Source organism: Proteiniclasticum sp. (genome assembly GCF_032054185.1).
Classification (GTDB): domain Bacteria; phylum Bacillota; class Clostridia; order Clostridiales; family Clostridiaceae; genus Proteiniclasticum.
In genome coordinates, this window is record NZ_DAMBTF010000014.1 from 1 (window position 1) to 91068 (window position 91068).

Sequence of the window (91068 nt, forward strand, 5' to 3'; positions counted from 1 at the left end):
ACGCCCCTTGTGGACTTTCACCACAGTCAGACGGCATGCCCGTCATACTTAAAAAGAGGAGCTCCTTTTACGGGAACTCCTCTTTAGCATAGATTTAGACTGTCTGAACTTCTACTCTTGTGAAGCCTTCTTCAAGCGCTTTCAGATTCACTTCCTGAAGTGCAGGTTTGAAATACTGCCTGATGAGGTTTTTTAAGATATCCTCTTCCAGGCCAAGCTCTTTTGCAAGGATGCCAAGAAGAATCATATTGGCTGCCTTTGCATTGCCAAGCTCGATCGCTTTGACGTTGGCATCCACAGAGATGACTTTGAATCCTCTATTTTCCATTTCCAGAAGAATCTCTTCCGGATAGACTTCCTTACCCATATTGACGGAATAAGGTCTGATCTCATGAAGACTGGAGATGATGGTTCCGTCTGCCCTCAGATAGTTCAGCCATCTTCCCGATTCGCTCTTCTCGAAGGAAACGATATAGTCCGCTGTCCCCATTTCGATGAGCGGTGAGTTTACATTCATCCCGTATCTTACCTGGGTGGATACACTTCCTCCACGCTGTGCCATTCCGTGAACTTCACTCATCTTCACATCGTATCCGAGTTCGATGAGCGCTGCAGAGAGCAGGTTTGACGCGGATATGGTACCCTGACCGCCGACGCCGACAAATAATATATTGGCTTCTTTACGCATGAACAAGATCCCCCTTCTTTTCGATTGCATCAAATGGGCATACCTGATAGCATAGCGTACATCCGTTGCACATTTCTCTGTCGATGAATACACTTCCATCCTTGATATAGATGGCAGGACATCCGGTACGTACGCAGGTTTTGCACTTTCTGCATTTCTCCTGATCGATCTCCACGAAGGAATTTCTTCTTAGAATCTGGACTTCCTTGATCAGTGCGCAGGGCTCTGTTGTGATGATGACGAAAGGCTCCGTGGCCATTTTCGCTTCTTTTATGACGGCTTTCGCATCATCCTGGAAATACGGATTGATGACCTTGATATTGTCCTCTTTTATGCCCAGTGAACGGACAAGCAGTGGAATATCCACATTGCCAGCTTCTTCGCCCATGAGTGTCTTTCCTGTTCCAGGATTCTCCTGATGACCGGTCATTCCTGTTGTACGGTTGTCCATGATGACGGTGACCAGCGGAATCTTGTTGTAGATGGAATTGACAAGTCCTGTGATGCCTGAATGGAAGAAGGTTGAGTCTCCGATGAAGGAGAAGACTTTCCTCTTCTTGTCTCCCTGCATGTCAAGGACCTTCTGCATGCCTGTTCCTGCCGATATGGATGCACCCATGCAGATGACGGTATCGGTGACGTTTATGGGATCCATGGCGCCTAGAGTATAGCAGCCGATGTCTCCTGATGCGATGATGTCCTTATCCATTTTCAGTGCATTGAAGAATCCTCTATGAGGACAGCCGGCGCAAAGTACTGGAGGTCTTGTGGGAGACTTTGATTCGAGAACGACCATTTCTTTCTTCTCACCGCCGAAGAATGCTTCTCTGATGATTTCAGGATTCAGTTCTCCACATACAGGAAGGACTTCTCTGCCTGTACAGGGAATCCCCATAGCCTTGATTTCCTTTTCAAGGTAAGGTTCATTCTCTTCTATGACGATGATTTCCCGCATGCCTTCTGCAAACTCTCTGATGAGTTCGAATGGAATGGGAAAAGTCATGCCCAGTTTCAGATAGGATGCATTTTCTCCGAAGACTTCCTTGGCATAGGTGTAGGAAATACCGGATGTGATGATCCCGAGATTATCTGTATTGTGCTCCACTTTGTTTAAGCTGGAAGCGTTGTTGTAGTGTCTCAGGCTTTCCAGTCTGTCTTCCACCACAGGGTGTCTCAGCTGTGCGTGACCGGGTGTCATGACGTTTTTCAGCTTGTCCTTTCTGTATTCTCTGTAGCTGACGTCTTTTCTGTTTTCAAGGTTCACAAGAGATTTCGAGTGATTCACTCTTGTGGTTGTACGAAGCAGTACAGGAGTGTCGAATTCTTCACTGATTTCATAGGCTTTATGCATGAAGACACGGCATTCTTCAGAATCAGAAGGCTCGAGCATAGGAACTTTTGCATGAGGGGCATAGTAGCGGTTGTCCTGCTCGTTCTGTGAGGAGTGCATGCCAGGATCATCGGCATTGATGATGACGAGTCCTCCGTTCACACCGATATAGGCCATGGTGAAGAAAGGATCTGCGGTCACATTTAGTCCCACGTGCTTCATGGTGGTCAGGGCTCTTGCACCCATTATGGATGCGCCTGAAGCGGCTTCCATTCCTACTTTTTCGTTAGGCGCCCATTCGGAGTAGACTTCTTTGTATTTGGCAAGGTTTTCTAGGATTTCTGTTGAGGGTGTACCCGGGTAAGCTGATGCGAAATGCACACCCGCTTCATAAGCTCCTCTGGCGAGAGCTTCATTTCCTGTCATTAGTGATCTCATTGATTTTCCTCCTTGGATAGGGTCATGAGTACGGCTAAGGCTATGCTGTTAAGCTTTGCTTCACTTGAATCTGAACGGGATGTGAGGATCACCGGACACTTGGCACCCAGTATGACGCCTGCGCTGTCTGCTCCTGCCATGTAGGTGAAGGACTTCCCGAGGAAGTTTCCGGCTTCAAGGGACGGAACAAGAAGAACATCTGCCTCTCCCGGCACTTCTCCCTTGACGCCCTTATGCTTTGCGGACTCATGGGAGATGGCGATGTCGAAGGATAAAGGTCCTTCAACGACGATTCCCTCTTCTGCCTTAAAGATCTTGGAGAGTTCGTCTGCATCCACACTGCTTTCAAGGTTCGGATTGACCTTTTCAACGGCAGAGAGTGCAGCGACCTTCATTGGATCAAGCTCAAGGATATCCCCCAGAACCTTAGCATTTCTTATGATATTTTCTTTATCCTTCAAAGTCGGTTTCATGACCATTCCTCCGTCTGTGAGAAGAATGAGCTTATTGTAGTTTTTCAGCTCATAGACCATGACATGGGAAAGCAGATCATTCTTTCTTAAGCCAAGATCCTTGCTCAGCACTGCCTTAAGAAGCACCTTAGTATCCACAAGGCCCTTCATGATGATATCCGCTCTTCCTTCTGAAACTGCCCTGGCAGCTTCGTAGGACGCTTCTTCAGCCGATTTTGCATGAACAATTTCAGCATTCCGGAAAACAAGGTTGTTGTTTTCCATGGTTTCTCTGATCTTCAGCGCATCTCCGAAAAGCAGAAAAGTGGCCATGCCATGTCTTTCAGCTTCAGATAAAGAGATCAGGACATCCTTGTCTTCGGCCGAGGCAACAGCAATACACTTTTTCTGATTATTGGCTCGTAGTATGACTTCTTTTAAACTGGTAATCAAATTCGTTTCCCCCTCCTGAGTTGATAACGTATACACCGGACTTCAAAAAGAAGATGAAACCCGGTGGGTTCATCTTCTTTCAGTATAAAATATCCTTTACACATTAGCAATTGTATGAGAATAACTATATAAAATCGGTGAAAGGTAGCCGTCAAAGGCAATCATGTTGGCAACGGGAAGAAATGATTGTCATCATATTGGTAATTACCTTAAATTAATGTCAAAGCTTTATCAATTCTGGTTTTCGAATTTTATGCATCTACCCTGTGAGTTCCTTATGGCATTAAGATCCTGACAGCCGGTAAGGAGCATGGCACCCTTAAGTTCAGAGTAGATTTTCTTCACATAGAGTTCTACCGCTTCTTCTCCCCCACCAATGGCATACTGGGCGAAAGGTCTGCCTATGAGGACAGCATCTGCCCCCAGTGCAAGCATCTTGAAGACATCGACACCACTTCTCACACCACCGTCCACAAACACCTTGCATCTGCCCGAAACGGCATCAGCAATATCTTTCAGAACAGAAACTGTGGATGGAGTATGATCAAGTACCCTTCCGCCGTGGTTGGAGACCACGATGGCATCTGCACCGGCAAGAACGGCAAGATTTGCTTCCTCGACCGTCATGATTCCTTTGATGATGAACGGAATCTTTACGTGGTTTCTGATGAGCTTAAGCTCGGCCAGGGATTTCGGGTCTACTCTCTGTCCATGCATCTTCAGAGTGTCAAGCCCAGCGGAGTCGATGTCCACACCGATGGCAAGGGGATCTGATTCCAGAGCCATATCGATTCTTGAAAGAAGCTCTTCATTGTTCCAGGGTTTGATGAAGGGAATACCTGATACGCTTTCCTCTTTCAGGACCTTAAGGTTGTCCTCGATGAAGGATTTGAATGCCGAGTCCCCTACCATGGGGATGATTCCTGCATTTTTAGAGCCTCTGATGACTGCTCGGATATAGTCTTCCTCGCTGACCTTGCCGCCCATATTGATGTTCACGCCTGTCACAGGTGCAGGCATCACCGGCATGGACAGCTCCTGTCCGAAAAGAGAGAACCTGAGATCAGGTTCTCTCACATCGTGGATGGTTCTCATATTGAGCATGATCTGCTTAAGACCGCTGTAGTTGTTCATGAAACCTGAACCCGAACCTTTTCCACCCATACCCGGCACTTCGCCTCTGCAGGCGACGCCGTTGCATTCGGGACACATTCTGCACTGTGGCATCATAAGCTCTCTTGCTATTTTTGCCGCTTCATTTAAAGTCATTTCATAATCCTCCAATTTCACTTTCTGTATATACCTCTATGTCGTTTTCTAGAAGAAGAGCACAGGTCACTCCGTGACCCTCTATAAGCTTCTTTGTGTGTGTACCGTCATAGATTATGTCTTTACCGCAGGACGGGCTTCTTGCTTTAAGCACCGCTTTCGTTATGCCGTTTTGCAGGCAGTATTTAAGCGTGATCTGCGCACCGTCCTCAAAGTTCTTTGTCACATCATTCCCGTTTACGGTCAGGATGAATCCGTCTTTTATCTCAGCAGGATCCCGCGGGACGGACAGTCCGCCAAGGACTTCGGGACACATGGGGATGAGCTCGTATTTCTCCTTGAGGCGCTGAATCTCAGGAAGATCATATCCGCCACCATCATATCTCAGCTTCTCGCCGAGAAGACAGGCGGAGACCAGTATTTTTTCTTTCATATGCTTTTATCTCAGGGTGATGATGGTGACCCCTTTTCCTCCTTCACCATATTCGCCAAGACGATATTTCCTGACATGGGGATGGTGCCTGAACATATCCCATAGATGTTCCTTCAGAACGCCTGTACCCATACCATGGATGATGGTGACCTCTGTAAGGCCGCCCATTGCCGCTTCATCAAGGTACATATCCACTGTATGCTCGGCTTCCAGTGCGTCGCTTCCACGGACATCGCAGCTCATGGATACACTCTTGAGATTCAGTTTGGCTTCACGTTTTTCAAATTTCTTCTGCTTTTTGTCTTCCTTGAGTTCAACCAGGTCCCTTTTGTTGACATTCAGCTTCATGATTCCAGCCTGGACCATGAGATCCCCTTTGGAATCAGGCAGTGTCAGAATGGAGACTTTCTGATTCAGCGTGGACAGAAGGACTTCCTGACCTTCAGTAAACTGAATGATTCTGTTCCCTTCAACCCGTTCAAAGAGCTCTTTGCTTTCTCCGGATTCCATATCCTTTTTGAGGCTGTCCCTTATATCCTGAAGACTTCTTCTGCTGTCCTTCAGCTCAACACTGGACTCAAGATCCCTCAGCTGCTTGAGGATTTCGTCTGCCTTGGTCTTCGCCTCTTCCAGATACTTCTTTCCTTCTGCTTTGGCGTCTCTCATGGCCTTTTCTCTGATATTATCGATTCGCTCAAGCTTTTTGCTCAGTTCCTCTTCTTTTCGTACCAGGTCGCGTTTGATGTTCTCTGCATCCCTTGCATCTTTTGAGGCATCTCTTCTGGATTTTTCCAGACTTTCAATAAGCTCCTCAAATTTAAGCGCTTCCGTATCAATGAATGCTCTTGAACGATCGATTATGTCATCGGACAGTCCCAGTCTTTTGGAAATGAGGAATGCATTGGACTTACCTGGTACTCCGATAAGCAGTCTGTAGGTCGGCCTTAACGTCTCCACATTGAACTCCACTGAAGCATTGACGGTATTGTCTGATTTCAGCGCATAGGCTTTAAGCTCGCTGTAATGGGTGGTCGCAAGGATTCTGATTTTCCTTTCTTTCATTGTCTCGAGGATGGCCATGGCAAGAGCAGCACCTTCTGTAGGATCTGTTCCCGCACCAAGCTCGTCGAAGAGAACAAGAGACTTGTCATTGGCCTCATTAAGGATGCCGACGATGTTCGTCATATGGGAGGAGAAAGTGGACAGGCTCTGCTCGATGCTCTGTTCATCTCCGATATCTGCATAGATGTCATGGAAAAAGCCGATGCTTGATCCGTCGGAAACAGGAATGAGAACACCTGACATGGCCATAATATGGAGAAGACCTACAGTTTTAAGCGTAACGGTCTTACCACCTGTGTTCGGTCCGGTGATGACGATGGTTGTAACCCCTTCATCCATGTAGATGGTGGAAGGGACCACTTCCTTGTCGGGTATGAGCGGATGCCTGGCATCTTTCAGATTGAAGGTAAGGTCTTCCCGGACCTCAGGGAGAGTGCCATCAATCTGGCTGGAGTACTTCGCTTTGGCGAAGATCACATCCAGCTCGTAGATGATGGAAGCATTTCTTCTCACTGCCTCATAATCCGCTTCAACCTTACGGGAAAGTTCCATGAGAATTCTTTCGATTTCCGCTTTTTCCTTCAGCATGAGCTCCTTGATTTCATTGTTGATGTTCACAAGGCTCATAGGCTCAATAAAAAGTGTGGCTCCTGAAGCGCTCTGATCATGTACAAGCCCTTTGACCTGTCCTTTATGCTCTGCCTTGACCGGTATGACATAGCGGTCTCCCCGGACAGTATAGATACTGTCCTGAAGATATTTTTCGTTTTCTCTGACCAGTGACTGTATTTTGTCCTTAACGCTTCCTGTTTTCTCCTTCAGGGCTTTTCTGATCTTAAGAAGAACCTGGCTTGCGTGATCGGAGATTTCATTTTCACCGACGATAGCATTGTAGATCGCGCTTTCAAGATTTCGCAGTGGCGTGACGCCGAAGGTGATTTCCCTCAGATGATAATGCTCTTCTTCCTTGCCCACATAGTCCTTGAACAGTCTTGCACTCTTCATGACATTAGCGATTTTCAGAAGATTGTCCGCACTCACGGTTCCCCCTTTACCGATAAAGCCGATGGGTCCGCGAACATCATATACACCCTCAAATGGCGCACTGCCTTTTCCTTCAAGGAGGCTGAGCGCTTCCATGGTTTCTTTCAGCGTTCTCTCGATTTCCGTTTTTGATGGAAGAGGAACAAGCTCCCCGATCCCTTCCTTGCCTGGTGAAGAGACAGCGTAGCCTTTGATCTTTTCTTTGATCTTGTTGAATTCCAGTTTGTTCAGATTCTTTTCTTTCACTATTCTACACCTCTTCTGTAATGTCCTCTATTGAACGAATCAAGCGTTAGTGCTTCTCCGCTCAGGAATGCCTGTATGATCGTCCTGGCTTCCTCAAAGGATTCAGTGGTGAGGTCGATCCTCATGGCACTGATTCCGATGGACTCCAGATCTTTTGTCGAATCCAGAAGGTTTTTGGGTTTGCCGTTCATGATATAGCTCCTGCAGAAGATGTCCGTCATGACCGGGAACTCTTCTCCGATCCTGTCTTTCAGGCGGTAGTTCTGAGTCATGCAGGCTTCGTTGCACGGCGTTTCGCGTGTCATGCCGCCGACAGCTGCACCCACAGGGCAGTATTCACTGTGCATGAGTTCCTGCCTGCCGTAGACGAGACTGATATAGCGGTCTTTGTGTTTCAGCTCTTTCAGCTCTGCACGGTTGAGCTCCTCGCTGATCATGGACATGGGGACTTCCTCATCATAGAATTTTATGGCATCGCTGTTGAAAAGGTTCAGCTTATAGTCTCCGATGATATAGAATTCGCCTGCAAGAAGCCTGATCACCCCGGCGTTACCTGTGATGATTCCGCTGATCTTTCCATAAGCTTTTAGCTTTCTGATTCTCTCGATGATCGGATGAAGCTCGGTTCTTAAGATGCTCGAAACCTTGATGTAGAGATTGAGCTCTTTTCTGGTCTCCAGAAGTGTTCTGATCTCTTTAAAACCGATGTACTTCTCGCCCCGGTAAAACGGATAGAGGACAAGATTTTCGGCTCCAAGATCAAGTGCTGCCTGAAGCTGATCTTTTGTTGCTACACCAACCAGTTTAAGCCCTTTTCTGATTTCATGGGTTACGCCCTTAAAGGGGATTTCTTTGTCCCCTGAAGGTGTTCTTTTCATTTTCTGAACTTCAAAACCGACGATGTCTTCCAGAAGAAGTCTCCTCATCTCATTGAGTTCCTTTACAGGAAGAAAACCTTCACTGAATTCCTCAGTTATGATCTCTCGGATGATGAAGGGTGATTCTCCGCTCTTCTTGAGGGCCTCCTCAATCCGTTCCAGGCTTAAAGGAGCCTTTATCGGTGTCTCGACGACTTTTGATTCCCTTATGTATTCCTTCCCGTTATGGGTAAGGCTAAGCCTTGCTTTTTCTCCAGCACGGAAGTAGAGGTTTGCCGTAAGTTCAATCTTCCGGTCATACATTCCGTTATGACTTCTTTTAAGACTGTCCATAAGCTCAAAATCGTAGGTTTTGTAGAGTGTACCCTCGGGCAGTCTGCTTCTTCCGGTTAGATTCACTGTTTCACCAGCAGAAGCTTTTTCTTTCGCATCCGCCCCATCTCTTATGCCTTCAACAGTCAGTCCCTTTTCACCGACACGTAGACCGTCTCCTTTAAGAAGCTGCTCGGAAAGCGTTAGACTGCCGTCTTTATTGACTTTTCCAATAGGTACGCCGGTATTTTTCGGATAGTTGAAGGACATCATGTCCTTCCCGGTTTTTCCATGGAAGTAGCCGTCGGAAAGACCTTCGCGGTTGAACACCTTCATGAGGTTTTCGCGATGGTACTTCTCTTTCCTGCCTTCTATCTCTTCTCTGAAATACTTCACTGTTGCGGCCACATATTCAGGTCTTTTCATTCTTCCTTCGATTTTAAGGGAGTACACGCCTGAATCTATGATTTCATCCATATTGTCCACCGCACTGATGTCCTTGGGACTCATAAGGTAGGCTTTGGCCTTCGATTCATTCTCCTCATCAAGGAGATCATAAGGAAGCCTGCACGGCTGGGCACATCTTCCTCGGTTTCCGCTTCGCCCGCCTAAGATGCTGCTCATAAGGCACTGACCGGAGTAACTGATGCAGAGTGCACCATGGACGAAGATTTCAGTTTCTACGCCAAGATCTCTGCTGATGTATCTGATTTCATCAAACGACAGTTCCCTTGCAAGGACGATTCTTTTAATTCCTTTATGCGTGTAGTAGAGCGCACCATCTCCATTATGGACGGTAAGCTGAGTCGATGCATGAAGCTCAAACTCGGGGAGTGTGCTTCTCAGTCTGTAGATGAGGCCCGTATCCTGAACGATAAGAGCATCCACACCGATACGATACAGATATTGTGCATAGGAAACAGCCTCCTCAATTTCATCGTCCTTGAGCAGGGTATTCAGGGTGATATTCACTCTGACGCCATAGCTATGACAGTAATCTACAGCTTCTTCCAGTTCCTTTTCTGTAAAATTCGTTGCATATGCTCTGGCAGAGAATTTTGTCCCACCAAGATAAACAGCGTCAGCTCCGTTCTGTACCGCCATGACGAGCGACTCCATGCTTCCTGAAGGTGCAAGCAGTTCTATATTATTCAAATTCATCTACCTCATCTATCTAAAATTTTCCTTATCCATTATATCACAAAACCGGAACTGAACCATTGTCAGCTCCGGTTTTGTGATTTCATCTTGCCGGCTGATATTTCAGAGCGCCGTAAATGAAACTTATTTCGATTTTTCTTTCAGAATAGGATTCTTCTCTTTCTTCTCTTTCACATCTTTAGTCTGAGTCAGCTGAGTATCAAAGAGTTTTTTCTGCAGCTCAAGAACCTTGTACTTGTACGACTGCAGTTCAAACTTCAGTTCCTTATTGAGCTTTGAGAGGGTCTCGTTTTCGTCCCTGTACTCCTTAGCGCTGTCCTGAGTCAGTCTCAGCTCAGTTTCCAGACGTTTGATCTCACGGTCCTTATTCAGCCTGTCTTTCTGATCGGCATTCTTGAAGCTCGAAATCTTTTCGGAGAGTTTCTGGTTTTCCTTTTCCATCTTGTCCAGTGCTTCTTCGAGTATTGTGACATCTGCTTTCAGACCTTCAGTCTGCTTGTAGACAGATCCTTCTTCCTTTTTGATGGCTTCGATCTCAAGATCCTTTTTGTAGACCCTATCTATCGCATTCAATGCGGCGAGGACGGATGCTGATGAGGTGTCGATCTGATGATTCTTTTCCATGATGGAAGTGATCAGCTGGTTGACCTCCTTGCCTACTTTCCGTAGATAATCGTCGTTTTCGTTTCCTTTGATGACATAATCCTGGCCACATATTCTTACGGTGACTTTGTTCATGCGTAGTTGTCCCCCTTATTTCAGTGAAGTTCTTTATTGTATCTATCATAACATGCTTTAATTTCAAATATTCAAAAAATTAAACCCCGTATAGACTATTATAATCTTTTTCATGAAAAAAATCATCCGCATTCACGAAAAACGTATGCGGATGATTCTTTAATTCAGGCAGATACGGAGATACATAGAGCTATCTAAGCGTTGCACCCAGAACATGTTCAAGTGTCCTGACAATCTTGTCATGAACCTTGCCGACTTCTTTGTCGGTCAGTGTTTTTTCCCTGTTGCGGTAGACAAGGTTGTAGGCTACGCTCTTCTTGCCTTCAGGAAGCTGTTTACCCTTGTAGACATCGAAGAGTTTATAGCTTTCAAGAAGACTTCCTCCCTGCTTTCTGAATATGGTCTCCATCTCCTGGACAAGTACGGCATCATCGATGAGCACCGCAATGTCTCTTGTCACTGAAGGATATTTCGGAATCTCGGTATATTTACGGTCAAGGACTGCCAGATCATAGAGCATTTTAAGATCCATTTCCAGCACATAGGATGGTTTGTCCATTCCGTAATTGGAAAGAACCTTGGGATGAACTTCACCGAAGGATGCAAGAACCTTTCTGCCAGCCAGTACTTCTGCTGACTTTCCTGGATGGAAGAACGGATTTGTGCTTCTTCTGAAACTGATTTCCTCCAGAGCAAATTCTTCTGCGATGACTTCAATGATTCCTTTAAGATTGAAGAACAGATCTTTACCGTACATTCCAATAGTGAGTATCTCTTTCTCCAGCGGAAGAACATTGCCCTCTTCCTTAAGATATATTTTTCCTATTTCATAAAGATAAGCTTCATCATTGCTTCTTGCCTCATTACGGCTTAAAGACTCCATCATGGAGGAAAGAAGTGATGTTCTCATCACTGAAAAATCTTCGCCCAGAGGATTTCTGATCTCTACAGCATTTCTCAGTGGTGAATCAGATGGGATCATAATCTTATCGAAGTCTTTTCTCGAAATGAAGCTGTAGCTGATGGACTCATAAAGTCCCTGAGCCACCAGATAGTTTTCCAGTTTTCTTCTTAGTATCTGATGTCTGTATCTTCCGCCTCTTGGTGCATTGACATGCGGAATTGTCGCTTCGATGTTGTTGTAGCCGTAAATTCTTGCGATCTCTTCAGCAATGTCCTCTTTAATGGCAAGATCATTTCTGAAAGTCGGTGTGTCGATAACGAGCACATCTTCATTTAGAGAGCATCGGATATCGAGGCTTTCAAGGATGGTCATCATTCTCTCAGATGAGATCTCAGTGCCAAGGAATCCGTTGATATAGGAAACCGGAACTTCAAGATGATTGCTTTCTCTCTTCTCGTTGTAGACATCAACCGTGTAGCTCAGGACCTTACCGGCGCCTAGGGACTCAATCAGTGCACAGACTCTGTCCATAGCAAGTGGTACGAGGTTAGGATCGATATCTTTATCAAAACGGGTTGAAGCTTCTGTTCGTAGGTTGAGGTAACCTGATGCATTTCTTGTGCTGACCCCGTCAAAGTTTGCTGATTCGATGATCACATTGGTTGTGTCTTCCTTGATTTCAGAATCCAGACCGCCCATGATTCCTGCAATGCCGATGATTTTTTCATCGTCATTGATGAGGATCGTTTTTTCTTTCAGCTTACGTTCAGTCTCGTCCAGTGTAGTGAAGGTTTCTCCGCCCAAAGACTCCGTTACGCGTATGATACCGGAAGAAATCTCTCTCTTGTCGAAGGCATGAAGAGGCTGACCCAGTTCAAGCATGACGAAATTTGTGATATCCACCATAATGTTTATGGGTCTTACGCCCGCTTCGAGTAGCCTTGATTTCATCCACTCCGGGCTCTCGGAAATTCTGACATCGGTAATTTCTCTTGCCATGTATCTTCTTGCAAGTGGGGTGTCGAGGGAAACCTTTACCGGTTCCACATCGGATTTTTTGGCGTCGAAGCTCATCTTTGGTGACTTCAGAGGGAGCTCATAGATTGCGGAGACTTCTCGGGCAAGTCCGAGGATACTGAGACAGTCGGGTCTGTTGGAGGTGATCTCTAGATCCAGGATACCGCCGTTTAAGCCCAATGCTTCCTTGATGTCGATACCTATGCTCGTGTCAGCCGGCATGATCATAAGTCCGTCACAGGTTCCTTTGTCCTTCAGTCCCAGTTCTTCTTCCGAGCAGAACATGCCGTTGGACATGACCCCACGAAGCTTACCTTTCTTGATGTTTACCCCTTCCCAGAGCACTGAATTATGAAGCGCGACAGGTACAATGTCTCCCTCTTTCATATTGGTCGCCGCGGTCACGATCTGCGTGGGTTCCTCCGCACCGATATCGATGCTGCAGACAAAAAGCTTGTCTGCTTCAGGATGCTTTTCGATCTTTATGATTTTGGATGTGACTACATTCTGAATGATGTCGAAGGGGTTTTCCAGTCCTTCAACTTTAGAACCGGACAGCGTCAGATCATCTGCCAGTGTTTTTCCGTCTACGGATATATCTACATAATCTTTTAACCATTTTATCGGTAATTTCATTTTTTTCTCCCTCCTACTTGAACTGCTTCAGAAATCTCATGTCACTTTCGTACAGAAGTCTGATGTCATCGATGCCGAATTTCTGCATGGTCATTCTGTCAAGACCAAACCCGAATGCAAATCCGGAATAGACTTCAGGATCGATTCCGCCCTTTTTCAGCACTTCAGGATGGACCATACCGCAGCCAAGAAGTTCTATGAATCCTTCTCCTTTGCAGACTTTACATCCTTCCCCATGACAGACAAAGCATGTTCCGTCCATTTCGGCGGATGGTTCAGTGAAAGGGAAATGATGAGGTCTGAATTTGGTTTTGATGTCGTCTCCGTACAGCTTCTTGACAAACTGCTCCAGTGTACCCTTAAGATCTGCAAAAGTGATCCCCTTATCGATCACAAGGCCTTCTATCTGGTAGAAAATCGGTGAATGGGTCGCATCCACATCGTCAGACCGGTATACCTTTCCCGGGGAGATCATTTTGATTGGTGGCTTCTGGTTTTCTATGGTTCTGATCTGAACAGGAGAAGTCTGGGTTCTTAGAACGATATTGTCATCGATATAGAACGTATCCTGTTCTCCTCTTGCGGGATGATCCTTGGGAATGTTCAAGGCTTCGAAATTGTAGTAATCAAGCTCCACTTCAGGACCTTCCTCGATGGTGAATCCCATCTCAAGGAAGATGTCTTCGATTTTCTCCATGGTGATCATGAGCGGATGCTTTCCACCCATGGGCGACTTTATGCCTGGAAGAGTGATATCGATGACTTCATTCTGCAGCTTCTCGCTGGTCAATCTTTCTCTAATGACTTCCTTCAGCGACTGGATTTTCTCTTCCAGCTCATCTTTTGCTTCATTGACCAGTTTACCCATTAAAGGTCTATCTTCAGGAGAAAGTCCCCCCATACTTCTTAAGATCTGAGTGAACTCACCTTTTTTGCCCAGATACTCCACTCTCAGTTTTTCAAGTTCTTCGCCCGATTTCAGCTGTTCCAGTTTCTCATTAAAACTTTTTTTGATGGCTTCAATTTGTTCGCGCATAATTTCCTCCGTTCGTTAAAATAAAAAAACCGCCCCTAAAAAGGGACGGATTGTTCCGTGGTACCACCCTGCTTGACGAGTAATTACCCGCCCGCTCAGTTAAATATATCGGTTTACCCGTCAGAGACTACTATTACTTCCCCTCTGATGCTCTAAAGTGAACTTCACGGCAGACTCCTACAGAAAGCTTACAGTCCATGGCTTTCATTCCCTTAATAGAAGCTTTTGCAGCTACTCTCTTTATCAACGCATAATTATTTCATTTGTATCTTCATTATTATAGAAGATATGTACAGATTTATCAATATGTAATTTGTATTCTTCAGGAAAACTGCGTCCATTCCAGCTGACGCACCCGTTCAAAAAGCACAATTGAGGCTGCTACTGCAGCATTGAGGCTTTCAGCACCTCCGGGCATGGGTATTTTCAGAAGTGTATCGGCTTTCTGTGCGATTTCTTCTGTAATTCCACTTCCTTCATTGCCTATGGCAACAATAAGATTTCCGGTGAGGTCCTCATGATAGAGGTTTTTCTTCGCAAGCAGACTGGTTACTGCAAGCTGGTATCCTTTTGCAAGCAGACGACTGAGCATTTCTTCCCCGTTCTGGTAGATGGGCATATGGAATATGGAGCCCATGGAGCTTCGAATCACTTTTTCACTGAATGCATCTACAGTATTTCTACCCAGTATGATGCCTTTTGCCCCTGAAGCATGGGCAGATCTTATGATCGTACCGAAATTCCCGGGGTCCTGAAGCCCATCCAGGTATATGAAAAGCGAAGTATCTTCATAGGATATCGGAATATCTGTAAAAGATGATTCGTCGATGGAAACGATTCCTATGATGCCCTGAGGATGTACAGTTGAAGATAGTTCCATGATGACATCCTGACTGGCCAGGTAGACCTCTTCTCTTTCAATGTAGGGTCTGATGTAACGGCTGAAATCCTCTTCCTTTTCTTCTGTGTAAAGGACAGCGTGTACTGTTTTACCCGCTTTAAAAGCCTCTTCGAGCAGTCTGAAACCTTCTACAAGGTATAACCCCTCTTTCGTTCTGTGCTTTTTCTCCTTGAGCTTTTTGAATGCCCTGATTTTTCCGTTGTTTCTGCTTTCAATATGCTGAATATTAGTCATTGCTGATCAGACTTTCGATTTTAGACAGATCTTTAATGGAACCGATGATCACCAGAACATCGCCTTCTTTGATCTGATCCGTCGCACTTGGAGATATATTGATGTTATCTTCTGATTTGATGGCCATAATGTTGATGCCGTATTTTGCTCTGACATCAAGCGTTTTGATATCCTGATTCATCCAGTGGCTGGGTGCAGTGACTTCTATAATGGAATAATCAGGAGAAAGCTCGATAAAATCGAGAATGTTTGCGGATACGAGATTATGAGCAACTCTTATGCCCATATCCATTTCCGGTAGTATCACGCGGTCTGCGCCGATTTTAGAAAGAAGTTTTGCATGCATTTCATTTGTGGCTTTAGCTACAACTTTTTTGACACCCGCTTCTTTGAGGTTCAGAGTGACCATGATTGAAGACTGGATATTGGTACCGATGGAAACGACCGCTATGTCAAAGTTTCTGATGCCAAGGGTCCTTAATGCATATTCATCGGTCGCATCCATTGCTACTGCATGGGTGACTGAATCTGCGATTTCCTGAACGATGGTCTCATCGTCATCCACTGCGAGCACATCGTATCCCATATCAAAAAGCGTTTTAGCCACGCTTTGCCCAAACCTGCCAAGTCCTATTACAATAAACTGTTTTGATTTCATCCCTTTTTCTCCTTAACCTATCAGAAGTTTTCCTTCTGGATATTTGATGTTTACTTTCTCCTGTTTACCTGCCAGTGCGAGCATAACAGTAAGCGGTCCTACTCTACCTAGATACATGATGATGGTAATCACGACTCTACCTGTGATTGATAGTGTCGGTGTCAGACCCTGAGTAAGCCCTACTGTGCCGAATGCAGAAAGCACCTCATAAAGAATTATTTCGAATGCTGCACCCACTTCCGATATAGAGAGGATCATCACACCGACGATTACAATGGATATACCCAGCATGAATACTGAAACCGCACGGTAAACGGTCGGCTGGCTAAGTCTCTTGCCGAAAACTTCCGTCTCGTCTCTGCCTTTCAGAACAGAGATCAGTGTGAAGATGACAATGCCTAATGTGGTAGTTTTCACACCACCGGCGGTAGATCCGGGAGACCCTCCGATAAACATGTAGATCATCGTCACAAGCTTACTGGCTGCAGTCATGTCAGAGTTTGAGATGCTGTTGAATCCCGCCGTTCTGGGGGTTGTGGCTGAGAAAAATGAGTTCGTCAGCTTATTTCCGAACGTCATGTGTTCCATTGTCACCGGATTGTTCCATTCAAATATCAGCATAGCCAGAGTACCGGTTATGAGAAGCACAGCAGAAATCATCAGAACGACCTTGGTATGCAGACTGAAATTCTTCAGCTTTTTTCTCGTTTTTATACTTCCGAAAATTTCTCTCCATACAAGATACCCAAGTCCACCTATATTTATGAGCATGCCAATGGTAATCAGGATGATCTTGTTTTCATTCAGGACGGTTAATGAAGTGAAATCGCCTAGAAGGTCAAATCCGGCATTGTTGAATGCCGATATGGAATGGAACACACCATAATAGATACCTGTTCCGACTCCATAAAGCGGGATAAACTGAGTCATGAGGATCAGTGATGCGATGCCCTGTACGGTAACCGTAAAAATGAGCATGTATCTTACGTGACTGATAATTCCCTGAAGAGTAAATGTATTATAGGCTTCCTGCATGATGAGTCTTTCTCGAAGGGAGATTCTTTTTCCTACAAGAAGTGCAAAGATCGTGGACATTGCCATGAAGCCGAGACCTCCGATTTCGATCAGTGTGAGGATCACACCCTGTCCGAATAACGACCAGTAAGTCCCTGTATCTACTACAACAAGTCCCGTTACACATACAGCGGATGTGGCAGTGAAAATCGAGTCCAGAAGACTTGTTGATTCACCGCTGATACTGGAGACTGGGAGACTCAGAAGAATGCCGCCTGTCAGTATGACGGTTGCAAATCCTATAGCCAGTATCTTAAACGGGCTGATCATTCTTTTTTTCTTGATTGTTTCCATGACTAGCACCTCTTTTATTCTGAATAGTATATTTCTCGTCGGTTGTCTACAATATAATACATTCTACACTTTAAAAGGCCGATTTCAATATGGTGCAATAATTTATTTATCGTCCGAAAAGGTCATATTTTTTATATTATACTGCAGCTGATGGATATATTCCATCATATCTCTTGAAGGTCATCTCCGATGGTTTATGAAACATCACATAATCCTGCAACTAAAAAAAGTCATCTGGTATGTTACCAAATGACCTTTATTATTATGCCAGCTTTGACTTAGCTGTTTCAACCAGTACAGTGAAAGCCTTTGGGTCGTAGATTGCGATTTCTGAAAGCATCTTTCTGTTGATGTCGATTCCGGCAATCTTAAGACCGTTCATGAATCTTGAGTAGCTTAGACCATTCAGTCTTGCAGCTGCGTTGATTCTAGCGATCCAAAGTCTTCTGAAGTCTCTCTTCTTCAGCTTTCTTCCGATATATGAATTTCTCTGGGCTCTGATTACAGTTTCATTTGCTGTCTTGAATAACTTGCTCTTAGCACCGTAGTATCCTTTTGCAAGCTTAAGTACTTTTCTATGATTTTTCTTAGCGTTTACGGCTCTTTTTACTCTTGCCATTATTAATCCTCCTGTATCCTTCTTTTATAGGTATGGTAGCAACTTTCTCATTGCTTTTTCCTGAGTTGTAGAAACATACCCAGTCTTTCTAAGGTTTCTCTTTCTCTTAGATGACTTCTTTGTAAGGATATGACTTCTGAAGGCTTTTCCTCTCTTGAGCTTTCCGCTTCCAGTTTTTCTAAATCTCTTTGCTGCGCCTCTATGGGTCTTCATTTTTGGCATAGTTAATTCCTCCTAAAGTTTGTTACTTCTTTGGAGTCAGTATCATGATCATATTACGGCCTTCCATCTTAGATGGCTTTTCGATCGTACCAACGTCCTCTAGCTTTGTTGCGAAATTACTCAGAATTTTGTATCCATTCTCTGCGTAGGCTGCTTCACGGCCTCTAAATCTTACGGTAACTTTTACTTTATCTCCATCTGTAAGAAATTCTCTGGCTTTATTTGCCTTGATGGTGATATCGTGTTCCTCAGTCTTTGGACTGAATCTGATTTCCTTTAAAGTAATGACCTTCTGATTTTTCTTGGCTTCTTTTTCCTTCTTAGACTGCTCATATGTAAACTTATGGAAGTCCATGATCTTACATACGGGTGGCTTAGCGGTCGGAGAGATCATGACCAGGTCAAGATTCTGTTCCTCAGCTAGTCTAAGGGCATCTTTTGAAGATACTATACCCATCTGTTCGCCTTCGCTTGAAATAAGTCTTACTTCTTTTTCCCTTATTTCATAATTAATCGGGTTGTTTTGTTTAATAATTTTCACCTCCGGAATTAGTATGCCTTTTCCAGCGTCGGAACGCTAAAAAAGGACGGTATATACCGTCCTCGAATTCACTAAAGAAATGAATTGTTAACCGTACAACGCGAGTCGTAAGGTGAGAAACGGTAGTTTCTTCTTGTACTGTACTATTATAGCACATCGTCAAGCTGTGTCAACAGCAGATTGAAATGTTTTTCAGCACTGATCCATCATACCTTATAGTGAGGCACAAATCAAGAAGATGGTAATGATCTTCCTACTGTGAAGGTGAATGTGAATACAGTTTTAACTTCAGGTTCACTACTAACGCCGATATGGATTCCATGGCGGTCGGCAATTTCCTTGACGATGGAGAGTCCAAGTCCTGTACCGGTGAAGGTTTCAGCACCCTTATGGCGGTAGAATCGTTCAAATACGCGGTCCAGATCCTCCTTCTGAATTCCCTGTCCATTATCTTCCACCATAATTCTGCATTCGTCTTCTCTACATGAAACGTCAACACTCACTTTACTGGAGTGCCTGGAAAACTTCACAGCATTATCAAGGACAGCCATAATCATCTGTCTCAGGCGTCCATAATCGCCATGATACGAAAGGAAATCATAGGGGTTATTGTAGAGAATCGTGATGTCCCTTTCCTTTGCCACAGTACCCATGCTTCTGACCACATCACTGAGAACTTCACTGAGGTTGACGTCTTCCATCTGCATTTTAAAATCCGGATTCTGAAGTTTGGTCAGGCTGAGCAGATCATCGACAAGTCTCTGCAGTGCGAGAATCTCAAGATGCATCTGATTATGATATTCCTCAACAAGTTTCGGATCTCTTATGACTTTGTCTTTCAGGGCTTCCAGTGAACCTCTAAGTACAGTGACTGGTGTCCTGAGTTCATGGGAAATACTTGCGATGAAATCTCTTCTTGACTGTTCCAGACGCTCGCTTTCTCGTGAAGCTTCATCCAGTCTTTCCGAAAGAGTGTCCAGAGTGAGGGCGAGATCTCCGATTTCATCATTCTGACGAATGTCGGTTTTTGCGCTGTAGTCGCCTTCACCAAGTCTTGATGCAGCAGCTGTCATCTTTTTAAGTGGTCTGACGAATTTCATGGAGAGTATGACAGCAAGCATACTGGAAAGAACCAGTGCGACCAGACTGCTTACAGCAAAGATTCTCAGACCGCTCAAGGTGACAGATTCCAATCCGCCAATTGGGGCATGAAGTAGCACCACTGCCTGAGTCTGCGTTTCATCAGGAACAGGAGCACCAACGGTAAGGGTCCTTACACCAAGCACATCACTGAAATCCTCACTGAAGGAGATTTTGCCTTCCATTGCGGCTTCAATAACCTCACTTGCAGCTTCAGGAAGTTCCCGGTAGTTGATCTGGGAAGTTCTGCCCATAAGTATGAATTCCTCGTTTTCATCAACGATCCACACATCTCCCATGGCGATATCATCAATAACCTGCAGGTAGGGCATAAAACCCCTCATACCGGACATACCCATGCCGTGACCGCCTGTTCCGCTTGTCGTGCCCAGATATTCGGAGAAAGTGCTGGCTATGATTTCAGCTCTTTTGGCCATATCATCCCGGTGAAAATCAACCATATGTCTGTTGAAGAGTACTGAAAAAGACAGTCCCATAATGACGGAGAAAATGAGCAGCAGTGATGTGATGAGCAGAACCAGTTTCTGGGTGATTCTATATTTCATCATTCACCTCGAATTTATATCCCATACCCCATACGGTCTTGATTTCCCACGAGGGATGCTGATAGCCTTCCAGTTTTGCTCTCAGTCTTTTGATATGGGAATCAACTGTCCTGGAATCCCCGAAGTAGTCATAACCCCAGAGGCTGTTCAGAAGATTTTCTCGAGTGAAAAGTTTATTTTTGCTGGTTGTCAGCGTCCACAGAATCTCGATTTCCTTCTTTGTGAGATTTACAGGGTCTCCGTCAACCTCAACGATGAAACTGTCGAGATCGATTTTCAGATTATCATAAGTAAAGATGTTTTTGCTCTTGCCTTCCAGCGTGTCCATTCTTCTTAAGATGGCTCTGATTCTCGCCATGACTTCACCTGGTGAAAAAGGCTTGATGATGTAATCATCAGCACCGATATCCAGGCCCATAATGCGTTCAAAATCTTCCCCTCTTGCGGTAACCATAATGATCGGGATATTGGATGTTTTTCTGATTTCTCTGCAGACTTCGAATCCGTCCATGCCTGGCATCATGACATCAAGGAGGATGATATCGTAAGTACCGTTTCTGAAATGTTCCAGTGCCGTAAGCCCATCATAAGTGATGTCTGCTTCGTAGCCTTCATTTTTTGCATATTCGCTGAGTATGGAAGTGATCTGTTTATTATCATCTGCTATAAGGATTTTCTGCATGAGTGTTCACCTTTCCTTTAAGTTTCTTATAGCTATATTCTAATCTATTATTTTGTCTTTATTATGCTTTTTTTATAAGTAAACATGAATTATGCCACAAAAAAACAAATTATTGACACAAACCATTGGTACATTATAACTGTACAAAGGAACCAGATAAAATCATAAAAGTATTCAAGGAGGAAAACAGAATGAAAAATGTAAGAAACATCGTCGCAGCAGGTGCTCTGACACTGGCAATGGGAATCACATCCATCACAGTATTTGCAGCAGCAAAGTATGACTCACCACAGGAAGCTCTGGCAGGTATCACAGGTAAATCCGTTGAGGAAATCATTGAAGAGAGATTTGAGGATGGAAAAACCTACGGTGAAATCGCTGCAGAAGCAGGTAAGCTTGATGAATTCAAGGTAGAGCTGTTTGAACAGAAGAAGGAAATCATTGAGGAGCGTGTGACCGAAGGAAATCTTTCAAGAGAACGTGCAGACGAAATCCTGAAGAACATCGAAGAAAATCAGGAAAACTGTGACGGAACTGGCTTAGGCGGCGGCATGATGAACGGTGGCGGAATGATGAACGGTGGCGGATTCAGATTTGGAAACAGAGACGGCGCAGGCAGAGGCAACGGTTTCGGAAGAAACAGATAATTACTACAAAACACCCCTATCACTCTCCAGCAGGTACCTTAGGGTACCTGTTTTTTTATGCAGGTATTTATTCTCTTCTTAACCTGTGATAATATAGAAAAGTTGGGAATGAAGTTCTCCCATGGCATTTGCCAAGACTGCTTGTTACAGCTGATGACTTCTGCAAGTCCTTGCAGAGTCATCGGCTTTTTTACTTGGCATCATATATGAAATACTTGGAGGTATTCTATGTTATTTAGTCTTTCACTAATTCTCATTATCGGCTTTTCCTTAAGTGGAATATTAAATCGGTTCAAGATACCAGGACTCATCGGTCTGATTTTTACAGGAATTCTTCTTGGCCCTCAGGGTTCTGATCTGATTTCTCCGGATATCTTAAGCATCTCAAAAGATTTAAGAGAGATCGCTCTGATTGTCATTCTTCTTCGAGCAGGAATTACGCTGGATCTCAAGGACCTGAAAAAAGTAGGCAGACCTGCCCTATTCATGAGTTTTCTGCCTGCAACATTTGAAATTATTGCAGTCACACTACTGGCACCGCTCCTGCTTGGAATTACCTACATCGAGGCACTCATTCTGGGTGCAGTTCTTAGTGCAGTATCACCTGCGGTGGTTGTTCCAAGGATGATCCGTCTCATGGAAAGCGGATATGGAAAGAAGAAACGTATTCCCCAGATGGTACTTGCCGGAGCCTCGGTAGATGATATCTATGTCATCATACTCTTTACAGCATTCATGGGTCTCTATAAAGGGACGGCGATGAGTGCGGGTGTATTCCTTTCGTTGCCCGTTGCAGTACTGTCAGGTCTTCTTCTTGGCATCATCTCAGGCGTCATCATGGTCAGAGTTTTCAGGATTCTGCACATCAGAGACACCATCAAGGTCCTCATCATTCTCAGTGCGGCATTTCTCTTTGTCACTTTCGAAGATTTTATCGCTCCGATCCTTCCGTTATCGGGTCTTCTGGCAGTGATGGCTCTTGGTGGAACCATACTGAAGAATAACGAAAATCTGGCGAAAAGGCTTCTTGGGAAATTCTCCAAAATATGGGTAGGTGCTGAAATACTTCTCTTTGTCCTGGTGGGTGCTGCTGTTGAGATTCGTGCCCTTTCAGGTGTCGGACTGAGCAGTGTGATTCTGATTCTGTCCGCACTGCTTTTTAGAACTGCAGGTGTATTTCTGAGTCTTCTAAAGACGGATCTTAATCTGAAGGAGAAGCTTTTCACTGCAGTCGCGTATCTCCCAAAAGCCACAGTGCAGGCGGCTATTGGAACAATACCCCTAAGTCAGGGTGTTCTGGCAGGTAATACCATTCTCAGTGTAGCTGTCCTAGCAATCATCATCACGGCACCTATAGGTGCAGCGGGGATCGATCACCTGCATAGGAAGCTGCTCACGAGAGATAAGGGATAGCTATACAGATTTCATGATATAGGAAGACAGTTCCTCTTTCCATTTTCCGGTGAGTTTTTCCAGTGTCCATGAGGCATTGGCGGGACTGGTGGATGGGAGTGTTGCTGCAGAAATACCCGTATCTTTTTCCAGATATTTTCTGTACAGCTCATATGAAGTTTTTCCGTTGCAGTATACCGCTTTAATATCCGCGCGACTAAGAATCACAGAAAGATCGTTTACCTTGACGTTACGAATGCTCAAGTCACTTGATCCCTCTATTTCACAGGCTGCTATGGTGTCCCAGAGGGCAATATGGTTTTCAAGGAGCATGGCGGTTTTTCCTTCAATTTCGCTGATGTCCCCATTATATCCTGTGACGGCTTTCATCACTTTCCAGAAGCGGTTCTGAGGGTGTGCATAGAAGAATTTTTCATTCCTGGATTTAACGGATGGGAAACTGCCAAGAATCAGCACTCTGGAATTTTCATCATAAATCGGACCGAAAGGATGGATCTCATTTGTTTTCATAGTTAATCACCTCTTCGTGCGCTTTTGTTTCAATTATTATAACATAGCAGACGGCATGGCCTAACTTATCGCAAATCCTTTAAATCAGCACTGCCAGCTGATATAATGAAGAAAATAAGCGATTAGGAGAAATATATGGAAAAAACACTGGTTCTCATCAAACCCGATGCAGTTGAAAGAAATCTTATCGGAAAAATCATCAGTATGTATGAAGAAAGAGGATTGAAGGTGACTGCACTGAGAATGGTTCATGCAGACATCGATCTTGCCGGCAGACATTATGAAGAACATGTGGGAAGACCCTATTTCGAAAGGCTGATGACCTATATTACAAGAAGTCCACTAGTGGCAATGGTCCTGAGTGGAGAGAATGCGATTTCTCTGGTGCGCGAGATCAACGGGAAAACGAATCCGCCTGAGGCTGCTAAAGGGACAATAAGAGCACTGTACGGAATAGACAATTCACTGAATTCAGTTCATGCATCAGATTCTTTGGAGAATGCGGAATATGAAATCAGTATCTGGTTTTAATGAAAAAGACTGAAGCGATCAGAATCTGATCTCTTCAGTCTTTTTCATTGAATTGATGCATAGCTCTGTTAACGGTGTGCCTTGTCTCGTTTAAGAACTGCTGACAGCTTTGTTTCCCGACCTTCCTGTATTCTTCTGTAATTAGGCAGGTGAAGCTTCAGGCTGAGCAGTCCGCCCAGAACGGAGATGATTATGGGCAATAGACCCATGTCTTTGAAAAACGTCATGGCTGAAATATAGAAGACCAGTGCAAGTGTGCCCACTACAATATAATCAGTGATGAAGGTCGTTGCGATGATGATCAGAATACCGATGAGGCCATATAAGGGATTCATGCCCAGAAGGATGCCGATCATCGTAGCAGTGCCTTTTCCGCCCTTGAAGTTCATAAAGAACGGATAGATATGTCCAAGGACTGCAGAGTAGCCTGCGATGTAGAGAATTGGCGCGCCTTGTGCATTAAAGCCTGCATTAAACAGCTGTCTGGCAAGCAGAACAGCAGCTACTCCCTTAAGCACATCAACGATCGCGACAACTGCGCCGAATTTCCATCCAAGCGACTCTACTGCGTTTGATGCGCCTGCATTCCCTTGCCCCAATGTTCTGATGTCCACTTTTCTGACATATTTACCTAAAATATAGGATGTCTGTATGTTTCCCAGCAGGTATCCGATAACTGCTGCAATTATAAAATCTCTCATATTTCTCCTAATGATTCAGTCCTTTTATTTGTACGTGGTCTGTTATGCTTCAGTTAATTGAATTTCCGAAATGAGTTTATCCAAAGATTTCCTGTCTGTAAAATCAACCTTACGTTGAAATACTGCAAGCATTCCTTTTTCGTCTGATGTCAGTGAGTTTCCTTTCTTCTGCTTCCGTGTGATTTTCAGCTTCAGAAGTCTCATAAGAACCTTATCGACAAAGCCGAGTCTTGCGAAATCGAAACCTCCGCGAAAGTAGTACAGAGAAATGTTCTTCTGAGTATACTGCTTCAGATTGTTTTCGTATATCTCTTTTCTCACTTCCGACGAATCGTGAGACAGCCCCGTAGTGAATATCACGATCTTTTTAAGAGAGCCTGCTCTCTCCGGGGTGAGGATATCTTTAAGCCCGTTGATACCGATGGCGTATAGTCCTCCGCCATAGATAAGGACTTCCTTATCCGAAAGCACCTCATACGGTTTACTGAGTTTCTTCAGATCATACGCCTCAACGGAAAGTTCTTCTGCAATCCAGTCGGCGTATTTTTTGGTGTATCCGGTTTTCGAAGAGTAAATCACTGCTGCTTTCATGCTTTTCCTCCTGATATAAACTTTTCTATATAAAAGATATCATTTAGAGAGAAAGAGTCAAGTCTTTTTTCCAAAGAAGAAAGACGCAAATTATCTTGCGTCTTTCTTAATCCGGATTCCAAGCGAGACATGAGTCAGATAAGAAAATCATGTTCTTCATCCTCGACCAGCTGGTATCCGCTCATGAGAAAGTCTATGATGTCTACTTTTCTGAAGCCTTCCTTATCTCTTTTCAGGGTTTTCACAAGGTTTCTCAGAAGACTGTTAGAAAGCTGCGCTCTTTTTCTGATTTCCTCTTCCCTGTAGAAGGTCTCCGGAAAAAGGTCATGCAGTTTACTCTGCAGTTCTTTCTTATATTCCATATCCACTTCGGAATCTCGGTGAGGACCATATTGTCCCCTGTGATGCTCATCACAGAGATAGATCCTGTTCAGCGGATATTCAAGGCCGCCTTCATCTTTATGAATGATATGGTGTGTGTCACCTTCTTTGCCACATTCAACACATTTATTCAATTCGTGACCTCTAATTCTGCTCTTTGTTATCTTTTTCGGCAAAATGATAATTGAATCTTGTTTCGTCTTCATGGACCACTCTTTCGATGAATGATTTCATGTCGATTTTTCCTTCATCGCCCTTTTCACGGCTTGTTACAGAAAGTGTTCCTGTTTCCTGTTCCTGTTCGCCTATGACGACGAAATAAGGTATCTTTTCATTTCTGGCTTCACGGATTTTATAACCGATTTTCTCGTTTCTTCCATCCATTTCAGCTCTGATTCCCTTTTTCTTCATCTCGGCAAGAACCTTTTCCACATAATCGTGATATTTCTCGGAGATCGGAAGAAGCTTAACCTGAACAGGTGCAAGCCATAGCGGCATTGCTCCGGCATACTTTTCGATGAGAATCGCAAGTGTTCTCTCATAGCATCCGATGGATGTTCTATGGATGACAAACGGATGCTTCTTCTGCCCGTCGCTGTCTACATAAGTCATATTGAATCTGCCAGGCAGAGCGAAGTCAATCTGAACTGTGATGATTGTATCTTCTTTTCCGTGCACGTTCTTCATCTGAAGATCCAGTTTAGGTCCGTAGAAAGCCGCTTCACCTTCAGCTTCGACATAATCGATGCCTGCATGATTGAGGATTTCTCTCATGATATTCTGAGTACTTTCCCACGCTTCAGGATTGTTGATGTATTTATGAGTGTCCTTAGGATCCCATTTGGAGAAGCGGTAAGTGATGTCCTCTTTAATACCCAGTGTCTCCATGACATAGTTTGTCAGGTCAAGTACACCTCTGAATTCCTCTTCCAGCTGATCAGGTCTTACAATCAGATGTCCTTCAGAAATGGTAAACTGTCTGACTCTTGTCAGGCCATGCATTTCTCCTGAAGACTCGTTTCTGAACAGAGTGGAAGTTTCCCCCATCTTGATGGGCAGATCTCTGTAGCTGTGCTGATCGGAATTGTAGATGGCGAACTGGAACGGACAGGTCATCGGTCTTAAAGCCATGACTTCCCCTTCCACGTCCTCACCGAAAAGATCGCCGTGTCCATGAGGATCCTGACACATGATGAACATGCCGTCCTTATAATGGTCCCAATGTCCAGAAATTTTGAAAAGATCCGATTTTGACATGAGCGGTGTCTGAGTATACTCATAACCTCTGCTCTCTTCTTCATCCTCTATGAATCTTTTCATCACCTGAAGGATCTTTGTTCCTTTATGCTTGAACAGAGGAAGTCCCTGTCCGATGAGATCGGAGGACGTGAAGATGTCCAGCTCTCTGCCCAGCTTGTTGTGGTCACGTTTCTTGGCTTCTTCCACTTTGGCAAGATATTCGTCTAGTTCATTCTTCTTAGGGAATGATGTGCCGTAGATTCTTGATAGCATCTTGTTCTTTTCCGAACCTCTCCAGTAAGCACCTGCTACCTGTGTAAGCTTGAAAGCCTTGACGGATTTTGTGGAAAGAATATGCGGTCCTGCACAAAGATCAGTGAATTCACCCATCTTGTAGAATGAAAGCACTTCATTTTCAGGCAGATCATTGATGAGCTCAACCTTGTAAGGTTCACCCATATCTTCCATTAGCTTCAGCGCTTCATTTCTTGGTAGTGTGTAGCGTTCGAGCTGAAGGTCTTCCTTTACGATCTTTTTCATCTCTTCTTCGATTCTCACAAGATCTTCTGCGGTGAAGCTTCCTTCCTTATCAAAATCGTAGTAGTAGCCTTCTTCAATGGCAGGCCCGATGGCTAGCTTCACTCCTGGAAACAGTCTTTTTACAGCCAGAGCCAGGATGTGGGATGAAGTATGCCTGAAAGCATGTCTTCCGTCCTCGTCGTCAAAGGTCCTGATTTCAAGTTCAGCATCCTCTTCAAGCACATAGCGCAGGTCTACTCTCTTTCCGTTTACCTTTCCTGCCATAGCTGCGCGGCCTAGGCCGGATGAGATGGCGAAGGCAGCATCTTTTACAGTTGAGCCCTTTTCGACCTGTATGATATTGCCGTCTTTCAGTTTCAGATTGATCATGTTATCTCCTCCAATAAAATAAAATAGACCCATCCCTGGAAAGGGACGAGTCATCGTGGTTCCACCCTAATTAAAGTGATGTATCATCACTTCGCTTAAATACCTTAACGCGGCAAACGTAAATACTTATACTCTCGTCTTCGTATTACACTCCCAGGTGGTTTTCATGATGGTCATCTTAGGCAGCTTGCAGCCGGGTCCGCCCTCTCTTCGAAGATTCCTGTCATTACTCGTCCTGTTCATCGTGATCGGAATTTTTAATTGACTTTATTATATACAATCTAATGACATGCGTCAACTTTATTGCATCCCAGGCTTCTGAAGAGACAAATTTTAATCAAAGCGGATATCATTGAAATCGAACAGACGTATAATGGTGGCTTTGCCTGTAACTGTATGGAAGAATACGATATAATGAGTTTAATAATAATAGGAGGACTTCAATTATGCTGACCATAAAACTACATTTTCCAAGATGCAGCGGTCATGAACGGAAGAACAGGCTGATCCAGAGCATTGTATATCGTATCGGTGGAAGGTTCTCGCTGGCGGATAAAGCTGTCAGAGTCATGTTTTATGAATCTGAATTCAGGTCGGATATGGAGTCGAACTTAGGCGATTTCATCCATATCGATGTCGTCTCCTGCCCTCCGATCTCACTTGAAGAAAAACATGTCCTTGCAGAAATACTGAAAGATGAAATCAATATATTCTCCGGAGCAAGAGTTGATGATGTATCCATCTTCATCATGAATACGGACTGTGACTCCTATTTTGAGTAGCAGCAGACAGATATCCCATCTCATTACCGACTACCGGACCAGTGACTTCGAACTGAACAGACTTCAGCAGCTGGGCTTCCAACCTATCGCAACTGAAAAGATCAGCGCGCTTTACGAGGCTGTAGATGGTCACCCTGATCTTCAGTTCGCCTCCATTGACCAGACGCTGATCAGTCATCATGATCTGTCTCACGCGAAATACAGTGAGATTTTTTCTCATGCCCGTCATCTGGTCAAAGGTGAATCTTCCGTGAGACTCCCCTATCCTCATCACATTTCTTTAAACGCACTGATTACTGAAGATCTTTTTCTACACAAGCTCGAGAATACGGATAGTATTCTACTGAATCTGGCACATGATTCTCAAAGAAAACTCATTCATACCCGGCAGGGTTATACAAGGTGCTCGTGCGCTTATGTGGGAAACAGCGCCTTCGTCACTGAAGACAGAGGTATTGCTGAACTGCTTGTTCAAAATGGAAAGAAAGTCTTTTACAGAAAACACTCAAATGTCTCTCTGTCAGGTTTTCCGTACGGTTTTATAGGCGGTGCGCTTTCGCTGGTTCACGGGAATAGTGGTGATATTCTGCTGATCAGTGGTGATCTCTCCAGATATCATTACGGCCATGATCTGAAAAACTTTCTTTTAGAAGAAAGAATCCGATATGAATGCCTCGGAAACGGTCTCCTGATGGACCGTGGTTCTATCATTCAAATCCATAAGTAAATGGTGATATGGAAAATATACTGTCAAAATCTTAACAATAACACAATTACCAGTTTCCCTGGTCTGAAAATACTTGAAATGAAGGCTGTTCCGCTATATAATGACTTTGTTTGGTAAATATTTAACAAGGGGAGAGAAGAATGTGTAATTTATCACAGAATCCAAAGATCCAGGAACTGGATGCATTTATATTAAAAATAAATGCGAAAGAATCAGATCTTATTGAAGTCCTCCATCATGCGCAGAACCTGTTCGGATACATTTCCGAGGAGCTTCTGGGCCATATCAGCGAGAAGATTTCAGTACCTAAAGCAAAAATTTATGGTGTCGTCAGTTTCTATTCGTATTTCACCACAGAGCCCAGAGGAAAAAATGTCATCAACGTCTGTATGGGGACAGCCTGCTTTGTGCGTGGCGCGGATAAGATCCTAAGAGAATTTGAATCACAGCTCAGAATGAAATCCGGTGAGACCTCCATTGATGGAATTTTCACCATTGACTCACTAAGATGCGTCGGTGCATGCGGACTAGCCCCTGTCGTTATGGTCAACGACAAGGTTTACGGTAGAGTTGAGACTGGTGATGTTCGTCGCATCATAAACGAATGTGAGGTGTAATATGTTAAACAGCATAGATGATCTGAAAAAGATCAGGGAAAATGGTCAGGGACTGCTTTTTCTAAGAAAGAATATCAATACAGTCAGCCCCAAAAGAGAAATCCTTGTCTGCGCCGGTACCGGTTGCCATAGTGCAAGGAGTAAAGAGATCGTAGACAATTTCAACGAGGAGCTTGGAAAGCGTAATCTTTCAGATAAGGCAACCTGTCATATTACCGGATGCTTCGGATTCTGTGAAAAAGGACCGATAGTTAAAATATTTCCGGACGATGTGTTTTACACTGAAGTGACTGAAAAGGATGTGGATGAAATCATTTCTTCCCACATCATTGAAGGCAGAAAAGTTGAACGTCTTCTTTATATCGATCCAAAGACCAGTAAGAAAATCGATACTCAGCAGCATATGGATTTCTATGGAAAACAGAACAGAATCGCACTGAGAAACTGTGGACTTCTTGATCCTGAAAAAATCGAAGAATATATTGCCAATGACGGATATCTCGCTCTTGCCGAAATTCTCACCACCAAACAGCCTATCGATGTGGTCAATACACTTAAAGAATCAGGGCTTAGAGGTCGTGGAGGCGGAGGCTATCCAACAGGTTCGAAATGGGGTATGACGCTCAGAAGCAAAAATGACCAGAAATATATGGTCTGTAATGCTGATGAAGGAGACCCGGGTGCATTCATGGATCGTTCCATCCTTGAAGGAGATCCGCACAGCATCATAGAAGCAATGGCCATCGGAGGTTTTGCTATCGGTGCAAACAAGGGTGTCGTCTATATCAGAGCAGAATATCCCCTCGCCATCAAAAGACTGAAGATAGCCATTGAACAGGCTAAGAGCTATAACCTCCTTGGTAAGAATATCCTGAACACGGGATTTGATTTTGACCTGGACATCAAGTACGGGGCTGGAGCCTTTGTCTGCGGGGAGGAAACAGCACTCATCCAGAGTATCGAAGGTCATAGAGGAGAACCTGTTTCTAAGCCTCCCTACCCTTCCGAATCAGGACTGTTCGGTAAACCGACCTGTGTAAATAATGTCGAGACACTGGCCAATATACCGATCATCTTCCAGAAAGGACCGGAATGGTACTCATCCATAGGTACTGAGTTTTCCAAGGGTACCAAAGTATTCGCTCTTGCGGGAAAGATCAATAATGTGGGTCTTGTTGAAGTGCCTATGGGCATCACTCTAAGAGAGATCATCTATGAAATCGGCGGTGGAATCAAAGGCGGACACGCATTCAAATCTGTTCAGACCGGTGGTCCATCAGGCGGATGCATTACAGAAAAAGATCTGGATACACCAATCGACTATGAATCCTTAAGCAAAATCGGATCCATGATGGGATCAGGCGGTATGATTGTCATGGATGAAGAAAACTGCATGGTGGATATAGCGAAGTTCTATCTGGACTTCACCGTTGAAGAATCCTGCGGAAAATGTACAGCCTGCAGAATCGGCAACAAGCGTCTTCTGGAAATTCTGACCAGAATCACACAAGGTAAGGGAGAACTTGATGATCTTGAAAAACTCCATACCTTGTCAGAGACCATCAAAGACACGTCCCTGTGCGGACTGGGACAGACTGCGCCTAATCCGATTCTAAGTACGCTGAAATTCTTTGAAGATGAATACAGAGCGCATATCGTAGACAAGAGATGTCCATCAGGCGTCTGCAAGGAACTTTTGAGGTATGTGATTTCCGATGCTTGTATAGGCTGTACCAAATGTGCAAGAGTATGTCCTACTGATGCAATTGTGGGCAAGGTAAGAGAAAAGCATGTCATCGATCAGGAAAAGTGCATCAAATGCGGTTCCTGCTACACAGCATGTCCTGTTAAGCCGATCAAGGCTGTTCAAATTGTATAGGAGGAATAAAAATGGTAACTTTAACAATCAACAATAAAGAAATCCAGGTGCCTGAAAATTTTACGATTCTCCAGGCCGCTGAAACGCTGAATATAAAGATCCCTACCCTTTGCCATCTTGACCTCCACAACATCAAAATGATCAACAAAGTGGCATCTTGCAGAGCCTGTGTGGTTGAAGTTGAAGGCAGAAAGAATCTCGCTCCATCCTGCTCCACACCGGTTTATGAAGGAATGAAAATCAAGACGGATTCATTGAGGGCAATCAGAGCAAGAAGAACTATGGTGGAACTGCTTATATCCGATCATCCGAAGGACTGTCTGGTCTGTCTGAAGAATCAGGAATGTGAACTGCAGACCATCTCCCATGACCTTGGTGTAAAACAGATCCGTTACGAAGGAGAAATGTCTGTATATCCTGTAGATATGTCATCTAAAGCGATCTATAGAGATTCATCCAAATGCATCCTCTGCAGAAGATGCGAGACCATGTGCAATGATGTACAGACTGTACATGCACTTTCAGGTCTGGACAGAGGATTTGATACAGTAGTCGGTCCTGCATTCCATAATCCTCTTGGTGAGACCACATGTACATTCTGCGGACAGTGCGTTGCGGTTTGTCCTACCGGAGCTCTTGTGGAAATCGACAATGTTCCAAAAGTATGGAGAGTACTGGAAGACAAGACAAAGACTGTAGTCGTTCAGGTTGCTCCAGCTGTCAGAGTCGCTCTCGGAGAACTCTTCGGTCTGGAACCTGGAACGGTTGTAACAGGAAGAATGGTTTCAGCACTGAAACATCTGGGATTTGACTTTGTGTTTGATACCAACTTCGCCGCGGATCTGACCATAATGGAAGAAGCACATGAAATGATCGACAGGATCACCAAGAATGAAAATCTTCCTATTCTGACCAGCTGCTGCCCTGCATGGGTGAAGTTCTTCGAGCATCAGTTCCCTGATCTTCTGGATATCCCTTCAACATGCAAGTCTCCTCATGAAATGTTCGGTGCAATCACGAAACATTACTTCGCCGAAAAGCTTGGTGTCAGAGAAGAAGATATGATTGTTGTATCTGTCATGCCTTGCGTAGCGAAGAAGTACGAAGCGGAAAGACCTGAGCTTGAGTACGGCGGCGTGAAGGACGTGGATATCGTCATCACCACTAGAGAGCTGGGTAGAATGATCAAAGAAGCTGGTATCAACTTCCTTCTTCTGGATGATGAGGAGTATGACAATCCCCTCGGAGAATCCACAGGAGCTGCACAGATATTCGGTACCACAGGCGGAGTTATAGAAGCGGCGCTTAGAACAGCTTCAGTTCAGCTCAGCGGAGGTGCAATCGACAAGATCGATTTCACAGAAGTCCGTGGTATGGAAGGCCTTAGAGAGGCAACTGTAAAGATCGGTGACCTTTCCCTCAACATCGCCATTGCAAACGGCCTAGGTAATGCGAGAACCCTGCTGGAAAGCATCAGACAGGGAAAGAGCAACTATCATGCCATTGAGATTATGGCTTGTCCTGGAGGGTGTATAGGCGGTGGTGGACAGCCGTATCACCATGGTGATCTTGAAATCCTGAAGAAAAGAGCTGAAGGTGTCTATGCCATCGACAGCAGTCATAAAATCAGAATGTCTCATGAAAACAAAGCCATACAGGATCTTTATGCAAACTTCCTTGGGAAACCAGGTGGAGATCTTGCGCATAAACTGCTTCACACAACATACTTCAAACGGGACAAATAAATCTGAATCCGAATATCGGCAAAAAAAAGAACAGCTTCGGCTGTTCTTTTTTTATCAACAATTAATAAATAAGAGTTTTATTAAAATTACTCGTTTATGATTTCTTTAAGATCTTTTCCTGCTCTGAAAGCCGGCTGCTTGAATTCAGGAATCTGAATCTCTTCATTTGTCTTAGGGTTTCTGCCAACTCTTGCTTTTCTGTTTTTCACTTCAAATGTACCAAAACCTGAAAGCTGAACCTTATCCCCGTCTGTCAGGGCTTCTACGATACTTTCGATGGTGGCTTTGAGCACCTTTTCTGAGTCTTTCTTTGTGAAGTTTGTCTTTTCTGCAATCTTTGTAACTAACTGTGCTTTATTCATTATTATTAGTCCTCCTTATTTCTGAACACAAAGATTATTAAAACAGAATTTGCCTTATAAATCAAGTGTTTATGAAGATTTTTACTGTATATTGTTATAGTGCATAGGTTTCAAACGATTACAAAATCCTAAATATTGCAGTTTTTCTTGAACTGTCTTACTTACTGATTTTTCCGGACATGAAAAAAGGAACATCATGTTCCCTTTCTCGTGATCAGCTTCTGATTTCTTTAAGCAGTCTGCCGATGTCCTCATGTGTGAAATCGTACTTGGTGTTGCAGAAATGGCAGATCAGTTCTTCAGACTTGTTGTCGTCGTAGAGATGCTGAAGATCTTTTTCGCCGATGGAAATAAGCGCTTTTTCCACCCTTTCGCGTGTGCAGTCACAGTATAGCTCAGGTGTACCTTCACTTAGGATATTAAGATCCATTCCCTCAAAGATGTACTGTATGATTTCCACAATGGAATTTCCATCCCGAAGGAAGGTGGTCAGGCTGGGAATTTCTTCCAGGCGATAGGTGATCAGATCAGCAAGCATCTCGTCAGCACCTGGAAGCATCTGAATGATGAATCCTCCTGCTTTTTGAATGGATCCATCCACATCCACGAGAACCCCCAGTGCAACGGCTGATGGAGTCTGTTCTGATACGGTGTAGAAATAAGCCAGGTCTTCCGCTATTTCTCCTGTGTAGATTGGCGTGGAGCTGACATACGGCTCCTTCATTCCAAGATCGGTGATCACGGTGAATTTACCGTTGATACCGATGATACCCGAGACATCTAGTTTACCCTGAGCGTTCTGTGGAAGATCCGCGTCTGGATTGACGATATATCCTTTTACTCTTCCTCCGGCTCTTCCCGTGACGAGAACACCGCCGGATACTCCTCCACCATTAATCTGCAGGGTGACGGAATCCTGTGCGCCTTTAAGCATTGATCCCATAAGGGCTCCTGCTGTCAGCATTCTTCCATAGGCAGCGGAAGCTGTAGGCATGGTATTGTGTCTTGTTACCGCCTCATTGACAAGAGCAGTTGTTTCAGCTGCGACGATTCTTACGCCACCGCCCTGGGCTGTGGCATGTATGATTTTATCCATTTCCTTACCTCTTTCTTACGATAAATGTTATTCTTTCCGTTCGTTCATGTACCGGGTTTTCTGTGTAGTCATCACAAAGGATGATATTTTCAAATCCTGCGTGTTCAAGCATTTCAATAAGCGTCTCCGTCTCGTAGGCTCTTTCTTCGTGTATCTCTTCGATTCGCTCATAGAGCTTACCTTTCCTGATGAAAAAATTTAAGGACATTTCAACGACGTCATCTTCGTAATAGTTCTCCCAGGTATAAACCAGATCGTCACGGGTCAGAACATAATCGTTGCTGCCTAAAATTTCTCTGATTTTATAGGGCGAATTGACATCGAATATAAAGACCCCACCATCCTCCAGATGCGTATATACCCGTTTAAACAGCTCTTTCATATCCTCTTCATCCAGAATATAGTTCACGGCATCAATGGATGATGTGATGAGATCAAATTTCTGCTGAAAACTGATTTCATTCATGGATAATGCAAAGGATCTATGAGGAATTTTAAGCACATTGAATTTATCCTCTGCCATTGTGAGCATATCCGGCGACAGGTCGACCAGAAACGTTTCTCTGAAATCTCTGCCAAGTATTGAAGAAAGGCTGCCTGTACCGCATCCTAAATCAAGATAGCGATTTGTGCCGTTCACTTCTCTTCTGATAAATCTCGCGATTTTTTCATAGCTGATGTCCTCACTGATGAGTTCATCATAGATTTTTGAAAATCCTAGATAATTGTCCATATCAAAGCCCTTTCCTCAATTATTATCCCTGTCCAACGATTAAATTGGGCATAATGTATTTTATCATGAATTTGGCTATTATCAAAGCCGGAGTCTGCAGCGACGAAAAAGGCCGTCTTTTACAGACAGCCTTAATGATTCATTTGATCAGGATTTCCGCTTTCTACCAGAAAGAGCATACCCTGTGAAGATCGCACCAAAAGCCAGGTATAGCACACCCTGCAGATATGAGCCGTTAATGATGAACAATACGGAAATAATCAGCATAAGGAGTATAACAAGGCTCTGGAATACCAGTAGTCCTTTGAGCATAGTTCTCCCTTCTCTCTTGTAATATGTATCTATTATATGCTCATTTAGTTCCCTGTCAATATCTGAGAACAAAGAGATATGTACTTTCAGATCAGCTTAAGCTCACACTCTCATGCTCCTCGAAGGTATCGTTTACAGATTCCAGAAGATTTATTGCAGAAGAAGACACCTCATATGCTGTTTTTTCCTCGATGCTGCCATCTCCATGAGTTTTTGTGTATATTCTTGACTGCAGTCTTCCTTCGATTTTCACTTTATCGCCCACAGCCATTGCTTTTGTAAATTTTGCGTTTCTTCCCCAGGTGAGCACAGGGATATAATCAGTTTTATTGAAATGCCTGTTCACCGCCAGAAGGATGTCTGTAATCTCGCGTCCAAATGGAGTCATTCGGTAAACCGGCTCCTTGCAGATATATCCCGTAATGAAGATAGAATTGGGTTCATCCGCTTTATCTTCAGGAAAATCGATATGCCTTGCAAATACGGTAAGAAGAAGTTTATTTCTCGAACCGACGATCTTATTATAGCTTCTCAGCTGCCCTGTAATGCGGATATAACGACCTTCCAGATCGGTACCATCAGTCAGAAGTTTCTTTGAAATCGTGATATTGAGAATATCCTTTGAATCACTTAACCGATTCACACTGAATTCAGCTGTATAGAATTCTTCCCCGAAAAGTTCATGACTGAATTCAGGCAGAGTCAGAAAATGTCCTTCTAATATGACTAAGTTATCATTTGTTGCTTCCAAGTTGAGATTCCCCCCATTTATGTTCAATAACATTGCGTCTCAAAGTACTATTAGTACTACAGTTAATTATAACAAAGATGAAGTCGATTACAACCCTTATTCAATGATATAGCATATTAATAGTACAACAGAAGAATGTCATGATGAATTTGAAGGTTGTAAAAGGCAATCATTTTGGGTATGATTGTAATAGCCCGCAAGGAGGAAGAGTAATGAACAATGCATTGGCAGAAAACAAGCTGCTCATCTTATATACCCTATATCAGTCCAAACTGAACCTCACGAAAACACAGTTTTCAAATATCATATTAGAATGTGTATACATCAACTATTTTGAACTGCAGCAGTATATCGATGAACTGATCAAAACCGGTCTCGTTGAACTGGATGTAGTCAATGATAAGGAAGCAATTGTGATATCTGTTCAGGGTAAGTCTGTTCTTGAAATGTTTTCCGATCGTATCCATGACCGGAAGAAGAAGGAAATCGATAAATATCTGATGGAAAACATCAATCATCTGATCAAGGAAACGACCATCAAGCATGAAATCAGCGAAGGACCTCACGGAAGCTTCTCCGTATCACTCAGTGCCTTTGAGAACAAGGATGAACTGATCAAAATAACCATGAATTTCCCCACCAAGGAAACTGCAGAAAAATCAGTACAGAACTGGAAAAACAATTCCACAAAAATCTATGAAATCCTCTATAAGGAACTGATCCGAAAATAGATAAAAAGCACCCCGTAAGCTGACCTTTGTCAGATCAGCTTACGGGGTTTATTCATGATGAAGGACAGGGAATCACTCGTTTATGTGATTGTTAAGGGCTTGCTTAAAAGCATTCTTGACATCCCCTATTGTATAGAGAGAACCGGCGGACAGGATCACATCCCCCACCTGATATGCATCAAGCGCTTTTTCCGCTGCAGCCTTAAAGGAAGCTGCTGTTTCCATATTACGCTGAGGTTCAAGAAGCCGGTAAAGATCTTCTGCATTCAGGGCTCTGAAATCATCCGGTGTAACAAGAATCACTTTCTTTGCGTCCATGGACATGACTTTGGAAACGGAATCGACATCCTTATCACGAAGCATGCCGAGTAAGAGGATGATTTTCCGGTTTCTGAAATAGAAAGCCATAGATTCCTTGAGATTGATTGCGCCGTCAAGGTTATGGGCCCCATCTATGACGATGAGAGGCTCTTCACTTACGACCTCCATTCTACCTGGCCATTGAACTTTCACAAGAGCTCTTCTGATATGTTCTTCCGTTATGGCAGTGTATCCCTGCCTGATGAGTTCAAATGCCGAATAGAGAACAACACCAGCATTCAGCATCTGGTGTATGCCAAGCAGTGAGAGTTTTACGATAATGGGCTCGTGTCCATTCAGATGGTACTGAACGACCTGGAATGTTCCTTCTAGTCTCAGGAATTTGATTTCCCTGCTGCTGGAAAAAGTCAGGTTGGAAGAAATCTCCTTCGCCTTGTCTCTCAGAACCTTTCTCACTTCAGGCTGCTGAGAGGAAGAAACCACAGGATTTCCTTTCATGATTCCGGCTTTATGGAAGGCAATGGACTCAAGCGTACTGCCAAGGATATTCATGTGATCGTAATTGATTGAGGTGATGACAGAAAGAACAGGCATGATTACATTTGTTGCATCATATAGTCCACCGATGCCTACTTCTATGATCGCAATGTCAACTCCCTTATCTTTGAAATACATAAACGACATTGCCGTGACCACTTCAAATTCTGAAGGGATACCCATTTTCTCTTCTTCAAGGACATGGGAGACGTCCATAACCTTTTCAAAATAGAGACATACGTCCTGTTCTGAAATCATCACGTTATTGATCTGAATTCTCTCGCGAAAATCGACAATATAAGGTGATGTGAAGAGACCGGTTTTATATCCGCTTTCATAAAGAATTTCTTCAAGCATTCTTGAAATCGATCCTTTTCCGTTTGTTCCTGCAACATGAATGAACTTCAATCCCTGATGAGGATTGGATAGCAGAGACAGAAGTCTTGTCATCCGGTCAAGATTCTCTTCTTTCTTTCTTCGAGGGATACTATGAAGTTTTTCTAAAGTTTCCTGATAATTCAATTGTATTCACCTTACCCGTTTTTAATCCTTTTCAATAGCTTCATTATACTTTGACTTGTGATAATATCAAGAAAAAAAGAAGCTGAGATAAACCCAGCTTCCGGTTCTTCAATTACATAATATCCAGTATGTCGGAGATCTCATCCTCTTCCTCCGGTGTCGGTTCTTTCTTCAGGATATACAGAAGCCCTACACTGACAAGAACGCCCACCAGTATACTCAGGGCGAAAAGAAACCACCTGTCGGTAAACGGCAACGCAACAAGACCGCTGAACATTTTCGTTTCCAGATCCAGAGCCATCATCATTCCCCCACCTACAGCTGCGCCAACCATAAAGGCCGGAATGGTCCTTAAGGGGTTTGCCATGGCATAAGGTATGGCACCTTCTGAAATTCCGAAAAGTCCCGTCACAAGAGTTGCAGGGGCATTTTTCTTTTCCACTGAATTGAACTTCTTCGGGAAGATCATGGCAGCGATCGCTACAGAAACGGGTGCGGTCATAATACCCGGAAATGCTGCGGCATTTGGTCCGTAGATACCCTGAGAATACGCTCCCACGACAAATGTCAGGGCAATCTTGCCGAGAGGTCCGCCCATATCGAAGGCCATCATGGCACCAATCACAGCACCAAGTAGGACGGCGTTGGTTCCGCTGACATTGACAAGCCAGGCATCAAGGGTTGTCTGCAGCCATGCGATGGGCTGTCCCACAAATGTCATCAGGAGTGCTGTGAATGCAATACCAAGAAGCGGTATGATGAGCATGGGTTTGAGGGCATAGATGTATTCATGTACCGGGATTTTCTTTAATAGATTGACGATGTAGCCGGCTATGAATCCGGCAAGGATACCACCCAGAAATCCGGCGCCGATCTGAGCAGCTATGTATCCTCCTGCAAATCCAGGAGCGATTCCAGGTCGGTCTGCAATGCCGAAGGCCACATAAGCACCGACGATATGAGGAATAAATGCAAACAGTCCGTAACCAAGGTTAACCATGGGTCCTGTACTCAATCCGAACTGTCCTAAAACAGTGCCAAGGGCGATGAGCATACCTGCTCCTACGATAAACGGCAGCATATAGGAAACACCAGTCATAAGTGCTCGTTTCAGATCTAGAAATGTGCTTTTCAATGTGATCCTCCTCCAGTTACTATTTTAGATATCGCTTTTCAGTGCGGTTTCAGCTTTGGCCAATACTTCGTCAGATTTTCCGATGGCCTGGGCGATTGTGATTTTCATCACTTTTCTGCCCTTGAATCTTTCCATTTTATTGATTGCCGTCTCGATGGCGAGGATGACGAGGTCACATTCATCAAGATCCTTTTCCGTGATCTCGTTCTCGATGCCCATGGCTCCTTGAGTTTCCACCTTGATTTCATGACCTCTTTTCTTCGCACCTTTTTCAAGTGCCGCCTTAGCCATGTAGGTATGTGCAACACCTGTAGGGCATGCCGTAACTGCAACGATTTTCATATTATCTTTCCTCCAATCAGAGTCTTTACATAGTGATACAGTTCTTCCTCACTATCTATTCTTTTCAGGTTTTCCTTGACCTTTTCATCCATGAGATTTTCCGCAAGGATCGAAATCATTTTGAGATGTGTCGCCCCCTCTGCTTCATCAGGTACTGCTATGAGAAAAATGAATGTGACAGGATTTCCATCCATGGCACCCCATTCAAGTGGACTCTGGCATTTTGCCGCAACCAGTGAAGGATGAATTACAGCATCCGTTTTGCCGTGAGGAATTGCAAAACCTTCTCCGAATCCGGTCGTATACTCATCCTCCCTACGCATCACTTCCTCATAGAACGTTTCTATGGAAGTAATTCGATTATTCTCATAAAGGAGAGCAGACAGAACTTTTATGGTTTCTTCTTTGGATGACGTTTCAAGAGAGATGACGGTAAGATCCTTTGTAAATATTTCCATCTAAAATCTCCTTATCTGCTGATTATTAATATTTTATCCTATAAGTGTTTCTCGAGGCATGAATGAACTGTGAATAGAGAGTAATATTTTTTATATAAGCAAAAAACCATGAATATCTAAAAAAGATATCCATGGTTTATGATTATGACTGACTATTTCAAAGTCTGAATTCTTTCGTCTACAGCATCAAGCATAGCCTGATATTTGGCGGCTTTTGCTTTCTCTTCCTGGATGACTTCTTCCTTGGCGTTGGCCAGGAATTTCTCATTTCCAAGTTTTTTGTTTACACGTTCGATTTCAGATTCCAGTTTTGTCTTTTCTTTGCCGAGCCTTTCCAGTTCCTTGTCTCTGTCGATGAGATCAAGAAGCGGAATGTAGATTCTAGCCGTAGATGTCACCAGTGAGACATTGTTTTCATCGGTATTGTCTTCCTTAAGAATCACAACATCCTCCGCATAGGCGAGCTTTATGAGGTAATCTTCTGAAGAGACAAAGGCTTCTTCTTTTCCTTCATTGGGAAGGATATAGAGTGTGGACTTTCTCTTGTTCGGCACATTCATTTCCTGTCTGAGATTTCTTATGCTCTTGATGGCTTCGATAACGCCACTCATGGTGTCTTCAATCTTTGCATCGATATTTTCTTTTTCCGCTACTGGCCATGATGCTGTCATGATGGTTTCTTCATCATTCAGGAAGGTGTAGATTTCTTCTGTGATGAACGGCATAGTGGGATGCAGCAGCTTGAGTGATTTGATGAGCACTTCTCGGATCACACGATAACTGATGCCTTTTTCTTCATCTGTACCATTATAGAATACTGGTTTGATGAGCTCGATGTACCAGTCGCAGAGTTCATTCCAGATAAAGTCGTAAACCTTAGCCAGTGCAATACCCAGTTCAAACTTCTCGAAGTTTTCTGTAACCTCTTCAATGAGATTATTTAACTTGGAAAGAATCCATCTGTCAGCCAGAGAGAAGTTTCTGCTGTCTTTATACTCTTCGATGACCTGATCATCGATGTTCATGAGTACGAAACGGGAAGCATTCCAAAGCTTGTTCGCGAAATTTCTGGACGCTTCCACTCTTTCGGGGTAGAACCTGATGTCGCTTCCAGGAGCATTTCCTGTGATGAGCATGAATCTTAAGGCATCTGCACCGTAAATGTCTATGGTTTCCAGAGGATCCACACCGTTACCAAGGGATTTGCTCATCTTTCGGCCTTGTGCATCTCTTACGATACCATGGATGAATACTGTATCAAACGGTATCTCGCCCATGTTGTAGAGTCCGGAGAACATCATTCTCATAACCCAGAACGGTATGATATCATATCCGGTTACAAGAGTTGATGTAGGATAGAAGTACTTGAGGTCTTCAGTTTCATTTGGCCATCCCAGAGTGGAAAACGGCCATAATGCTGAGCTGAACCATGTATCCAGCACATCTTCCTCTTCTCTCAGATTCGTACTACCGCACTTTGTACAGCTGTGTGGCGTATCATTGGATACGATGACCTCCTGACAGTCGTCACAGTACCATACAGGTATTCTATGACCCCACCAGAGCTGCCTTGATATGCACCAGTCCTGAATATTCTCCAGCCAGTGGAAATAGGTTTTCTCAAATCTTTCTGGCACGAAATTTGTTTTTCCGCTCCGTACTGCATCGATAGCCGGTCCTGCAAGAGGTTTCATTTCCACGTACCACTGCCTTGAGATAATCGGCTCAATAACTGTTCCGCATCGGTCATGGGTATTGACATTGTGGGTATGAGGCTCGATTTTCTCCAGCAGACCCAGTTTTTCCATGTCGCTGACAATCGCTTTTCTAGCCTCATATCTGTCCATTCCCTGATACTTTCCACCGAACTCATTGATGATACCTTTATCGTCCAGGACGCGTATCGCTTCCAGATGGTGTCTTTCACCTACATGGAAATCGTTGGGGTCATGGGCAGGTGTGATCTTTACACAGCCTGTACCGAATTCGCGGTCCACATAATCGTCTGCAACGATAGGAATAACACGATCCATAAGCGGAAGATCAAGGGTCTTTCCGACCAGGTGCCTGAATCTTTCATCCTCAGGATGTACAGCAACAGCAGTATCTCCAAGCATGGTTTCCGGTCTCGTTGTCGCGATGACAAGATAGCCTGAACCGTCACTCAAAGGATATCTGAAATGCCAGAAATTTCCGTTATGTTCGACGTACTCAATTTCCGCATCGGAGAGTGCAGTCTCACATTTCGGACACCAGTTGGTGATTCTGTTTCCACGATAGATCAGCCCGTCATGATAAAGCTTGACGAAAACTTCTCTTACCGCACGACTCAGATTTTCATCCATGGTAAACGCTTCTCTTGTGAAGTCACAGGAAGAACCCATTTTTTTGATCTGGTCTCTGATCTTTTCACGATATTCTTCGGACCACTCATAGACTTTTTCAAGGAATGCTTCTCTGCCCATCTCTTTCTTGACCAGTCCCTGCTTCAGCAGTTCATTTTCTACTCTGACTTCTGTTGCTATGGAAGCATGATCTTCCCCGGGAAGCCATAGTGCCTCGTACCCCTGCATTCTTTTGAATCTTATGAGCATATCCTGAAGTGTAAGATCTAGGGCATGACCCATGTGGAGCTTTCCAGTGATGTTTGGTGGGGGCATGACGATGGTGTATGGTTTCTTGTCCTTATCCACCTTCGGGGTGAAATAGCCCTTATTTAACCAGTTTTCGTAGATTCTTTTTTCGAAATCCTTCGGACTGTAAGTTGTTTCCAGATTTTTCTTTTCCATGATTTTTCCTCCTTATGGATCAATGTACATATTTAAAGTATCAGAAAGACAGGATCAGCCTTTGAATCAGAGAAATAAAAAAAGAGCCTTCATCCTAAAAGGACGAAGACTCGCGGTACCACCTTTATTCCCACATACATGGGCTCTCATCATTTAACGATTTGGATAAACCGTCCAGACTTACTATCAGTTCAGCCTGGAAGCTCAAAAGCTACCTTCTCCATGGATCTTAGTGAGAAAACCTTACAGCCGACGGGTTCTCTTCTCTTACACTTCCTCATGGATACTCCTCTTTTTCAGCGCCTTTTCAAATATATTTCTATTATATCTGTCTATTCATGATTGTCAAGGTATTTTCCTTTGCAGAAAGATCCTGATTTTTCTCGAGGTTTCTGAATGCGATGGAAATCATCAGTTTGATTCTGTTCAGCTGATTGACTTCACTTGCACCAGGATCATAGTCGATGGCAGTGATATTGACATTCTTGTTGTCTTCACGGAGTTTCTTGATCACACCTTTACCGGTGATATGATTCGGCAGGCAGGCAAAAGGCTGCATACAGATGATGTTTTCCACACCCTCTTCAATAAGCTCCAGCATTTCTCCTGTAAGGAACCATCCTTCTCCGGTCTGATTTCCCAGCTGAACCACATCTTTTGTGATTTCTGCAAGGTGCTCGATTCTTGAAGGCGGCTGAAATCTCTTTGATTTTGAAAGAGCATCTCGCATGACTTTTCTGTGCATTTCGATGACTTCGATGACTGCCTTACTGCTTAGTGCCTGCTTGAGTCCCCCACTGGAATACTCTCTTTTAGCCACATTATTATAGGCACAATATAGAAGGAAGTCGGTCAGATCAGGCATAACCGCTTCACACCCGTTTTCCTCGATGACACTGACAACAGAATTGTTGGCTGTGGGGTGGAACTTCACGAGAATCTCTCCGACCAGCCCGATTTTCGGTTTTTCCACTTCTCTTATTTCAAGTTCATCAAATCGCTTGACAATGAGTCTCATATTTTCATTGAAAGTCTTCACATTCGGATGTTCCATATCCCTGATGATCTTCTCACTGAGTGATTCATATAATTCGTTGGCAGAGCCTTTGATGGCTTCGTATGGCCTTACCCGGTAAAGAACCCTCATAAGAAGGTCACCGTAGATGATCGCCTGAAGGGCGCTGCTCAAGGTCTTAAGATCAAGCTGCATACCTGGATGCTTTTCAAATCCCTGAACAGACAGCGGAACAACCGGAACCTGTGAGAATCCTGATTCTTTCAGCGCTTTTCTCAGGAAGCCCACATAATTTGTCGCTCTGCAGCCGCCTCCGGTCTGAGTAATGAGGCATGATGTACTTTCGGGATCATATTCCCCGCTTTTCAGTGCTTTGATGACCTGACCGACTACAAGGATCGATGGATAGCAGGCATCGTTGTTGACGTATTTCAGACCTTCGTCAACCGCTTTAAAGTCTGTGTCCGGTAAAATCACTACATGATAACCGGAGTATCTTAGTGCAGCTTCCAGGAACCTGAAATGGATCGGTGACATCTGTGGGCATAGAAGAGTGTGGGTTTTCTTCATTTCTTTTGTGAATATCGGTCTCGTATATTCTATCGGTGTTTCTCTGATCACGATATTATGACGTGCCCTTTCTTCCATGGTGGCTTTAAGTGAACGCACACGGATTCTTGCTGCACCGAGATTGTTTCCTTCATCTATCTTTAAAAGTGTAAAGATCTTGTTTTTAGAGCGCAGTATTTCCTCGACCTGATCTGAGGTTACAGCATCCAGGCCGCAGCCGAAACTGTTCAGCTGAACAAGCTCAAGATTATCCTTTGTTGCAACGAAAGCCGCTGCCCGGTAAAGCCTGTTGTGGTAGGTCCACTGATCGATGACACGAAGCGGTCTTTCCACGATACCCAGATGAGCGACTGAATCCTCTGTGAGAACAGCCATGCCATATTCAGTAATGAGATTCGGGATGCCGTGATGGATTTCAGGATCGATGTGATATGGCCTTCCTGCAAGAACAATCCCTTTTCTACCGGTCATCTCAAGATATTTAAGTGTTTCTTCGCCCTTGGCGCGGATATCCGCCTTATATCTGTCTGCTTCCGCAAAGGCAGCCTCAACAGCATACTTCACCTCAGCGAAGGACACCTTCCAGTGTCTGCTCATCACCTCATAAAGTTTTTTATGAAGGTTCTTCCGGTCGAATATATTCAGAAAAGGATTGACGAATCTGACTTTATTCAGATGAAGGACATCCATATTGTTTTTGATGACTTCAGGATATGAGGTGACCACAGGACAGTTATAGTGATTGTTGGCATTTGGGTCTTCTTTTTCCTCATAAGGAATGCAGGGATAGAAGATCATATCCACTTCCTTTGAGGCCAGGTACTCGATATGTCCGTGCACGAGTTTTCCTGGATAACAGACCGATTCTGAGGGGATGCTGTTCATTCCCTTCTCATAAAGGTTCTTGGACGATCTTGGTGACAAGAGGACTTTAAAGTCAAGCTGATTGAAGAATGTGAACCAGAAAGGATAATTCTCAAATTGGTTCAGCACCCTTGGAATTCCGATTGTCCCACGGCATTTCTCTTCAGTGACTGTATTTTTATATTGGAATGTTCTCTTGTATTTATAGTCATAAAGGTTTGGAATCACTTCTTTTCTGGTCAGCTTCAGTGGTCTTTCACAACGGTTTCCTGTGATGTACTCCTCTGCACCATCCTTGAAGATATTGATGGTCAGTGGGCAGTTATTGGTACAGAGACTGCACCTTCTCATCTCGGTTTTTGGTGTGAGCGTTCTGATCATCTCAAGAGAAAGAAGTGAAGACTTCTGACCTTCATATCTGTCCCTTGCAATCTTTGCCGCGCCAAAAGCACCCATAAGTCCAGCGATGTCCGGTCTAACAGCCTCTCTTTCCGAGATCAGCTCAAAGGCACGAAGTACGCTGTCATTATAGAAGGTTCCCCCCTGAACGATGATCTTCTTCCCCATTTCCTTGGGGTCTCTTATCTTGATGACCTTGAAAAGTGCATTTTTGATGACTGAATAGGACAGCCCCGAGCTGATTTCTGCAAGCGAAGCGCCCTCTTTCTGGGCCTGTTTTACTCTTGAATTCATAAATACTGTACATCTTGAACCGAGATCAACCGGCTGTCTTGCTGATACTGCGGCTTCTGCAAACTGCTTCACACCATAACCCAGCGATTCGGCAAAACTTTCGATGAAAGAACCGCAACCCGATGAGCAGGCTTCATTAAGCATAATGGAATCGATGGCTCCATCTTTGATTCTCAGACATTTCATGTCCTGCCCGCCGATATCCAGAATAAAATCAACACCCTCCAGAAAGTAGTTAGCCGCTTCGTAGTGCGCAATGGTTTCAATCTCTCCGATGTCTATCCCCAAAGCAGCCTGAATCAGCCCTTCACCATAACCTGTAACGGTGCTTTGTGCGATTTCCACTCCTTCTGGAAGCCTCTCCAGAAGTTCACTGAGTATTTTTGTGATGAGTTTAAGCGGTTCACCCTGATTGCTTCCGTAATAGGAATACAGGATATTGAGATCCTCATCCACAAGTACGATTTTAGATGTCGTGGATCCAGAATCGATGCCGAGATATGCTCTACCTTTGTAATCTTCCAGAGACCCTCTAGGTGCCACAGCTTTACTGTGTCTGTCCTTAAACTCATGATAATCGTCATCAGTGGCGAATAAAGGATCGAGTCTGTTGACTTCTCTGCTGAATACATCCTTCAGTCGTCCTGCTCTGTTCATAAGCACTTCCAGCTGATGAGGGTAGTTTTCATAGGATGATAAAGCTGCACCCATGGCTACATATAGCTCTGCGTGGTCAGGGACGATGATTTCATCTTCTGTCAGTTCAAGTGTTTCGATGAATCTTCTTCTTAATTCAGGAAGAAAATGAAGGGGACCACCAAGGAATCCGATCTTACCCTTGATGGGTCTTCCACAGGCAAGTCCTGATATGGTCTGATTGACCACAGCCTGAAAAATCGATGCGCTGATGTCCTCTTTTTTTGCGCCTTCATTGATGAGAGGCTGTATATCTGTTTTTGCAAAAACACCGCACCTTGCAGCTATGGGATAGATGTACTGAGCGTCCTGTGCCAGCTTATTCAGTCCAGTAGCGTCGGTTTTGAGAAGCGAAGCCATCTGGTCGATGAAAGCTCCGGTTCCTCCGGCACATGTTCCGTTCATTCTCTGTTCGATGGAGCCATCAAAATAAGTGATTTTTGCGTCTTCTCCACCAAGCTCAATAGCCACTTCAGTTTCAGGGATATATGCTTCCACAGCTTTGGTTGAAGCGATCACTTCCTGTATGAACTGAATGTCAAGCCATGACGAAACAGAGAGACCTCCAGAGCCTGTTACGGCTACATGGATCTCCCGGTTTCCGAAAGTATCATGAATCTTCTCCATGACACTGACAACAGTGCTGCGAATATCAGAAAAGTGACGTTCATAAGTACTGTAGATGATTTTTCTGTTTTTATCGATAATTACTGCTTTTACTGTAGTAGATCCCACATCGAGACCCAAATAGATTTTGTCCAGCATATCTCTTTTCTCCCATCTTGACTATTGCATATTAACAATATACAAACAATTATATCATTTGATTTTTTTAAATAAAGGGACGTAATAAATATTTTAAACGCAAACAGACAATATTACGTTAAATGTTTGTTAATTTATATCATAGTCCAAGTTCTGACGGATTACCATTTTCGTGAATATATTTTAGATATTATTAAGAAGATGATGACGTGATTTTTCAAAAACCACGTCATCATCTTCTTATTCATCACTTTCCATTATTTTTCTCAGTGTGGAACTGATGAGATCGTACTCAAAACCCTTTCCTGCCAGGAATGTATAAAGCTTATTTTTAAGCTTGTACTCATCCTGCTCTCTCTTTTTCAGCTGATCGTATTTCTTCTGCGCAATCTTCAGACAGGCATCTTCTTCAACACTGGAAGTGGATACGGACTCCATTGCCAGTTCTATGTTTTCCTTGCTGATTCCTTTTGCCTGAAGTTCAAATCTGGCTTTTTTGATGCCTCTTGATCTCAGCTTTTCTTTCAGGAATGTCTGGGCATATTTTAAATCATCAAGCAGTCTGTATTCATGAAGAAATGCGATGACTCTCTCTATGGTTTCTTCAGAATACTCTTTGTCCCTAAGCTTATCTTCCACCTGCTTCACGGTTTTGATGCTTAGTTCAATATGTCTCAGTGCAACATCTTTTGCCTTGATGTATTCATCTTCCTTTGCAAGTTCCAAAAGAAGCTCCGGATCCACTTTGTCCCCTTTCTTCAAAGACTTTTTATAGACCAGCTCCTTATGACAGGAAAGAAGAAATTCATCATCGGCAAAAATACTCACTCTGTCCGGATTCTTTTTATTTTCACTGATCTGGGTGATCGTCTTCATCGCTTACCCCCCTTAACCGGTATATGGTCGGACCCGTAAAAACTTTACGGCTGACAGAAATGATGTCATCCAGTGTGACCTCGTTCAGCTTTTCGATATCTTTTTCAAACATTGCAGGTTTTTCATGATTCAGCATCTCATCCAGGATGAAGGCGGATAGGTCATGGATATTGTCCAGAGTGCCGAAGATACTTGTTTTCAGGACTTTCTTCATGATGACCAGATCATCGGTCCGGAAATACTTGCCTTCTTTCACTTCATTAAGGATGCCGAGAATCACATCTTCCGCTTCATCAAGGCTCTCATCGGGAACCTGAGTATAGATGAGGAAATTCTGGATGTTCTCCGTGAGATCCAGATCGGAATAGATATCATAGGCCAGTCCTCTGTTTTCTCTCAGCTCCCGAAAGAGTATGGAGTTTCCGCTCACACCAAGCTTATAATTGAGAATCCTCAGAGGAAGCTTCTCTTTTTCGGTCATACTGAAGGTGTAGAGAATACCCAGTGAAGACTGTTCCATGTCTTTATAAGAGGTGTGCTTTCCCGGGATGTTCTTTTCAAATACGAGTTCAATCGGTTTATCAGTCTCTTTCTTCCATGTCCCGAATACCTTGTCCACTTTCTGTATCGCTTCATCATGTTCCAGATCACTTACAAGGACAAGAATGGTATGGTTTGGAAGATAATATTTCCTATGAAAATCTCGAAGCATATCAGACGTAAAGCAGGCTATGGTTTTTTCATTCCCAATCACGTCATATTTCAGCGGACTGCTGGCATAAGCATTGAAATAGAGATTCTTATGAGTGATTTCTTCTGCATCATCCAGTGAGGCTCTTAATTCAGACAGGATGACGCCCTTTTCTTTTTCAAGGTCGTCACCTGAAAATTTGGGGAAGATCAACATATCACGAAGAATACTCATGCCGTTATCCAGTTCTTCAGTCAGAGCGGATATCGAAAAGACGGTGGAAATATAATCCGTATAGGCATTGAAGTCTCCACCCAGTCGTTCAATTCTGTTATTGAGGGATACGTTGTCATCGAAATCTGTACCCTTAAAAAGCATATGCTCGATAAAATGGCAGATTCCCTTTTCTTTCTGGGATTCTGCCAGTGAACCGACTTTTACGGCCAGATTCAGCGAAAAAAGTTCACCGGGCTTTTTCACTGTGACCAGAGATATTCCATTATTCAGTAAGGTCTGTTTAAAATCTATCATGTCAGTCTCCACTTTAATCAGATATTTTTCTTGGCTTTTATAATGAGCGGAACGGAATTCTCTGTGAAAGGCTCTTTTTTGAAATTGCCATAGACAGAGATTTCTTTGTAACCCACATTCTCCAGTTCTTTCATCAGATCATTCTTGCGTATGGGCAGAAGATAGACAGAAGATTCTTTTGATTCGCTCAGCACATTCAGTCTTGAGGCAAATTCAATTGTACTGGAGGAAACATCATAATTGTAGTTCCGCTCGAAGGTTATTCCTTTACCTGGAATTTCTATGGTCGGCAGGTGATCAATTCCCATATCCAGTATTCGATCATAACTTATGATCTGTATGATCAGATCTCCCTCGTCATTCAAGAGGTCATAAGCATCGCTGAGAAATGACCTCACCTCGTCCATGGATTTTAGATGGACAAGTGAGTTTCCGATGATGTAGATCCTTCTCAGATCGCCTTCACTGACAAGGTCGATGTTCAGCATATTCGATACGACAAAATCACCTGTTACACCCTCATCCTGAGCTTTTGCAACAGCCTTTTCAATCATGGTTTCTTCAAGATCCAGACCGCATGCAAGAACGCCCTCTTTCTGTAATGGTATGGTATAGGTACCTGTACCGCAGGCAACATCCAGAACTTTATCTCCAGGTTTCAGGTCTTCGCGTATAAATTCGTAGACTTCACTGCTCATGGGGAAAACGTCATCGTAGTGTTTGACGAGCATTTCATAAAATTTCAATGAGAATCGTGCTCCTTCCTTTATATGACTGTATGTCACAATAGTGACATACTTTGAATCTATAATTCAATATATCCTAATATAACACATAATTGTACTGAATGGATAACAACATCACCGAACACCTGTGGAAATACAACCGCTAATGATGCTATAATAGGAGAAAACTGATATGGTACAAAAGGTGATGAAGATGAATTATAAATACACAGAGATCATGGATTACTTAAGAACGGAAATCGACAAAGATGTCTACAAAGACAAACTGCCTTCCATACGTGGACTTGCCATAAAATTCGGCTGTTCCAATTCAACTGTGATTAAAGCGTATAATGAGCTTGAATCGCTGTCGCTGGTCTTTTCTGCACCTAAAAGCGGATACTACATTAATCACAATAAAAGGCGTGGAACAAATGACTACGATTTCTATTCCGGGGTGCCCAACAACAGAAATCTCCCTCTTGAGTCACTGGTAAAAGTACAGAGCCAGATTCTTGACGAAAAGAACAGAAGTCTTCTGAATTACAGCTATCCCATGGGATATAACCTTTTAAGGGAACATATGCTTATGGATCTCCACAACCCCGACATTCCGCTTGAATCTGTGCTCATTACAGAAGGTGCCCAGGGTGCAATCGATCTCCTTCTGGGAACAGACCTTCTGGAGAAGAAGGTTCTCGTTGAAGACCCTACCTATAATATACTCCTCTCCTACCTTGAGATTAAAAAAGTGGAGTATGATACCGTAAATCGTGACAGAACCGGTATCGATATGGAAGCTTTTGAATCAAAGGCGAAAAGCGGTGAATTCCAGTTTTTTTACACCATGAGCAGAAATCAGAATCCACTCGGAACTGATCTCAAAGAAGAGGATATGGAAAAAATCATAAACCTCTCCAGAGAGTATGATTTCTATATCATTGAAGATGACTACCTTCTGGAACTCTCCAAAGGACCTACCTTCTTTTCGCTTGCCCCAGAGCGCACCGTATACATCCGAAGTTTCAGTAAGACGGTTGGCCCCACTTTTCGTACAGCGTGTGTGGTCGCACCTGTAGATATCGCTAAAAAACTCTCCTACAATATCACCTATCTCAACGGAGGTGCTCCGCTTCTTAATCAGGCGATTCTCCTCAAGTATCTGAAATCGGATTATTATATGAAGGATATGGCGAATCTCAGAGATAAGGTGAAGCAGAACATCATGATTTTCAAAAATGCAATGCAGGGATTCCCCTTCCCTTACCATCTCCCTGAAACCGGTTTTTTCGCGAGTCTATATTTTCCTAAGGATTTCAAGTTGAAAACCTTACTGGAAGGCCTTCAGGTGCAAGGATTCCGATTTAGAGACATCACGGGATTTACCAGACAGGAAGACAAGAAAGTGATCCGTATCAGCCTCACCCGCGTCGAACCCAATGCAATGAATACAGCTGTCAGAGAGCTGGTTAAAGAAGTCCTTCTCATGAAGGGCGATAAAGATGACAAGAACAGGATCTATATCTGATCAGTAATATATGAAGGTGAAAATATGGAAAAGAAAATCCTTATCGTTGAAGATGAAAAAAGACTGAGAGATCTGCTTAGAGATTATCTCGTAAGAGAAAATCATCAGGTTCATCTTGCCACAAATGGCGAAGAAGGACTGGAGATGGCGCTTAAGACCGATTATGATCTGATCCTTCTGGATGTCATGATGCCTTTTATGGATGGATTTGATATGCTCAAGCATTTACGAAAAGTGAAGGATACCCGCGTTTTTTTCATCACTGCAAAGACTATGGACGAAGATCTGATCGAAGCCTATAAGATCGGAGCAGATGATTTCATCGCCAAGCCGTTTTCTCCAAAGGTACTGGTTATGAAAATCAATAATCTCTTCGCACGTCTTGAACACTCAGATGATGATTCAAAGGATAAAATCTATGGAAGACTGAAGATCAGCGAAAAAGCTCAGAGGGTATTTGTCGATGATCACGAAATCTCCTTAAGCAAAAAGGAGTTTGAACTGATACTTCTATTCTCTTCCCATGAGGATATCGTTCTTTCCAGGGATACGATCATCGAACGGATATGGGGATATGACTATGAAGGTGATCTCCGGACAATTGATACAAGCATCAAAAGACTGCGGGAAAAACTGGGCGATGTGAACAGCTATATCGAAACGGTAAGAGGCTACGGGTATCGGTTCAAGGTGAAAGATCATGTTTAAGTCCATCTCAAATAAGCTCACATTCATCATTATTGTTCTGGTTTCCCTTCTCCTTCTCGGTTCTATGCTCTTTATGTCCTATTCGTTTGAAAGCTACTACACAAGGACGAAGAAAACAGCACTTGCAGAGAATCTAGAATCATTCAGGAACAGAAGCATTACAGCAAATGATACTCTGATTGAATCCATAAATGATTTCGAAACCAGAAATAACACCCGATTATTCATATTCGGACAAAATGGTGCACTGCAGTACATGGCTTATGGCGGTTCAAAGATAGACGGTGACTACATCGAAATCATCAACCGTTTTTTTGGAGACATGATCAGAGATTCCTCTCTTTCTGAAAGGCTGCTCTCGCAGCAGGCCATCATCAGTCGTGAATACGAAAGACAGGATGGCAGTATGAACTATTTCCTTACGGCCAGTTCGATTCGTCTCCAGGGAAGTGACTCGTTTGCCATCTCCATCAGTTCCATGGTACCCATCAATGAATCCGCAAGAACCATCAAGAACTTCTTTGTTTATGTTTTTATGGGCGGATTTGCAGTTGTGGTGATACTTGCATTCCTCATATCCAATACGGTGACAAAGCCCATCAGAAAGCTGACAGCATCCTCCAAGGAGCTTGCTCATCTGAACTTTGATATTCCCATCGATATGACACAGAAAGATGAAATCGGAGAACTTGCAGAGAGTCTGTCTACACTGTCCATGAACCTCAAATCTGCTCTTGGCGAGCTAAGTGAAAAGAACAAACTTCTTGAAGAAGATATCAGGAAAAGCCAGAAACTTGAGCATCAGAGAAAAGACTTCATCAGAGATATTTCTCATGAACTCAAGACGCCCATCACACTGATTCAGGGATATACGGAAGGACTGATTGATGGGATCGGCGAAGACAATAAAGAAGAGTATCTTTCAATCATTCTGGATGAAACAAGAAATATGGAAAAACTGGTCAAGGATATGATTGAGCTTTCCTATACCGAGTCCCAGGCTTTTGCTCTGAACTGTGCAAAATTTAATCTCAGCAGTGCTCTGGTGGACAGTGTTACACCTTTTCTGGATTATGACAGCAGAAATCTGAAGTTCAATTTCAATATCGAAAAGCAGTTCTTCATCATCGGAGACCGTATAAAGCTCAGCACGGTATTCAGAAACATTTTCAAGAATGCCATTACCTATACGGTAAAAAACGAAGAATCCCGGATTGATATCGGGCTATATGAGGAAAAAGGTGAACTGATCCTGAAGATTTTGAATTCTCCTGCCCATATCGATGAAGAGGAAATCGGCGACATATGGATTCAATTCTACAAGAAGGATAAATCCAGGCAGAGAACCGAAGGAAGCTCAGGTCTAGGCCTTTCCATCATCAAAAATATTCTGGACAAACACCAGTATCAGTATTCGCTCAGGAATGAACAGAACGGTGTGGCTTTCACCATAAAGTTTACAGATTATGATGTCAATCCGTGATGGATCCTGAATAAGACAAAAACATCTCTCATAAGCTCAAATTGGGCTTCAGAGAGATGTTTCTTCGTTTATAGTGTAAATCCACCATCTATGGTCAGAACCTGTCCTGTGATGTATCTGCCCTTTTCCAGAAGGAATACGATGAGATCTGCAATCTCATCTGGCTGAGCCAGTCTCCCGAATGGGATGTTTTCGATGAAATCTTTTTTCTCATCTGGAGACAGATTGGAAAGAAGTTTTGTATCCACTCCTCCTGGTGCGATGGCGTTTACCCTTATGTTCATATGTGACAGTTCGGATGCCAGGCTTTTTGTAAACTGCTCCATAGCTCCTTTAGTCATGGCATACGCCACTTCCATTGATGCGGGATGTGAACCCCAGATGGAAGAAATACCGAGTATACTGCCTTTTCCGTTTTCAATCATGGCAGGAATAATCTTCCTGCTGATATAATATAGGGGTTTTACATTGATATTCAGAAGATCCTCAAACTGTTTCTCGGGCATTTCATGAAAGAGATTCCGGTATGAGATTCCGGCACCATGGATAAGCACTTCAAAATGGGAGAAGTCTTTCATGATCTGGTCAAGCTGCTCCTCATAACCTTGAGGACATGAGAAATCCATACTGTAGATCTTTACCCGAGTGATGGCGGACAGTTCTGCAGATAAATCTTCAGCTCCTTTAGTGTTGCTTCCGTACACCAAAGCGAGGTGATACCCCTTCTCAGCCAGTTTTCTTGCTGCTGCCATACCGATTCCGCCCGTAGCTCCTGTAATGAGTGCATTTTTCATTCTGGTGCCTCCTGATTCCTATCTGATGAGTATCATTATAGCAAATCTTAAGGAAAAATGCAGAACCTGTTAAAGGAATCTCCATACAGGATGAAGATTCCTTCTATGAGTGATTAATGATTCCCAGGAAGATTACTGACCTTGTCTGCGTTCTCCGATGATGTCAGCAATCGCTGCTATGCTGCCAAGTGAGTTTAGAGTATCTACTGGCAGAATCAGTTTGTTTGCAGGATTCAATGACATTTCCTTAAGTGCTTCAACCTGTTTCAGTGCGATGACTCTGGCATCTGTACCAGATTCAATAATTGAAGTGTTTACCTTTCTTATGGCTTCCGCTTCCGCAGTGGAGATGGCTTCGATGGCTTTGGCCTTACCTTCAGCTTCAAGAAGCTGAGATTCCTTCATACCTTCTGCGATTCGGATGTTCGATTCTTTTTCTGCTTCTGCTCTTAAGATGTTGCTTCTCTTCTCGCCTTCTGCTCTTGCGATGCTGGATTCACGGTCACCTTCGGCAATGAGAATGGCTGCCCTTTTTTCACGTTCAGCCTTCATCTGCTTTTCCATTGCGTTTAGGATTTCTGCAGGGGGAAGGATATTTTTGATTTCAATTGACAGGATTTTGATTCCATAGGCATCTGTAACTGAATCGACGATGCTCAGAAGCTTCATGTTGATTCTGTCTCTTCCTGCGAGCACCTCATCAAGGGTCATGTCACCGAGGATGTTTCTCATGTTTGTGATTGCGGAGTACATGATACCGGATACGTAATTTTCGATATTGTAGACTGCATCTTTAGGCGTCAGAACCTGATAGAAAATTACATTGTCCACGCTGATATTGACGTTGTCCTTAGTGATGACTGTTTGAGGCTGGATATCCAGAATCTGCTGTTTCATGGATATTTTTGTCCTGACATAATCAACAAACGGCAGTATGACGTGCCAGCCGGGCTCAAGAGTCTTGTAGTACTGTCCGAATCTTTCCAGAACATAGACCTGACCTGTATTCACCACTTTAATTGATGAAAGAAGTATGGCTACAACGATGACTGCGAGTACTGAAAATATTATGATCCATGGCATGTTAATGTTCCTCCTTGCGTATAATCAGTTTGTTTTGTCTGATCTCCAGTACACTGAATGTCTCACCTTCGAGAATCCTTGAACCCTCGTTTCTGACAATCCAGTAGATACCGTTGATCTTATGCTGCGATTCAAGCTCGATGATGTGATCAGCAATGAAAGATTTTCCAACGATCTTGTCCACCAGAATGGGGTCGTTGTGAATATTCTTTCGGATATACCTTTTCGTGATCCTGTTTCCTGCCAGTATTGATGCAAATCCGATGAGAAATGCAATCAGTATCTGATAACTCAGATCCAGATAGAAACTGGACAGCCATGCTGCCAGAAAACCCAGACCCAGCCATGAAAAAAGTATATTGCTGGTCATGATATCGATGATGACTACAGCGATGATGAGTAGTAACCAGAACCAGTTCATATCGATCTCCTCCTTTATTCATATTATATCATAGAAGAGTTATAAAATAAAGCATAATATAGTATTAAATACTACTTTATAAATAAATACTTTTTAACGATCCTGACAGATAAAGACTAATTTTATATAGATGATCTTCAGCCCGAAAAAGGATGATGAGTGTGTTTCTGTAAAAGATGTTAACAAATTGTAAATTTAGAACAGACGAATAATGTGCCCTGACTGCCCCTAACATGATGCAACCCTCATGTTTCAACGGTTTTCGATATTTTTCATGATATAACCCCATAAACAGTAACGATTTCGAATATGAAATAGATTACAAATGACAAGTCATTCATGATATCATAATCTAGAGCTGACTTGAGTGCTCCGGGAGAGTCCATGGAATCATGGATTTTGTCTGATGTACTTAAGTCTGCCCGAAGTTAATTTAGGGAGGTCAATAAATGAAAGAAGTTGTAATCGTCAGTGCTGTGAGAACCCCTGTTGGAAGTTTCGGTGGAGTATTCAAAGATGTCTCCGCTGTAGATTTGGGTGTAGTAGCAGTCAAAGAAGCAATCAGACAGGCGGGAATAAAGCCCGAAGATGTCGATGATTTCTATTTCGGATGTATTCTCCAGGCAGGACTTGGACAAGGTGTTGCCAGACAGGTTTCTGTAAATGCAGGTCTGCCTCATTCTGTGCCTGCTACAACCATAAACATGCTTTGCGGGTCAGGACTAAGAACGGTCTCCCTCGCAGCTCAGACAATTCTTGCAGGTGATAATGATGTCGTGGTGGTCGGCGGAACAGAAAATATGAGCAGAGCACCCTATGTTTTGAACAATGCAAGGTACGGTTCAAGAATGGGTAATGATACCATGGTCGACACGATGATTCACGATGCTCTGACAGATGCTTTCAACAATTATCATATGGGTGTCACCGCTGAAAATGTCGCTGAAAAATATGGAATTACAAGAGAAGAACAGGATGCATTTGCTGCAGCTAGTCAGAATAAAGCTGAAAAAGCAATGGCAGAAGGCAAGTTCAAAGATGAGATCGCTCCTGTATCCATTCCTCAGCGAAAAGGTGAACCGATTATCGTGGATACTGATGAATATCCGAAGAAAAGTGTAACTCCGGAGTCCCTTGCTAAGCTGAGACCTGCTTTCAAGAAAGATGGCAGCGTTACAGCTGGCAATGCTTCTGGTATAAATGACGGTGCTGCGGCACTGGTTGTCATGAGTAGAGAAAAGGCAGATACACTTGGGCTGGTTCCATTAGCAACCATTGTGTCCTATGGAAACGGTGGTGTTGATCCAAGCATCATGGGTGTTGGACCTGTTCCCTCCACAAAAAATGCTCTGCAGAAAGCGAATCTGACAATTGAGGATATGGATCTCATCGAAGCTAATGAAGCTTTTGCCGCACAGGCTCTGGCTGTAGGAAAAGAACTGAAATGGGATGCAGAGAAGGTCAATGTCAATGGAGGTGCAATCGCCATCGGACATCCGGTGGGTGCTTCAGGTGCCAGAATCCTTGTAACACTTCTTCATGAAATGAAGAGACGCAAATCAACATACGGACTGGCTACTCTTTGTATAGGCGGCGGTATGGGTACATCCGTAGTTGTGAAAAGAGACTAGACTTTCTATCAAATCGTTTCCCTCTTACTCCATATGGAACCTCTGAGTGTAATGCTCAGAGGTTCTCTTTATGGTGCGGATAAAGAGACAAAAAATGAGATGCCTTCAGAAAAGGCATCTCATGAATAACTGTTTATGCAGTTTTGTTGGCTGGTTTTTTCGCTTTGTTGATCATCAGTATGTTTTCGATGGTCACCTTAGGACAGACTTCAACACATTCATTACACTGTGTACATTTGTCGTAATCGATCTTAGCCAGGTTGTTGTTCACATGAATGGCGTCGAATCGACAGGTCTTTTCGCACTTCTTGCAGGCAATACATCCGACTTCACAGTTCTGCATTGCATCTCTTGCGCTGTCGTATGAGTTACAGGCCACTCTTACTCTTGAGTTAATCGGAACCGACTCAATAAGGTTCTTCGGGCAGGCCTTTACACATGCACCACAGTTGGTACATTTGTTTTCGTCGATGATGGCAATACCATCTCTTATGACAATCGCATCAAAGTTACATACATTCACACATGTACCAAGTCCAAGACATCCGTATGAGCAGGATTTAGCGCCTCCTCCAGGAAGTGCTGATGCACTGACGCAGTCCATAATGCCGTGATACTCGTATTTGTCTTTTGACTTGTCACAGTCTCCGTTACATTTAACGTAAGCGACCATGACTTCCTGAGCGTTTACTTTCACGCCCATGATGTCTCCGATCTGGTTTGCCACTGGAGGTCCTCCTACAGTACAAAGTACAGGTGATGCACCATCAAGTGCAACGCCCTTGGCATATGCTTCACACCCGGCAAATCCGCATCCACCGCAGTTTACACCCGGCAAAACCAGAAGAATTTCCTCTACTTTAGGGTTCTGCTTGACTTCAAAGACATTGGCTGCATAACCAAGCAAGAGGGCCAGCAGTAGTCCAATACCAGCTAATATCGCTACAGGTATTAATATTTCTGTCATTTACTTCTCCCCCTCCTAAATCAGACCTTGGAAGCCAAGGAATGATATCGCCATAAGTCCTGCAGTAACAAGTGCAATCGGTAATCCCTGGAAAGCTCTTGGAACACTTGAAACACGATCAAGCTTTTCTCTGATGCTTGCCATCAGTACAATTGCAAGGAAGTATCCAAGGGCAGCACCGATAGCATTAATCAGACTGCCACCTAATGATAACTTATCCTGTACATTAAGGAATGTTACACCAAGAACAGCACAGTTCGTCGTGATGAGTGGAAGATAGATACCCAGTGCATCATATAGTCCAGGGCTGAGTTTCTTGATAACCATTTCCACGAACTGAACTAGAGCAGCGATAACAAGGATAAATGCCACTGTTTTCAGATAATCCAGATCGTAGGGTTCAAGAAGGAAGTTATATACCGACCAGGTTCCGAGGGAAGCAATGACCATTACAAACAGTACTGCAAGTCCCATACCGATGGAAGCATCTCTCTTCTTGGATACCCCTAAGAAAGAACAGATTCCCAGGAATCTGGAAAGAACAAAGTTGTTCACTAACATCGCATTGATAAAAATCAGGAGTAAATCCATTAGTTAGCTCCTCCTTTCTGTAGCATATTGACATCTAGTTTGACATCCATTTTTTCTTTTTTAGGAATATCGCATCCCATTCCACAGCTTTCACAGTCATGAATCTGAAGAAGCGCTTTGCCCTTTTTAAGGTTTCTGCTGTTTAGGTAAGCCATGATCATACCAAGAGTAAGGAATGCTCCTGGAGCAAGAATCATGATGTTGGCAGGCTGATAGGCTTCAGGCATGATTCTCATACCGAAAAGTGTTCCTGCACCAAGAAGTTCTCTGAAAAACGAGAGGACTGCAAGAGCTAGAGTAAAGCCAAGACCCATGCCTATGGCATCATAGATAGATGCGAGTACAGCATTTTTGCTTGCGTAGGCTTCTGCTCTTCCAAGGATGACGCAGTTAACGACAATCAGTGGTATGAACAGTCCAAGTGACTTGTAAAGATCAGGCGCATATGCCGCCAGGAACATATCCACTGCGGAAACGAATCCGGCAATGATGACGATATAAGCAGGTATTCTGATTTTGTTTGGTATAAACTTTCTGATTGCCGCTATGATTGCGTTAGAGCAGATCAGAACAGCAGTAGTGGAGAGTCCCATACCCAGTGCGTTGACAAGACTGGTTGAAACAGCCAGTGTCGGACACATGGCCAGAACCTGCACGAAAATCGGATTCTCGCTGAAAAGTCCATTTTTAAGTCTTTCGAGTAATGTCTTCATCTTTAGTTCCCTCCCTGCATCAGTACATCATTGAAATAGAGGATCGCTTTATTTACAGCTTTATATACACCCTTTGAACTTTCTGAAGCGCCTGAATATATCTGTACACTCATTTCTTCAGAAGGTTTGTCCTGGAAAAGCTGGGTAAAAGCTTCTTCGGAAATTTTAGTGCCAATTCCCTGAGTTTCATTCTGCTTCACGACCATGATATTCTTGACCTGCTTTGAAGCGACATCAAATGAAACAGCCACTTCGATCGGCTTGTCTTCATAGTAACCAGGGTTTGAAGCGTAGACGATATATCCTGTCACTTCTCCGGCTGTCTTCACTTCAAATGTTCTGTATTCACCTGATATTTCAGCCATTTCATCGCCTGTCAGGCGCATATTTTCAATAGTCGGTTCTTTCATAAGTACATCATGATAATAAAGTATAGCCTGATTGACTGCTTTATATACACCCTTTGAGCTTTCTGAGGCTCCTGAATATACTTGAGTAGCCTGCTCTTCAGCTGCAGCACCCTGGAACAGTTCTGTCAATCCTTCCTGAAGGATCGCATCACCGATACCTGGTGTTTCATTCTGTTCGATGATCAGGATATTTGTAATGGTTTCTGTTGCATTGTCAAATCCGACAGCTACCTTTATCGGCTTGTCTTCGTAGTATCCTGTGCCTGAACCATAAACGATATAACCGGTCACTTCTCCAGCAGTCTTGACCTCAAGTGTCTTTAGCTCTCCGGAGATTTCTGCCATTTCATCGCCTGTCATCTTCATATTTTCAAATGTCGGTTCAACGACAGGAACTTCTACAACTTCCTCCCCAAGGATATTCTCCTTATGGAACTTGACCGCATCATTGATTGCGCTGGTCACAGCAGTGGAAGAAATGGTCGCACCAGATACTGCCTGGATTTCACTAGCTCCTGCAGGAGTCGTTTTGACAACCTGGAAACTGGATGCGGTTTCTTTACCTGTAAACTGAGTGATGAATGCGTCTTCAGCAACCAGAGCACCAAGACCTGGCGTTTCTGATGACTGAGTGATTTTTGCTGCAATGGTGTTTCCTTCATTGTCTATACCGACAAGTACACCAAGTTCGGGTTTATAACCGTTTGTTATCATTTTGTAGACATAACCGACGGTTTCGGTTCCACTTGTAGCTTTATACACTTCTCTGATGATTTCATGCTCATCATACTGATCTGTGACATCTTCGATTGCATCACTTTCAGGCATAACAAGAGCTAGATCTTCTGCATTGACTGCATTGTTCATTGCAATCTGTTCTTTTGTGGTATTGAAGACAACGGCAACAATACCTGCAACAATTACACAGATTAAAGTAAGTGTTCCACCAAGAGTCAGGAGCTCACGCAGGATATTCTTGTTTTTCATTATGCGGTTGCCTCCTTTTTCATATCTACTTTACCTTTGAAAAAGGTATCGATAAATGGTGCAAATACATTACCAAGGAGTATTGCATAGTAAGCACCTTCAATATTCTTTCCTACACCGATAAATACCGATGCTGCTATTCCGACAAGAAGAGCATAAACCCATTTACCGCCGTTTGTAATGGCTGAGCTTGCATAATCATTGGCGAGGAAGAATGCGATGAGGTAAATACTGCTGTTTCCACCAAGGATGGTAATATCCCCAAGTACAATCTGTGAAAAGACAAGTGAAACGACGATGATCGTAAACGGTACTCTTACTCTGATGACACCCTTGACTGCCAGGTATATACCACCGACAATAATTGCGACAATTGAAGCTTCACCGAGGTTACCGCCTGCACTGCCTAATAATCGATCCATAAAGGTGGCACTTCCGAAACCGCTGTTGACCACAAGATTTCCATAAGAAACAACTGCAAAGATTTTAGCTGCTACTGCTGGATTCATGAAGTTCTGTCCCAGTCCGCCGAAAATTTCTTTAACAAGTATGATTGCAAATACTGAGGATAAAGCGGCTACCCAAAGTGGTGTTGTTACCGGCAGAATCAGGCCAAGAATCATTCCTGTAACTGCGGCGGAAAGATCGTTTAATGAATGCTTTTTGTGCAGAAGTCTCTTGAAGACAACTTCTGATACCATCGCACCGATAATTGTTGTGAGAATGAGAAATAGACCTTTCATTCCATTGAAATATATTCCCGCTGCTGCAACAGGAATCAGCGCGATGAGCACATCGAGCATGATTTTGTTCACTCTCAGGTTTGACTTAATATGCGGAGAGGAAGCAACGGTTATTTTTCTGTTTTCCATATCATTACCCCCTATCTTTTAACCTTTTTGGCTGTTTTGAATGACTGGAGCAGATGCAGTTTGGATGGGCAGACATAAGAACATCTTCCACATTCTACACACATTCCGCCACGGTTCTTGAAGAACTCGTCGAATTCTCTGTTTGTCACGAATGAATACAGCTCATATGGTCTAAGACCTACTGGACATACATCCGCGCAGCGACCGCATTTGATGCAGTTCATTTCTTCTTCTTTAGACACTTCATTCTCATTCAGGAACAGAATTTCTCTGATTCCTCTATTGATTGGTGCATCTACAGCAAATACCGCATCACCGGACAGGATATTGCCTGCTACGATTCTGAACGGATTTTTGACTCCGGCTTTTTCCATAACCAGATCTAATGTGGTACCGGACAGCACTTTATAGATTCCTGGAGTTTCCACAGCGCCGCCATTGATAAGAAGAAGCTGATAATGAGTCAGTCTGTTGTCGAGAACGCCTCTAGCTACTGCAGGCAGAAGGAAAGCATCGATAACCATAGTATCCTTCATGGCGAAATCAGCATAGACATCACGGGACGCAAGATTCATGTCATGATAAAACTGTGTAGGTATCTTTGAAATAAGCTTGACTCCTGTTGATTTCAGCATTTCCGTGAAACCGATCACTGAATCCGCATCAGATGTGGACAGCACAGTGATATCTGCCGCAGGATATAATGCCTTAAGCAGTTCAATCCCTCTTAGAAAATCTTCTTTTTCATTTTCGTACAGGTAAGAATCCACCTGACCGTACAGTCCGCTTTCTTGAGCATTGATGAGGATATTCCTGACATTCTCCTTGAATGAAAGCTGCATCCCTCTCTTGCGGTTGGATAGATTCTGAGTCTCGATGAGCCCAAGATCTTTGATACGATCCTTCAGATCGCTGAAACTGAGTGAAGCATAGTCAAAGGCATCTCTGGTTTCTTTTTCATACAGACCATCATTTTCCACCAGAATGACTTCAACTTTATTGCCCATCAGATCGACTTTAGTCGTCAACTGTTTAACTGTACCAGAAACGCTTGAGTATACTGGAACAACACTGTTGTTTTCACCGATACCGATTACCTGATTGACCAGAACTCTGTCACCTCTTTTTACAGCAGGTGTACATTTCATGTTATGTTGCTGAGATAGTGAATATACCATGTTCTTCGGAGCATCTACTTCTATAATATTGCTGAAATGATCCGCTGGTTTGAACTTGGGCACATGCACTGCTTTTGAAATTGAAAACAGCTTCATATAAATCCCCCTATTTTTAATCTAAAATATAACAAATACACAACCTAGTATAACATTGTAAACGTTCATTAACAATATATGACAATATCTTAACAAGTGTAAATAATGAAAAAACCGTTGGAATCCAACGGTCTTGGAGTTTAGGTATCTTTCAGATGAGCGTAAAAACTTTTGCTCTATATTAGTACAGTTTAAAATGCAGGGAAGATGGAACCTTCATATTTTTCTTCAATAAAAGTTCTGGTCTTCTCGCTGTTCAGAACATCATTCAGCGCTTTGGTCTTTTCGGAATCTTTGTCCGCTTCTTTCACTGCGATGATATTTGCATAAGGTGATTCGCTTGATTCGATGATGATGGCATCATCGAGCGGGCTAAGATCTGCTTCGATAGCATAGTTGGTATTGATTACAGCTGCATCTACATCTACTAATGTTCTTGGCAGTGCAGGTGCATCAAGTTCAGTGAATTCAAGATTTTTTGAGTTTTCGGTGATATCGAGAACTGAAGCCACTTCTGTATCCTTGAGTTTGATGAGACCGTTTGAAGCCAGAAGTTTCAGTGCTCTGGATCCGTTTGTTGCATCATTTGGAATGGCGATGGAAGCCCCATCTGCCAGTTCTTCAAGAGAAGTGATCTTATCAGAATAGAGACCCATAGGCTCTATATGAACCTTTACCGTCCATGTCAAACCAAGATTCTCATTTGCGTTCATTTCTTCGAGATAAGGAATATGCTGGAAGAAATTGGCATCCAGCTGACCTTCGGACAAGGCTTTGTTTGGTAGAACATAATCATTAAAAATGGTCACTTCCAGATCATAGCCAAGTTCCTTGAGGTCTTCTCTCACATTTTCCAGTATTTCAGCATGAGGAACTGCAGAGGCTCCGACTGTAAGTTTTTCGGTAGTCCCGTCAGAACTTCCGCATCCTGCAAGAACGCCTAGTGATAGTACCAGTGATGTTATCAGTGCTGTAATTTTTTTCATATAAATCATCCTCTCGTTTGTTATTATTTGTTTATTAACTGTTTTCTGTTTCTGTACTGATTTCCAGATTCTATTCAGAATATATTTAGTGCAATTTGTTAAAAGAATAACCATATCACTTTACTTTACTTCTGCAGAGCAGGGCTTAACGCAGAAGAATCTTGTAAATCTGATTGCCGATGGACTGTATACCCTGTACAACCAGAAAGATCATGATGACGATAATGAACATAATGGTATCTTCCCATCTGTAGTAACCGTAGTTGATGGCTACCGCTCCGAGACCACCGCCTCCTATGATTCCTGCCATGGCGGAATAGCCGACGATATTGATGAAGATGTTCGTTATTCCCTGTACCAGATTCGGCAGAGCTTCCACCAGCATGACCTTGAATATGATCTGGCTGTTTTTTGCACCGAATGATTTGGCAGCTTCTATGATTCCCGGGTCCACAGTGTCAAGGGATCCTTCAATGATTCTGGCAGCAAATGGCGTTGCAGCTATGGTCAGAGGAACAATGGCTGCAGTCGTCCCGATGGAGGTGCCCACAATAAATCTTGATAATGGAAACAGAAGGAACATCAGTATGATGAATGGGAAACTTCTGAAAACGTTGATGATAAAATCAAGTGAATTATATAAGGAAGGTTTAGGTTTGAGTCCCTTTTCCTTTGTATAGACCAGCACGATGGCTACGAAGAAACCGAATATTATAGAAAGTACGCCTGAAACACTGATCATAAGCAGGGATTCGAGTAGGGCTTTGATGTATCCATCAATATTCATGACTAATCACCTCCACATTAAGACCTCTACCGATAAGATACTGTTCGATCTTATCTTTATCCTCTGGCCTGACATTGATGACAAGACTGCCAAGAACATTTCCGCTGAAATTTTCAAGTTTCCCCCATACTATGGAAAAATCTACTGAGAGATCCTTGCTCATATTTGTGATGACGGTCTGATTGCTGAATTCTTTCGTAAAGAAAATCCTGATATTCGTTCCTTTCGGCAGGATCTCCAGTTCATCTTCTCCAATGAGTTTTTTCAGGCTTTTTGCGGGATTGAGAAACAGATCCTCCACCTTGCCTAGTGCTGCAACTTTTCCGCCTTCCATCACTGCAACTTTCTGACAGATGTCTTTGACGACTTCCATCTGGTGTGTGACGACGACTAACGTGAGGCCAAGTTCTCTGTTGATTTTCTTTAACAGTGCAAGTATCTCTTTAGTTGTATTGGGATCCAGTGCGGAAGTTGCCTCATCGCACAGGAGTATCTCAGGATCAAGAGCAAGTGCTCTTGCTATAGCTACCCTCTGCTTTTCTCCCCCTGACAGAGATCTGGGTTTGCTGTTGTATTTATCTTTCAAACCCACTAGATCGAGAAGCTCTTTCGCTCTTGCTTTCAGTATTTTTTTGTCATATCCCCAGATTTCCATAGGGAGAGTCACATTTTCCAGTGCTGATTTCTGATTGAGAAGGTTGAAGTTCTGAAAAATCATGCTCACTTTTTTTCTCAGCTGACGAACGCCGTCCTCGTCAAGGGATCTTATACTGACCCCGTCAATAAGGATATCTCCGGAATTGACCGGTTCAAGTGCATTTATGCATCTTAGGAGAGTCGACTTCCCCACTCCGCTTCTTCCAACGATCCCAAAGATCTCACCTTTTTCGATACTGAAAGAAACATCCTTGATTACGGACAGATCCCTGTACTGTTTCACCAGATTTATAATTTCGATCACTCAATTCACCTCACGTGCTTTTTTGATGGTACCTCAAAAAAGACAAAATAAAATCGCCTAAGAATAAACTTAGACGAATGAAATCCAAAAGTTTATTCTCATCTTTCAGCATGCTCATGCTGCAGGAATTGGCACCATATACTTGCGTATTGGTTGCCGGGTTTCACAGGGCCTTTCCCTCCACCTCTCTAGATAAGAAAATATTAATATTCGGTTGTTTTTATAGTACCACGTTAAATAATGTTGTCAATCAGCTAAGGGAACAGTTTATGAGTATGATTTATGTAAAGGTTTAAAATATTATATTCTGCCAATATCACTACGATAATAAAGGTTTTCATTGCCAACTTTCTGAAGGTATCCGTAGACATTATTCTGAATCTCCTCTTCTGTTCCTCTGGAAACAACCGACAGCACACGTCCAGAACGGGACAGAATGTCATTTCCCTCAAGTCTGCTCGAATAGGAAAAGATCTCTATTGCGTCAGGATTCTGGTCGAAAAAATCGGTAATGACGATATCTTCCTGTGAGGATAAGGGATAGCACTTTGAAGACAGGACGACACAGAGAGCGCTCTCATTGGAGCAGATCACATCTTCTTCTATAAGGCACCCGTCGAGAGTTTTCATGAATATCGTGTTCAGATCACAGCTCAGTGTTTCCAGAAGACTCTGGGTTTCCGGATCGCCGAATCTCAGGTTGTATTCTAAAAGATAAGAACCTTTGTCTGTCAGCATGAGTCCGAAGAAGATGACTCCTTTAAATCTCATGTTCTCGGCAATCAGCCCTTCCAGAGTATTTTTCATGATATTCTCTCTGAAGTCAGCCTGAATTTCTTCTGTGTAATATGGATTAGGTGTCAGGCTGCCCATCCCACCTGTATTAAGTCCGGTTTCTCCTTCTCCGATTTTCTTGTGGTCCATGGTCGAATTTAAAGGAATGATTCTCTCCCCGTCAAATAGTGTAATGATGGAAGCCTCTTTTCCTTCAAGATATTCCTCTATGACAATCTTTCTTGATGCCTCGTGGAATTTTCCGTTTTCCATATATTCTTCAATGGTCTTAATAGCATCTCCTAGGGAGTGGATAATCTCAACTCCTTTACCTGAAGCCAGTCCATCGGCTTTGATGACGATGGGATACCGGCAGGAAGAGACATATGACCTTGCCTTCTGACTGTCTGTAAAAACCTGATATTGAGCTGTTCGTATTCCATACTTCTTCATAAAATCTTTCGCAAAGGATTTTGACCCTTCAAGAATAGCACAGGCTTTTTGCGGTCCGATGATTCTGAGTCCGGATTCCAAAAAGAGATCCACAATACCTTCCATCAGGTCGGCTTCTGGTCCGACTACGGTATAGTCGATATGATTCTGAAGCGCGAAATCCCGTAAGAAGAAATGACTTTCTTTAGGGATATTCATGCATTTTTCAAGTCTCTGTGTCCCACCGTTACCTGGCGAAACATACACTTCTTTAACCTGATCTGACTTTGCAAGCTTGGCTGCGATGGCATGTTCTCTTGCGCCTTCACCTACGATGAGTATTTTCATCTTTCTCCTCCTAGTGTTTAAAATGTCTCACGGAAGTAAATACCATGGAGATGCCTGTCTCATTGCACAGGTCAACGGACTCCTGATCTCTTAGCGAGCCGCCAGGCTGGATGATTGCACGGATACCTGCATCAGCCGACGCCTTGACCACATCACTGAAAGGAAAGAATGCGTCGGAAGCAAGAACAGATCCTTTACCCTTTGCTTTCTCAAGTGCAGATAAAGCCGCATCGATACGGTTCACCTGTCCTCCTCCGATGCCTAAAGTCATGCGGTCATTGGTGACCACGATGGCATTGGACTTGACATACTTCACCACTTTAAAGGCGAACTCCAGCTCTTTCATTTCCATTTCTTCCGGTGATTTTACGGTGACTACCCTGTAATCCGAGACGGTTCCTTTATCTTCATCCTGTACCAGCATCAGACCATCAAGGGAAACGTAGGCTTTCAGGGCATCCGGTTTTTTCTGACACCTGATGATTCTCAGGTTCTTCTTCTTCTTCAGAATTTCAAGTGCTTCATCGGTAAAGCCAGGTGCCATCACGACTTCAAGAAAAATCTCGTTCATTTTCTCTGCAGTGCTTTTTCCTATCTCGCAGTTCAGCGCAACGATTCCACCGAAGATGGATATTCTGTCTCCGTCGTAAGCTTTGGAATATGCTTCAAAATCATCTTTACCGATGGCGACACCGCACGGGGTGTTGTGCTTCAGTGCACAGCAGCAAGGCTCGTCGAATTCCGAAACGACCTTCCAGGCGATGTCCAGATCCTTGTAGTTGTTATAGGAGAGCGCTTTTCCCCAGAGAATCTCAATTTCGTTCAATGCACCTGTTTCATCGAGGGACTCATAAACAGAAGCGTTCTGATGAGGGTTTTCCCCGTATCTAAGCTCGCTCTTTTTCCGGTAGGACAAACTGAGATATCTTTTCTCATGCTCTTCAAGGAGAAAGTTGGATACTGAGCTGTCGTATGCTGCCATAAGATTGAAAACATTGCCGGCCAGCCTTCTCCTTAAATTCAGCTTCTCGCTATCGGTTCCTTTTCTTGATATGTGCATGAAATCCTCGTAGTCTTCTGGAACGGACAGTGCATAGACAAAACCGAAATTTTTGGCTGCAGCCCTAAGCATTGCAGGTCCGCCGATATCGATGAACTCAATCTGGTCGTTGAATGGAAGATCTTCCTTCAGCTTATCCGAGAACGGATACAGATTGACACATACGATGTCGATTCCTGTAATGGAAGCTTCCGTTATCTGTCTGATGTCCATTTCATGATCACGTCTGTACAGGATCCCACCATGAACTGCAGGATGAAGTGTCTTTACTCTGCCATCAAGCATTTCCTGAAACCCGGTGAGATCCTCAACTTTTCTTGGATGAAATCCGTTCTCTTCAAGATAGGCGTAGGTTCCACCTGTTGACACCATCTCTATGCCTTCTTCATGGAAGAACTGGGCGAGCTCCTTAAGCCCTGTTTTGTCGTAAACACTGATCAGTGCTCTCATCATTATTATCCTCCTTTGCAATCAGCCTGATTGCGTCAATCAAAGCGCCTTTTTCGATGTCTGATACAAGATGCATGACCTCTTCCGGTCCTTCTGCACTTTTTATTCCGATGATGCGCTTAAGAATGTAGGCGCCTCCATCTATGATTTCATTGACATAATGAACGGTACATCCGGAAATGGGCATTCCGCTGTCGTATACTGCCTTATGGACCCTTAGTCCGTACATTCCTTTACCCCCGAACTTCGGGAGCAGTGAGGGATGCAGATTGATCATCTTATTTTCCATTTCTTTTAGAATTCTGCCCTCGAGGATGGAAAGAAAACCAGCCAGAACCACAAGGTCGAGATCTTTGACGCTTTTGAGGATATCATCCGACAAGGAAGAACTTCTTTCCATAACAAGGTAAGGGATTCCGTGCTCTTTTGCATAGTCTAAACCCCGGCAGCCACGGTCAGAAATAACAAGGACCACCTCATAAAGATCATCTGCAGCAGAATCTCTTAGGATAGATTGAAGAGTTGTTCCTGTACCTGATATGAGAACAGCTATCTTAAACATATTTGCCCTTCTCCTTCGTCAATGTAACCTAGGGTCACAGGATCTTCCCCCCGAGACTTGAGATGATGCTTAAAGCGCTCAGCGATGCCTTTATCGATACAGAAAACAAAACCGATCCCTGTATTGAATGTGTTGTAGAGGGTGTCTTCTGCTACTCCACGTTCCATGAGCAACCTGTATACATCAGGAAGGCTGTAACTGTCTTTTAGTATATTGATTCTCAGCTTATCTGAGGCAAGCATTCTGGGTATATTCTCGATGAATCCTCCTCCGGTGATATGGGCCATACCGCTGATCTCGAAGTGATCCAGAGCATCAAGTACGACATCGGTATAGATTCTGGTAGGGGTCAGAAGATATTCGCCGATGGTCATGCTTTCGTATGGCTCATCGAAATCCTGAAAGATTTTCCTGAGGAGTGAATAGCCGTTGGAGTGGAAACCTGATGAAGGTAGTCCTATGAGAACATCTCCTGATCTGATCTTATCTCCGGTCACGATTCTGTCCTTCTCCGCAACACCGACCGCAAATCCTGCGATATCGTACTCCCCATTTTCATAGAATCCAGGCATTTCAGCTGTTTCTCCGCCGATAAGAGATAAGCCTCCTGCAATGCACCCGTCAGCGACTCCCTTGACAAGTTCAGAGGAGACTTCTGAATCCAGCTTTCCGCATGCGATATAATCCAGAAAAAACAAAGGCTTTGCCCCATGGCATAGGATGTCGTTCACGCACATGGCTACACAGTCGATTCCGACGGTATCGTACTTCTTCGTATCGAAAGCGATCTTAAGTTTTGTACCAACGCCGTCAGTTCCGGAAATCAGAACAGGTTTTCTGTACCCTTCAGGTATTTCCATCATGCCCGCAAAAGAACCTAAATGATTGAGCACAAGAGGACTGAGTGTCTTCTTCGCATATTCTCTGATTTTTTCTACAGACTTATAACCTTCGTGGATATCCACTCCTGCCGATCTGTAATCGATCATAATCTGAACACCTCCATAAATTCATTTGGTGCCCCTAAGGGATATACTCCCGTAAAGCATCCCGTGCAGAATGACGTTCCGCCAAGTGACGAGCTCAGTCCATCAAAGGTAAGGTACTCAAGAGATGTGCTTCCGATGTAATCGCTGATTTCATCCTTAGTCATCTTGGATGCGATGAGGGTATCTCTATAAGGTGTATCGATTCCAAAATAACAGGGGAACATGACCATTGGTGATGAGACTCTGAAGTGCACTTCCTTTGCGCCTGCTCTGTATAGAAGGTCCACCAGATATTTCGATGTCGTTCCTCGAACGATGGAATCATCGATCAGCACAACCCGTTTACCGGCAACCACTTCTTTCTGTGCATTGAGTTTCAGTGATACAGCCTTCTCTCTTGCTTTCTGTGATGGTGTGATGAAACTTCTTCCGATGTATTTGTTCTTGGAAAATCCGATATCAAACGGAATTCCTGAGGCTCTTGAATATCCGATGGCTGCAGCAAGACCTGAATCCGGAACGCCTATGATGACATCAGCTTCAACAGGAGCCTCTTTGTAGAGCATCTCCCCAGTCCTGATACGTAGTGAATGTACACTCATGGAGTCGATGATGGAATCAGGCCTTGCAAAGTAGATGTATTCAAAAGAACAGGTCTGTCTTTTGGTTTTTTCTGAATAGACATAGGAGATGACTTCTCCGTTTTCTATGATGACCATTTCTCCAGGCTGGATGTCCCGCACAAGAGTTCCGCCGACGGTGTCGATGGCGCAGCTTTCAGAAGCAAGGATAAAATCGTCTCCTCTTTTTCCAAGAACCAGCGGCCTTATTCCGTAAGCATCTCTTATGCCGATGAGTTTAGTGCCGAATGCAATGACCAGCGCGAAGCTTCCCTTTACCGTCTGAATCGCATCAAGGACAGCCTGTTCCAGACCTTTGTGGATGCTTCTCGAAATCAGATTGACGATCACTTCAGAATCTGTATCGGTCTGAAAAATCACACCGCTGTCTTCAAGAAGTCCACGGATGACATCGGTATTGATGAGTGTACCGTTGTGGGCGACCGCCATGGAACCGAACTTGCTTCTGGCGGTCAGAGGCTGTGCATTCAGAACATTAGAATCTCCTTTTGTAGAGTATCGCACGTGTCCTACAGCAATATTGCCTTCCAGTTCTTCTAGATCCGTCTGCGTTATAGCCTGAGAAACAAGGCCCATCTTCTTTCTTACCTGCATCTCACCATCATTGATGGAGGCGATTCCGGCGCTTTCCTGACCTCTGTGCTGAAGTGCAAAGAGTCCGTCATAGACGTCGTAGGAAGCCTGGCTGTCTTTCGTATAGATTCCGAAAACCCCGCATTCTTCTTTGAATTTATCGATGATCTCTATCATGACTCACCCTTTTTCATTCTGCTGATTACCTCGGTATAAGCACCTTTGACATCACTGAGATTTCTTCTGAATCTGTCTTTATCCATTTTCTCTCCTGTTTTTTCATCCCATAGTCTGCAGGTATCCGGACTGATCTCATCAGCAAGAAGGATATTGCCGTCACTGTCCTTACCGAATTCAAGTTTGAAGTCCACCAGTCTAAGACCCAGTTTACCGAAGAAGGAAATGAGAAGCTCATTGATTCTTGCGGTCTCTGAATAGATCGTTTTAAGTTCGTCAAAGCTTGACAGGCCAAGAGCAACCGCGTGGGTATCATTAATGAGCGGATCACCGTACTCATCATTTTTGTAACAGATTTCGAATATGGTCGTCTGAAGCGCCTGACCCTCGGGTACGCCAAGCCTTTTGGAAAATGAACCTGCAGCGACGTTTCTCACGATGACTTCAAGCGGAATGATGGTCACCTTTTTCACCAGCTGTTCTCTTTCGGACAGTGTACGGATAAAATGTGTACGGATTCCGTTTTCTTCAAGATAGGGAAACAGGATCGATGTGATTTCGTTGTTCATGATGCCTTTGTCCTCAATGGTTCCCTTTTTCTCGCCATTGAAAGCTGTCGCATCATCTTTATAGTAGACCACTACCTCATTTTCATTTTCGCTTTCGAATATTCTCTTGGCTTTTCCTTCATACAGCATTTTCATCAGTAAATTACCTCCGTACTATTTTCTTTTCTCAGGTTTTCTTTCATGTCTTCACGATACTTTTTCAGCTTCTCTTTAAGAACCGTATATTTTATGGAGAGAATCTCCACTGCCAGCATTGCGGCGTTGAATGAATTGCCGATGCCTACGGTTGCTACGGGAATCTGCCTGGGCATCTGGACGATGGATAAGAGTGCATCCAGTCCTTCCAGTGCTCCTTTAAGCGGAACGCCGATTACAGGCAGAAGTGTCTGAGATGCGATGACGCCGGGAAGATGTGCGGCAAGACCCGCCCCTGCAATGATCACTTCAAAACCGTCTTCTTCTTTCTGTCGTAAGATTTCCTCCAGAAGTTCCGGTGAGCGGTGAGCGGATATGGCATAAGATTCGCTATAAACCTCGAACTCATCAAGAAGAACTTTAGCCTTTTTCATGGTATCTTTGTCTGATGGGCTTCCAAATAAAATCAGTACTTTCATTGATCTCTCCTTTATTCTGTCTGCTGTTTCTGAAATAATTGACGCCGTTCTTGAACATATCTTTGTAATAGCAGCCTTCATAATTAACATAGAGGCCGTTCTGGTACCTTTCTGTATGTCCCATTTTCCCGAAGATTCTTCCATCGGGTGATGAGATCCCTTCGATGGCGAACATCGATCCGTTGGGATTGTATGGTCCTTCCATGGTTATGTTTCCATCAGGATCCGCATACTGTGTAATGATCTGACCCGTTATGGAGAGCTCTTCCAGCATCTCTTTCGAAGCAAGGAATCTTCCTTCCCCATGGGATACGGGAACATCATGAATATCATTAAGTGAAGCGCCCCGCATCCAAGGTGTATTAAGAGAAACCACCTTTGTCCTGGCCATCCTCGACATGTGTTTTCCTGAAGTATTGTAAGTCAGTGTCGGCATAGATTCGTGGGGATCTATGATTCTTCCGTAGGGAAGCAGTCCGGACTTCACGAGGCCCTGGAAGCCGTTGCAGATACCAAGGATAAGACCACCCCGATCAAGAAGATCATGGACAGCGTCCTTTACCATGGAATTTCGCAGGACATTGGCAATGTATTTGCCTGAACCTTCCGGTTCATCTGCTGCACTGAATCCTCCTGAAAGCATAAGGATATCTGTTTCTCTTATCCTTTTACTGAGGCTTTCCAGAGATTTTCTGATTTTCTTATCTTCATTCTGGAAAATGAATGTGTTGACGTCGGCACCTTCTTTTCTGAAGGCATATTCAAGATCATATTCACAGTTGGTACCGAAAAATACAGGGATCAGAACCTTCGGATGTTCAATATAGCCTTCAAATGGCTGTCCTCTATGAGATATGATCTTTGTGTCGACAAGCTCTCCCTTCTGTCTGTATTCATTGAATACACCGGATAACGGTTTTTTATGAAGAGCAAGAAGTTCCTCAAGGGATATCGCTTCATGTTTTAGGGTGACAAGGCCATCATCTGTGGTTTCCCCTGCAATTTTCAGGTAAAGATGATGTCCTAGTTTCATCACGCTTTCAAGATGTTCTTTAGGAATTTCGAAAACAAAACTTCCGGGATCTTTCCTGTTCATGGTCTCAGTGAGTTCTTCCAGGGAGAAACCGATTCTGTTTCCTGCCGCCATATTGAAGATGGTTGAAAAGAGCCCTTTCTTTAAGGTGTCACAGGCAGAGATTAATTTTTGGTCTCTCAGCATCAGGATGAATTCTGCATTCTTCATGAAGATTTCAGGAACATAGAGTCCGTTTTCTCTTGGCGTGATCAGAGTGATCAGTATGCTTTCATTTCCTTTCAGCACATTGCTGATCACATCTTCTTTCTTCATAGTGGTTACAGCAAAAGAAATCAGTGTGTTGGGTACATGAAGATCATTGAAGCTTCCTGACATGGAGTCTTTTCCGCCGATAGCAGGAACCTTGTAATCTAGCTGGGCTTTCAGGGCACCCAGCAGTGCAGATAAAGGACGTCCCCAGTTTCTGCTGTCTTCTCCAAGCTTTCGGAAATACTCCTGGAAGCTCAGTCGTGCACCTTTCGGATCAGCACCCAGAGAAACGAGCTTTGCTAGACTTTCCACTACAGCATCATTAGCGCCGCGGAAAGGGTTTTCCTCCACGATGTACGGATCAAATCCGTAAGTCATGACCGACGCATCGTATGTTTCCAGATTTTTCAGTGGTACAAGAGACACCATTCCCTGACTTTTCGTATCCTGATATTTTCCGCCAAACGGAAGAATCAGACTGCTTCTGCCAATGGTTGAATCAAAATTTTCAAGAAGGCCCTTCTGCGATGCGTTCTGGAGCTTCTGTACTTCTTCTTTTATGCTGCTCAAAGTGATTTCTTTCTGAGGCAGTCTTTGTTTGCTCATGACAGGCTCCACCGATGCGGGCATTTCTGACGCTGCTCCGTTAGTATCAATGAACGCTCTGGAAAGATCCACGACAAGCTGGTCTTCATAGAACATCCTCAGTTTTCCGGTATCGGTCACTTTCGCCACCATAGTTGCCTCAAGGTTTTCTTCTTCTGCATAGGCGATAAAAGCATGAAGATCATTTCTGTCGATGACTACAGCCATTCTTTCCTGAGATTCGGATATGGCGATTTCAGTGGGATCAAGTCCCATGTACTTTTTGGGCACAAGATCCAGATAGATATCTATGGATTCCGCAAGCTCTCCTATGGCTACTGACACACCTCCGGCTCCGAAATCATTACATCTTCTGATCAGCTTCGAAACTTTTTCGTTTCTGAAGAACCTCTGGAGTTTTCGCTCTTCTACAGCGTTTCCTTTCTGAACTTCAGCTCCTGAATCTTTGATGGAGGAAATGCTGTGGCCTTTTGAAGAACCTGTTGCGCCACCGATTCCATCTCTTCCTGTTCTTCCGCCAAGAAGAATGATCATATCATCCTTTTCGGGAACCTCTCTTCTCACATTTTCCTTAAGGGCTGATGCAATCACAGCACCGGTTTCCATTCTTTTTGCTTCATACCCGGGATGATAGATTTCTTCAACGAAACCGGTATTCAGACCGATCTGATTGCCATAGGAGGAAAAGCCTTTTGCAGCGCCCTTTGTGATGGCACGCTGAGGCAGTTTACCTGCCAGGGTTTCTTCTAGACTTTTTCTGGGATCGCCTGCACCTGTAATTCTCATTCCCTGATAGACATATGCTCTTCCGCTGAGAGGATCTCTAATGGCACCGCCAAGGCATGTCGCTGCACCGCCGTAGGGTTCGATTTCCGTAGGATGGTTATGGGTCTCGTTTTTGAACATGAGCAGAACATCCTTCTCCCCCTCGCTGGTTCTGATCCGTCTTTCGATGCTGCAGGCGTTGATTTCTTCGGACTCATCAATATCCTGGACATGTCCTGTGCTTTTAAGATACTTCGTTCCGATGGTCGCAAGATCCATAAGTGTTACCGGCCTGTTTTCTCTGCCGAGTTCCTTTCTTATGTCAAGATAGGATCTGTATGCCTTAAGAACCTCTGTGTCCTCATCCTCTATTCGGATATCACTAAGATGAGTGAGGAATGTGGTATGCCGGCAGTGATCCGACCAGTACGTGTCAAGGACCCTGACTTCGGTGATGCTGGGATCTCTGTTTTCACGGATGAAAAACGATCTGATCAGCTTCAGATCTTCAAGATTCATGGCTAAGGAACGTTCTTTCAGAAAAGTGATAAGAGCATAGTCATCAAAGCTTCGGAAACCATGAAGGATTTCAACAGTCATGTCTTTTAGCGGAAATGATTCAAACCCGTCATCCAGACTGCCTGCCCTCATTTCCACAGGGTTCAAGAGATAGTCCTGTATTCTTTGAAGGTTTTCAGGAGTGACCTGTGGGAAGAGATAGACTGTTTTGTAACGGACTTCGATATCATAGCGGTCGAGTACGAGTTTTATGCAGTCCTCTGCGGCCTGAGCCCTCTGATCATATTGTCCAGGCAGCAGTTCAAGGATAAACCCGGACGTATCTTTCAGGAAATCTCTGTCATGGAAGATAAGGTCTGATGAAGGATCTCCGAAGACTGTATACTCCACTTTACTGATCTCCTCATCGCTCAACCCCTTTAGAAGATAGAGATGGACGATTCTTGATTCAACCCTGATTTTCAGCATTTCCTCAATATCCTTATCCAGTGCTAAGGTTTCATTTCTGAATCCATTTCTCTTTTCCACAAAAATATTCTTTACTTTTAACATTTTATCCTCCCGAACGTTTTATAATCAAATCATAACATCGTAGGTATATAAGTCAATAAAAAACCTGTAATTTATATTTATAATTCGTACAGATAAGAACGTTAGGGCGAACGTTCGGATTTTGGAATAATTCTTGCTCTAAGACTCTGGCTTTCATTACGGATAAAATGCAAATGCCGGATTTCTTGTATTTTCGTTAATAGGACAGTCTTCAAGATAAACTGGAGTAAAACATCGGTCCTGTTTAAAGCTCGTGCCCTTGGTGGTATAATGTCTTTAATATATCCTTGCACTTTGCAGGATAATCTAATGATATGGAGAGGTATAAAAATATGGATTATATCAAAATATCCTCAGTGTCACCTAAGATCAGGGTGGCCGATGTGGAATATAACAGGCTTGAAATCCTGAAACTGATCAGAGAACTTGCAGAAGAACAGGTCAAAGTGGCTGTGTTTCCCGAGCTTTCTCTGACTGGATACACAGCAGCGGATATTTTCTTTTCAGAGGATCTGCTTCACCAGACAGAGCTTTCGCTTCTTGATATCACCGAAGAGACAAAGGATCTGGATATGGTTGTCATCGTAGGTTTTCCTCTTCAGCATCGTGGAAGACTATATAACAGCGCTGCCGTCCTATTCAACGGTAAAATTCTGGGTATAGTGCCTAAACAGAATCTGCCCAGCTACAATGAATTCTATGAAAGCAGATGGTTTACTGCATACAATGCTGCCCATGGACGCTTTGTCGACATCGGAGATGTTAAGGATATTCCTTTCGGCAACCTGGTTTTTTCAGGAGAGAAGTACACCTTCGGAGTGGAAATCTGCGAAGATCTTTTTGCAGCAATTTCACCTTCTTCCAGTCTTTCCCTGCAGGGTGCAGAAATCATCTTCAATCTTTCAGCCTCCAATGAACTGGTCGGAAAGAACGATTACCGACGAGACCTCGTGAGAATCGCAAGCGCGAAAAATATAGGTGCATATGTCTATTCTTCAGCGGGGCCTAATGAATCTTCAACAGATGTTGTGTTCAGCGGACATCTCATCGTATGTGAGTACGGGAATATTCTTGAAGAAAATGAGCGCTTCAGCATGGAATCTGATATCATCACCGCATTTGTGGATGTTTCCAGAATCCGCGGTGAAAGAATGCGAAACACCACATTCAGAAATGAGGTCGTAAATGAAGCCTATCGTGCAGATAAAGTTTCCTTCAGACATCAGAGCTATGAGATTGCAGGGTTTAACCGTACCATCAACCCTCATCCCTTTGTACCGGGAAATCCTCTAGAGAGAAACAAAAGAGCAAGGGAAATCCTGAAGATCCAGAGCTTTGGACTGGTGAAGAGGTTGACTCATCTCAATATGAAAAAGACGGTTATCGGGATTTCAGGTGGACTGGATTCCACTCTTGCACTTCTCGTCATTGTCAAGGCATATAAGATTCTCGGGATACCTCTTGACCAGATCGTCACGGTAACCATGCCCGGATTCGGAACAACGGACAGAACTTATCAGAATGCCATGGCTCTTTGCAGAGAGCTGGGTACAGACCTTCGAGAAATCAGTATTGTCGATGCCACTCTCCTGCATTTCAAGGATATCGGTCATGATGCCGATGTCCATGATGCCACCTACGAAAATGCTCAGGCAAGAGAAAGAACTCAGATCCTTATGGATATCGCCAACAAGGAAGGCGGTATCGTAATCGGTACTGGCGACCTGTCAGAGCTCGCCCTTGGATGGTGCACCTACAACGGAGATCAGATGTCCATGTACGGTGTCAATGCCTCCATACCGAAGACGCTGGTCAGATATCTGGTCAGATATTTCTATGAGGAAGAGTTTACAGGCAGACTTTCTGAAGTGCTGAAGGATGTCGTTGAAACGCCTGTAAGTCCAGAACTGCTCCCTAAGGGAATTGATGATGAGCTGCTTCAGATGACTGAAGATATTGTCGGACCCTATGAGCTCCATGACTTTTTCCTCTATCACTATGTGAAGTACGGTGCGAGTTTCAATAAGATTCTCTTCATGACAGAGATTGCCTTTAAAGGACGTTATGACACCGAAACCATAAAGAAGTGGCTGAAGGTGTTCGTCCGAAGGTTCTTCACTCAGCAGTTCAAGCGTTCAGCTATGCCGGATGGACCAAAAGTCGGAAGCATTTCTCTCTCTCCGCGGGGCGATCTGAGAATGCCGTCTGATGCTTCATTTCGTACTTTCATGGATACTTTAGAATAACTTCACGAGTTGTGAACATTTATAAGGTATAATTTTTTAGTAGTCCTTAAGTCAGAAGGACCATGCTGTTAAGAACAGACAATAGAATAAAAGTAAAAGAGGTGTTAATTATGTGGTTTAACAAATCACAGAGCGAGGTTCTTAAGGAACTGGACGTCAATGTGTCCACAGGACTATCCGAGGCTGAAGTCAGCCAGAGGCTTGAAAAATATGGAGAGAACAAACTCCAGGAAGCAAAAAAGAAAACCCTGATCCAATTATTCTTTGCACAGTTAAATGATGCACTCATCTATGTGCTTCTCGGTGCAGCGGTAGTGACACTCATCGTGGGTGAATATGCCGACTCTGTCATCATCCTGGCTGTTGTCATCCTGAACGCCACCATAGGCATCATTCAGGAATCAAAAGCCGAAAAAGCGATTGAAGCACTCAATAAACTCACTACCCCCCGCTCTCTTGTCAGAAGAGACGGTGAAGTGAAAGAAATCAGTTCCCTGCAGATCGTACCTGGTGATGTAGTGATTCTGGATGCGGGAAGGTATGTACCAGCGGATATCAGACTTGTCTCAAGTTCGAATCTTCAGATTGAAGAATCTGCACTTACAGGTGAATCCGTCCCTTCAGATAAATATTATGACAAAGAATTTACAGAAGAGAACATTCCTGTAGGTGACCGGGCAAACATGGCTTTCATGTCCACACTTGTCACCTATGGCCGTGGTGAAGGGGTTGTCGTCGGTACTGGAATGGAAACCATCGTAGGTAACATTGCCAAGAGTCTGAATGAAGAAACAGACAGCATGACTCCACTGCAGAAAAGAATGGATGAACTGGGCAAGACTCTCGGAAAACTGGCTTTGGGCATAACAATCCTCATGTTCATCATCGGTTTTCTCCAGGGAAGAGATCTTCTGGATATGCTCCTGACTTCCATCAGTCTTGCAGTTGCAGCCATTCCTGAAGGACTTCCGGCTATAGTCGCCATCGTTCTCGCCCTTGGAGTCACAAGGATGAGCAAAATCAACGCCATCGTCAAAAAACTGCCCGCTGTCGAGACTCTTGGTTCAGTGAACATCATCTGTTCCGATAAGACCGGAACACTGACGCAGAACAAGATGACCGTTCTTAAGTATTACACTCATGATGAAGAAGTGGATGTGGATATCCATACAGAGACAATGGAAACCAGTGATGAAGATGCGGAAGAACTCATCAAATCCTTTGTGCTCTGCAGTGATGCCACAGCTACAGCGAAAGAATCGACAGGAGACCCTACAGAAATCGCGCTTATCGTTCTTGGTAACCGTTTCGGACTGACGAAGGAAGAGCTGAACAGGATTTTCCCAAGAGTTGATGAAAAACCTTTCGACTCCGACAGAAAGCTGATGTCGACACTGAATCAGGAAGGAGAGGCATACAGAGTACACACAAAGGGTGCGATCGACAACATACTGAAGATTTCAACCTCCATTCTGATCAACGGTAAAAGCGTACCGCTGACAGAAGAACATAAGAAAACACTGCTTGACAAATCCGTTGAAATGTCCAACAAGGCTCTGAGAGTACTTGGTGTCGCATTCAAGGATACCCAGACAAAAATCAGTCCTGAAGAGATGGAAAAAGATCTGACTGTTATCGGTTTTGTTGCCATGATCGACCCGCCAAGACTTGAAGTCAAGGATTCCATAGCATCAGCTCATGGCGCCGGTATCACTTCAATCATGATTACCGGAGACCATAAGAATACTGCTGTTGCGATAGCAAAGGAGCTGGGTATTGCAGAGGATATCAGTCAGGCTATGACTGGTGCCGAGATTGATGAGATTTCGGATGAAGAATTTGCAGCCAACATCAACAGATACAGAGTATTCGCCAGAGTGTCACCGGAACATAAGGTGAAGATTGTCAAAGCTTACAAAGCTCAGGGAAACATCGTCTCCATGACCGGAGACGGCGTCAATGATGCGCCTTCCCTAAAACATGCGGATATCGGTGTTGCCATGGGTATTACCGGTACAGATGTATCTAAGGGTGCAGCAGACATGATTCTTACAGATGACAACTTTACGACCATTGTCGCTGCAATAGAAGAAGGTAGAAACATCTACAACAACATCAAAAAAGCGGTTATTTTCCTTCTTTCCTGTAACCTGGGTGAGATTGTTGCGATCTTTGTATCCGTACTCTTCTCATTTGCAATACCACTGCTGCCTACTCAGATTCTGTGGGTCAATCTGGTTACAGATACCCTTCCTGCAATCTCATTAGGTGTTGATCCTGGGGACCCTGATGTCATGAAGAAGGAGCCAAGAAATCCTAAGGAAAGCTTCTTTGCTCGAGGCGCAGGTATACGGGCGGTGATCGGCGGTTTACTCATCGGTTCGCTGACCCTTCTTGCCTTTTCGATCGGACTCAGAGAAAGAGGATCATCCATCTGGGCATCAGCTGATGCTCCAGAGGAAGTTCTGGTCTATGCCAGAACCATGGCATTTGTGGTTCTTGCCGTATCCCAGCTCTTCTACTCTCTGACCATGAGAAGCGAAACGAAATCCATATTCCAGGTCGGTTTCTTTAAAAACAGATATCTTTTGATGTCCATCGTAGCAGGAGTCGTACTTCAGTTTATACTGATTTCCACTCCGTTCCTGGCAGATGCATTCAAAGTCCATTCATTGCCTTTGAATGACTGGCTGATCGTATTTGGACTCTCGCTATTGCCTCTTATCGTAAATGAGATCATAAAAATCTTCATGAGAACATATCGAAATAAAAATAACCTTCCACTATAATGACAGAATCCCTGAAGTGATAAGCTTCAGGGATTTTTATAGATGAGGAACAGGATGATCTCCCAGAAAGAAGGATAAAACGGGACGGAATTTGAGTTTATTTTGACCGGGCATACACATATCTTCTGTGTTATGATAATATATTTAGTACAACAATTTTTTAAAATGGAATAATTATAATTATATTAAAGGAGCAGTTATGGAACAGATTAAGAAACTGATTGGTCTTAGAAAAGAAGCTGTGCTACTGGATTCATGGCTTTATATCATTAAAGCGATGCTGGCAATCGGCACAGGATACATCTTCGGGATGATGTTCGATGTGACAAGACTTGATATGATTTCAGTCCTTCTAGGGGTAATGTACAATCTGGAAGCGACAAATATATCTGCTGTCAAAGGCGGAATCAACCAGCTTCTTGCCTCCTTTCTCGGAGCAGTGACAACAGGTGTACTGGTCTATATCTTGGGGGTCAATGTATTCACTATTATGCTGGGTATGGGACTTACACTATTTATTGCCCTTAAGATCGACTACCGCGCTGTGTCCCCTGTCGCCATATTCACAAGTATCTACATGACACAGTTTATCCAGAGCGACGCATTGGGCAATCCGAGTATACTGCTGACCATCAGACTCCGTATGCTGGCTCTAGGGCTTGGTGTGCTCATCGCAATCATTTTCAACTTCATCTTCTCATTCATGTACTACCGAAAAATAACGAGAAAAAGACTTGAATTTGTCAGACTTAAGCTCAATCACATTATGAGCCTTACCTTCGACTATCTGACGGATGGCGATAAAACCATCGGAATGAATTACAATGAACCTTTTTCTCATATCTTTGCGGATATCGAGGGCGTTGTAAGAAATATCGAAGCACTGAAGAATGAACCGATGATTCCCCTGAATCTGCTGGAGAAGAAGAATCTTATAAATGCCGAGGAAATCATCAGACGACTTAAAGTCATGGCGCACTTGGCCTATGACAGCTGTTATACGAAAGACACCTATAAAACAGTACTTAGAGAAACTGACCTCAGCCATTTCGCGGCTTTCTGCAGCAAGTTCAGTAAGCTTGATTTCCTTCAGCCGGGTGAAAGGGATACCGCCTATTCGCTTCGTAGGCAACCCGATACGAGTGAACTGGAAACAGGTGCGAAAAGAATCTATGAGAATCTTGATCTTATCTACACAGAATTCAATACCATTTTAGAATTTCAGAAAAAAATGCAATAAAAGAATGCATGACTTTGATGTCATGCATTCTTTTTCACTTACAGTTAAAGTGATTCTTGCAGAAGAGCAACAAGCTCTTCCATATATTGTTTTTCAAGTTCTGTAAATCTGGCCAGTGAAGGGCTGTCGATGTCAAGGACACCGAAAATCTCTCCATTCCTATATATCGGCACAACCAGTTCTGAGCGTGAAGCGGAATCGCAGGCAATATGGTTATCCAGTGAAAGGACATCATCCACAAGCTGAGTTTTTCCTTCCTTTACAGATGTTCCGCAAACCCCGGATCCGATTTCGATTCTGTTGCAGGCAGGTTTTCCCTGGAAAGGTCCAAGAATCAGTTCTCCGCTTCTCATGAGATAGAATCCGACCCAGTTGATGTCGTCCATGTACATATTGATTACTGCACTGATGTTTGCCAGGTTTGCCAGAGTATCGGTTTCATTTTTCAGCTGCGCCTTCGTAAACAGAAGTGCGCTCTTCAGTCTTTTTTCTCTGCTCATTCCCTTAGGATCCTGTGTTTCAATCATATTAATATGTGCTCCTTTACTACCTGTTGTCTACTTAAGATAAGTTCCCCTCTCATCCTGTCGGATCAGACCTTTTTTCATGAGGTTACCTAAGGCGATTTTGAAGTAGTTTTTGCTGGTATTCCATTTCTTCTTGATTTCATCTGGAGTGGATTTGTCGTTATAAGGCATGAATCCATCGTTCTCTTTCAGATAGCCAAGTATGGTGTCGGAAAGCTCTTCTTTTTCTTCAATCATTTTCTTTCTTGGTGTGAAGCTGATTCTGCCGTCTTCCATAATCTTCTTTATCGTTCCGGTGACTCTATCGCCCGGCTGGATATCAGTGAAGTACTCATTTCTTAGGATAATTGCCATATACTTTTCTTCTACAGCAACTTCCAGCGTACCGTTGGTCTGCAAGCCATAAACGATTCCTGTAACAATGTCCCCTGCATTGTACTGATCTTCTTCAGGGACTTCAAGGTATCTTCCTACTTCAGTTGAAGCTGCAAGTCTTCCTGTTTTATCTTCGTATACGAACACAAGATATTCTTTCTCAGGAATCATTTTGAACTTCATTTCCTTATTCGGTACAAGGATATCTCTTTCCAGGCCGAAGTCCAGGAAGGCACCAAAATCGGTGACCTGTGAAACCTTTAAGACTGCAAGGTTATCCACAGTAACCTTAGGCTTTTTCATGGTAGCGATAAGTCTGTCTTTTGAATCTCTGTAGATGAAAACACTGACTTCATCCCCTACTGCCGGTTTGTCTCCTATGATGTTCCCTGTAGGGAGAAGTATGTCATCTGACGTGTTGCCCGTTTCTTTGTCGAGGTATAGTCCGAAGGCAGCTTCACGCTTGACCTTCAATGTGTTGAAATCTCCGAATTTAATCATGTTTTTCTCCTTTATGCATCATCGCATATTCATAGTAGTGATCTGCTGAGTCTCTTATTTTTATGATCTCATCTTCCGTAAGTTTTCTGGAAAATCTGGCTGGTCTTCCGATCCACAGTTCTCCGCCTGGTATCACCTTTCCTTCTGTGACCAGACTCCCTGCACCGATAATTGTATTTTCTCCGATAACCGAGTGGTTAAGGAGTATACTGCCCATGCCGATGATCGACTTTCCTTTAATGGATGTGCCATGGATGATGCATCCGTGGCCGATGGTGACATCATCACCGATGATCATTTGAAGTCCGCTGTCTGTATGAAGAACAGAATTATCCTGAATATTCGTCCTTTTCCCGATTCTGATCGGTGCCACATCAGCACGGATTACAGTACCATACCAGACTGAGGATCCGCTGGCCATTTCGATGTCGCCAACGAGCAGCGCATTCTCCGCGATAAAACTATTTTTGTCTGTTTTAGGCTTCATACCATTCAATTCTTTAATCATCATACCTCATTTCCTTTAAATATTGCGATCTACATCTCAATTAATTTTTTCCGATCCGACTTTCTCATTATTTCTTTAAATCATATTATGCTAACCTCTTCAACGGCAGTAGGATTTCGCGATTTCCATTTGTTAAAAAACTATATATTGTGGTTTTCTCTATTGCGTTGCACAACATATAGTATTATACTTAATCCATCGCAATTTATTCAGGAGGTTAGCAATGAAGGATATTAAAGACTTGTTTAAACGTTATTATACTAAAGAGCTGGACAATAATAAAGACAAAACTGTTTATGACTTATTTGACTGGAGCAAAAGGGATGTTCTTTTGAAAAATCATAAGAACGGAAAGATCATCGTTGAGATGAAAGATCTGGAATTCCCTACTCACTATTCACAGAATGCAGTGGATATCATCGCTTCAAAGTATTTCAGGAAAGCAGGAGTCAATAACGAACAGGGATACGAGAGCTCCATGAAGATGGTTGCTCATAGAATGGTCAGTTTCTGGATGGAATCCCTCGCAGATGAAGGAATTATCACCACACAGGATCAGAAAGACATATTCTATGATGAAATGGTGTACGGACTTCTGAATCAGATGTACGCACCAAACTCACCACAGTGGTTCAACACAGGACTTAAACAGTCCTACGGAATCGAAGGCGGTCAGAATGACCTCTTCTATTATGATCCTGTTGAAAGAAAAGTGGTTAAGTCCAAAGACACCTATACAAGAACACAGGCTTCAGCTTGTTTCATACTGTCTGTAGAAGACAAGCTTCTAGGCGATCATTCGATTTCCGAGCAGTATGTTACAGAAACAAAGCTCTTCAAGGGTGGTTCAGGAACAGGAACAAACTTCTCAAGCATCAGAGCAGTCGGAGAAAGACTGACAGGTGGCGGAGTTTCATCAGGACTGATGAGTTTCCTTAAGGGACTTGACAGAAATGCAGGAGCAATCAAGTCAGGCGGAACAACAAGAAGAGCAGCCAAAATGGTCTGTCTTGATATTGATCATCCAGAAATTGAGCAGTTTATTCTTTGGAAAGCCAAAGAAGAAGACAAGGTTCGAGCTCTTGCCAAAATGGGATATGATGCCGATATCGATGGAGAAGCATACGAAACTGTTTCCGGACAGAATTCCAACAACTCACTAAGAATCTCCGACGAGTTCATGAGAAAAGTGAAGAACATCGAAAACGATCCTGAAGCGACCATTACACTTCAAGGCCGAGTGGACAATTCAGTGAACAGAGAAATCAAGGTTTCCACCCTATGGGAAGAATTTAATGATGCGGCATGTAAGTCAGCAGATCCTGCCCCTCAGTTCACAGATACCTTTAACGCATGGCATACCTGCCCTGCCGGTGAAGATGGAGATCTATGGGCAAAACATAACCGTCTGAATTCAACAAATCCATGCGGAGAATATGCTTTCCTTGATGATACAAGCTGTAACCTTGCTTCCCTGAACATTTACAGATTCTACGATGTCGAGAAAAATCTTCTTGATGTCAAGGGACTGAAGCACATGATCGGGCTGAACCAGCTGCTTCTTGAATCATCCATTCATTGGGGACAGTTCCCGACTGTGGATATCGCAAGAAAGACCTATATGTTCAGAACAACCGGTCTGGGTATCGCAAACAGCGCTTCCCTTCTGATGGCACTGGGTATTCCCTATGATTCAGATGAAGCAAGAAATCTATCTGCTGCACTCATGGGACTCATCACAGGTGAAAGCTACAGAGTATCCGCTCTCATGGCTAAAGCTGTAGGACCTTTTGAAAAGTACGAGCTGAATAAGCCATATATGAACAGAGTCATCAGAAATCATGCAAGAGTTGCGGGTGCCCTGGACTCAGAGCTTGAAGAACTTCACTATGAGCCGATGAGAGTAAACCATGGACTTCTCTTTGAACTGGGCCACAAGGAACTTTCAGATACACTCAAGACAGCCTGGTCCGAAGCGGTAGATCTCGGAGAACTGAACGGTTACAGAAATGCACAGGTCAGTGTCATTGCACCTACCGGTACAATCTCATTTGCAATGGACTGTGCAGCAACATCCATAGAGCCATTCTTCTCCCATATCACCTATAAGAAGCTTGTAGGCGGCGGATTTATGACCATCGCAAATCCGATTGTCGAAGTAGCTCTGAAGAACTTAGGTTATTCAAGAGATGAAGTCAGAGATATTATGGCTTATATCGGCAAGGAAGAAAACGGTATGGTCCTTGATGGTAAAATCGAAGGTGCACCACACCTGAAGGAAGAACATTATCCGATCTTTGATACAGCCAATGTATGCGGAACCGGAAAGCGCTTCATTCAGCACTATGGGCATGTACTGATGGTTGCTGCACTGACTCCTCTGGTTTCAGGAGCAATCTCAAAGACAGTCAACCTTCCCAAGGATGCCACAGTTGAAGATTTCAAGGAAGTGCATATCCGATCATGGGAGACCGGTGTAAAGGGCATTTCCCTCTACAGAGACGGATCAAAATTTGCACAGCCGCTCAATACAAAGATCGACTACAAGGATGAGAATCTTGAGCTTGAGAGCCTCACCTATGATGCCCTGCTGGATTTTGCAAAAGAAGCAAAGAAAGAACTGCCGAAGGTCAGCTCAGGCGCAAACAGAAGAGAAAAGATGGCCGGAATCCGTGCTGGACATACCCATCCAGCACAGATCGATGACGTGAAAGTCTACATCACAGTCAATAGAAATGAAAGAGGCGAAATCTCTGAAATCTACATGACCACAGATCGTGAAGGAACACTTATTACCGGACTTCTTAATTCTCTTTCAAAGACCATATCCGTCATGCTGCAGTACCATATCCCACCAAAGGATATATCAAAAATGCTGAGAGGCCAGAAATACGAGCCTTATGGATTTGTATCCAAGCATCCGTACATCAAGAATGTCAGCTCGATCTCTGACCTGATTTCGAAGGTTATCGACATCGAACTGGGTGACTATTCCAGAGTACAGATTAAACCTGAAGAAAATGATGTACTGACCAAATCCCGTTCAAGATTTGTCAATAACTATTTTGAACCGGAAAACATCAAGCAGCTCTCCATGGTCGTTGATGAATCCGATGTGAAAACAGTCATCAAGGATGCCGAGAAAAACGGCGAAAAGCTCTATGACTCCGTCTGTTCCACCTGCCAGAGCACAAGAATGGTGAAGAATGGAACATGCAAGGTCTGTCTGGATTGTGGAACCACAACAGGCTGCTCATAAAAACCTGATTACTAAACATGAAAAAGATCACTGCAGAATAAAACTGCAGTGATCTTTTTCAATAGAGAAATGGAGCATGCTTTAATCAGCATACCCCACTATCCTACCTGTATTCATACAGGAATTACTGTTTATTTTTAAATAGTTTGCTCTTCTCTTTGGCGTTTGTCTTGATGATGTCTTTCTCATCAGCATATTTCAGTTTATTGGGTTTTGCCTTCGGTCTGATTGTTGCTGAGGATTTCGCATTTTTATTCTTCGGTGCGCCGATGCTGGATAGACCGGAGAGATCTGCATACCAGAGAAAGAAAAATACAAATACAGCTGTAGGAATATAGTGAATGATCACATTATCGGTATATGCCGGAATGATCAGACCTATAAACAGAAATACCAGAGAAACAACCAGGATAACCCATTTGCTTACCTTAACCTTACTCAGATAATAGATGTTTGCCATAGAGTAAAGAATAAAAATAGCAATGGACATGACGAAAATGACAAGTAGATTATTCCAGTTCAAAATAAAACCTCCCTTGATTCTTCTCTATTTTATGCCAATTTTCCATATTAATCAAGAAAGTTCACTACTTATAAAAATCAAATATAGACAAATGGTTAAATTATGTGTATTATAAAATCGTTGGAAATATAATATTTTTTTTACGATATTACCATTTTATGTCATTTTATTTGATATAATAAGTTATATCGAATTATGGGGGTGCATTATGACAAGTAACGCAGGTATCAATTTAGATGATTTAGATCTACAGATTTTGGAAATTCTCATAAAGGATGCTCGTACACCATACCTTGAAATTGCAAGAGTATGTCACGTATCGGGCGGAACCATTCATGTAAGAATGAAGAAGATGGAAGATCTTGGCATAATAAAAGGAACAAAAATCCTACTGGATATGCCGAAACTGGGCTATGACGTATGCTGTTTCGTGGGTATCTATCTGGACAAGAGTTCATCCTTCCAGGCTGCTATTGACGAACTTTCACTGATCAATGAGATTGTAGAACTGCATTATACTACAGGAGACTATGCGATCTTCACGAAGCTTGTCTGCAAGAACATTGCGCACCTTCAGGATCTCCTTCTCAACAGTATCAATGTGATCAACGGCGTGCAGAGAACCGATACGTTCATTTCTCTATCACAGCCATTGGACAGAAACATCAAATTATAGTTTATAATCGGAAGTAAAAAACAGCTGCATTTTTTGCAGCTGTCAGACTGTAGACAAAGTAGTTAGAGTTGAAAAACTTTGACTGCTTTTCTTTTTT

General features: G+C 43.5%; 79 protein-coding genes, 2 riboswitches and 4 other annotated features. Of the genes, 18 read left to right on the forward strand and 61 right to left on the reverse strand.

The genetic code is table 11. From position 1 onward, the window contains the following. Positions 1–94: 94 nt before the first annotated feature. The 18 genes from RTX25_RS09065 to RTX25_RS09150 all read right to left on the reverse strand — a co-directional run bounded on the left by RTX25_RS09065 (position 95) and on the right by RTX25_RS09150 (position 21028). Positions 95–688 (reverse strand): indolepyruvate oxidoreductase subunit beta, encoded by a 594-nt coding sequence (locus tag RTX25_RS09065; RefSeq protein ID WP_312652911.1) that lies wholly within the window; start codon positions 686–688, stop codon positions 95–97. Further along, positions 681–2456 (reverse strand): indolepyruvate ferredoxin oxidoreductase subunit alpha, encoded by a 1776-nt coding sequence (iorA, locus tag RTX25_RS09070; protein ID WP_312652913.1) that lies wholly within the window; start codon positions 2454–2456, stop codon positions 681–683. Before iorA ends, RTX25_RS09065 begins: the two co-directional genes overlap by 8 nt. Then, positions 2453–3361 (reverse strand): phosphate acyltransferase, encoded by a 909-nt coding sequence (locus tag RTX25_RS09075; protein WP_312652914.1) that lies wholly within the window; start codon positions 3359–3361, stop codon positions 2453–2455. The genes iorA and RTX25_RS09075 overlap by 4 nt, the downstream gene beginning before the upstream one ends. Before the next feature lie 231 nt (positions 3362–3592). Further along, a complete protein-coding gene (locus RTX25_RS09080) occupies positions 3593–4630 on the reverse strand; it encodes an alpha-hydroxy-acid oxidizing protein (protein ID WP_312652916.1) in 1038 nt (345 codons plus the stop codon). Position 4631: 1 nt separating this feature from the next. After that, positions 4632–5063 (reverse strand): DUF523 domain-containing protein, encoded by a 432-nt coding sequence (locus RTX25_RS09085; protein ID WP_312652918.1) that lies wholly within the window; start codon positions 5061–5063, stop codon positions 4632–4634. Positions 5064–5069: 6 nt separating this feature from the next. After that, on the reverse strand, positions 5070–7415 hold the full coding sequence (locus RTX25_RS09090; RefSeq protein ID WP_312652920.1) for an endonuclease MutS2: 2346 nt from the start codon (positions 7413–7415) through the stop codon (positions 5070–5072). Continuing rightward, complete coding sequence (locus RTX25_RS09095; protein ID WP_312652921.1) at positions 7415–9760, reverse strand: DUF3656 domain-containing protein; 2346 nt, start codon at positions 9758–9760, stop codon at positions 7415–7417. Before RTX25_RS09095 ends, RTX25_RS09090 begins: the two co-directional genes overlap by 1 nt. A gap of 129 nt (positions 9761–9889) precedes the next feature. Then, the gene (zapA, locus tag RTX25_RS09100) at positions 9890–10504 is read right to left on the reverse strand and encodes a cell division protein ZapA (RefSeq protein ID WP_312652923.1); all 615 of its coding nucleotides are present in this window, start codon (positions 10502–10504) and stop codon (positions 9890–9892) included. A gap of 190 nt (positions 10505–10694) precedes the next feature. Then, positions 10695–13061, reverse strand: a complete 2367-nt coding sequence (gene pheT / locus RTX25_RS09105; protein ID WP_312652925.1) for a phenylalanine--tRNA ligase subunit beta — start codon at positions 13059–13061, stop codon at positions 10695–10697. 13 nt (positions 13062–13074) lie between these two features. Further along, the gene (gene pheS / locus RTX25_RS09110; RefSeq protein WP_312652927.1) at positions 13075–14097 is read right to left on the reverse strand and encodes a phenylalanine--tRNA ligase subunit alpha; all 1023 of its coding nucleotides are present in this window, start codon (positions 14095–14097) and stop codon (positions 13075–13077) included. 38 nt (positions 14098–14135) lie between these two features. Continuing rightward, positions 14136–14353, reverse strand: a binding site (T-box leader). A gap of 66 nt (positions 14354–14419) precedes the next feature. Continuing rightward, positions 14420–15232, reverse strand: coding sequence for an RNA methyltransferase (locus RTX25_RS09115; protein WP_312652929.1), 813 nt, complete (start codon positions 15230–15232; stop codon positions 14420–14422). Continuing rightward, on the reverse strand, positions 15225–15890 hold the full coding sequence (locus RTX25_RS09120) for a TrkA family potassium uptake protein (protein ID WP_312652931.1): 666 nt from the start codon (positions 15888–15890) through the stop codon (positions 15225–15227). Before RTX25_RS09120 ends, RTX25_RS09115 begins: the two co-directional genes overlap by 8 nt. Before the next feature lie 12 nt (positions 15891–15902). After that, the gene (locus RTX25_RS09125) at positions 15903–17258 is read right to left on the reverse strand and encodes a potassium transporter TrkG (protein ID WP_312652933.1); all 1356 of its coding nucleotides are present in this window, start codon (positions 17256–17258) and stop codon (positions 15903–15905) included. A 262-nt stretch (positions 17259–17520) separates the two neighbouring features. Then, positions 17521–17877 (reverse strand): 50S ribosomal protein L20, encoded by a 357-nt coding sequence (gene rplT / locus RTX25_RS09130; RefSeq protein ID WP_312652935.1) that lies wholly within the window; start codon positions 17875–17877, stop codon positions 17521–17523. Positions 17878–17901: 24 nt separating this feature from the next. Next, positions 17902–18099: a 50S ribosomal protein L35 gene (rpmI, locus tag RTX25_RS09135; protein WP_031576107.1), complete on the reverse strand. Its 198-nt coding sequence runs from the start codon at positions 18097–18099 to the stop codon at positions 17902–17904. 22 nt (positions 18100–18121) lie between these two features. Beyond that, complete coding sequence (infC, locus tag RTX25_RS09140; protein WP_312652937.1) at positions 18122–18640, reverse strand: translation initiation factor IF-3; 519 nt, start codon at positions 18638–18640, stop codon at positions 18122–18124. 32 nt (positions 18641–18672) lie between these two features. Next, positions 18673–18781, reverse strand: a sequence feature (ribosomal protein L20 leader region). An 89-nt stretch (positions 18782–18870) separates the two neighbouring features. Continuing rightward, positions 18871–20346: a HAMP domain-containing sensor histidine kinase gene (locus RTX25_RS09145; RefSeq protein ID WP_312652939.1), complete on the reverse strand. Its 1476-nt coding sequence runs from the start codon at positions 20344–20346 to the stop codon at positions 18871–18873. After that, positions 20336–21028: a response regulator transcription factor gene (locus RTX25_RS09150; RefSeq protein WP_312652941.1), complete on the reverse strand. Its 693-nt coding sequence runs from the start codon at positions 21026–21028 to the stop codon at positions 20336–20338. The genes RTX25_RS09145 and RTX25_RS09150 overlap by 11 nt, the downstream gene beginning before the upstream one ends. Positions 21029–21219: 191 nt before the next feature. Here RTX25_RS09150 and RTX25_RS09155 point away from each other — a divergent pair, with 191 nt between their 5' ends. Beyond that, positions 21220–21675: a DUF2680 domain-containing protein gene (locus tag RTX25_RS09155; RefSeq protein ID WP_312652943.1), complete on the forward strand. Its 456-nt coding sequence runs from the start codon at positions 21220–21222 to the stop codon at positions 21673–21675. A gap of 95 nt (positions 21676–21770) precedes the next feature. Further along, positions 21771–21845, forward strand: a riboswitch (Fluoride riboswitch). A gap of 58 nt (positions 21846–21903) precedes the next feature. Next, complete coding sequence (locus RTX25_RS09160; RefSeq protein WP_312652945.1) at positions 21904–23088, forward strand: cation:proton antiporter; 1185 nt, start codon at positions 21904–21906, stop codon at positions 23086–23088. Here the strand turns inward: RTX25_RS09160 and RTX25_RS09165 are convergent, their stop codons facing one another. Continuing rightward, positions 23089–23598 (reverse strand): DNA-deoxyinosine glycosylase, encoded by a 510-nt coding sequence (locus tag RTX25_RS09165; RefSeq protein WP_312652947.1) that lies wholly within the window; start codon positions 23596–23598, stop codon positions 23089–23091. It abuts the gene before it with no gap. 135 nt (positions 23599–23733) lie between these two features. Between RTX25_RS09165 and ndk the strand changes: the two genes are divergently transcribed. Next, positions 23734–24129 carry a nucleoside-diphosphate kinase gene (gene ndk / locus RTX25_RS09170; RefSeq protein WP_312652949.1) on the forward strand — a complete coding sequence of 132 codons (396 nt, stop codon included), beginning with the start codon at positions 23734–23736 and terminating at the stop codon, positions 24127–24129. A gap of 68 nt (positions 24130–24197) precedes the next feature. On the opposite strand, the gene RTX25_RS09175 is transcribed toward ndk, so the two are convergent. The 4 genes from RTX25_RS09175 to thrS all read right to left on the reverse strand — a co-directional run bounded on the left by RTX25_RS09175 (position 24198) and on the right by thrS (position 27950). Continuing rightward, the gene (locus tag RTX25_RS09175) at positions 24198–24830 is read right to left on the reverse strand and encodes a glycerol-3-phosphate acyltransferase (protein ID WP_312652951.1); all 633 of its coding nucleotides are present in this window, start codon (positions 24828–24830) and stop codon (positions 24198–24200) included. A gap of 42 nt (positions 24831–24872) precedes the next feature. Continuing rightward, a complete protein-coding gene (locus tag RTX25_RS09180; RefSeq protein ID WP_312652953.1) occupies positions 24873–25421 on the reverse strand; it encodes a flavodoxin domain-containing protein in 549 nt (182 codons plus the stop codon). A 134-nt stretch (positions 25422–25555) separates the two neighbouring features. Then, positions 25556–25936: an HNH endonuclease signature motif containing protein gene (locus tag RTX25_RS09185; protein ID WP_312652955.1), complete on the reverse strand. Its 381-nt coding sequence runs from the start codon at positions 25934–25936 to the stop codon at positions 25556–25558. A 10-nt stretch (positions 25937–25946) separates the two neighbouring features. Continuing rightward, positions 25947–27950, reverse strand: coding sequence for a threonine--tRNA ligase (gene thrS, locus RTX25_RS09190; RefSeq protein WP_312652957.1), 2004 nt, complete (start codon positions 27948–27950; stop codon positions 25947–25949). Positions 27951–27988: 38 nt separating this feature from the next. Beyond that, positions 27989–28202, reverse strand: a binding site (T-box leader). A 194-nt stretch (positions 28203–28396) separates the two neighbouring features. Between thrS and RTX25_RS09195 the strand changes: the two genes are divergently transcribed. The 5 genes from RTX25_RS09195 to RTX25_RS09215 all read left to right on the forward strand — a co-directional run bounded on the left by RTX25_RS09195 (position 28397) and on the right by RTX25_RS09215 (position 33700). Next, complete coding sequence (locus RTX25_RS09195; RefSeq protein WP_312652959.1) at positions 28397–28732, forward strand: hypothetical protein; 336 nt, start codon at positions 28397–28399, stop codon at positions 28730–28732. Further along, positions 28725–29459: a DUF6873 family GME fold protein gene (locus RTX25_RS09200; protein ID WP_312652961.1), complete on the forward strand. Its 735-nt coding sequence runs from the start codon at positions 28725–28727 to the stop codon at positions 29457–29459. Before RTX25_RS09195 ends, RTX25_RS09200 begins: the two co-directional genes overlap by 8 nt. Before the next feature lie 140 nt (positions 29460–29599). Next, positions 29600–30076, forward strand: coding sequence for an NAD(P)H-dependent oxidoreductase subunit E (locus RTX25_RS09205; RefSeq protein WP_312652963.1), 477 nt, complete (start codon positions 29600–29602; stop codon positions 30074–30076). A 1-nt stretch (position 30077) separates the two neighbouring features. Continuing rightward, entirely contained in the window at positions 30078–31955 is a 1878-nt protein-coding gene (locus RTX25_RS09210) for an NADH-quinone oxidoreductase subunit NuoF (RefSeq protein WP_312652964.1), read from the forward strand. A gap of 5 nt (positions 31956–31960) precedes the next feature. Then, entirely contained in the window at positions 31961–33700 is a 1740-nt protein-coding gene (locus RTX25_RS09215) for an NADH-dependent [FeFe] hydrogenase, group A6 (protein WP_312653055.1), read from the forward strand. Positions 33701–33786: 86 nt separating this feature from the next. Here RTX25_RS09215 and RTX25_RS09220 read toward each other — a convergent pair whose 3' ends face one another. The 5 genes from RTX25_RS09220 to RTX25_RS09240 form a co-directional block, all read right to left on the reverse strand. Then, positions 33787–34062: an HU family DNA-binding protein gene (locus RTX25_RS09220; RefSeq protein ID WP_312652966.1), complete on the reverse strand. Its 276-nt coding sequence runs from the start codon at positions 34060–34062 to the stop codon at positions 33787–33789. A 214-nt stretch (positions 34063–34276) separates the two neighbouring features. After that, positions 34277–35158 (reverse strand): Hsp33 family molecular chaperone HslO, encoded by an 882-nt coding sequence (gene hslO, locus RTX25_RS09225; protein ID WP_312652968.1) that lies wholly within the window; start codon positions 35156–35158, stop codon positions 34277–34279. Between the two features lie 4 nt (positions 35159–35162). Beyond that, on the reverse strand, positions 35163–35891 hold the full coding sequence (locus RTX25_RS09230; RefSeq protein WP_312652970.1) for a class I SAM-dependent methyltransferase: 729 nt from the start codon (positions 35889–35891) through the stop codon (positions 35163–35165). Positions 35892–36038: 147 nt separating this feature from the next. Continuing rightward, the gene (locus RTX25_RS09235) at positions 36039–36203 is read right to left on the reverse strand and encodes a hypothetical protein (RefSeq protein WP_312652972.1); all 165 of its coding nucleotides are present in this window, start codon (positions 36201–36203) and stop codon (positions 36039–36041) included. Between the two features lie 91 nt (positions 36204–36294). After that, on the reverse strand, positions 36295–36954 hold the full coding sequence (locus RTX25_RS09240; RefSeq protein ID WP_312652974.1) for a single-stranded DNA-binding protein: 660 nt from the start codon (positions 36952–36954) through the stop codon (positions 36295–36297). Positions 36955–37166: 212 nt separating this feature from the next. Between RTX25_RS09240 and RTX25_RS09245 the strand changes: the two genes are divergently transcribed. Further along, positions 37167–37685, forward strand: a complete 519-nt coding sequence (locus RTX25_RS09245) for a DUF4364 family protein (protein ID WP_312652976.1) — start codon at positions 37167–37169, stop codon at positions 37683–37685. 72 nt (positions 37686–37757) lie between these two features. Here RTX25_RS09245 and RTX25_RS09250 read toward each other — a convergent pair whose 3' ends face one another. The 9 genes from RTX25_RS09250 to RTX25_RS09290 all read right to left on the reverse strand — a co-directional run bounded on the left by RTX25_RS09250 (position 37758) and on the right by RTX25_RS09290 (position 51236). Then, positions 37758–39065 (reverse strand): folylpolyglutamate synthase/dihydrofolate synthase family protein, encoded by a 1308-nt coding sequence (locus tag RTX25_RS09250; RefSeq protein WP_312652978.1) that lies wholly within the window; start codon positions 39063–39065, stop codon positions 37758–37760. A 112-nt stretch (positions 39066–39177) separates the two neighbouring features. Next, on the reverse strand, positions 39178–40200 hold the full coding sequence (locus RTX25_RS09255) for a PTS fructose transporter subunit IIC (protein WP_312652980.1): 1023 nt from the start codon (positions 40198–40200) through the stop codon (positions 39178–39180). Positions 40201–40224: 24 nt separating this feature from the next. After that, positions 40225–40542 carry a PTS fructose transporter subunit IIB gene (locus RTX25_RS09260; RefSeq protein ID WP_312652982.1) on the reverse strand — a complete coding sequence of 106 codons (318 nt, stop codon included), beginning with the start codon at positions 40540–40542 and terminating at the stop codon, positions 40225–40227. Further along, positions 40539–41000, reverse strand: a complete 462-nt coding sequence (locus RTX25_RS09265; protein WP_312652984.1) for a PTS sugar transporter subunit IIA — start codon at positions 40998–41000, stop codon at positions 40539–40541. Before RTX25_RS09265 ends, RTX25_RS09260 begins: the two co-directional genes overlap by 4 nt. Positions 41001–41152: 152 nt before the next feature. Further along, positions 41153–43789 carry a valine--tRNA ligase gene (locus tag RTX25_RS09270; RefSeq protein WP_312652986.1) on the reverse strand — a complete coding sequence of 879 codons (2637 nt, stop codon included), beginning with the start codon at positions 43787–43789 and terminating at the stop codon, positions 41153–41155. A 95-nt stretch (positions 43790–43884) separates the two neighbouring features. Then, positions 43885–44098: a binding site (T-box leader), on the reverse strand. Positions 44099–44111: 13 nt separating this feature from the next. Beyond that, positions 44112–48392: an acyl-CoA dehydratase activase-related protein gene (locus RTX25_RS09275; RefSeq protein WP_312652988.1), complete on the reverse strand. Its 4281-nt coding sequence runs from the start codon at positions 48390–48392 to the stop codon at positions 44112–44114. Positions 48393–48632: 240 nt separating this feature from the next. After that, positions 48633–49268 (reverse strand): recombination regulator RecX, encoded by a 636-nt coding sequence (gene recX, locus RTX25_RS09280; protein WP_312652990.1) that lies wholly within the window; start codon positions 49266–49268, stop codon positions 48633–48635. Continuing rightward, complete coding sequence (locus tag RTX25_RS09285) at positions 49243–50490, reverse strand: pitrilysin family protein (protein WP_312652991.1); 1248 nt, start codon at positions 50488–50490, stop codon at positions 49243–49245. The genes recX and RTX25_RS09285 overlap by 26 nt, the downstream gene beginning before the upstream one ends. Positions 50491–50507: 17 nt before the next feature. Beyond that, positions 50508–51236, reverse strand: a complete 729-nt coding sequence (locus RTX25_RS09290) for a class I SAM-dependent methyltransferase (protein WP_312652993.1) — start codon at positions 51234–51236, stop codon at positions 50508–50510. A 193-nt stretch (positions 51237–51429) separates the two neighbouring features. Between RTX25_RS09290 and RTX25_RS09295 the strand changes: the two genes are divergently transcribed. The 3 genes from RTX25_RS09295 to RTX25_RS09305 are packed head-to-tail and all read left to right on the forward strand — an operon-like array spanning position 51430 to position 54934. After that, positions 51430–52743, forward strand: coding sequence for a PLP-dependent aminotransferase family protein (locus RTX25_RS09295; protein ID WP_312652995.1), 1314 nt, complete (start codon positions 51430–51432; stop codon positions 52741–52743). Positions 52744–52767: 24 nt separating this feature from the next. Further along, on the forward strand, positions 52768–53451 hold the full coding sequence (locus tag RTX25_RS09300; RefSeq protein WP_312652997.1) for a response regulator transcription factor: 684 nt from the start codon (positions 52768–52770) through the stop codon (positions 53449–53451). Next, entirely contained in the window at positions 53444–54934 is a 1491-nt protein-coding gene (locus tag RTX25_RS09305) for a HAMP domain-containing sensor histidine kinase (protein ID WP_312652999.1), read from the forward strand. The genes RTX25_RS09300 and RTX25_RS09305 overlap by 8 nt, the downstream gene beginning before the upstream one ends. Positions 54935–55002: 68 nt before the next feature. On the opposite strand, the gene ymfI is transcribed toward RTX25_RS09305, so the two are convergent. The 3 genes from ymfI to RTX25_RS09320 form a co-directional block, all read right to left on the reverse strand. Next, positions 55003–55728, reverse strand: coding sequence for an elongation factor P 5-aminopentanone reductase (ymfI, locus tag RTX25_RS09310; protein WP_312653001.1), 726 nt, complete (start codon positions 55726–55728; stop codon positions 55003–55005). 132 nt (positions 55729–55860) lie between these two features. Further along, a complete protein-coding gene (locus RTX25_RS09315) occupies positions 55861–56811 on the reverse strand; it encodes an SPFH domain-containing protein (protein ID WP_312653003.1) in 951 nt (316 codons plus the stop codon). Between the two features lies 1 nt (position 56812). Beyond that, positions 56813–57232 (reverse strand): NfeD family protein, encoded by a 420-nt coding sequence (locus RTX25_RS09320; protein WP_312653005.1) that lies wholly within the window; start codon positions 57230–57232, stop codon positions 56813–56815. A 449-nt stretch (positions 57233–57681) separates the two neighbouring features. Between RTX25_RS09320 and RTX25_RS09325 the strand changes: the two genes are divergently transcribed. Next, positions 57682–58863 carry an acetyl-CoA C-acetyltransferase gene (locus RTX25_RS09325; protein ID WP_312653007.1) on the forward strand — a complete coding sequence of 394 codons (1182 nt, stop codon included), beginning with the start codon at positions 57682–57684 and terminating at the stop codon, positions 58861–58863. A 133-nt stretch (positions 58864–58996) separates the two neighbouring features. Here the strand turns inward: RTX25_RS09325 and RTX25_RS09330 are convergent, their stop codons facing one another. The 17 genes from RTX25_RS09330 to RTX25_RS09410 form a co-directional block, all read right to left on the reverse strand. Continuing rightward, entirely contained in the window at positions 58997–59830 is an 834-nt protein-coding gene (locus RTX25_RS09330) for an RnfABCDGE type electron transport complex subunit B (protein WP_312653009.1), read from the reverse strand. A 15-nt stretch (positions 59831–59845) separates the two neighbouring features. Further along, positions 59846–60421 (reverse strand): electron transport complex subunit RsxA, encoded by a 576-nt coding sequence (gene rsxA, locus RTX25_RS09335; protein ID WP_312653010.1) that lies wholly within the window; start codon positions 60419–60421, stop codon positions 59846–59848. Continuing rightward, positions 60421–61134, reverse strand: a complete 714-nt coding sequence (locus RTX25_RS09340; RefSeq protein ID WP_312653011.1) for an electron transport complex subunit E — start codon at positions 61132–61134, stop codon at positions 60421–60423. The genes rsxA and RTX25_RS09340 overlap by 1 nt, the downstream gene beginning before the upstream one ends. Before the next feature lie 2 nt (positions 61135–61136). After that, on the reverse strand, positions 61137–62531 hold the full coding sequence (locus tag RTX25_RS09345; RefSeq protein WP_312653013.1) for an RnfABCDGE type electron transport complex subunit G: 1395 nt from the start codon (positions 62529–62531) through the stop codon (positions 61137–61139). Beyond that, on the reverse strand, positions 62531–63403 hold the full coding sequence (locus RTX25_RS09350) for an RnfABCDGE type electron transport complex subunit D (protein WP_312653015.1): 873 nt from the start codon (positions 63401–63403) through the stop codon (positions 62531–62533). The genes RTX25_RS09345 and RTX25_RS09350 overlap by 1 nt, the downstream gene beginning before the upstream one ends. Before the next feature lie 11 nt (positions 63404–63414). Further along, positions 63415–64677, reverse strand: a complete 1263-nt coding sequence (locus RTX25_RS09355; protein ID WP_312653017.1) for a 4Fe-4S dicluster domain-containing protein — start codon at positions 64675–64677, stop codon at positions 63415–63417. A gap of 191 nt (positions 64678–64868) precedes the next feature. Then, entirely contained in the window at positions 64869–65663 is a 795-nt protein-coding gene (locus RTX25_RS09360) for a MetQ/NlpA family ABC transporter substrate-binding protein (RefSeq protein WP_312653019.1), read from the reverse strand. 145 nt (positions 65664–65808) lie between these two features. Next, the gene (locus RTX25_RS09365) at positions 65809–66450 is read right to left on the reverse strand and encodes a methionine ABC transporter permease (RefSeq protein ID WP_312653020.1); all 642 of its coding nucleotides are present in this window, start codon (positions 66448–66450) and stop codon (positions 65809–65811) included. Next, a complete protein-coding gene (locus RTX25_RS09370; RefSeq protein ID WP_312653022.1) occupies positions 66440–67411 on the reverse strand; it encodes a methionine ABC transporter ATP-binding protein in 972 nt (323 codons plus the stop codon). The genes RTX25_RS09365 and RTX25_RS09370 overlap by 11 nt, the downstream gene beginning before the upstream one ends. 95 nt (positions 67412–67506) lie before the next feature. Next, positions 67507–67610: riboswitch (SAM riboswitch) on the reverse strand. Between the two features lie 101 nt (positions 67611–67711). Then, complete coding sequence (gene purD, locus RTX25_RS09375; protein ID WP_312653024.1) at positions 67712–68965, reverse strand: phosphoribosylamine--glycine ligase; 1254 nt, start codon at positions 68963–68965, stop codon at positions 67712–67714. A gap of 10 nt (positions 68966–68975) precedes the next feature. Continuing rightward, positions 68976–70481 carry a bifunctional phosphoribosylaminoimidazolecarboxamide formyltransferase/IMP cyclohydrolase gene (purH, locus tag RTX25_RS09380; protein WP_312653057.1) on the reverse strand — a complete coding sequence of 502 codons (1506 nt, stop codon included), beginning with the start codon at positions 70479–70481 and terminating at the stop codon, positions 68976–68978. Further along, positions 70435–71037 carry a formyltransferase family protein gene (locus RTX25_RS09385; protein WP_312653026.1) on the reverse strand — a complete coding sequence of 201 codons (603 nt, stop codon included), beginning with the start codon at positions 71035–71037 and terminating at the stop codon, positions 70435–70437. Before RTX25_RS09385 ends, purH begins: the two co-directional genes overlap by 47 nt. Then, complete coding sequence (gene purM / locus RTX25_RS09390; RefSeq protein ID WP_312653028.1) at positions 71025–72026, reverse strand: phosphoribosylformylglycinamidine cyclo-ligase; 1002 nt, start codon at positions 72024–72026, stop codon at positions 71025–71027. Before purM ends, RTX25_RS09385 begins: the two co-directional genes overlap by 13 nt. Continuing rightward, complete coding sequence (purF, locus tag RTX25_RS09395) at positions 72023–73417, reverse strand: amidophosphoribosyltransferase (RefSeq protein ID WP_312653030.1); 1395 nt, start codon at positions 73415–73417, stop codon at positions 72023–72025. Before purF ends, purM begins: the two co-directional genes overlap by 4 nt. Beyond that, positions 73414–74121, reverse strand: a complete 708-nt coding sequence (gene purC, locus RTX25_RS09400) for a phosphoribosylaminoimidazolesuccinocarboxamide synthase (protein WP_312653032.1) — start codon at positions 74119–74121, stop codon at positions 73414–73416. Before purC ends, purF begins: the two co-directional genes overlap by 4 nt. After that, positions 74121–74600 (reverse strand): 5-(carboxyamino)imidazole ribonucleotide mutase, encoded by a 480-nt coding sequence (gene purE / locus RTX25_RS09405; protein ID WP_312653034.1) that lies wholly within the window; start codon positions 74598–74600, stop codon positions 74121–74123. The genes purC and purE overlap by 1 nt, the downstream gene beginning before the upstream one ends. Beyond that, positions 74542–78327, reverse strand: coding sequence for a phosphoribosylformylglycinamidine synthase (locus tag RTX25_RS09410; protein WP_312653036.1), 3786 nt, complete (start codon positions 78325–78327; stop codon positions 74542–74544). Before RTX25_RS09410 ends, purE begins: the two co-directional genes overlap by 59 nt. Before the next feature lie 314 nt (positions 78328–78641). Between RTX25_RS09410 and RTX25_RS09415 the strand changes: the two genes are divergently transcribed. From RTX25_RS09415 to RTX25_RS09425, 3 genes are all read left to right on the forward strand, one after another. Further along, positions 78642–80573, forward strand: a complete 1932-nt coding sequence (locus RTX25_RS09415) for an NAD(+) synthase (protein WP_312653038.1) — start codon at positions 78642–78644, stop codon at positions 80571–80573. A gap of 110 nt (positions 80574–80683) precedes the next feature. Beyond that, complete coding sequence (locus RTX25_RS09420) at positions 80684–83362, forward strand: cation-translocating P-type ATPase (protein ID WP_312653040.1); 2679 nt, start codon at positions 80684–80686, stop codon at positions 83360–83362. A gap of 199 nt (positions 83363–83561) precedes the next feature. Next, positions 83562–84602, forward strand: coding sequence for a hypothetical protein (locus RTX25_RS09425; RefSeq protein WP_312653042.1), 1041 nt, complete (start codon positions 83562–83564; stop codon positions 84600–84602). Positions 84603–84646: 44 nt separating this feature from the next. Here the strand turns inward: RTX25_RS09425 and RTX25_RS09430 are convergent, their stop codons facing one another. The 3 genes from RTX25_RS09430 to RTX25_RS09440 are packed head-to-tail and all read right to left on the reverse strand — an operon-like array spanning position 84647 to position 86516. Next, the gene (locus tag RTX25_RS09430) at positions 84647–85129 is read right to left on the reverse strand and encodes a GAF domain-containing protein (protein WP_312653044.1); all 483 of its coding nucleotides are present in this window, start codon (positions 85127–85129) and stop codon (positions 84647–84649) included. Positions 85130–85159: 30 nt separating this feature from the next. Then, positions 85160–86005, reverse strand: a complete 846-nt coding sequence (locus RTX25_RS09435) for a S1-like domain-containing RNA-binding protein (protein ID WP_312653046.1) — start codon at positions 86003–86005, stop codon at positions 85160–85162. Continuing rightward, entirely contained in the window at positions 85998–86516 is a 519-nt protein-coding gene (locus RTX25_RS09440; protein WP_312653048.1) for a gamma carbonic anhydrase family protein, read from the reverse strand. The genes RTX25_RS09435 and RTX25_RS09440 overlap by 8 nt, the downstream gene beginning before the upstream one ends. A 220-nt stretch (positions 86517–86736) precedes the next feature. On the opposite strand from RTX25_RS09440, the gene RTX25_RS09445 reads away from it, so the two are divergent. Then, positions 86737–89772, forward strand: a complete 3036-nt coding sequence (locus RTX25_RS09445) for a vitamin B12-dependent ribonucleotide reductase (RefSeq protein WP_312653050.1) — start codon at positions 86737–86739, stop codon at positions 89770–89772. A gap of 124 nt (positions 89773–89896) precedes the next feature. Here the strand turns inward: RTX25_RS09445 and RTX25_RS09450 are convergent, their stop codons facing one another. After that, the gene (locus tag RTX25_RS09450; protein WP_312653052.1) at positions 89897–90295 is read right to left on the reverse strand and encodes a hypothetical protein; all 399 of its coding nucleotides are present in this window, start codon (positions 90293–90295) and stop codon (positions 89897–89899) included. 208 nt (positions 90296–90503) lie between these two features. Between RTX25_RS09450 and RTX25_RS09455 the strand changes: the two genes are divergently transcribed. Next, entirely contained in the window at positions 90504–90971 is a 468-nt protein-coding gene (locus RTX25_RS09455) for an Lrp/AsnC ligand binding domain-containing protein (RefSeq protein WP_312653053.1), read from the forward strand. Positions 90972–91068 lie beyond the last annotated feature (97 nt).

Bases quoted from the DNA above. Each gene is read 5' to 3' on its own strand.
- RTX25_RS09230 (WP_312652970.1), bottom strand. From the start codon at position 35,891: ATGGACAATTATCTAGGATTTTCAAAAATCTATGATGAACTCATCAGT.
- RTX25_RS09385 (WP_312653026.1), bottom strand. From the start codon at position 71,037: ATGTTTAAGATAGCTGTTCTCATATCAGGTACAGGAACAACTCTTCAA.
- RTX25_RS09325 (WP_312653007.1), top strand. From the start codon at position 57,682: ATGAAAGAAGTTGTAATCGTCAGTGCTGTGAGAACCCCTGTTGGAAGT.
- RTX25_RS09150 (WP_312652941.1), bottom strand. From the start codon at position 21,028: ATGCAGAAAATCCTTATAGCAGATGATAATAAACAGATCACTTCCATA.
- purE (WP_312653034.1), bottom strand. From the start codon at position 74,600: ATGAAAGTACTGATTTTATTTGGAAGCCCATCAGACAAAGATACCATG.
- recX (WP_312652990.1), bottom strand. From the start codon at position 49,268: ATGAAGACGATCACCCAGATCAGTGAAAATAAAAAGAATCCGGACAGA.
- RTX25_RS09415 (WP_312653038.1), top strand. From the start codon at position 78,642: ATGGAGAGGTATAAAAATATGGATTATATCAAAATATCCTCAGTGTCA.
- RTX25_RS09175 (WP_312652951.1), bottom strand. From the start codon at position 24,830: ATGAGAGATTTTATAATTGCAGCAGTTATCGGATACCTGCTGGGAAAC.
- RTX25_RS09440 (WP_312653048.1), bottom strand. From the start codon at position 86,516: ATGATGATTAAAGAATTGAATGGTATGAAGCCTAAAACAGACAAAAAT.
- RTX25_RS09165 (WP_312652947.1), bottom strand. From the start codon at position 23,598: ATGAAAACAAATGAGATCCATCCTTTCGGTCCGATTTATGATGAAAAT.
- RTX25_RS09285 (WP_312652991.1), bottom strand. From the start codon at position 50,490: ATGATAGATTTTAAACAGACCTTACTGAATAATGGAATATCTCTGGTC.
- RTX25_RS09435 (WP_312653046.1), bottom strand. From the start codon at position 86,005: ATGATTAAATTCGGAGATTTCAACACATTGAAGGTCAAGCGTGAAGCT.
- RTX25_RS09315 (WP_312653003.1), bottom strand. From the start codon at position 56,811: ATGCCATGGATCATAATATTTTCAGTACTCGCAGTCATCGTTGTAGCC.
- purM (WP_312653028.1), bottom strand. From the start codon at position 72,026: ATGATCGATTACAGATCGGCAGGAGTGGATATCCACGAAGGTTATAAG.
- zapA (WP_312652923.1), bottom strand. From the start codon at position 10,504: ATGAACAAAGTCACCGTAAGAATATGTGGCCAGGATTATGTCATCAAA.
- rplT (WP_312652935.1), bottom strand. From the start codon at position 17,877: ATGGCAAGAGTAAAAAGAGCCGTAAACGCTAAGAAAAATCATAGAAAA.
- RTX25_RS09365 (WP_312653020.1), bottom strand. From the start codon at position 66,450: ATGAATATTGATGGATACATCAAAGCCCTACTCGAATCCCTGCTTATG.
- RTX25_RS09430 (WP_312653044.1), bottom strand. From the start codon at position 85,129: ATGATTGAAACACAGGATCCTAAGGGAATGAGCAGAGAAAAAAGACTG.
- RTX25_RS09160 (WP_312652945.1), top strand. From the start codon at position 21,904: ATGTTATTTAGTCTTTCACTAATTCTCATTATCGGCTTTTCCTTAAGT.
- RTX25_RS09245 (WP_312652976.1), top strand. From the start codon at position 37,167: ATGAACAATGCATTGGCAGAAAACAAGCTGCTCATCTTATATACCCTA.
- RTX25_RS09180 (WP_312652953.1), bottom strand. From the start codon at position 25,421: ATGAAAGCAGCAGTGATTTACTCTTCGAAAACCGGATACACCAAAAAA.
- ymfI (WP_312653001.1), bottom strand. From the start codon at position 55,728: ATGAAAAATGCACTCATTACAGGAGCTACGGGCGGAATCGGTATGGCA.
- RTX25_RS09355 (WP_312653017.1), bottom strand. From the start codon at position 64,677: ATGAAGCTGTTTTCAATTTCAAAAGCAGTGCATGTGCCCAAGTTCAAA.
- RTX25_RS09080 (WP_312652916.1), bottom strand. From the start codon at position 4,630: ATGACTTTAAATGAAGCGGCAAAAATAGCAAGAGAGCTTATGATGCCA.
- iorA (WP_312652913.1), bottom strand. From the start codon at position 2,456: ATGAGATCACTAATGACAGGAAATGAAGCTCTCGCCAGAGGAGCTTAT.
- RTX25_RS09220 (WP_312652966.1), bottom strand. From the start codon at position 34,062: ATGAATAAAGCACAGTTAGTTACAAAGATTGCAGAAAAGACAAACTTC.
- RTX25_RS09320 (WP_312653005.1), bottom strand. From the start codon at position 57,232: ATGAACTGGTTCTGGTTACTACTCATCATCGCTGTAGTCATCATCGAT.
- pheT (WP_312652925.1), bottom strand. From the start codon at position 13,061: ATGAAATTACCGATAAAATGGTTAAAAGATTATGTAGATATATCCGTA.
- RTX25_RS09330 (WP_312653009.1), bottom strand. From the start codon at position 59,830: ATGACAGAAATATTAATACCTGTAGCGATATTAGCTGGTATTGGACTA.
- RTX25_RS09205 (WP_312652963.1), top strand. From the start codon at position 29,600: ATGTGTAATTTATCACAGAATCCAAAGATCCAGGAACTGGATGCATTT.
- pheS (WP_312652927.1), bottom strand. From the start codon at position 14,097: ATGCGCGAACAAATTGAAGCCATCAAAAAAAGTTTTAATGAGAAACTG.
- RTX25_RS09295 (WP_312652995.1), top strand. From the start codon at position 51,430: ATGAATTATAAATACACAGAGATCATGGATTACTTAAGAACGGAAATC.
- RTX25_RS09115 (WP_312652929.1), bottom strand. From the start codon at position 15,232: ATGACTAATATTCAGCATATTGAAAGCAGAAACAACGGAAAAATCAGG.
- RTX25_RS09120 (WP_312652931.1), bottom strand. From the start codon at position 15,890: ATGAAATCAAAACAGTTTATTGTAATAGGACTTGGCAGGTTTGGGCAA.
- RTX25_RS09350 (WP_312653015.1), bottom strand. From the start codon at position 63,403: ATGGAAAACAGAAAAATAACCGTTGCTTCCTCTCCGCATATTAAGTCA.
- RTX25_RS09125 (WP_312652933.1), bottom strand. From the start codon at position 17,258: ATGGAAACAATCAAGAAAAAAAGAATGATCAGCCCGTTTAAGATACTG.
- purF (WP_312653030.1), bottom strand. From the start codon at position 73,417: ATGATAGAGATCATCGATAAATTCAAAGAAGAATGCGGGGTTTTCGGA.
- RTX25_RS09260 (WP_312652982.1), bottom strand. From the start codon at position 40,542: ATGAAAATCGTTGCAGTTACGGCATGCCCTACAGGTGTTGCACATACC.
- RTX25_RS09065 (WP_312652911.1), bottom strand. From the start codon at position 688: ATGCGTAAAGAAGCCAATATATTATTTGTCGGCGTCGGCGGTCAGGGT.
- hslO (WP_312652968.1), bottom strand. From the start codon at position 35,158: ATGGATAAAATCATACATGCCACAGCCCAGGGCGGTGGCGTAAGAATC.
- RTX25_RS09145 (WP_312652939.1), bottom strand. From the start codon at position 20,346: ATGAAATATAGAATCACCCAGAAACTGGTTCTGCTCATCACATCACTG.
- rsxA (WP_312653010.1), bottom strand. From the start codon at position 60,421: ATGGATTTACTCCTGATTTTTATCAATGCGATGTTAGTGAACAACTTT.
- RTX25_RS09270 (WP_312652986.1), bottom strand. From the start codon at position 43,789: ATGGAAAAGAAAAATCTGGAAACAACTTACAGTCCGAAGGATTTCGAA.
- RTX25_RS09345 (WP_312653013.1), bottom strand. From the start codon at position 62,531: ATGAAAAACAAGAATATCCTGCGTGAGCTCCTGACTCTTGGTGGAACA.
- RTX25_RS09305 (WP_312652999.1), top strand. From the start codon at position 53,444: ATGTTTAAGTCCATCTCAAATAAGCTCACATTCATCATTATTGTTCTG.
- RTX25_RS09410 (WP_312653036.1), bottom strand. From the start codon at position 78,327: ATGTTAAAAGTAAAGAATATTTTTGTGGAAAAGAGAAATGGATTCAGA.
- RTX25_RS09085 (WP_312652918.1), bottom strand. From the start codon at position 5,063: ATGAAAGAAAAAATACTGGTCTCCGCCTGTCTTCTCGGCGAGAAGCTG.
- purD (WP_312653024.1), bottom strand. From the start codon at position 68,965: ATGAAAATACTCATCGTAGGTGAAGGCGCAAGAGAACATGCCATCGCA.
- ndk (WP_312652949.1), top strand. From the start codon at position 23,734: ATGGAAAAAACACTGGTTCTCATCAAACCCGATGCAGTTGAAAGAAAT.
- purC (WP_312653032.1), bottom strand. From the start codon at position 74,121: ATGAAAATGCTGTATGAAGGAAAAGCCAAGAGAATATTCGAAAGCGAA.
- RTX25_RS09360 (WP_312653019.1), bottom strand. From the start codon at position 65,663: ATGAAAAAAATTACAGCACTGATAACATCACTGGTACTATCACTAGGC.
- RTX25_RS09420 (WP_312653040.1), top strand. From the start codon at position 80,684: ATGTGGTTTAACAAATCACAGAGCGAGGTTCTTAAGGAACTGGACGTC.
- RTX25_RS09340 (WP_312653011.1), bottom strand. From the start codon at position 61,134: ATGAAGACATTACTCGAAAGACTTAAAAATGGACTTTTCAGCGAGAAT.
- RTX25_RS09155 (WP_312652943.1), top strand. From the start codon at position 21,220: ATGAAAAATGTAAGAAACATCGTCGCAGCAGGTGCTCTGACACTGGCA.
- RTX25_RS09195 (WP_312652959.1), top strand. From the start codon at position 28,397: ATGCTGACCATAAAACTACATTTTCCAAGATGCAGCGGTCATGAACGG.
- rpmI (WP_031576107.1), bottom strand. From the start codon at position 18,099: ATGCCAAAAATGAAGACCCATAGAGGCGCAGCAAAGAGATTTAGAAAA.
- RTX25_RS09265 (WP_312652984.1), bottom strand. From the start codon at position 41,000: ATGGAAATATTTACAAAGGATCTTACCGTCATCTCTCTTGAAACGTCA.
- RTX25_RS09300 (WP_312652997.1), top strand. From the start codon at position 52,768: ATGGAAAAGAAAATCCTTATCGTTGAAGATGAAAAAAGACTGAGAGAT.
- RTX25_RS09235 (WP_312652972.1), bottom strand. From the start codon at position 36,203: ATGCTCAAAGGACTACTGGTATTCCAGAGCCTTGTTATACTCCTTATG.
- RTX25_RS09275 (WP_312652988.1), bottom strand. From the start codon at position 48,392: ATGCTGGACAAAATCTATTTGGGTCTCGATGTGGGATCTACTACAGTA.
- RTX25_RS09455 (WP_312653053.1), top strand. From the start codon at position 90,504: ATGACAAGTAACGCAGGTATCAATTTAGATGATTTAGATCTACAGATT.
- RTX25_RS09445 (WP_312653050.1), top strand. From the start codon at position 86,737: ATGAAGGATATTAAAGACTTGTTTAAACGTTATTATACTAAAGAGCTG.
- RTX25_RS09210 (WP_312652964.1), top strand. From the start codon at position 30,078: ATGTTAAACAGCATAGATGATCTGAAAAAGATCAGGGAAAATGGTCAG.
- thrS (WP_312652957.1), bottom strand. From the start codon at position 27,950: ATGATCAATCTGAAACTGAAAGACGGCAATATCATACAGGTCGAAAAG.
- RTX25_RS09425 (WP_312653042.1), top strand. From the start codon at position 83,562: ATGGAACAGATTAAGAAACTGATTGGTCTTAGAAAAGAAGCTGTGCTA.